Raw genomic sequence first — 115,343 nt, 5'->3', positions numbered from 1 at the left:
AAAGAATTGGTAGAAAAGCTGTCCCAAGATCCTTTGATGAGTTCTTGAAGGGGAAGTCATCAAGTAAATTTGGCCATCAATCAGTTCTATTCTTTCATTTTCTGGCCACGCTATATAATCTGCATAAGTATATATTTTATTTTCTTTTGGCAACGGCATATTTAACACCTTCTTTCAAATTAGATTAAAAGCTTTTATTCCTCTTATGTAAATTGCCAAAAATCCACACCTTTTTCATCTAACAGTAAATACATTATTCACATTTAACTCCTTTTATATTTAATTATACCACAACAACCCTAAGTCTTCTTCAAATAATGTAAAATTTCACTTTTTTGATTTTGCGCGTGGATTTACAATGCAAGCAGGATAATATTCAGTACGTTTCTGCCTATTTGTCTATGCTTGACATACATTGAAAATTAGGATACAATAAAAGAAGTACAGTTTATTACTTTATCACGTTACAAAGACAGAGTAAATTGTGGGGTGTTTTAATGATATATTTGCCTGATGGTGTACAAGATTTTTTGCCGGAAGAATATAGAGTTAAGCGCAAAATAGAAGAAAAGTTTAGAGAGGTTTTTATAAAATTTGGCTATCAAGAGATAATGCCTCCTACTTTTGAATATAACGATAATTTTTCTGTTTTGTTTGATGAAAACAATTTGTACAGATTTTTCGATAAAAAGGGAAATATATTAGCTTTAAGGCCAGATGTGACTACTCAAATAGCGAGAATTGTGTCTACAAAGTTAAAAGGTAGTTTCCCACTTAAGTTATGCTATGTCGCTAATGTCTATCGCTATGATGATCCCCAGGTAGGAAAAATGAGAGAGTTTACTCAGGCAGGGATTGAACTTATAGGTACAAACCATGAAGAATCTGATGCAGAGATAATAGCAGTTGCGATAGAGGCTTTAAAAAGTATTGGAATAGAGGACTTTAAAGTGGACGTGGGACAGGTGGAATTTTTTAAAAGAGTAGTGGAAGATTTAGAGCTACAAAATGAAGAAATAAACCTTTTAAGAGAGTTTTTGCAACAGAAAAATCAATCTGCGATAGAAGAATTCATAAATGATAAAGGAATTAGGGGCAAAAAAGCAAAGTTTTTAAGTGAACTTCCTCTTTTATTTGGTGGCGAAGAAGTGCTTAAAAGAGCAAAAGAGCTTTATGATACTCCTAAACTAGGTGAAACGATAGATTACCTTGAAAGAGTATATAGAATATTAAAAGATTTTGGTATGGAAGAGTATATAAGTTTTGACTTAGGAATGGTGCAAAATCTTAATTATTATACTGGTATCATATTCAGGTGTTTTGTTAAAGGGATTGGTTATGCTATATGTACCGGAGGAAGGTATGATGGTCTTTTAGGGATTTTTGGAGAGCACATTCCGGCGACAGGTTTTGCTATAAGTGTGGAAAGGTCAATGTTAGCACTTCAAAAACAGAAAAAAGATATTATTGATAAATCCTGGAGAGTTTTAATAAAATACAAGGAAAACTTAAGAAGTAATGCTTACAAGAAAGCCACTTTGTTAAGAGGTGAGGGAAAAATTGTAGAGATGTATAGCTATGAAAAAGCGAAGCATGTTGATGAAAATAGCTTTGACGAAATTATAGATATGGAGGAATAATATGGAAAATATTTCTATTGCACTGCCAAAAGGTAGAATGGCAGATAGTGCTATAACTTTGTTTGAAAAGGCAGGAATTGCTGAGAATATTTTAAAAGATATTTCTCGAAAACTTGTTGTTAATGACCATAAAAATTTAATGAAGTTTATGTTGGTAAAGCCGATGGATGTGCCCACATATGTAGAACACGGGGCAGCTGATTTGGGGATTTGTGGAAAAGATATTCTCTTAGAGCAAAAAAAAGATTGCTATGAAGTTTTAGATTTAAAATTTGGTTTTTGTAAAATGGTGGTTGCGGGGCCTAAAGAGGCAAAGGACAGTTTTCTTACTAATAAAAGAGTTGCAACAAAGTTTCCCAATATTGCAGAAGAATTTTTCAGGCAAAAGGGAGAAAATGTAGAAATAATTAAGCTGAATGGTTCTGTGGAGCTTGCTCCTATTGTGGGGCTGTCAGAGGTAATTGTAGACATTGTAGAGACAGGCAATACTTTAAGAGAAAATGGTCTTATAGTCATTGAAGAAATTTTTCCTTCCAGTGCGAGATTGATAGTGAATAAAGCCAGTCTTAAAACTAAAAGCCAGAGAATAAAAGAGATAATTATAAAATTAAAAGAGGTTGTGGAAACTTTTAAGGAGGTTTAAAATGATTGAGATATTTGATTTTCGAAAGGGAATTGACAATGGTATTTTACAAAAGCTTCACAACAGAAGTAAATTAGAGAATAAAGAAATAGCAAAAAAAGTGGAAGAAATAATTTCAAACGTAAGAGAGAGAAAAGACAAGGCTTTGTTTGAGTATACTTACATGTTTGACGGAATAAATCTTGACAAAAGTACTGTAAAAGTTACGAAAGAGGAAATAAAAAATGCTTATAAAGAAGTGGAAGGAGAATTTTTAAAAGCGATTGACAAAGCTATCAAAAACATAACAGAATTTCATGAAAAGCAAAAACAGTCTACATGGATGGATTTTAAAGAAGGTATAGTTTATGGGCAGATAGTAAGACCTCTTTCTCAAGTTGGGATTTATGTGCCGGGGGGAACTGCTGCATATCCTTCTTCAGTTTTGATGAATGGAATACCTGCAAAGGTGGCTGGTGTAGAGAAAATAGTGATGGTTTCTCCGGCTGGTAAGAAGGGAATAAACCCTTATGTGTTAGTGGCTGCAGACAAGATAGGAATAGAGGATATATATAAAGTTGGAGGCGCACAGGCTGTTGCAGCCTTGGCCTTTGGTACAGAGTCAATACCTAAGGTGGATAAAATAGTTGGCCCGGGAAATATTTTTGTCGCAATGGCTAAAAGAGCCCTTTACGGACATGTGGATATTGATATGGTGGCAGGCCCCAGTGAAGTTTTGGTAATAGCAGATGAGAGCGCTAATCCTAAATATGTGGCGGCGGATCTGTTGTCACAGGCAGAACACGATGCAATGGCATCTTCAATACTTGTCACAACATCTTTGGAGGTTGCACAACAAGTAAAAATAGAAATTGAAAGGCAAATGGAATATCTTGAAAGGAAAGAAATAATTGAAGAGTCATTAAAAAATTTTGGTGCGATAATTGTTGTAAATGATTTACAAGAAGCAATTGGTATTGCAAACGACATAGCTCCAGAGCATTTAGAGCTTAACATTTCCAATGCCTTTGAAATAATTGGTGAAGTCAAGAATGCAGGAGCAGTCTTTGTGGGAGAATATTCTCCAGAACCCTTAGGGGACTACCTTGCTGGCCCTAACCATGTGCTTCCTACTAGTGGAACAGCAAGGTTTTTCTCGCCTCTTTCTGTGACGGACTTTATCAAAAAGATGAATATTCTCTATTATTCTAAGGATTCTTTGAGAGAGGTAAAAGAGGATGTAATAACTTTAGCAAATTCAGAAGGGCTTACCGCTCATGCTAATTCTATAAAAGTGAGGTTTTAAAATGATTGAGAATTTGGTGAGAGAAGAAATTAAGGGATTTAAAAATTATGAAGTGCACAGTATTCCCTACAGATATAAGATGGATGCAAATGAAACGCCTTTTGAACTTCCTGAAGAAGTGATAAAAAATATTCAAGAGATTGTAAAATCTTCTCAAGTAAATGTATATCCAGACCCTACTGCAGAAAAGTTAAAAGAAGAATTGGCACGATATTGTGGAGTAGTGCCTACAAACATATTTGTGGGAAATGGCTCGGATGAGATAATCCACCTTATTATGCTGGCTTTCATAAACAAAGGTGATGTGGTAGCATATCCTCATCCTTCTTTTGCTATGTACAGTGTATATAGCAAAATTGCAGGAGCCATTGAAATACGTGTAAAATTAAAAGAAGATTATACTTATGATGTGGGGAGTTTCACGGAAGTTATAGAAAAATATCGGCCTAAATTAGTGTTTTTGTGTAACCCTAATAACCCAACAGGAAGTGTTATAGAAAGAGAAGATATAATTAAAATAATACAAAAGAGCAATGGAATTGTAGTTGTTGACGAAGCTTATTTTGAGTTTTATGGTAATACAATTGTAGATGCTATAAATGAATTTGAAAACTTGATTGTTTTAAGGACCTTATCTAAGGCTTTTGGACTTGCCGGTTTGAGAGTAGGATATGCTGTAGCTAACGAGAATATTTTAAAGTATTTAAACCTTGTGAAATCACCTTATAACATTAACTCTTTATCTCAGGTAATAGCTTTGAAGGTTTTAAGGACAGGTGTTTTAAAAGAAAGAATTAACTACATTTTAGAAGAAAGAGAGCGTCTTATAAAAGAGCTAGGCAAAATTCCTGGCGTTAAAGTTTATCCCTCAAAAACGAATTTTATATTGGTAAAATTTAAAGATGCAGGTTATGTATACAAAGGACTTTTAGAACAAGGAATTTTGGTGAGGGATTTTTCAAAGGTAGAAGGGCTTGAAGGAGCTTTAAGGATAACAGTGAGTAGTTGCGAGGCTAATGATTATTTAATAAATGGGTTAAAGGAGTTATTGCTATGAGGAAGGCGGAAGTTAAAAGAAAAACTAAAGAGACGGATATATACGTTGAACTTAATATTGACGGAAAAGGAAATTATGACATAGCTACAGGAATAGGTTTTTTTGACCACATGCTTTCTTTATTTGCCAGGCATGGACTTTTTGATTTAAAAGTGGTGGCAAAAGGAGATTTAGAGGTAGACACTCATCACACTGTTGAAGACGTAGGTATTGTATTGGGTAATGCTTTTTTAAAGGCTTGTGGAGATAAAAAGTCTATAAAAAGGTTTAGCACTTTTTATGTACCCATGGACGAAGCCTTAGTGAGAGTTTCTGTAGACATAAGTGGAAGGCCTTTTTTATACTGTGATTTGCCTTTAAAAGCTGAAAAAGTTGGAAATTTTGAAACGGAAAATGTGGAGGAATTTTTGAGAGCCTTTGCTTACAACTTTGGCATTACACTGCATGTAGAACTTTTGCACGGCGGTAACAGTCATCACATTATAGAGGCAACTTTTAAAGCACTGGGGAGGGCTCTTGATGAAGCGCTAAAGATAGATGAAAGGGTAGAAGGGATACCTTCTACTAAAGGGATTTTATAAAGATACAGTTTAAGCGAGATTGCATATACTTTACACGTAACTTAAGTGAGGCGGTGAAAAATTGATAGGGATTATTGACTATGGAATGGGAAATTTAAGAAGTGTAGAAAAAGCATTTGAATACGTAGGCTATGAGGCAAAAATTATAAAAGATGTAGCTTCGGTAAAAGAGGCTCATGCATTAGTTCTTCCTGGAGTGGGAGCTTTTCCTGATGCGATGGATACTCTCATTAAAACAGGTATGTTTGAAGAGATAAAAAGACAAATTGACAAAGGTAAGTTGTTTCTTGGGATATGTTTGGGGATGCAGCTTTTATTTGAAAAGGGTTTTGAGATAGAAGAAACTGAGGGCTTTAAGATTTTTAAAGGGCAAGTAATAGAACTTCCAAAGCATAATAAAATTCCTCACATGGGATGGAATAGTCTTGAAATAAAAAGAGAAACTCCACTTCTTAAAGGAGTGGAGAATGGAGATTATGCGTATTTTGTCCATTCTTATTATATAGCCAACAATGAGGAGAAATATGTGTATGCAGTGACTGATTATGGTGTTCAGATTCCTGCAGTTATAATTAAAGACAATGTTTTTTCTTGTCAATTCCATCCTGAGAAGAGCGGAAAAGTGGGACTTAAAATCTTAAAGAATTTTGGAGAGATGGCAAAATGATTTTAATACCTGCAATTGATATCATGGAAGGAAAATGTGTAAGGCTTACAAAAGGAGATTTTAATACCAAAGAGGTTTATTATGAAAATCCCGTTGACGTAGCTAAAATGTGGGAGGAATTAGGAGCAAAGAGAATTCATGTGGTAGATTTAGATGGTGCAAAACAAGGTCATTTGGTAAATGGTAAGGTCATTGAACAGATTATAAAAAACTGTAAAGCCGAGATAGAAGTAGGTGGAGGAATAAGGAATAGAGAAACTATCGATTATCTTTTTTCTGCAGGTGTTAAGTATGTAATTTTAGGTTCGGCGGCAATATATGACAAAGACCTTCTTCTTTATTCCCTTTCCAATTACGGAGAAAGGACGATAGTGGGTATAGATTCAAAGAATGGAGAAGTTGCCGTAAGTGGATGGCTTGAAAAGACTAAAATAAAAGATATGGAGTTAGCTAAAAAAATGAAAGAAATAGGAGTAAAAACGATAATTTTCACTGATATTTCTAAAGATGGAACTCTTAATGGACCAAATTTTAAAGCTTTAGAAAATATTTTAAAAACAGGTGTTCAAGTGATAGCATCAGGAGGAATATCCTCAATTGAGGATTTAAAAAAGCTTAAAGAGATGGGAGCATATGGTGCGATAATTGGAAAAGCCTTATATATTGGAAAAATAAACTTTAAAAGTGCTTTGGAGGTAATATAAATGCTTGCAAAAAGAATAATTCCTTGTTTAGATGTGAAAGACGGCAGGGTAGTAAAAGGAGTTAACTTTTTAAATTTAAAAGATGCGGGAGACCCTGTCCAGATAGCATCAGAGTACAATGAATTAGGAGCAGATGAGCTTGTATTCTTGGACATTACTGCTTCTTATGAAAAACGAAAAATAATGATAGAAGTTGTAAAAAGGACTTCTGAAAAAGTATTTATTCCTTTAACTGTTGGTGGTGGAATTTCAGACCTTGACGATATAAAAGATATTCTAAGAGCAGGGGCTGATAAGGTTTCAATAAATACCCAAGCTGTGAAACAACCAACTCTTATTCGTCAGGCCGCTGTACGTTTTGGAAGCCAATGTGTGGTTGTAGCAATTGATGCCAAGAGGCGAAGTGATGGCTCGGGCTTTGATGTGTATATAAACGGCGGAAGGGTAAACACAGGGCTTGATGTGATTGAGTGGGCTAAAAAAGTAGAGTCTTTAGGAGCAGGAGAAATACTTCTTACAAGTATGGATAAAGACGGTACTAAAGATGGGTATGATATAGAGCTTACAAGAATGGTAAGTGAAGCTGTCAATATCCCCGTTATAGCTTCTGGAGGTGCAAGAAATAAAGAGCATTTTAAAGAGGTTTTTACTGAAGGCAAAGCTGATGCTGCGTTAGCGGCTTCTGTGTTTCATTACAGGGAGTTGGAAATAAAAGAAGTTAAAAGATATTTAAAAGAAGAAGGTATACCAGTGAGAATTTAAATTTATCGAAAGGATGTAGAGAATGATTGATATAGAGGAATTAAAGTTTGATGGAAAAGGACTTATTCCTGCGATTGTGCAAGACTACAACACAAAACAAGTATTAATGTTGGCTTATATGAATGAGGAAAGTTTAAAATTAAGCTTGGAAAAGGGAGAAACTTATTTTTTTAGCAGAAGTAGAAAGGAAATTTGGCATAAAGGGGAAACTTCAGGTAATACCCAAAAGATAAAAAACATATTTTATGACTGCGATGGAGATGCTTTGCTAATTGAGGTGGAGCCAAAAGGGCCGGCATGCCATACAGGGAATGTAAGCTGTTTTTATAGAAGCTTTTTAGGTGAAGTTGAAAATTATGACATGGAAATACTTAAAATGCTATATGAACGGGTAAAAGATAGAAAGACAAACCCGGCAGAAGGGTCTTATACTAATTATTTGTTTGAAAAAGGCATAGATAAGATTTTAAAGAAAATTGGCGAAGAAACTACGGAGGTAGTGATAGCTTCCAAAAATGACTCCAAAGAAGAGATAGTGTATGAGGTTTCAGATTTACTTTATCATTTAATAGTTTTGTTAGTTGACAAAGGTATAAAGCTCGAGGATGTATACGGTGAGCTTGGTAGAAGGTATTATAAGCCAAAGGAATTTAAAGAAGAACATAAAGAGAATCGAGTAGGAGCTGAATAATTATTTTATTCAGCGTCCTCTCACACCACCGTACGTACCGTTCGGTATACGGCGGTTCATTAGGAATTGTGTACAATTAGATATCTTTGGGATAAACTCTTATAACCTATGCTTTCAAAGTATTTATTTGTAAGAGTCTTATTTAGGATTGGGCTATTGGATATTCTCCAGTAGCCTTTCCTTGTATTGGCGTATTCCCAGGCTTTTTGTTCTTCTACTCCTAGTTTTACTAAGTTATCATGCTTCGTTTTTATCTTCTTCCATTGTTTCCATATACATGCCCTTAGTCTTCGCCTTATCCATTCGTCAAGGGTTTTCATTATGCTTTTCGCGTCTGCTAATCCAAAATAGTTGACCCATCCTGTTGTTATTTGATTTAGTCTTTTTATTCTGTTTTCCATGCTTATTCCCTTGTTCCGATTGGTTATTTCTCTTACTTTTTCCTTAAACCTTTTGATGGATTTTTCATGGATTCTTATTCTTACTTCGTTTTCTTTTGTATAGAATGAAAATCCAAGAAATTTTCTTCTCCATGGTCTATCTACAGCACTTTTTGCTTCGTTGACTTTTAGTTTTAATTTGCTTTCTATGAACTTCTTTATGCTCTTCATTACTCTGTTTCCTGCAGACCTGCTTTTTACATATATGTTGCAGTCATCTGCATATCGGCAGAATTTATGCCCTCGTTTCTCAAGTTCTTTGTCTAGTTCGTCCAACATTATGTTTGCTAATAGGGGACTTAATGGCCCTCCTTGGGGTGTCCCTTCTTCTGTTGATACTTTGATTCCGTTTATCATTACTCCTGATTCTAGGTATCTTCGTATTAACTTTAGTACCCTTTTATCTCCTATCCGCTTTTCTAGTTTGGACATTATTATGTCGTGGTTTACTCTGTCAAAGAACTTTTCTAAGTCCATATCTACAACCCACGTGTATCCTTCATTTATGTATGCTTCTGCGGCTTTTATTGCGTCTTTTGCACTGCGTCCTGGTCTGAATCCATAACTGCTATCTGAAAATGTATGGTTGTAGACTTTATTTAGTATTTGGGCTATTGCTTGTTGTATTAGTCTGTCTAGTACTGTAGGTATTCCTAGTAGTCTTACTCCTCCATCTGGTTTGGGAATTTCTACTCTTCGCACTGGTTGTGGTTTGTATTTCCCCTCCAGCAGTTGTTGTTTTATGGTTGCCCAGTTTTCTTTGAGATACGGTAGAAGTTCATCTACTTCCATCCCATCGACTCCATGGCTTCCTTTATTTGCAACAACGCGCTTGTATGCTGCTTCCATGTTCCTTCGTTCTACTATCATTTCAAGCATCTTGCTGGTATATCTTTGTACTTCGTTTCTTCCATCTTCCGACGCCGATGATATACTATGCACTTCCGTTGTCTTTTGAAATTCCATTTCTCTATTCAACGGATAGCCTCTTTGTTGAGTTGTCTGCAGTCTCTGCATATCTTTCGAGTCCATAAGATTTCCAAAACCTCCTAACGTTCGGTCCTTCCTTATCTATTCATGTCTAGATAAGTACTATGACCTCTGCTGACTTCTCAAGGTTCAGCCATACATCACTGCATGGGTTGTCACTTCAGATTTTACTTCCATGACTTATCCTTGAGACCTCCCCGGGTAAGAACGATAACTTTCATCTCATATATCTGCCAGATTTACTGTATGGGATTCGGGTAGTGTTGGACTTCGTTTTGTTACGCAAACTCATCCACCCCAATTCAGCCTCTTATCTGGTTCTTGTTCATCAGACCGAGATTTTGCCTTAAGCTTCCTTCAGATTCCACCTCACGATGGACACCCTTGCTCTTGGCTAGTGGTTCCCACTACCAAGCCCACAGCGGACTTTCACCGCCTAGCTATCGCCCATGCCGGGCGCACGAAAGAAATAGGGAAAGTCAGTAAAAGACTTTCCCTCAGTTTGTTGACAAAGTAAAATTTTAGCCCCTGTTTTCTTAGTACCGAAAACAGGGGCTGTATATATCTGGATAAAATTTTCTTTAAAACTCCAAATAATGGATAAAGTTTTGAAATGTCAAAGGGCCCTTTGCCCTTCCTCCATAACCATAAGGCCATTTTCTTTAAATTCATGGCAGCAAAAACAAGCATCGCTTGCATGGACAATTTTTCTTTCCCTCTTAATGTTGTCCATCGCAAACCATGCTTCTCCTTTAAATCTGCAAACACTCTCTCTATTGTCTCTTTCCTTCTCTCATATACTTCTTTACAGTAAGGTGTATGCCTTAGGTGTTCTGCTTCTTCTACATATCCTTCCCATATGTGCCTGAATATCCTCTTTGTGTAGTCTTTACTTTGGGTACACTTTTCTCTTAAAGGACAGTTTTTACATTTTTCTGGGTTTGATTTGTATTCTCTATATCCTTCTCTATTGGTTGTAACATATGTTAGTATTTCATTCTGCGGGCATATGTAACAGTCATAATATTCATCATACACAAACTCATGTTTCTTCATAAAACCGTCTTTTGTTTTTGGTCTTGTGTATGGCACTGCTGGTATTATTTCTCTATCAAATATTGTCTTTAATATGTACGGATTTTTGTATCCTGCATCTACTGCTATTGCTTTCGGTTTTCCTACCCTATTTTCAACTTCTTTTAGTACTTCTTCAAACATTACGCTGTCGTGTACATTCGCTGCTTCAACTTTTACTCCTAATACAAATCCGTTTTTATCGCAGGCTGTGTGAAAGGAATATGCAAAACATTTTTCTTTTTCATTTTTGTTTAACATTCCACTATCTGGGTCTGTTTTGCTTACTTTTACTTCTTTCGTCTTTATCGTCTTGATTTTCTTTAATGGCTTTTTTCCATGAGCTTCTCTATCTTTGTTTATTTCTTCTTCTAGTTTTTCTTGGTAAGTCTTGGCTTCTTGTTCTATTATTTCTTTTGTATATTTTTTCTTATTGGCACTTGCTTTTACGTGAGTGGAATCTATGAATACTTCCTCTGCATTTACTAACCCATGCCTTATTGCTTCTTCTAAAATCTTCGTAAATATTTTCTCAAATATGTCTGTCCCTTTGAATCTTCTTATGTAGTTCTGGCTAAATGTTGAAAAATGAGGTATTTCTTCTGTTAGTCCATACCCTAAAAACCATCTATATGCAACGTTTGTTTTTATTTCTGCTATTGTTCTTCTTATCGACGGTATACCAAAAAGATATTGAATGAACAGTATTTTTATCAATACTACTGGATCTATACTTGGTCTGCCGTGATCTTCGGAATATTTGTCCTTTACTAAATCGTATATGAAGCTAAAGTCTATGACTTTTTCTATCTTTCTTAAAAGGTGGTCTTTTGGTACTAATTGATCTATGCTTACAAATTCTATTTGATGTCTTGCATCCTGTTTCTTTGTTAACATCTTCCTTCTCCTCTCCTCTTTTGCTTTATACCACTAAAATAACAAGGAACCCTTCTCATCATAACGGGTTCCCGATATTTTGTCAACAGTCTGAGGGAAAGTCAGTAAAAGACTTTCCCTATCTTCTTTATATGAGGTCCTCATAAAGAGGGTATTTTTTGAGCAGATTTGCTACTCTTTCTTTTGCTTTTTCTTTATAGTTTTCATCCCTTATTACATTGACTATAATGTCCGCTATTTTTACCATGTCTTCAGGTTTCATACCTCTTGTCGTAACAGCTGGAGTTCCCAGTCTCACACCAGAAGTTATATTTGGCCCTAATGGGTCAAAGGGTATAGCATTTTTGTTGCAAGTTATGTTTACTTCATCTAATCTTGTTTCTAACTCTTTGCCTGTTATTCCTGTATTTCTTAAATCCAACAACATCAAGTGGTTATCGGTTCCACCTGACACTAAATTTATTCCTCTTTCCATTAATGCATTTGCTAAAGCTTTTGCATTTTCGACAATTCTTTTTTGATATTCTTTGAATTCATCGGTGAGAGCTTCTTTAAAACAAACGGCTTTTGCTGCTATTATATGCATTAAAGGGCCACCTTGTGTGCCCGGGAAGAGTGCTTTGTCTATTGCTTTTGCGTATTCTTCTTTGCAAAGAATAGCTCCTCCTCTTGGGCCTCTTAAAGTCTTATGGGTGGTAGTCGTAACGACATCTGCATAAGGAACAGGATTAGGATGAAGACCTGCTGCTACAAGACCAGCTATATGAGCCATATCTACCATTAGGTAAGCTCCAACGCTGTCTGCAATTTCTCTAAATCTCTTAAAATCGATTATCCTTGGGTAAGCGCTAGCACCTGCGACAATCAATTTGGGTTTGTGCTTTTTTGCGACTCTTTCTACTTCATCGTAATCTATATATCCTGTATCTTCTCTTACTCCGTAAGATACGAAATTATAGATTTGGCCTGAAAAATTGACTTTGCTTCCATGAGTGAGGTGCCCTCCATGGGCTAAATCCATTCCCAGCACAGTATCTCCTGGCTTTATAAGAGCAAAATAAGCAGCCATGTTTGCCTGTGCTCCTGAATGAGGTTGTACATTTGCGTGTTCAGCACCAAAAAGTTTTTTGAGCCTTTCTCTTGCTAACTCTTCAGCTATATCCACATATTCGCAACCGCCGTAATACCTTTTATTTGGATACCCTTCTGCGTATTTATTAGTAAGAGGGGACCCCATTGCTTCCATTACAGCTCTACTTACAAAATTTTCAGAAGCTATAAGCTCTATTTTATTTCTCTGCCTTATAAGCTCTTTTTCAATTGCGTCTGCAATTTCTGGATCAGTTTTTCTTATTATTTCAATATCCATGACTTTACCCCCTATGTTTCATTTATATTTCTATTATAAATTTTTTGTATACTATATTCAATAACAAATCTCTCATCGCAGTGTCACAATTAACAAAAAGTTAATATAAATTTAACAAAATTAACGAGATTTTAATTTTAAAACTCACAAATTTGGTTATAATATAAGATGAGCTCCCTTAAAGATACCCCCTATCCCTCAAAAAAATTTTATTGAGGTCTTGATTTTTTTGAAAAAGGACTGTATAATGTATACTTGGTCAAAACAATGACTCCCCCTTTAACATATGCAAGCCCTTGGAATATTCCAGGGCTCCTTTTGTTTTTATATCAAAATTTTCTTTATGAGATTTTCAAAATTTTTGTGAGTAATTTTAGCAATTTGTTCTTCAGTATATCCTCTTTTTATTAGGCCTTCTACAATTTTAGGAAAGTGTGATATATCTTCTAAACCTTCTGGTGTACTGCTAATCCCATCAAAGTCAGAACCAAAACCTACATAATCTTCTCCTACTAATTCGCATATATAATTTATATGATTTAAAACATCTTCTAATGTAGCTTGACCTTCATCTCTTAAAAATTGTGGAGCAAAATTTATTCCAATTACACCGCCTTTTTGAGCTATCGCTTTTATTTGCTCATCTGTCAAATTTCTTCTGTGGGAGCATAGGGTTTTAGCATTAGAATGAGAAGCTATAATAGGTTTCTTACTAAGTTCTACTACATCCCAAAATCCTTTTTCATTAAGATGAGATACATCTACAATCATTCCTAGGCGATTCATCTCTTTTACAACTTCTTTGCCAAAGGAGGTAAGCCCCGATTCTTTAACACCGTCTACTCCGTCCCCTAAATCGTTTCTCAAACTCCATGTTAAAGTGAGAGCTCTTACTCCTAATTTGTAAAACATCCTAAGAAGAGAAATTTCACCTTCTAAAACTTCGCCGCCTTCTATAGAAAGCAATGCTCCAATTTTTCCTTTTTCTTTTGCTTTATCTATATCTTCTCCTTTTAATATTAATCCAAATTCTTTTGTTTCTTCGATTACTTCATGCATTTTGTCAATCATCTTTAAAGCCATTGTAGCAGCATTTTTTCTCATCTGTGTTGGGTCTACAAATACAGCAAAAACCTGTAAGTGAACTTTACCTTCTTTCATCCTTTGTAAATCCACATGACCTTCTTTTGACCTTTCAGTGAAATCTATTTTTTTGTCCACTAAATGATAAAGAGTATCACAGTGAAAATCTACAAACATATTCATCCTTCCCCCTTTTTATTTTTTCTTCGTAGTATGATTGTATCACAACAAAATATTTTTCAAAATTTGAGATTATTAATTAAAAATTAATTATCATGTAATAATTTGTTCATAAATGTATAGTACAATAATAGCATGAATGGAGGCAGAGTAGCATGATAAATAAACGGACTATTTACTTTTCTTTGTTTATTGCTTTATTAATAGGAATATCCTATATAATGAATTGGGAAATGGCTATTGCAAACTTCGCAGAAAAAGGTACACTGCCAACTTTTGATGACCCTGGGCAAAGAATCCTCATTATAGTTCCTCATCCTGATGATGAGACTTTAGGAATGGCAGGAATTATTCAAAGAGCTGTAGAACTTAAAAGGCCTATTAAAGTAGTAATAGTCACAAGTGGAGAGAGTTACAAGAAAGCTGCAATGTCATTTTGTGGTAAAACAAATCCTACTCCTCAAGATTTTTATCGTTTTGGACTTGCAAGACAGCAAGAAAGTATTGTTGCCATGAGAGTTTTGGGATTACCGCGACAAGATTTAATTTTTTTAGGGTTTGCTGATGGAAGCATCAGATTTTTGTGGAGCCAATATTGGGATAATGGCCGTCCAAGAGTGAGTGGCGGAATTCATGTGGCATATGCTCCTTATGATACAGTTTATAAGCCGGGTATTCCATATACAGGACAAAATTTAGTTAATGAACTTACGGAAATAATTAAAGATTTTAAACCTACTGATATATATTATCCTTTAGCAGATGATATGCATCCCGACCATTGGGCAGTAAGCAATTTTGTGAGATATACTATTACCGCTGTGAATATAAATGTCCGTGAGCATATGTTTTTAGTCCATCATCCACAATGGCCAGTGCCATGGATGGCGGAGAAAAATAGGCCCATGTTACCTCCTGTAGATATGAAAGATAGTAACACAGAATGGCAATCTTTTGACTTAACTCCAAAAGAAATAGATTTGAAACAAGTGGCTATAAAACAATATAGGACCCAAATAGATGTTATGGAACCATTTTTAATGGCTTTTGTAAGAAAAACCGAATTATTTGCTACAAAACCTGTCATCACTATTCCTGTAGTTGATTCAAAACCAGATTTACAAAGTAGAGCTTTGCCTCATACTCTTTTAAAAGTGTATACTGGTGGCATGTTAAATGAGGAAATATACAGAAGTGCAGCTTTAACGCGATTAGGAGCTTTTTATTACGACAATAAATTGTACATCGGCTTAGAATCGGCAAGACCAATATCTAAAAAAGTAATTTACCATGTTGAAATGAGGCTATTTTATAAAGATCAAAATGATATAAAACGTATTGATTTAGGAATTGTAAATGGAAAATTATATCAGTATAAAAGGGCAGAAAATTCTTTGACAGATGTCATAGCAGCAAAACCTACAATTAATGGAAATAAAATTTGGGTTGAAATAAAAATACCACAGGTGGACAATTTAAGATATATATTTATGGGAGCAGATTCTATTTATAGGAATCGTCTTATAGATAAAATACCTTGGAATATGTATAAAATAGGTGAGTAAAAGAGAAGGCTTTTAAAGCTTTCTCTTTTCTTTTATGTTTAAAAATAGAAATGTAATCATAGGTAAAATTATTTGTAGAGGTACATGTATGTAAAAAGGAGTAAATTTAAGACCTATAAGTATGTGGGTTTGATAACTGTCGGCAATTATAAAAGAAGCAGCAAAAATCATCGACAAAACAGGAAAAAGAAGGTATTTATAACTTTTTAGTTCCAACGCATTTTTTATCATTGTAAGTCCTGCATAAGTAAATACGCTAATCTTAAAAAATACCCCTATAATCATTATAAATACATACAAAGTGTCTAGGTTTTTTAAATTTCCTAAATTTATTAATCTTATAACTTGATACAATGGGAAATTTTCTCTTGAAGCTTCATCTGCTCCTAAAGAAGAAATTATAATGATATTGTTAAAGGACAATAGTAGACCAGTAAAAACAGTGGTTATCAGCATTATCTTTTTTATTTTTTCCTTTTGTTTTACTTTATCAAAAACTGTAGTAAAAGCAATAAGTTCACCAAAGGGAAAAGTCACAATTAGAGGAATTGCTGCTTTGATTACGGGAACAATTCCATTTTCTAAAATTGGTAAAAGCCTTGAAAAACTAAAATTATCTCCCATCATTATCATAGTTGTTTGAAAAGCCATAATAGCTAAAATAAGAGGGAGCAAAATTTTAGCAACGCGGGCAAGTACACATATATCAAATAGGAGGTAATACATTACTAATATAAGCATAAAAGAAGAAAAAATATATGTAGGTGTTCGAGAATATATTGTATTTACACTGAGTTCTACATAGTCTCTTACGTTTCTCGAAGCAATGTATAAAAAGTACAGAGCATAAATTAGAGATAAAGTTTTACCTATATATTTCCCATAAACAAACTCAAGTAACTGTGGAAGATTTTTTTGCGATTTTTCAAAAGAGGAGACGTACATAAGTGTAATTGGCAGAGAAATAAGCATTGCAATTAAAATAGAAAGCCAACAATCTTGTTTTGCTTCAATTCCCAAACAAAAGAGTACTGATGTTCCAATCTCAAAAGTTATCATTAAAAACAATAAATTGCTAACTTCTAATCTTTTGTTCATTGTTACCACCTTGAAAATAAACTTTAATATTAGGATTCCTATTAATTGAATTTTTTATTTATTTACTAATTTATCTATTAAAACAAAAAGTTGCTTAAGAAAAGGAATTATCAAAAGTGCAGAAAAAAGATTAAAAAATGTGTGGGCGTTTGCCACCTGTCTTAAAGGATTGTGGGGGGAGATGAGTTTCAAAAACTCTGCAAAAAAATTTGTAAAAGGCAAAAAGAGTATAGTGCCCCCTATATTAAGAAAAATGTTAAAGAGAGCTATTTTTTTCCCTTCTTTGTTAGAGGCAAAGCTCAGTATGATAGCCTCTGAGCAAGTTCCAATATTTAAACCATATATTATTGGCAATGCTTGAGGCAAGGTTATTAGTTGAGAGGAGACCAAAACTTGTAGTGTTGCTATACCTACATTACTTGATTGAAGGATTAATGCTGTGATTATTCCAGCAAGAATTCCCCAGAAAGGATTTGAAAGATTAGCACTAATAAGCTCGAAGTTAGAATTTTTTTTAAGAGGCATTGTAGCCAGTTCCATTATCTTAAGACCATAAAATACTAATCCAAATCCTAAAAATACATTTCCTACAAATTTTAATTTAGTATTGCAATTTTGGAAATGTAGTACAGAACCTATAAAAACTAAATAAGGGGCTATTTTAAACAGATTAAATGCGTAAAGCTGCACGGCAATAGTAGTTCCAATATTAGAACCTATAATTATACCTGCTGCGCTTTTAAGAGTTAAAAGCTCTGCTCCTGCCATTGTTACTGCGATTACAGTTACCATGCTACTGCTTTGAATAATTAAGGTTATAAAAAAACCTATTATTATTGATTTTAATAAATTGCTTGCAAAATTGTTAATAATTTGAGAAATTTTTTGGTGTGAGAAGACCTTTAATCCCCTTGTTAAAGTAAAAATTCCCCAAATAAATATTCCTATTCCTGCCGCGAAATATATTAAAGAGATTATCATTTTTACTCCCCCGCAAAGTCCTTTCCTATTTCAATTTTATGTTGCCAATGTCTTAAAATGAATAATTTTTCATTAAATAAAAAACACTAAGAATTAGGGATTAATAATATTTTTTAGAGGTGGTTGGATGAAAGGGATAATCATGGCGGGTGGAGAAGGAAGTAGACTAAGACCTTTAACAGCCGATATACCTAAGCCTATGGTACCTGTTGCAAATAAACCTGCGATAAAGCATATAGTGGAACACTTACACAAATATGGAATCAAAGATTTAGCTGTTACGCTTTTTTACTTGCCTCAAAAGATTAAAAAATATTTAGAAGAAGAATATGGGGATGAAATAAAGTTTTATATAGAGGATAAGCCGTTAGGGACGGCAGGCAGTGTCAAAAATGCTAGAGACTTTCTAAATGATACTTTTATTGTTATGAGCGGAGATGTAATTACTGATGTTAATATAAAAGAAGCTTATGAGTTTCACAGAAAGAAAGGGGCAAAAGTTACTCTTATTTTGACAAGAGTAGATGTGCCGTTGGAATATGGTGTTGTGATTGTGGATGAGGAAGGCAAAATAAAAAAATTTTTAGAGAAACCTTCTTGGGGAGAAGTGTTTAGCGATACAGTAAATACGGGTATATACATAATAGAACCAGAAATATTGGAGTTTATACCTCAAGATAAGCCTTTTGATTTTAGTAAAGATTTATTTCCTATGTTGTTGAAAAATGATATTCCAATGTACGGTTATATTACAGGAGGATATTGGTGTGATATAGGAAATACCAATCAATACATCACTAGTCATTTTGATATTTTAGAAGGAAGAGTAGATTTAGGATATAAAGATAAGTTACTTAAAAAGGGAAAGGTAATAGGTAAAAATGTTACAATTTCTCCTGAAGCTAAAATCATCCCTCCTGTGATTATAGGAGACAATGCAATAATTGAAGCTAACGCTGTTGTAGGACCTAACGTAATAATTGGTAAAAATAACTATATAAAGAAAGGGAGCAGTTTAAAAAATGCTGTATTGTGGGATGAAATAATTGTAGATAAAAATTGTGAATTAAGGGGTTGTGTAGTTTGCAATAGAGTGAGAATCGGCAATAATGTCCGAATTTTTGAAAACAGTGTTATAGGGGAGAGTTGTAAAATAAAATCCTTTGCTGAAATAAAGCCAGAGGTAAAAATATGGCCCTATAAAATAATAGATGAGGGCTCTGTGATCACAAAAGATGTAGTGTGGGGGAATGGAAGGAAGCCTTTGACTTTTGGGTATAGGGGGATTAAAGGAGTTTTTAATGAGGATATTACTCCTCAAATTGCAGTTGAAATTGGAGAAGTTTTTGGAAATATAGTGAATAGCAGTGTGTTGGTAGGACACGATGGGGATATTGTATCTCAATTTATAAGCGATTTAATAAGTTTTGGGCTTGTATCTGGTGGTTGTGAGGTCTTAAAAGTCAATAATACTCTTTTACCAACTTTAAGATATGGAATTAAGAAAAATAAGTGTGGAGGAGGAATCTATGTAGAGGAAGAAGAAGGAAATTTAAGGATTTTGTTTCTCGATAAAGAAGGGTGTGATATCGATAGAAACTTAGAAAAGAAAATAGAGAACAAATTGAGAGTATATGATATTGAACGAGTTGATGGGAAAAATTTAAAACCTATAAGAGAAATTGATATAAACAACGATTATCTTAACTTTCTTTTTGAAAAAAGGACTGCATATAAAAGTTTTAAAATTAAACCTTACAATGAAAAAACAAAACTGCTATTAGAAGCCATAGGTAAAAATGAGTTTTTTATAGCAGAGGAGTCTTATGATGTAGGGGTACTTTTTTATAAAAATGGAGAAAAAGTTAAACTCTACGACGAAAAGGGAAGAGAATTTGATGAAGATGAACTTGAGTTTATAAGAATGTTAATTGCTAAAGAGCAAGGGGTTAAAAAATTTGTACTTCCTTTTGATAGTTCCAAATATTTGACAGAATTTGCGAAGGAATTTGCAATTGAGACTGTAAGCAGCAAAATTTCTCATAAAGATAGAATGAAAACAATAGTGTCGAAGGAAGGTATAGAAAAAGACCTACAGATTAATTTAGATTTTGACGGCTTTAGTTTTTTACTAGACCTTTTAGAATACTTACAACATACCTCTCAAAAACTTTCCTCTATAAAAGATAGTTTTCCTTTAAGATATAGAATATCCAAAAGTATAAAATGCGATTGGAGAGATAAAGGGAAAATAATAAGAATGCTTTTTGAAAAGGCTGATGAAGGGGCAGAATTTTTAGATGGTTTAAAGTTTAATAAAGAAGATTCATGGGTGTTAGTAGTACCGGATTATGAATTACCTGCTTGTAATATTTATATAGAAGCTCCTACAAAAGAGAGAGCTGAAGAGCTATTTTCAATGTATGAAAATGAAATTAAAAGTATTATACAAAAATAAAATTTCTTTTTGCGCTTTTATAAAAACAATTGGAAAGTGATGTAAAGTGATAGATTACATAGTATACAATAGTTGTAACGCTTTACATCCTATTTTTTTGCGCAAAAAAGGATTTAAAGGCGAAAAAGTCTTTTTGATGTTTATTGAGTTGAATAATATAATATATATGGTACAATGAATAGTAAATAAATTAACAAAAATGATGGAAGACATGGCAATATGTAAAAGTGTTGTCATGTAGTCCGCCTCATAAAGAAAGAGTGCGGGCTTTTTATGTTTAAATTTAATATTTTTATAAAAAATCGATAATAATAATTAGAGGTGAAGGAGAATATGGATTTTATAATTCTATTAGGATTTGTAACATTGTACTATGTTGTAAAAGGAATAGTTAAATGGTGTTGTGATTTGGTAGAAGCTAATTCTTATGAAGTAGGGGTGTATTAAAGGTGGCCTTATTGTATGTGGTTTTTTTTCTTTTACTCCTTTATTTGTTTTATGCTTTAATACATCCGGAAGAATTTTAAGGGAGGAAAGTGCATGTATTCGAATATAGAACTTTTTACTATGATATTGGTTGTAGTTCTTTTAACTAAACCAGTTGGGACTTATATGTACAAAATATTTGAGTATAAACCGATGAAATTGGACAAAGTTTTTTTACCTGTAGAAAATTTTATATATAAACTTTCAGGGATCAATGCAGAAGAAGAAATGAGCTGGAAAAAATATGCATTGTCCTTTTTGCTTGTTAATACGGTAATGATGATAATTGGGTATATTATATTGCGAATACAAAGATTTTTGCCTTTAAATCCTACTGGAGTTAAAAACATGGAGTCTTCTCTTGCTTTTAACACGGCAATAAGCTTTACGACAAATACAAACCTTCAACACTATGCTGGGGAAAATGGCGTAACTTTTTTAAGCCAAATGATCGTAATAGTATTTTTGATGTTTACTTCTGCGGCTTCAGGGTTAGCGACTGCAGCAGCTATAATGAGAGGACTTAGCAGAAAAACAGATGGATTGGGAAATTTTTATGCAGATTTTGTAAGAGTAGTAGTAAGGCTTCTGCTTCCTATCTCTGCAATTGTCACTCTTATATTAGTATGGCAAGGAGTTCCTCAAACTTTTGCTGGGAAAGTAGTTGTGGATACATTAGAAGGTGGTAAGCAAACTATTATAACAGGTCCCGTAGCTGTATTAGAGTCAATTAAACACTTAGGAACAAATGGCGGTGGATTTTTTGAGGCGAATTCTTCTCACCCATTTGAAAATCCTACTTGGCTTACCAATATGATTGAGATGCTTCTTATGATGCTTTTACCTGCATCTTTAATTTACACTTATGGGTTAATGATAAACAATAAAAAACACGCTTTGGTATTATACATTTCCTTGTTTGTGATTTTTATTCTTTTGGCTGTTGGAGCAGTTTATGCGGAAAGTCATCCAGGAGTGGCTTATTCGAAATTACATATTGATGGTACGCCTTATGGAAATTATGAAGGAAAAGAAGTTCGCTTTGGAGTCTCACAATCTTCACTATTTGCGACTGTGACTACTGCTTTTACAACAGGTTCTGTTGACAGCATGCACGATTCTTATACACCTTTAGGAGGAGCAGTGCCGCTTATCCTCATGATGTTAAATACCATTTTTGGAGGAGATGGAGCAGGACTTCAGAATATAATAATGTATACAATATTGACGGTATTTTTGACAGGGCTTATGGTAGGAAGAACTCCAGAATATTTAGGAAGAAAAATTGAAACTAAAGAGATAAAACTTATAGCCCTTGCAATATTGGTTCACCCTTTTTTGATACTTTTTTCATCTGCTTTGACAGTGATGCTAAAAGTGGGAGCTTCTTCTGTAACGAATCCACTGTACCATGGACTTACACAAGTTTTGTATGAGTTTTCTTCTGCGGCGGCAAATAATGGTTCTGAATTTGCAGGATTTATAGGAAACACTGTGTTTATGAATATAATGACAGGTTTAGTTATGTTCTTTGGAAGATATATAACCATTATTCTTATGTTAGCTGTTGCAGGTTCTATGGCGGAGAAAATTCCTGCACCGCCATCGCCAGGTACTTTTAGAACAGACAATGCTTTGTTTGGAGCAATTTTTATAGCGATTGTTGTAATTGTAGGAGCTCTTACTTTCTTCCCAGCGATAATATTAGGACCTATTTCTGAGTTTTTGAGCATGACGTAATGGAGGTAACGCTTTATGAAAAGAAAAAAAGAAATAAAAACGATGAGTAGAGAAATTGTATTAGGTGCTATCAAAAACTCTTTTTTGAAACTTAATCCTCTTAAAATGTATAAAAATCCTGTGATGTTTGTGGTAGAGGTAGGTATGTTTATTACACTGTTGGCTACAATATTTCCTACTTATTTTGGAAGTACTTACGACGAAGTGGGATATAACGCTTTAATCACTTTTATATTGTTTGTAACAGTGCTTTTTGCTAATTTTGCAGAAGCACTGGCAGAAGGAAGAGGGAAAGCTCAAGCAGATACCCTTAAAAAGACAAAAAAAGAGACTATGGCAAAACTCATTAAAAGTGATGGAAGCATAAAAATGGTTAAGTCCTCTGAGCTTAAAAAAGGGGATATAGTGCTTTGTGAGGCAGGAGATATAATTCCGGCTGATGGAGAAATAATAGAGGGACTTGCTGCGATTGATGAGTCTGCAATAACAGGTGAATCTGCACCAGTTATAAAAGAAGCTGGTGGTGATTTTAGCTCGGTTACTGGTGGGACAAAGGTAATAAGCGATAGCATTAAAGTCCAAGTTACTGTTGACGAAGGGGAATCTTTTTTAGACAGAATGATAAAAATGGTAGAAGGAGCCAAAAGGCAGAAATCTCCTAATGAAATTGCTTTGACTACTGTTTTAGTGAGTTTGACAATAATTTTTATAATTGTTGTTATGACCCTATACCCAATGGCTAAATTTGTCCATGTAAGAATAAGTGCTACTACATTGATTGCTTTGTTAGTTTGCTTAATACCAACTACAATTGGAGGCCTTCTTTCTGCGATAGGCATTGCAGGTATGGATAGAGTTACACGCTTTAATGTAATTGCTATGTCTGGAAAAGCAGTAGAAGCTGCAGGAGATATCGACACAATGCTTTTAGATAAAACAGGCACAATCACTTTTGGAAATAGATTAGCAGCTGATTTTATACCAGTTGGCGGCCATAAAAAAGAAGAAGTTACATATTATGCCCTTGTATCCTCTTTAAAAGATTTAACTCCCGAAGGAAGGTCAATAGTAGACTTAGCTAAGAAAATGGGCGTAAAGGTACCGGAAGATATTTTAGATGGAGCGGAAGTTATAGAATTTACTGCAGAAACAAGGATGAGCGGACTAAATTTAAAAGATGGGACTATTGTGCGAAAAGGGTCTTATGATAAGGTGAAAGAATATATAAAAGAACAAGGAGGAGAAATTCCGGAAGATTTAGATAAAGAAGTTGAGAAGATATCTTTATTAGGTGGGACTCCTCTTGTAGTAGTGAAAGACAAAGAAGTATTAGGAGTAATATATTTAAAGGATACTATAAAACCTGGTATGAAAGAGCGTTTTAAACAGCTTAGAGCGATGGGAATTAAAACTATCATGGTAACGGGGGATAATCCTTTAACTGCAAAAACAATAGCAGAAGAGGCTGGTGTTGACGAATTCATTGCAGAAAGTAAACCAGAGGATAAGATAAATGTGATTAAAAGAGAACAGGCGGCAGGAAGGCTTGTTGCCATGACAGGAGATGGAACAAATGATGCACCAGCACTTGCCCAAGCAGATGTAGGACTTGCAATGAATAGCGGTACAATGGCTGCTAAAGAAGCTGCAAACATGGTGGACCTTGATTCTGACCCTACAAAGATTATTGAAGTAGTAGCAATTGGTAAGCAGCTTCTCATGACGAGAGGAGCGTTGACTACTTTTAGTATTGCCAATGACGTTGCTAAATACTTTGCGATACTTCCTGCCATTATGTCTGATACTTTGCCATCAATAAAGGTACTGGATATAATGAAACTCTCCTCACCGACTAATGCAATATTATCAGCTTTAATATTTAACGCCATTATAATACCTATTTTGATTCCTATTGCTATGAGAGGAGTAAAATATAGGCCAATGAGTTCTAATGCGTTATTGGCGAGGAATTTACTGATTTACGGACTGGGAGGATTGATTGCTCCTTTTGTGGGGATAAAACTTATTGACTTAATAATATCTTCTATCTTTTAATTTGGAGGATTTGCTATGAGTGAAGTTAAGAAAGCAATTAAATTTACACTTGTCTTGATGTTATTGCTAGGGCTTATATATCCTTTTATTATGACAGCAATTGCAAATTTAATATTTCCTTATCAGGCAAAAGGTAGTATAATTAAAGTAGATGGTAAGGCAGTAGGATCCGAGCTCATTGGACAAAAATTCACTGATTCTAAGTGGTTTATGGGAAGACCTTCTGCAGTGGATTACAATGCAGAGTCTTCAGGTGGTACTAATTACGCTTTATCCAATCCTAAATTTAAAGAAGAAGTGGAAAGAAATATTGAGGAGTTTTTAAAGAAAAACCCTGGAGTAAAAAGAAGTGACATACCTGCAGATATAGTTACTTCTTCTGCTTCAGGATTAGATCCTCATATTTCTCCGGAAGCTGCATATTTACAAGTTGAAAGAGTAGCTAAAGCAAACAATTTGCCAGAAAAAGTTGTAAAAAAACTTGTGGATGAAAATATTGAAGGCAGATTTTTAGGCCTTTTTGGAGAACCACGGGTAAATGTGCTTAAATTAAATTTAAGCTTATTAGAGGAAATTAGGAAATATAAAAAGTGAGGCTGTATGATGGCGAAGAAGTCCCCTGATTATTTTTTGAGAGAAATAGAAAGAGCTAATAAGGGAAGGTTGAAGATTTATCTTGGTGCTGCTCCTGGTGTTGGCAAGACCTATCACATGTTGCAAGATGCCAATGAAATGAAGGCAAGAGGTATAGATGTAGTAATAGGTTTTGTAGAAACCTATGGGAGAAAAGACACTGAGGAACAGATAGGGGACCTTGAGATTATTCCTTTAAAGGAAATAAATTACAAAGGTGTAATCTTGAAGGAAATGGATTTAGAAGCCATTTTAAAGAGGAAACCTCAAGTGGTTGTTGTAGATGAATTAGCCCATACAAATGCTCCTGGTTCAAAAAATGAAAAGAGATATCAAGATGTTTTGGAGCTTATAGATAACGGCATAAGTGTGATGACTGCTGTCAACATACAACATTTTGAAAGTCTTAATGATTATATAAACCGCATGACTAATGTAAAGGTGAGGGAAACTATTCCTGATAAACTTTTAGAAATATGTGATGAAGTAGAAGTAGTTGATGTTTCGCCGGAGACTTTGATAGAGAGGCTTAAAAATGGAAAGATTTATAGTCCCGATAAGATTGAAACTGCTCTTAACAATTTTTTTAGAATTGGCAATCTTTCCGCGTTAAGGGAACTTACATTGAGGGAAGTAGCAAATGAGGTTGACGATAGGCTTTTGGAATATAAAAATAGAAAAAACGTTATAGGATTAAAAGGAGCACAAGAAAAGATATTGGTTTGCGTAAATTTGAGATTTAATGCAGAGTATCTGATACGAAGAGGTTATAGGTTAGCTAAAATGCTTAAAGCAGACCTCTTTGTTTTGCATGTTTACAATGATGATGACTTAAGAGACCATAAAAAACTCAAAAAATTAGATGAAATCACAATGCTGTGCAACAAATTAGAAGCAAAGTTTTACATGGTCAAATCAAATGACCCTGCTAAGGCTATAATAAAATTTGCTGAAGAAAATGCAATTACTCAAATTGTAGTAGGACAGTCTGTGAGAAGAAGAATTGATGAAATAATAAGGGGTTCTATTGTTAGAAGAATAATGAAAGGTACTAAATTTATAGATGTTCTTGTTGTAGCCGATCCACGGGGGTAAAAATGGGTTTTACCCCGTTTTTTTATATGGTATAATAAGTCTGTAAAAATATTGTTTTTAAAGGTGTTATATTATGAAAAAAGAGGATAAGTATATATCTGCCACAGAGATAAATCAATTTCTTTATTGCCCCTATCAGTGGTATTATATAAAAAAATATGGAATAGAGTATATCAATAGTTTGAGAGAGCCAAAAGAGCAAGATTTGCAATTTAGTAACTTTAAGAAAGGGATAGAATATCATGAAAAATATTACAAGGATATTGTAAAATTGCGATATAAAAAATATGCGATTATTTTTGGAATTATAGCTATTTTATTAATAATTGCGATTATGAGGGTTTTAAAATGATTCTCAATATAATTTTTTTATTTTTTACTATATATTTGCTTATTCAATCAGTTATCGAACAGAGGCCTTTTTATAAAAAAATGAGAAGAAGCAAAGGATTTCGAGGAGGTAAAATAATCTACATAGATAAATCGCAAGAGGTAAAAGAAAAGGGATTAATATATGGGAAGTTATTAAAATCTGACAAATATGGCTTATCTGGAAAGCCTGATTATATTTATCAGTTGGGAGAAGAATTAGTCCCTGTAGAATTAAAAAGTAGTGAAGCTGATGATTCACCTTATTATAAAGATGTTATGCAGTTAGTTGCATATTTTTTGATAATAGAAGATGTATACCAAAAAAGAGTAAAAAGAGGGCGAATAGTTTATAGGAATACTATGTTTGAGGTTTATAATAGGCGACACTTAAGAAAAGAACTTTTTAATATATTAAAGCAAATGGAAAAAATGCAAGAAGGAGATTACTATCCTGAAGTAAATCCTTCTTTTGCCTTGTGTAGATTCTGCCTTTGTAGAGATACTGTATGTGAAATATACAAAAATACTTCCAAATAAAAACAGAATATTATGTTTATATAGAGAAAAAAATAAAAACGGAATATAGAAAAATTGAAATGAGGTATGGCTATGGTAAGAAAAATATTCTCTATCTTAATGGGAATTTTGTTGTGTTTTTCAATTGCTTCTTGTGGAATAGCTAAAAAAGACATTACAAGGGCAGAAGAACAAAAAATGCAAAATGAAGCTTTACAAAAGCCTTTGGAAAAACCTAAAGAAAAAATATCTAATACGGTCAACAATGCTGTTTATACCAATACAGAAAATCTGGATAACACTTTGTATAGCTGGGGACTAAGGGTGTTGCCAAATCATCAAACTCCAGAAATTACCCCTTTGGCAATGGAGCTTATAAAAAAATATGATGCGATTTTTGTAGGAGATACGACAAAAAAGGTAGTTTATTTGACTTTTGACGAAGGATATGAAAATGGTTATACACCTAAAATATTAGATATACTCAAAGAAAACAATGTAAAAGCTGCTTTTTTTGTAACTGGGCCCTATGTAAAAGAACAGGCTGATTTAGTTAAAAGGATGGTGGAGGAAGGGCATATAGTTGGGAATCACACAGTGAATCATCCAAGCTTACCTACCTTATCTGATGAAAAAGTAAAAGAGGAAATAACTAAGTTAGGAGATATGTTTGAAGAGCTGACAGGGAAAAAGATGAAGTATTTTAGACCGCCAAAAGGTGAGTATAGTGAGAGAACCTTGTATCTTACAAAATCGTTAGGTTATAGAACGGTTTTTTGGAGTTTAGCGATGGCTGATTGGCAGCCACTTCCTGGAGGACCAGAGGAAAGCTATAATACTGTTATGAAAAGGCTTCACCCGGGAGCTGTCATACTTTTACATGCTGTTTCAAAAGACAATGCTTTAGCTCTTGATAGGATAATTAAAAGTATTAAAGCCGAGGGATATGAATTTAAAACCCTAGATGATATACCATGAAAAATGTAAAATAAAGCCTTTGTGATGTAGGTTTTTCTACATCGCAAAGGCAAAATTGGGGGAATTATTTTGGGGACAATTCTTGAGAAGAAAAATTTATATATGATGGCTTTTGCATTACTTTTAAGCATTGGTTCAATTTTAGTCTTGTTAAAAATTACAGGCGTTAAAGAAATTGAAATGGCTTTTCACATACCCCTTTTTTATCTTGGGGCGATTTTTGGCTTGATAATATTGAGCTTGATAGTGGATACTTTGCGAATAAGGGATTTATTGAGAGAATTAGGAGAAAACTTGCCTTTTGATTATCTTTTTAAATTTAACCTTGCGACTTTTTTTATAAGCTACATAACACCTTTTGGCTCAGGAGCTTTACCTCTCATTGTATATTTACTTAGTAAAAAAGGAGTTTCACCAAATAAAAGCTTAATGATTTTTACTGCCAAGCTTTTGTTCTCAGGGATTTTTTTTGGGACTGTGCCTCCTATATTACTTATTTTTTTTAGAAATCAATTAGAATTAGGAACTGTTCTTTCTTATTTTGCAGTGTTAGTAAGTATATTTTTGATGTTTTTGTTATTTATATTAATTTATATCATATTAAAACCACGCTTTGTCATTGAGATTGTTAATAAAATAAGCAATATCTCGTTTTTTAAAAAGCCTAAACTGGAAAAGTATTTTGAAAAAATAAAAGAAGAAATCATACTTTATCATAAAAATTTTAATGACCTTTTTATAGGGCCTTCCAGTTATAAGCTGTTTTTTTCTCAATTATTTTATGCAGTAGCTTATTGGTTGCTTTTTTACAGCATTGCTCCAGTTTTATTATTAGCTATGAATATACCTTTTAATTTGTTAGCAGTAATTGGAAGACAACTCATATTTTATGACATTTTGGCGTATAGTTTTATTCCAAGTGGTTCTGGTGTAGTAGAAATAGGTTTTGCAACAATTTTTTCAAATATACTTCCTCCCAGTAAATTAGGAATTTTTGTGGGCATGTGGAGGTTTTTTACTTATTATGTTTACTTGGGAATTTCGGCTATAGGATTTTTTATGGCAATAAAAAATCAAGATGCAAAGAGAATGTTAATTAAATAACATTTTGGTACTAATTATCATACAGGAATAATAACCTTTGATATTTTGTATCAAAGGGGCAGACTGTTGACAAAATATCGGGAACCCGTTATGATGAGAAGGGTTCCTTGTTATTTTAGTGGTATAAAGCAAAAGAGGAGAGGAGAAGGAAGATGTTAACAAAGAAACAGGATGCAAGACATCAAATAGAATTTGTAAGCATAGATCAATTAGTACCAAAAGACCACCTTTTAAGAAAGATAGAAAAAGTCATAGACTTTAGCTTCATATACGATTTAGTAAAGGACAAATATTCCGAAGATCACGGCAGACCAAGTATAGATCCAGTAGTATTGATAAAAATACTGTTCATTCAATATCTTTTTGGTATACCGTCGATAAGAAGAACAATAGCAGAAATAAAAACAAACGTTGCATATAGATGGTTTTTAGGGTATGGACTAACAGAAGAAATACCTCATTTTTCAACATTTAGCCAGAACTACATAAGAAGATTCAAAGGGACAGACATATTTGAGAAAATATTTACGAAGATTTTAGAAGAAGCAATAAGGCATGGGTTAGTAAATGCAGAGGAAGTATTCATAGATTCCACTCACGTAAAAGCAAGTGCCAATAAGAAAAAATATACAAAAGAAATAATAGAACAAGAAGCCAAGACTTACCAAGAAAAACTAGAAGAAGAAATAAACAAAGATAGAGAAGCTCATGGAAAAAAGCCATTAAAGAAAATCAAGACGATAAAGACGAAAGAAGTAAAAGTAAGCAAAACAGACCCAGATAGTGGAATGTTAAACAAAAATGAAAAAGAAAAATGTTTTGCATATTCCTTTCACACAGCCTGCGATAAAAACGGATTTGTATTAGGAGTAAAAGTTGAAGCAGCGAATGTACACGACAGCGTAATGTTTGAAGAAGTACTAAAAGAAGTTGAAAATAGGGTAGGAAAACCGAAAGCAATAGCAGTAGATGCAGGATACAAAAATCCGTACATATTAAAGACAATATTTGATAGAGAAATAATACCAGCAGTGCCATACACAAGACCAAAAACAAAAGACGGTTTTATGAAGAAACATGAGTTTGTGTATGATGAATATTATGACTGTTACATATGCCCGCAGAATGAAATACTAACATATGTTACAACCAATAGAGAAGGATATAGAGAATACAAATCAAACCCAGAAAAATGTAAAAACTGTCCTTTAAGAGAAAAGTGTACCCAAAGTAAAGACTACACAAAGAGGATATTCAGGCACATATGGGAAGGATATGTAGAAGAAGCAGAACACCTAAGGCATACACCTTACTGTAAAGAAGTATATGAGAGAAGGAAAGAGACAATAGAGAGAGTGTTTGCAGATTTAAAGGAGAAGCATGGTTTGCGATGGACAACATTAAGAGGGAAAGAAAAATTGTCCATGCAAGCGATGCTTGTTTTTGCTGCCATGAATTTAAAGAAAATGGCCTTATGGTTATGGAGGAAGGGCAAAGGGCCCTTTGACATTTCAAAACTTTATCCATTATTTGGAGTTTTAAAGAAAATTTTATCCAGATATATACAGCCCCTGTTTTCGGTACTAAGAAAACAGGGGCTAAAATTTTACTTTGTCAACAAACTGAACCTTTGATATTTTGTATCAAAGGGGTATTTTTTTATATGTATTTTTCAGGTTTATTTTTTGGCATATTACTTGCATAAAGAAAAGATGGGGGTATAAAAATGAGAGAAAAGATTCTGGATGCAATGAGAGACTTCCCGATAATAGCTGCAGTGCGAGAGGCAAAAGATTTAAATACGGCTCTTTCTTCAAATGCACAGGTGATATTTTTACTTACTGGTGACATAATGAACATTTCTGAAATAGTTCAAGAGGTCAAAAGACATGATAAAATTGTTTTTGTGCATTTTGATTTGCTTGAAGGTTTAGGAAAGGACAACAAAGCAGTAGAGTATTTGGCTGAAAAAATAAAGCCCCATGGTATAATCTCTACCCGCAATAATATTTTGATACACGCTAAACAATTTGATCTTTTCTGCATCCAGAGACTTTTCATTTTAGATTCCCAGGCATTAAAAACAGGGTTTGCTTCAGCAAAACAAATAGTTCCAGATGCAATAGAAGTAATGCCTGGGATAATTCCCTCAGTGATAAGTGAAATATCAGTAGATGTGCATCAACCAGTCATCGCAGGAGGTTTAGTCAAGACAAAAGAAGAAGTTATAAATGCACTTAAATCTGGAGCTATTGCCGTATCAACGAGTGAAAAAAATCTGTGGTTTATTGAGTGAAAGGAGTGTGAGAGACATAAAAATTGAGTTTTAAAAAATAAAACTTAATAAATTTTGGAATCATGGAGGGATATTTTATGAGTGACCTTGCAAAATATGTTGCTGAATTTTTTGGTACGATGATACTTATATGGTTAGGTGATGGCGTTGTTGCAAACGTTGTCTTAAATAAATCTAAGGGTCAAAACAGTGGTTGGATTGTAATCACAGCAGGATGGGGATTTGCAGTGATGGTGGCTGTTTATGTAGTTGGCTGGATAAGTGGTGCTCACTTAAATCCAGCTGTGACAATTGGCTTAGCAACGATAGGCAAGTTTTCATGGAGTTTGGTGCCAGGCTATATTATAGCGCAAGTTTTAGGAGCTTTTGTGGGAGCTATAATTGTTTATTTGATGTACATGGATCATTATGCAGCAACTGAAGATCCCACAGCTAAGCTTGGTACTTTTGCAACTATTCCAGCTATAAGAAAGTTGGGTAAGAATTTTATGACAGAGGCATTTGGTACTGCTATGCTTTTAATAGGAATACTGGGTATAACAAATGGCAACAATCAATTAGTTGGAGGATTAGGACCGCTTCTAATTGGTTTACTTATTTGGGCAATAGGGTTAAGCTTAGGTGGACCTACAGGTTATGCAATTAATCCAGCAAGAGACTTTGGACCAAGGCTTGCTCATGCTATTCTTCCTATCCCAGGGAAAGGAGATTCTGATTGGGGATATGGCTTGATAGTTCCGATATTTGGGCCAATAGTTGGAGGAATACTTGGAGCGGCAGTTTACCAGCTTATTATGAGTATACACTAATATAAAAATTTAAAAAGTTTAAATCGGCGAGAATTTATCTCTCGCCGATATGATATTATAAAAAATTGTAAGGAGGAAAAAAGATGGCAAAGTACATTATGGCTTTTGACCAGGGGACAACAAGTTCCCGTGCGATAATTTTTGACCGCAGCGGGAAAATAATAGCTTCACTAAACCAGGAATTTAAGCAAATTTATCCTAAGCCAGGTTGGGTAGAGCATGACCCAATGGAAATCTGGGGTTCACAAATAGGTGTTGCAAAAGGTGTTATAGAAAAAGCGGGTATTAATCCGGAGGATATTGCAGCTATTGGCATTACAAATCAGAGAGAGACAACTGTTGTATGGGATAAAAATACAGGAAAACCTATTTACAATGCAATAGTGTGGCAATGTAGAAGGACAGCTCCTATATGCGATGAACTAAAAAACAAGGGTTTTGACAAGAAAATTAGAGAAAAGACAGGACTTGTAGTAGATGCATATTTTTCAGGAACTAAAGTAAAATGGATTTTGGATAATGTAGAAGGGGCCCGTGAAAAAGCAGAAAAAGGAGAATTGCTTTTTGGAAATATTGATACCTGGCTTATTTGGAATTTGACAAGTGGCAAGGTACACGTAACTGACTATTCTAATGCGTCAAGAACGATGCTTTTTAACATACATGAGCTTAAATGGGATAAAGAGATATTGGCTGAACTTAACATACCAGAGCAAATGCTTCCGGAAGTTAAGCCTTCCAGTTATGTATATGGCTATACTGATAAAAGTATATTTGGAGTAGAGATACCTATTGCAGGAGATGCGGGAGACCAGCAAGCAGCATTGTTTGGTCAAGCCTGTTTTAAACCTGGAATGGCAAAGAACACCTATGGAACAGGTTGCTTTATGCTTATGAATACAGGAGAAAAGGCTGTACCTTCCAATACTGGACTTCTCACTACAATTGCTTGGGGAATTGATGGGAAAGTAGAATATGCTTTAGAGGGTAGTATATTTATAGCAGGTGCTGCGATACAGTGGTTGAGAGACGAACTTAGAATAATTGACAATTCACCGCAAAGTGAAGAATATGCGCTGAAAGTTGAAGACACAAACGGTGTATATGTTGTTCCTGCTTTTGTAGGATTAGGAGCACCTTATTGGGATATGTATGCAAGGGGCACGATTGTAGGACTTACAAGAGGCGCAAAGAGAGAGCATATAATAAGGGCAACACTGGAGTCTATTGCTTATCAAACAAGAGATGTATTAGAGGCTATGCAAGAGGATTCAGGTATTAAATTGCAGGCTTTAAAAGTTGACGGTGGAGCAAGTGCTAATAACTTCTTGATGCAATTCCAATCTGACATTTTAGGTGTTCCAGTTGACAGACCTCAAGTAATTGAAACTACTGCTCTTGGCGCTTCTTATCTTGCAGGATTGGCAGTAGGATTCTGGAACAGCAAAGAAGAAATAGAGAAGAATTGGAATGTTGATAAACATTTTGAACCAGCTATGGATAATGAAAAGAGAGAAAAATTGTATAAAGGTTGGAAAAAGGCTGTAGAAAGGGCTATGAAATGGGCTGAAGAATAAAATAAAAAATTGATAAAAAGTAGCAGGAATTTTAAGATGTTTGTAGAATATATTTATTAAAGAGAAGAAAAAATAAATATGAGTATGGTGGAGATTTGGAGAACCATATATAGCCGACAGGGTCGGTTATATATGGTTTTTTTATCTTTTAAGGAGGTTTTATGACTATGAAAGAAATGTACGATGTTTTAGTAATAGGTGCTGGAGTGGTTGGATGTTCAATTGCGAGAGAACTTTCAAAATACAAATTAAAAATATTAGTTGTAGAAAAAGGTGAAGATGTGGCTTCGGAAGGAGCTTCTAAAGCTAATAGTGCAATACTACATGCGGGTTATGACCCTGTACCTGGTACTTTAAAAGCTATGCTGAATGTCAGAGGAAATGAAATGTACGATGAGTTGTGTAAAGATTTGGATGTTCCAATAAAGAGAACAGGTTCTTTAGTTGTGGCTTTTTCTGAAGAAGAGGTAAAAGAGCTCTATGAATTGTTTGATAGAGGAATAAAAAATGGTGTCAAAGGGTTGTCTCTCATTACAAAAGATATGGTCAAAGAGATAGAACCACACATAAATGACACTGTAGTTGCTGCTTTGTATGCCAAAACAGCAGGAATAATATGTCCTTATGGATATACTATTGCAGTGGCAGAAAATGCTGCACAAAATGGAGCAGAATTTGTTTTTAATTCAGAAGTAATTGATATCAAAAAAAATGGGGACTTCTTTATAGTAAAAACTCACAAAGAAGAATTTTACAGTAAATATGTTGTCAATGCTGCAGGACTTTATTCAGATGTCATAAATAACATGGTAGGGGCGAAGCCATTTTCTGTGCATCCTAGAAAAGGAGAATATTTGATATTAGATAAAGACCAAGGATATCTTGCAAGGACAGTAATATTCCAGGTTCCAACTAAAATGGGTAAAGGAATACTAGTTTCTCCTACAGTTGATGGAAATCTATTGATAGGACCTACTTCAGAAGACATACAAGATAAAGAATTTAAAGCAACTACCAGAGAAGGGCTCAATAAAGCAATTACAGTTGCAAAAAGAAGTGTGGATAAATTTGATGTCAGAAAGACTATCACTCAGTTTACAGGACTTAGAGCGACTCCTGATACAGAAGACAAAGACTTTATAATTGGAGAATCTGATGTGAAAGGATTTATAAATGCTGCTGGAATAGAATCTCCTGGTTTTACTGCAGCTCCTGCTATCGCTGAAATGATAAGGGATATACTTAAAGATGCTGGACTTCAGTTGATTGAAAAAGTAGATTTTAACCCAAAAAGAAAACCAGTCATAAGATTTACTGAACTTTCAGACGAGGAAAGAAACAAGCTTATAAAAGAAAATCCTGCTTATGGAAGAATAATATGCAGATGTGAGACAGTGACGGAAGGAGAGATAATAGATGCGATAAGAAGACCTGTAGGTGCAAAATCTTTAGATGGTGTTAAAAGGCGTGTAAGAGCTGGAATGGGAAGATGCCAGGGAAGTTTTTGTGGGCCGAGAGTTGTTGAAATATTAGCAAGAGAACTTAATATTTCTCCTCTTAAGGTTACAAAGCATGGAAGAAATTCGAATATACTAACTGCAGAGACAAAAAAATTTTTATTAGAAAAAGCATCGGAGGTTTTAAAGAAAGAGGTGTATGAGAATGCTTAACTATGATATAGTCATAATAGGTGGCGGCCCTGCAGGCTTGGGTGCTGCTGTAGAAGCCTATGAAAAGGGTGTAAAAAATATAGTCATAATTGAAAGAGATAAATATCTTGGGGGTATTTTAGAGCAGTGCATACACAATGGATTTGGACTTCAGGAATTTAAAGAAGAATTGACAGGACCAGAATATGCACAAAGATTCATTGATAAAGTAGAAGAATATGGTATAAATGTGATGTTGGAGACTATGGTTTTGGAAATAACTCCTGATAGAATTGTAAAAGCTGTTAATTCTAAGGAAGGTGTGTTCACAATAAAAGCTGGAGCTATAATTCTAGCTATGGGATGCAGGGAAAGGCCGAGAGGTGCTATTATGATACCTGGCACTCGCCCAGCAGGTATTCTCACAGCAGGTACTGCTCAGAGGTATGTAAATATGGAAGGATATCTTCCAGGGAAAGAAATAGTGATATTAGGTTCTGGTGATGTTGGGCTTATTATGGCGAGAAGGCTTACATTAGAAGGAGCAAAAGTCAAAGCAGTTGTAGAACTCATGCCTTACTCTAGTGGACTTACAAGAAACATCGTTCAGTGTTTAGAGGACTTTAATATTCCTCTTCTTTTAAGTCACACTGTCATTGAAATTCACGGCAAAGACAGGGTAGAAGGAGTTACAATTGCCAAAGTTGATGAAAATAGAGAGCCAATTATGGAGACTGCACAGTATATAAGTTGTGATACGTTAATACTTTCTGTTGGCTTGATTCCTGAAAATGAGCTCTCTCAAAAGGCCGGTATAGAGCTAGACCCTATAACAGGAGGACCTATTGTAAATGAAATGTTAGAAACAAGTGTTCCTGGAATTTTTGCTTGTGGCAATGTCCTTCAAGTTCACGACTTAGTTGACAATGTTACTGCAGAAGCGAGATTGGCAGCTAATTCAGCAATACGATTTATTCGAGAAGGTGAATTTGGAAAAAGCAATATTGCCGTAAAAGCTGGTAATGGCATACGTTATGTTGTTCCGCAAAAGATAAATGTAGATAACATAGAAAAAAGGATAAAATTCAGAATGAGACCTGTTAACGTTTATAACAATGCTATGTTAGCAGTAAAGTCAGGAGACAAATATTTACTAAGACAAAAAAGGCAGCGCTTAACCCCTGGTGAAATGATTGATGTAAATTTAAGTAAAGACATACTAAAAAATGCAAATCTTGAAGAAGGTATTGTCTTTTTAGTTGAGGAGGGATAAAATGGAACTAAAAGAAATTACATGCATAGTTTGCCCCTTGGGCTGCAGGATACAAGTTGAAATGGAAGGAGGGGAGATAAAAAGCGTAAAGGGATATTCTTGTTCTAGAGGATTAGAATATGCTAAAAATGAAGTTACTATGCCTAAAAGGACTATTACTACAAGTGTGAGAGCAATAGGGGGACATCTTCCACTCTTATCTGTTAGGACAAAAGAGCCTGTTCCAAAAGAAAAGATACAAGAAATAATGCTTGAATTGGCCAAGGTAGAGGTTAAAGCTCCTGTAAAAATAGGAGATGTAGTGGTGAAGAACATTTTAGGTACGGGGGTTGACATAATTGCTACAAGAAACCTTTATGTAAAATAAGTTTTTGCGTGGTGATAAAATGGAGGGAAGAAGGGAAATATTAAGAACTCCTGTGAGTATCCATTCTCAGATTGCTGCCCATATTGTTCAAAAGGTTAGTCACATAAGCAGACAAAACAATGTAAGCATATTTTTAAGGAAGATAAATGACAATAGGTTGATTCCTGCAAATAGTATGTTATCAATGGTGACTTTTTTTGCTTCTCGGGGAGAAGAAATAGAAGTAGTGGTAGAAGGAGCAAATGTGGACAATGCTATAAAAGAGTTTAAAGGCTTTTTTTACAACGAGTTAGGGAAAGAAAAGGAAGAAAAAACTACTTATGAACTTTTAAAAAATACCTCAATAGCCTATGAGAAAATATTTAATTCTATTGGCTCAGGACTTATAGTTACTGATGAAAATGGGGCAATAATGATTTTTAACAAAGCAGCTGAAAGTATTACAGGGATTAATATGGACCAGGCTATAGGGAAAAAAATACAAGAAGTGATGTCGGATATAAAAATTGCTGATGTGTTAAAAACTGGCAAAGAAGAGATGAATAAAAAACTAAAAATAGGCACAAATGTGGTGTTAACAAATATAACACCTATTTATACAGGTACAAAAATAGAAGGGGCGGTTATAGTATTTTATGACTTCCCTCAAATAGAATATTTGGAAAATGAGCTGAAAAGAGATAGAAAACTTGACAAAGCTTTTGACATAATAATAGGCAATAGTGGAAAATTAAAAGACGCTCTTACTATTGCTTCTAAAGCTGCAGAAACTGATTCAACAGTCCTCATAAGAGGGGAAAGCGGAACGGGGAAAGAGCTGGTGGCTAATGCGATACATTACGCCAGTAAGAGAAAGGATAAACCATTTATAAGGGTAAATTGTGCGGCTATTCCTGTGACTCTATTGGAGAGTGAACTTTTTGGGCATGAAAGAGGAGCTTTTACTGGAGCTGTAACTCAAAAGATAGGAAAATTCGAATTAGCAGATGGAGGAACGATATTTCTTGATGAAATAGGAGATATTCCACCTGAGATTCAGGTAAAGCTTTTGAGAGTGATTCAAGAAAAGGAATTTGAAAGAGTAGGGGGAATAAAAACTATAAAAGTAGATGTGAGGATAATCGCTGCGACAAATAAAGATTTAGAAAAAGCAATAAAAGAGGGGACTTTTAGAGAAGATTTATACTATAGATTAAACGTTATACCTGTGATTTTGCCTCCATTAAGGGAAAGAAGAGGAGATATTCCTCTACTTGTCGAACATTTTATAGAAAAGCTGAACAAAAAACTAAACAAAAATGTAAAAAAGGTTACGAAAAAAGCTATGCAAGCATTGATATATTATGATTGGCCTGGGAATATACGAGAATTAGAAAATATAATTGAAAGGTGTATAACATTAAGTGATACTGATTACATCGATTATGAAGATTTGCCCCAATATATTCGAAATGAAACTACTACTGTATCAGATGATGATATTATTTATCTTGGAGAAAATAGTGAGCTACTTACAATGGAGGAATATGAGTATAAAATAATAAAGGCTGCGATACAAAGATATAAAAGCTTTAATAAAGCAGGAAAAGTTTTAGGACTTACCCATAAAACTATTGCTGCAAAAGCAAGGAAATTTGGACTTGTTGATAGATAATACCAAAAGAAATAAATAGTTGATACTTTTTACCAAAATAGCCTTTGAAGGCTATTTCAGACTGTAGACAAACTTTCGTAAATAGGATATTTTGCATAAGGAACGAGTTGTGACAAAGCGGCAACAAAACTTAACAAAACCGAGGGTGGAGGCAGGGCCGTAGCCACGGATGGCGGAGGCGGGCACTAAGACAAGGATGTCGAATGTGCCCGGTACCCTGCCGGAACCCGAAGGTCGAGTTTAGTTTTGTCGCTTTGGAACATCGGAGTGACGATGCAAAATATCCTATTTTAAAAATTTTTTACTTTGTCAACAAGCTATACCTGTTCGCTACAATTTATTTGGCACGTAAATTGCATTTAAAAACTAACAAAAGTAAATTTAGGAGGAGGTAAATTATGAAAAAGTTGATTAATAATCCTAATGATGTCGTGAAAGAAATGATAGAAGGTTTGCTGGTTGCTCACCCATCTTACCTGAGAAAACTTGACAACATAGATGTAATTGTCAGAAAAGACGCACCTGTAGAAGGAAAAGTTGGACTTGTAAGTGGTGGTGGCAGTGGCCATGAGCCTGCTCATGCAGGATATGTGGGCTATGGAATGTTAGATGCGGCTTGCCCTGGTGCTGTCTTTACTTCACCTACACCTGACCAAATTTATGAAGCGATTAAGGCAGTGGATGGAGGAAAAGGAGTATTATTGATTATTAAAAATTACACAGGTGACGTAATGAATTTTGAAATGGCTAGAGAAATGGCACAGATGGAGGGAATAGAAGTAGATGAAGTGATAGTTAACGATGATGTTGCAGTAGAAAATAGCACTTGGACGCAGGGAAGACGTGGCATTGCTGGAACTGTGTTTGTTCATAAAATTGCTGGAGCAAAGGCACAAGAAGGGGCTAGCTTACAAGAAGTAAAAAGAGTGGCTGAGAAAGTAATTGCAAATGTAAGGTCAATGGGAATGGCACTAACACCCTGTACTGTTCCAGCAGCAGGGAAACCCAGCTTTACTCTTGCAGAAGATGAGATGGAGATTGGTATAGGAATACATGGAGAGCCTGGAACTCACAGAGAAAAAATAAAACCTGCAGATGAAATAGTAGAACATTTAATGGAGAAAATAATAAATGACCTGCCTTATAAAGAAAATGACGAGGTTGCTGTTATGATAAACGGGCTTGGTGCAACTCCTTTAATGGAACTTTATATTGCGAACAGGAAAGTAGCAGAAATCTTAGAGAGTAAGAAGATCAAAGTTTACAAAACATACGTAGGAGAATTTATGACCTCTCTTGAAATGAGTGGATTTTCTATAACATTATTAAAATTAGATGAAGAACTTAAAACATTGTTAGATGCAAAGGCTGATACACCTGCTTTCAAACAATTATAAATTTTTAGGAGGTAGAAGATGGTTATCACAAAAAATGGTGTCCTAAAAATTGTGGACAAAATTGTAGAGGTTATAAAAGAAAATAAAGAGTACCTTACACAGTTGGATGCTGCTATTGGTGATGCGGACCACGGAATAAATTTAGATAGAGGATTTGATGCCGTAAAGCAAAAATTGACCACATTGCCTGAAACTACTGATATAGGGACAATATTAAAAACTATAGGCATGACTCTTGTATCTACGGTGGGAGGAGCTTCTGGTCCTTTATATGGTACAGCTTTTATGAGGGCTGGACAAGTAGTTCAGGGTAAAAATGAACTTTCTGAAGAGGATATAGTTAAAATCTTTGAAGCTGCTTTAGATGGCATCAAACAAAGAGGAAAAGCCGAAGCAGGAGACAAGACTATGATAGATTCTATTGAACCTGCATATAAAGCTTTAAAAGATAGTTTAGAGAACAACATTGCATTACCTGAAGCATTAAATAGAGCAGCTAATGCTGCAAAAGAGGGAATGGAATACACTAAGAATATTTCTGCAAGAAAAGGAAGAGCAAGTTACTTAGGAGAAAGAAGTATTGGACACTTAGATCCAGGGGCAACATCAGCATATTTGATGATAAAGTCTTTTTCTGATGTTGTCAATTTATCATGATGGTGGAGGAAAAAATGGTTGGAATAGTGTTAGTATCTCACTCAAGAAAAATAGTAGAGGGGATTTATGAACTTGCAAGCCAAATGACAGGTGGAAAAGTTCCCATAGGGATAGCTGGCGGGACACAAGATGGCAGATTGGGAACAGATGCTACAGAGATAATGGAGGAAATTAAAAAAGTAGACGAAGGAGAAGGAGTAGTAGTTTTAGTTGATATTGGAAGTGCTGTAATGAGTGCGCAAATGGCGATAGAACTCCTGGGAGAGGAATATGAAGGTAAAGTAAAAATTGCTGATGCACCTTTAGTGGAGGGAGCAATTGCAGCTAGTGTAGAGGCTTCTATAGGTAGTGATTTTGATAAAGTTCTTTTAGTGGCAGAAGAAGCAAAAAAACTTAATAAATTGTAATAGTTTTTGAGTCTGGACAAAATCCAGACTTATTTTTTGTGTAGAATTTTTACTCAAAAGGTATTAAAATAAAATAGGGATGTGCAAAATTAATTAAAATAATCACGAACAAAAACCAAAATATGTATGACATACAATATATAGTAATCAACACTGACAATCAAACATAAAGGAAGTGGTAAGGGAAAAGAAAAGGCAAAAAGAGGAGCTAAAAAAGGGCATAAATATCCTGTAGAAGTCAAATGTTAAAAAATGGCATGAACTAAATTCAGCAAAAGTTAAGCCGATTGCATCAGAGCACTAAGAGACTTAAACTCATCAAATTTACCCAGTTTAATAGCTACAATAGCGACAGTAAGCAAAGTAATATGGCCAAAAGTATTAAGGTTGCTGACAGAATTAATATTTCTAACATAAGCCTTTTCAAAATCTAGAGCTTTAAATCGAGAATTATATCTTTCTGATTCTACTCTTAGTCTATAGACAGCCTTAAAATATAGGGAGTCTCTATTAATAGAAGACCTATAATCAGAAGATATAATAGCATACTTAGTACAGCCTCTATGCTTTTTGCCATTAAAATATTTAGGATGCTTTATAGGGCAGGCAGAGTCATCTTTAGAATTACAGAACTTGCAAACAAATTTTTGCTTAATAAAACCATCAAAATACTGCTTGCCGTCTTTGAGCATTTTAATACCTGCTTCACAAACCATATAACCATCATCAGTCAGTGGGGGACTTTTAGAATTACGCTTGTTAAGAGGAATAAAACAATGACCATGGAGAGTATCTCTAACAAAATTATAAACTCTCTTAACATCATACCCCTTATCGGCAATAAAATTAACATACTTAAGGTTAAACCACTTATTAGTCTTTTCAAGTAAAGACAAAGCAACTTCAAAATCGGGGACATCAGCGGGAGTAGTAGTTTCAGCGATAGGTAATCCAGAGATAGCATCAACAATAATATGATTTTTATAGCCCCAATAAAACTTATAACGTTTATTAGAAGAATCATTAGAAGCAGAATAAACGCCTAATTTACAATCCTTATCAGACTTAGGCTGATTATCTTTAGAGAATTTATTTTTAGAAAAAGACTTAGGGTTATTTAACTTAGTGTTAGCTTTAATAGGGGTAGAGTCCATGGAAATAAACTCACCAGAGATAATGCCCATATTTTTGAGGATATTGACTTGATTTTGAAAGATAGAGGTCAAATAATCATGAGAGAACTCATTAATAAAACGGCGGAAAGTCCAATAAGAAGGAAGAGGTTTAAGGATGTTAAAGCCACAAAGATGAGCAATGATAAGATTATTGCGGAGATAATCTAAAAGGTCAGAAATTGTACCGAATCTTTCAGCTTTCATAACAATAAAAGCTCTAAACATTGCATGATGAGAATAACCCTTACGGCCAGGACTAGAGGAAGGGAATTCAGGTATTGAAGACAAGTCTAGATTTTTAAACATAGAAGAATAGAAATCAATTTTAGACAGAGAAGTAAAGAGTTCAGGTATATTTAAAAGCAATTGAAGCTGGTACATGTAGGATTTCCCCCTCCTTAAAAAATATTTTCATGCGGTATATATAATAATTCGACAAATGGGAGGGGAAATCCTACATAAAAGATAAAAAATTCAAGAGTGATAGGAAAAAAGTATGTCTGTAGAATGGCTTAAATTAAGGCTTCTGAATTTTGCACAAGTCTAAAATAAAAACATAAGGAGGTGATGGAATACGTCATTTTTAAATATTTATGATGTATACGATAACAACCTAAAAGAATTTATAGAAAAGGAGGATTATATAAATGCTTATTGGTATGTTTTTCAGCAAAAAAGTTTGGTAAAGAAATTGGACAAAAAATTATATGAATATTTGCTGTTGTGGCAGATAATACTTGAAATTTATATAGGTATTCCTGAAGAAGCAAAAGAGCATTTTCTTGAGCTAAAAAGCGAATTAGAAATTGATGAACATAATTTAGCTTTGTTTGTAAAAAGTGTGATTCTTTTAGATTTGGTAGAAGAATCTTTAAAAACAAAAAATCTTTTTGAAACATTAATGAATTATACTGGGGAAGACCAATGGATAAAATTTTATTTATTGTTACTTTCTTTTAAAAATAAAAGAAGGATTTTAGAAGTTTTGGAAGAATTACTTTATATGGAGAAAAAAGTAGAAGATAAATTGTTACTGCCTAAAATATATGGGCTTATAGCTGAAATATACGAAGAAATTGGTGAAATAAAAGGGCACCAATTCTTAGATAAAGCTTATAAATTAAATCCTCAAGATTTATATATATTGCGGCTAAAATTAAAATATGGCCTTATTAGTGAAGAAGAAAAACAAAATCTTAAACTTTATCGTTTGTTTCCAGAAGATTCGAAATTAATAAATGAGTATTACCATAAAACCAGAAAAAATTTTAACTCCATCCATAACTTTAAATTTTTTTGTTGGGGAGGGGATAATATTGGTGCTAGCTCTTATTTGGTATCCTATGAGGGAATAAATATTTTACTAGATGCGGGAGCTTTGATTAAGGATAAAACCTTATATTACAATTCTACAAAAAATTTACCTATAGATATTGAAGATATTGATTTAGTAATTATTACTCATGCTCATTTAGACCATTCTGGGGGAATTGTAGAATTATTAAGAAAAGGTTTAAACTCTCCGATTATAATGTCAAGACCTACTAAAGAAATTTTGAAGCAAATATTTTTGCGGGGACATACAAAATTGGAGGTAAAAATAGAAGAAGAGACTACAAATTTTGACAGTCAGATTATAAGTTTTGATACAGAAGAGGAAAGTAATTTTACAATAAAAAATAAAGAAGTAAAACTTAAGTTATTTCCTGCGGGGCATATCTTAGGGGCTGTAGCTGTGTATCTTGAGATTGAGGGGATAAAAATTTTTTATACAGGTGATTTTACATTAAAAGATGTGGAAAGCAATAAAGGACTTAGATTTCTTCCGGATTTAAAAGTAGATATTTTAATAACTGAAGCTACTTATGGTTACGGCAATAACTTTGGTGTCCAAAATAAGTATTTACAGGATAAATTGATACTTAAGTCGATAGAAAAACTATTGAAAGATGAAGAGAGAATACTTTTGCCTGTATATGCTATTGGTAAAGGGCAAGACCTATTATTATTTTTTAGAAAAACTTTTTCATATATTCCTTTTAATGTGTATGTAGATGGAGATATAGCATATTTTAGTAAATTATATGAAAATTTTGCTGGGCCCATATATGGGAATGGAATACTAAATGCGGCTGAAAATACTTTATACACTGATAGAAAAGATTTTATAAAAAAGGAAATAGCCCTAGGCAATTGCGTGATTCTCGCCAGTTCAAATGACTTAAAAGAGGGAAGTGCATCTTTTATATATGCTTCTGAAATAAAAAATTTTTCAAAGGGCTGTATTATGAATCTCGATACTAATAATAGAGAAATTGAAGGTTTAAAAAATTATCAAATTGGAATGTTAAATCATGCAAATATGGTAGACCTATTAGAAACAGTTATAAAGATGGCTCCATCTGCTGTTTTTGTAATTCACAGGGGATACGAAAGTAAGAGTGAAATAAATATAGAAACAATTTTAAAAAGAATTGAAGGAATAAAAGTTTTTGCACCAAAAGAAGGAGAAATAATAGAACTTCAATAGGGGGGAGTTTATGAAAAGATATGTAGGAATAGATTTGGGTACTACGAATACGGTTGCATCAATTTTGGAAATATCTCAAGAAGGGGAATTACTGCCTCGGGTCATAGATATTGGACAGTTTAATGAAGACTATGAATACATTTATGATAAAATATTGCCTTCTTGTTTATATGTAGATGAAAGTGGAAATCAGTATGTGGGTAGAATAGCACAGTCTATGAAAGTTAAGGAACCGGAGAGAGTTATTTATAACAGTAAAAATTATATAGGAACGTCAGGTTATTTTTGGGAAATTGATAGAAAACTTTTTTCACCAGAAGAAGTGGCAGCTTTAATATTAAAGGAAGCTAAACAGAGCTTGGAGAGAGAAATTGGTGAAGAAGTAGTAAATGCAGTTATAACTGTGCCAGCCTCCTTTAATCATGACCAAATTCGAGCAACAAAAAAAGCTGCAAAAATGGCAGGATTTGATGAACAAAATACTTATTTTATTTCTGAGCCTACAGCAGCACTTCTTGATTTTATAAATACTGAGAAGAAATTGCCACAAAACAAAAGACATTTAGATTTTTCGCGGCCGAGAAAAATGTTGGTATTCGATTTGGGAGGAGGCACTTGTGATGTCTCGATATTAGAAGTCCAAATGACGGATAAGGACTTCATTGTAGAAGAAATAGCCATTTCTTCTCATACTCTAGTAGGAGGAATAAATTTTGATTTAATGGGCAGTATTTATCTTTTAGAAAAATGTTCGAAGGAAATGGGGGATTTATTTGATAGTGAAAATGAAAAAAGGCATGTATATAACAGAATGGTTTGCGAGATGGAAAAGGCAAGAAAATTTTTTAGTATTTCAGTGGGAGAAGAAGTAATATATGAAAATATTGTAGAAAATTTTATAAAAGGGAAACCTTATAAGTTTAAAATATCTAATAAGGAATATGAGGAGTGTATAAGACCTCTATTGGTTAAAGAAGGAAACATGGGATATAATGTCGTAGACCCTATTTTAGATACTTTGGAAAAAGCGGGGCTTATGATTCAAGATATAGATGATGTACTTTTGACAGGAGGTATGAGCAATTATAAGCCTGTGCGAAATGTCATAGAGAAATTATTTATGAAAAAAGCTTTAATAAGTTTACATCCTATGTTTTCGGTTGCGCGGGGAGCAGCAATTTACCACTATTTAAGCGAAAAACTGAATAAAGGAAATAACAATATCAAAATTGAGCCTGTTCTGGCTTCCAACATATACATTGATATAAAGAATGGGTTACCTTTTTTGATTGTTTCACAAGGTACAAAAGCACCTTATGAAAGAGAGTATGACAAGATTTTAAGAGTAACTAATGCTACGGGGATGCGCTTGGATGTATTTTCAGGAAAAAATATATGGGACCCAAAGATGAAGCGTTTAAAAAGCGTCCAATTAAATTTTTCAAAGTTAATAAAACCCGGCACACCTATTTCTCTAAAAATAAGTTTTGATAGAAATAGGATTTTGACTTTGGGCGCATGGGTAGTAGCTTCTACAGAGCAAAGAGTTCAAGTGGCTATTGGCGAGGAGAGTGAAAACTATGAGCATTGACTGGAAGGAGTTGCTTTTGGAGAATAAAGATTTTTTTATAAATGTTAGGGATGTGCAAAATTAATTAAAATAATCATAATCAAAAACCAAAATATGTATTACATACAATATATAGTAATCAACACTGACAATCAAACATAAAGGAAGTGGTAAGGGAAAAGAAAAGACAAAAAGAGGAGCTAAAAAAGGGCATAAATATCCTGTAGAAGTCAAATGTTAAAAAATGGCATGAAATAGATTCAATAAAAATTAGGCCGATTGCATCAAAGCAACAAGAGATCTAAACTCATCATATTTGCCCAATTTAATAGCTACAATAGCGACAGTAAGCAAAGTAATATGGCCAAAAGTATTAAGGTTGCTCACAGAATTAATATTTCTAACATAAGCCTTTTCAAAATCCAGAGCTTTAAAGCGGGAATTATATCTTTCTGATTCAATTCTCAATTTGTAGACGGCCTTAAAATATAGGGAGTCTCTATTAATAGAGGACCTATAATCAGAAGATATAATAGCATACTTAGTACAGCCTCTATGCTTTTTGCCATTAAAATATTTAGGATGATTTATAGGGCAGGCAGAATCATCCTTAGAATTACAGAACTTGCAAACAAATTTTTGCTTAATAAAACCATCAAAATATTGCTTGCCATCTTTAAGCATTTTAATACCCGCTTCACAGACCATATAACCATCATCAGTCAGAGGGGGATTTTTAGAATTACGCTTGTTAAGAGGAATAAAGCAATGACCGTGGAGAATATTTCTAACATAATTATAAAGTTTCTTAACATCATAGCCTTTATCAGCAATAAAATTAACATACTTAAGGTTAAACCACTTATTAGTCTTCTCAAGCAAAGATAAAGCGGCTTCAAAATCAGGGGCATCAGCGGGGGTAGTAGTTTCAGCGATGGGTAAACCAGAGATAGCATCAACAATAATGTGATTTTTATAGCCCCAATAAAACTTATAGCGTTTATTAGAAGAATCGTTAGAAGCAGAATAAACGCCTAATTTACAATCCTTATCTGACTTAGGCTGATTATCTTTAGAGAATTTATTTTTAGAAAAAGACTTAGGGTTATTTAACTTAGTGTTAGCTTTAATAGGGGTAGAATCCATGGAAATAAACTCACCGGAGATAATACCCATATTTTTGAGGATATTGACCTGATTTTGAAAAATAGAGGTCAAATAATCATGAGAGAAGTCATTAATAAAACGGCGAAAAGTCCAATAAGAAGGAAGAGGTTTAGAAATGTCGAAGCCACAAAGATGAGCAATGATAAGATTATTGCGGAGATAATCTAAAAGGTCAGAAATTGTGCCGAATCTTTCAGCTTTCATGACAATAAAAGCTCTAAAAAGTGCATGGTGAGAATAACCCTTACGGCCAGGACTAGAGGAAGGGAATTCAGGTATTGAAGACAGGTCAAGATTTTCAAACATAGAAGAATAGAAATCAATTTTAGACTGAGAGGTAAAGAGTTCAGGTATATTTAAAAGCAATTGAAGCTGGTACATGTAGGATTTCCTCCTTCTTAAAAAATTTTTTATAGTGTATATATAATAATTCGACAAATGGGAGGGGAAATCCTACATAAAAGATAAAAAATTCAAGAGTGATAGGAAAAAGTATGTCTGTAGAATGGCTTAAATTAAGGCTTCTGAATTTTGCACAAGTCTATAAATGTTTCTAAAGAGGTGATGGATGATGGAATGGAATATTTGGGAGCAAAAAGGATGAAGGATAAAGATAAAAACTTTAAAAGAGAACTATTTAAATATTATATTAGCGAAACTAATGCAAAACTTATTGGAGAAAAAATTCAATTGCTATCTACTCTTCACCAATCTGCACTAGCTTCTTTAGAAAAAGACATTGTTGAATTAGGGAGAAATATTTTATCAGAGGGGCAAAATCCAATTGAGATGATAGTATATAGTGCAAAAGCTTTGGATTTAAGACAAGAGGAAATTTTTAAAAGAATGGTGAGAATTCTCAAAAATATATCAAATAACAGCTTAGAGGCCCGCGATGCTCTTATCACTATTTTGCAAGAATGGGAATGGGAAGAACAAATTAAACTTGTCATTCAAACGCTTAGAGAAATAAAAGAAATAAGGGCTTATGAGCAATTAATTACACTTTTAGAAAATGATAATTTAAAGGAAATAGCAGCAGAAACTCTTATAGAATTGGGAGAGAAAAAATGCATTCCTCATATATTGAATATGGTTAATTCTCTTAATAGATTTAATAGCAGAGAAAGAAATTTTGCTTTTAGAATTTTAACAAAGCTTACTGTGCTAGGAGATGAGGCAGTAAAGCAGATAATAGAAAAATATTTGGACAATGAAAATAGCAGCTTGAATATTGTATATTCTAATGTTATAGCGAATCTAAAGGAAAAGGCAGTTGAAAATATTGCAGAGTTGCTATATGAGGAGAGATATAGTCAAAAAGCTGCGATAACATTAGGGAAAATGAGGACGAGCATTGCTACAGAGTATTTACTTAAGGCTTATTATGATCCTAGCGTAAAAAACAAAATGAATATAGTAATTGGGTTAGGGTATACGAAAGATGAAAGATGTGCAAATATAATGTTGGAAATTTTGAAAGAAGAAAATCAATCGTTAGAGTTAAAGGCTTGTGCTATTACTTCTTTAGCAAATTTGCAAATATTAGAAGCAAAACCTATGATAAAACAGTTTTTAGAAAATAATTATTTGGCTATTAATGCTTATTCGGCTTTGGTTCAGTTGGGAGAGATAAAATATCTAAGTAATTTATTCTATTATATTGTAAAACCAGGTTTTTCTGTAGAGGAATTATTAAATGCAATAAAAGAAATTAAAAGATTGAAGGGGCTTAGGAACAGTGACATAAATAGGCAAATTGCGGAAGGGATAAAGTATATTATTAAAAATGATGATGGTTATGCTTGTATAAACGCTTTAAAAATAATAGAAACAAATCTCGACGAGGAAATAGCACAAGAATTAATACAAAAATTAAAAAACACTGCAAAGGAAGAAATACAGTATTTGATTTATAAAATTTTAGGCAAAAATGCGAAAGGATTAAAAAATATAATTGATGAAAAAATATTTAGTGATGCAATGGAAAGCAATAGTGCTAGGATTAGGTATTTAGCACAAAAAATCGTTGAAGAGAACTATAAAAAAACAGACAAGCTCATTAAAATGTGAGAAGGTGAAAATATGTTGGAATTTAAAAATGTGACAGAAAAGAAGTATATAGATATTTTTTTATCTACTCTTCCTTATGATGTGCTTATAAAACCTTTCAAAAAAAATACTAATTTACAGAAAAAGTTGGCCGGTTTTCGATTGATAGAAAGTGCTTCTCCACCTAAAAAGATAATTCCAATTCTCAGAGAAGAGATTTTGAAAGGGAATATAGATGAGAAAATGTTTATAAAAGAATGGGAAAAAATTTACGAAGATTTGGCGAAGCAGATACAGCTTTTGACTCTTGAAAAAATAGAGGAGAAAGTACCAGAGCTTTTGAGTTTATATAAGCCAGAAGTTATTTTTTCCGCACTTCTATTTTCCAAAGGTGAGAGTTATAAAAAAATATTACAGGACTTATCAAATTTAATTGAAGGAGAAAAAGAAAAAATAGAAAAAAATATTGATGGGCAAGAGGGTAGTGATAAACCAGTAAAAATCAACAAAAAACTATTGAAAGAGATTGAAAAATTACAGGAAAAATTGATTCTGCAGGAAAAAAAGAATATAATGGAGATAGAAAGGCTTACTGAAAAAATAAAAGAGCAAGAAGGGGAAATTTTAAGCTATAAAAATAAAATTTCACAGTTAGAAAAGGAAAAAGAAACATTAGAGGAGAGAATAGAAAAAATTGGATTAGAGTTTGAAAAAAGAATGAACAAGATTATTGAAAATGCCTCATCAAAAGAAAGACAAGCCGAAAATTTAAAAATTTCCGTGAATAGATTGCTAGTAGAAATCCAACAGCAAAAGATAGATTTTAACAATGTTTTGCTTGAAATAAAAGAAATTTTGACTAATATAGAAGAGAAAACAAATTTTTTGCTTGCCAACACTGTAGCTCAACTGGCTGTAACTAAGGAAGAACAAGAGTATTCTTTAGTAGAAGACCTGTCGCGAATGTTAAAGATAATTGACTGAGAGGTGTAACAATGCAACAAGATGAAGTAAGAGAATTGCGGGAACAACTCAATAAAATTCCGAAGACACCAAATGAGATTTCTTTGTTGTTAAAAAGAATAATAAAAAAACAAAAAGAAATAGTACAAATAATTAGCATTTTGGAGCTTTTTAATGAGACGGTGTATTTATACCATGTACTATTTAGGAAAAAAAATGTGGCAAATGCTTTGGCGTATTTGGATAAAGAAACACAAAACATTTTGGAGGTTGTTAAGAATATAGCAAATAATACAAAATATTTCAGCCTTATGGAAGAAAAAATGAAAGAAAATGTAGAAAAGACGATTAGAAAATATAAAGAGTATTTTGAAAATGCTATAGATGTTTTGTATGGGTATTATGTAGAATCGAGATATGTTAACGAAGTGGTAAGTGATAGAATAAGAGATTTCTTTTCTGAAGAATTGATAGATGAGGAAGAATTTTACGAAAGTGTTATTAATTTTATAAATGAGGTTGAAGAGGAAAAAGAAGAAAGGATAAAAGAAATAATATCCAGCATTCCTTTTGCTATGTCTAAAAAACGCTTTTATGAATATTTAACAAAGGGATTGGAGAAGGATTATCCAAATTATGAAGCTTTTTTGGAAAATGTAATAGATATAGAGGAAAATTTTTATGGAAAATTAATAGAAGGCTACGGCGAATTTTTCCCTCTTATTGCTAAGAAAATTGAGTACTTACAGTCACTGGATTTTAAAGAAATGACTCGGGAAGAAGTAGACGCGTACTTTAAAAAAAGTGTAGAGTTAATAAAAAGTATTCAAAGTCTAAGAGAGGTTTCTTTTTCTGTTTTAAAAATTATAAATAGACTATTGATAGTATTTTTGTCAGAAAATAAATTTGAAACTTTATTTAAAAAAGAGCCTTTTATTGTGGAGTATATGGATTTTTACAGCAAATTGAATAAAGATTCTTTAGATTACAAAGAAATAGAAAAAAACATCAAAAAATGTGATAATGTAATTTCTAATTGGTATTTTGAATTGTATAGGTATAATCTACTATTGGGAGAAATTGATTATTCTGGTTTAGATATTATGGAAATTATAGATGAGGGTATATTAGGAGACATTGAAACGCTTTCAGAGTACGAAAACTTGTTAAATGATACGAGTGAAGTAGTACTCGAGGGTGGTCAAATAGACGAAGAACCTATAGATATGGCTCTGATAAAAGGCGAAATAAAAAATGTCATTTCTTTAATTGAAGATATTTCAAGAAACATGAAAAATGAGTATAGGAAAGCGAGAATGAAAAGACTTATGGGAATTATTCCTGTACCTCAGAATTTTGAAAAAGAAGTCTTGCATTATATAAAAAACTCCATTGAGCTTGACAATTCACAGAGTAGAAAGTTATCTTTTATGCATACAGTAAAGAAAAAAATAGAACTTTACAATGATTTAAAAAACCAAAAAAATTTTTATGAAGCTATAATAAAAGGTGCAAAGGATGTTATTTAAAATGGTGAGGAAAACTATTGATGCCCTCCTTATTGGCGGGATGATGATTTCACTGCTTTTGGCTGTTTTGCTTAGTAGTTTGCAATATGTGGCTTTTAACGGTAATTTTTATAAAGAGGAATACGAAAAAAATGATGTAATGTCTGTAACTGGAATGAGTATCGATGAACTTATGAAAATAACCAAGATAATGCAGAGATATTTAATGGATAAAGAAGAGACTTTAGATGTAAGTGCAAAAATTAATGGCAGTATGCAGAGAATGTTTAATGATAGAGAATTAGCTCATATGAAAGATGTAAAAGATTTGTTTCAAATGGGTTTTTTAACAAGAAATATATCGATAATAGTTTTTATACTCATTTTTACATACTTTCTTTTTGCAAAATCCTTTTATAAAGCCTTCGATTATCTTTTAAAAGGTACAATATTTATAATAATTCTACTGTTGGCTTTTGCGTTGACGGTGACTTTGAATTTTGATAATTGGTTTACTGGTTTTCACCTTGTATTTTTTGACAATGATTTATGGCAATTAAACGCCGAAACAGATAGACTTATACAAATGTTTCCTTTAGAATTTTTTCAAGATGCTGTGTTTGTAATTTTCAGAAATGCTTTTTTTACTTTTATAGTTATACTTGCTATAGTATATGGGATACTAAAAATGACAAAAAAGCCTGTTTTTTAAATAGGCTTTTTTTGTCATACGCATAAAGTATTTTCTTCTTCCCATAATGCTTCTAATTCTTCTTTTGTAATTGATTCTTTTTCTAAAAGCTTTTCGGCTATCGCAATAACTTTATGTTTATTTTCCAGCAATATTTTTTTGGCAAGTATATAACAGCTATTTATAATTTTGTCAATTTCTTTATCGACAATTTCTGTGGATTTTAACATGTGTAAGTCAAAAACCCTGTTTCCCAATTCACTCATTCCATAATTGCAAACCATCTGATAGGCAATTTTCGTAGCTTCTTTTAAGTCATTTTCGGCTCCTGTTGAAATTTCATTGAATATTATTTCCTCAGAAGCTCTACCTCCTAAAAGCATGGTTATTTTATTTTTCAATTCTGTTTTTGTTAATAAAAAGGCATCGTCTTTAGGAAAGTTCAATACATATCCTAATGCTTCGCCTCGAGGAACGATTGAAATTTTTTCTATAGTATTTACGTTTAAAATTTTTCCAATAAGAGCGTGACCCGCTTCGTGGTACGCAGCAATAGTTTGTTCTTTTTCTAATACAGAAGGATTTTTCTTTTTAAGACCTGCGATTACGCGCTCTAACGCTTCTTCAAACTCTTCTTTTCCAATTTTACTTTTATTTTTCATCACAGCCAGTATTGCTGCTTCGTTGCACATAGTAGCCAGATGTGCGCCTGTCATACCATGAGTTTTTCGAGCTAATTCGGATAAAGATACAGTTTCGTCAAGGGGTTTATTGCGGGTATGTACCTTTAATATTTCCAACCTTGCTTTCATATTAGGTGCTCCAATGTGTATAGTTCTATCGAATCTTCCAGGCCTCAGTAAAGCTTCGTCTAACATGTCAATTCTATTAGTTGCTCCTATGACTATAATCCCTTCGTTGCTATTAAAACCATCCATTTCTACCAACAGTTGATTTAAAGTTTGATCTTTTTCTGAATTGTTATCGGTGTTTCTCTTTGTTCCCACAGCATCTATCTCATCTATAAAAATAATACTGGGAGCGCTTTTTTTTGCTTTTGCGAAAAGAGCTCTTATGCGACTTGCACCTACTCCTACATATTTCTCTACAAATTCTGAACCGGAGGCACTTATAAAAGTAGAATTGGTTTCACCAGCTAATGCCGTAGCCAAAAGAGTTTTTCCTGTACCTGGTGGCCCGTAAAATAATATACCCTTAGGAATTTTCGCTCCCATTTTGTTGTACTTTTCTGTATTTGTCATAAAGTCGATTATAACTTTTAATTCATCGATCACTTCGTCTAAGCCTGCCACATCCTTAAAAGTGATATTGGTTTTTCGATGACTGGCATCTTCATTTGTCTCAGTGATATTGTTATAGTTTACAGGCATGAGCTCCGAAAATTTATTTTTAAATAGTAGGTAGGTTACAACAATTACTGCTGCTGTCAAGATAAAAGAAAGGTTGAGATTTAGATCTGGTTTTACTTCTGAGATAAAAATGTAAATAAAAAGTAAATTTATAAAGATAGAAAGCACCAAAATAACAATGTGTAAATTCTTTTTCATAATTTCTCGCCCCCACTTTTATTCTGAATGTAGTTTTTGCTTATTAATGCAATTTATTCGTTAATTGCAAGAGTATAAAAAATGATTTTAAAGGCAAAAATGTAAAATAAATGAACAATTAGGAGGTTAGATATGAAAGGTTACATGGGGATAGACGTAGGTTCTGTTAGTACTAATATTGCAGTAATTGATGAGAATAATAGAGTAGTAGATTCTGTTTACATAAGAACACAGGGTCAACCTATTAAAGCAGTTCAAAATGCTCTTCGCGAGATAAAAAATAAAATAGGAGATATGGTTATTAAAGGAGTAGGCACCACAGGGAGTGCAAGGCAATTGACTGGCTTAATGGTAGGGGCAGACATTGTCAAAAACGAAATTACTGCTCATGCTGTAGCAGCTTCCAATGTAATAAAGGATGTCAAAACGGTAATTGAAATAGGGGGACAAGACTCAAAGATCATAATTTTAAGAGATGGGGTAGTAGTAGATTTTGCAATGAATACAGTCTGTGCAGCAGGTACCGGTTCTTTTCTTGACCAGCAAGCATACCGGTTAAATATTCCCATCGAACAGTTTGGAGACATAGCCTTGCAATCTAAAAGTCCTGTCAGAATTGCGGGTAGATGTAGTGTTTTTGCAGAATCTGACATGATTCATAAGCAGCAGATGGGATATGCTCTTCCAGACATAATAAGTGGCTTGTGTGATGCCCTTGTTAGAAATTATCTAAATAATGTAGGGAAGGGAAAAGAAATAAAAGAGCCAATAGTGTTTCAAGGTGGTGTTGCCGCTAATAAGGGAATAAAGGCAGCATTTGAAAAGGCATTAGGGATGAAAGTATATGTGCCTGAACATTACGGAGTAATGGGAGCCATCGGGGCAGCAATATTGGCAAAAGAAGCAGTAAAAGAAAAAGGATATACTTCCTTTAAAGGCTTTGAAGTAAGTGACTTTAAATATAGAGCGGTAGGTTTTGAGTGTACTGCTTGCCCAAATCGATGCGAAGTCGTAGAGTTCATACAAGGAGATGAGGTAATTTCAAGATGGGGAGATAAGTGCGGCAGATGGTCTAACAGCACTAGCAAGAAAGTCCATGCAAATACAGCTAGTTAATTAATGGGAGGCAATATAAGCCTCCCAATTTTAAACCTTATTTTTCTATATATGTCCATTTCCAATCATTATCCACGCCAACTGCATGCCTTACAATTCCTTTTACGTAATCCTGCTGTACATAAGCAGTAGCTGAGAAAAACAGTGGAGAAATTGGCATATCTTCCATCAGAATTTCTTCAGCTTTTTTCATGTTTTCCATTCTTATTTCATTATTATTAGTACTTTTTGCTTCTGCAATTAACCTATCATATTCAGGATTTGAGTAAAAAACCCGATTTGGCTCGCCACTCGTTTCAGTGACCCACAGGTCCATAAAAGTCATTGGATCGTTGTAATCGGCTCCCCATCTTGTCAATATTACATCGAATTGTCCTTGTGAGTACATTTGCAATCTTATCTTAAATGGAACATTTTGCAGTTCTACATTTACACCTAGATTTTTTCTCCAAAACTCTTGAATTGCTTGAGATTCTCTTTTAGCTACATCTGTATCATCAGCTAACAGGACTATTTTAGGCAAAGTAGTTATGCCTAATTCTTTCATTCCTTTAGCCAGTAATTCTTTTGCCTGTGCTACATCTTCTTTGAATAAATCTCCAACTTCTTTGCGGAACTCACCATTTTTCCCGGGAATGCCATAAGGTACAAATCCATAAGCAGGTATAGAGCCATCTTTTAAAATATTTTCTGTTAATTGCTTTCTATCGAGGGATAATCCGAAGGCTTTTCTTATATTTGCATTTTTAAACACCGGATTTTTTGTATTAAATGCTAAAAAGTAAGTAAAACCATTAGGATATATTTGAAGTTTGTCCTTATATTTTTCTACATAATCACCTGTAACAGTTATTACATCGTATTGACCTGTATCAAAATTTTGGGCTATAGTATTCATGTCTTTAACCATATCCATATAAATTTCATCTAATTTAACATTGTTTTTGTCCCAGTATTTATCATTTTTTACCAGGACAATATTTTGCTCATGATTCCATTCTTTTAATATGAAAGGACCACTGTATACAAGCGTATCAGGAGTTGTGGCTAATTTATCTCCTACTTTTTCTACAAAGGATTTTTCTAAAGGCAGATATGTTATAAAAGCCGTTAAGCTTAAGAAATAAGGAGTAGGAGCTTCTAAATCTACTTGCAATGTCTTGTCGTCTAATGCTTTTACTCCTACTTCATCAGCACTGACCTCACCAGCATTATATTTTTCTGCATTTTTTATTGGAAACATTATATAGGCATAATCCGATGCTGTTTTAGGATCTAATGCCCTTTTCCAAGAATATTCAAAATCATAGGCTGTTATGGGATTGCCATCGCTCCAATATATATTGTCTTTTAAATAGAAAGTGTAATGTAAACCATCTTCAGATATTTTCCAATCTTTAGCTAAACCTGAACCCTTCTGTGGTATTTCATCGGGGCCAAGCCTTACTAAACCTTCCAATACTGCATTAAGCACTTGAAAAGAAACTCCATCTGTTGAGGTTTGAGGATCTAAGCGAGGTGGCTCTTCACCGAGATTTAACCTTAGAACTTGTTTTTCTTTTGTTGAATTTGCTGTACTTTGCGCTGATTTACCACTGCATCCTGATAAAATAACAGATATAATAAAAATAAAAGTTAACAAAAAGATTACAACTTTTCGCATAAACCGTATTCCCCCATTCGTTTTTTGAAGATATTTTACTGCGAATAAACTTTTTGTGCAAGGGAATTATTTTTAAATTTTATTACAAAATTTTTATAACACTAAAAATGTTAATCTACATTAAACTTATTAAAAGCCCTTCCGAAATAATATGTAAAATTGTATAATAAAATTATAAAGTAATAATTTCGGGGGTTAAATGATGGATAACCGTGATATTATTTTTGCTCTTGACATTGGGACAAGGGTAGTTGTAGGGATAGTTGGAATTGAAAATAATGGGAAATTCCAAGTGCTTGCTGTTGAACAGATGGAACATGAAAGTAGGGCAATGTTTGATGGGCAAGTTCATGATATAGATAAAGTTGCTAATGTTGTTGAAAAAATAAAGAGAAGGCTTGAAGACTCTTTAAATATAAAATTGACAGAAGTATGTATTGCGGCGGCGGGAAGGTCTTTAAAAACTCAATCTGCGAGAGCGGAAAAAAATATTGATGAAGAGCACGAAATAACGGTAGAAGATATAGACAATCTCGAGTTGGAAGCTCTTGAGATTGCACAAAATTCCATTGTTTCTCAATCAGGGGTTACAAAATATCATACCGTCGGTTATACAGTATCCAATTATTACTTAAATAGTTTTCCTATTACCAATTTAAAAGGACATAAAGGCCGTGAAATAGCAGTAGAAATTTTAGCTACTTTTCTTCCTTACGATGTAGTAGAAGGGCTCTATGCTGCAGTAAAAAAAGCTGGGTTGGAAGTTTCATATATCACGTTAGAGCCTATAGCAGCAATAAATGTGGCAATTCCACCTGAAATTCGGATGTTGAATATAGCTCTTGTAGATATAGGAGCAGGTACTTCTGATATTGCTATATCAAAAGAAGGAAACATAATAGCGTATTCTATGGTGCCTTATGCCGGTGATGAAATTACGGAATCAATTGCTACCCATTTCCTCACCGATTTTAATACTGCTGAGAAAATAAAAAAAAGCACAAAAAAAGAAATCAAATTTAAAGACGTGTTAAATATAGAGCACAAAATAACAAAAGAAGAAGTAATGGAAATTATAGCGCCACAAGTTAAAGTTTTGGCGCAAAAGATATGCAACGAAATTATAAAATATAATGGTAAAAGCCCTTCTGCGGTATTTTTAGTCGGTGGCAGTAGTAATCTTCCTAATTTGCCTGAAGAAATAGCATCTATATTGAATTTACCTATAAATAGAGTATCTGTACGAGATATAAAATCAGTAGAAATTTTAGATTACAAAGGGAAGACGTTAAAAGGCCCTGAAAGCATAACTCCAATAGGAATAGCTTACTCTGCAATGATAAATAAGAGAAAGGACTTTATAAAAGTTTCTATTGACAATGAAACAATAAAGATTTTTAACATAAAAAATCCCACGGTAATGGATGCTTTAGTTGCTATAAACTATGACTCTAAAAATTTAATTGTACAAAATGGCAAAGATTTAGTTTTCAATCTTAACGGCCAAAAAATCGTTGTTAAAGGTGAAGAAGGAACACCTCCCAAAATATATGTAAATGATTCATTAGCAAATTTAAAAACTCCTATAAAGGATGGAGACGAAATAACAATTATAAAAGGGCAAAAAGGGCAAGATGCTACAATAACTGCTGGTGAACTACTAAAGCAGCAAAAAGGGAAAATAATTTTTGTAAATGATTCAAAAGTGGACCAAAATTATGTTATAAAAAATGGGGATGAGATAGTTATAAAAGAAGATTTAACAAGTTTTGTTGTAACAGTAAATGGGAAAGAAGTAGTGTTAAAGGGGAAAGAAGAGTATCTGTTTGTAGACGTATTTAATTTTATAGATTTGAAACTGGATAATAACAAAGTGCCAGAAATGAAACTTAATGGAAGGCGTGCCTCCTATACAGATATATTGAAGCCAGGAGATAATATTGAAATTGAAATATAAAAGTAGGTGAAGTCTCCGCTTTTAAAAGGGTGGAGACTTTAATTTTATTCGCTTTTAAATATATAAAGTTGTGGAATTTTGACATTGCTGATATAATTAAGGGAGAGGTGAAAAGAGAATGGATGTATTTATCGAAAGATTAGTCAAAAAACAAAAAACTTCGAAGGATACTCTATTTAGTATTAGTGTTGTAGTAGCTGCATTAATTATTGTGTTTGGCGTGATACCTTTAATACCAATAGTTAGAAATTTCTTGATTTTCTTTTTGCTTTTGTTTGGCTATTTAGCGTATTACTTAATAAGGTCGAGAAACATTGAGTTTGAGTATTCACTTACAAACAGTGATTTGGATGTGGATAAAATAATTGACCAAAAAAGAAGGAAACATGTTGTAAGCGTTGATTGTAGAGATTTTGAAATCATGGCAAGGGTTAATACTGACAAGTTCACAGAAGACATAAAAGCTATTAAAAATCGAATTGAAGCGGTAAGTTCTATGTCTTCTCCTGATGTATATTTTGCAGTTTTTGAAGATAAAGGGATAAAAACTGTTTTGTTTTTTGAGCCAAATGAAAAGATGATAGAGACTATAGGAAGATATATACCAAGAAAACTTTTCAAATAAGTGAAGAGGTAGTTTAAGAATGAAACAAGAGTTAGAACTTTTGGAGATAAATAACTAACAACTTTGCAAGGGGTTGATATAAGTGATTAAAGCAATTATCTTTGACATGGACGGTGTAATTATTGACAGTGAGCCAATACACATTAAATTAGAAGAGGAATTATTCAAAAGTTTAGGAGTAGAGATAAGTGAAGACGAACATTTGACATTTGTAGGGACTTCTTCTTATTACATGTGGAGGAAAATTAAAGAAAGATTTAATCTTTCTCAAAGCGTAGAAGAGCTTGTAGAAGTAGATAGAAAAAGGTATTTAGAGCATGTCTTGAAAACAGGCGAAATAATTCCTATAGAAGGTATAACAGAGACGGTAAAAAAGCTTTTTGAGAAAGAGTATAAATTAGCTGTTGCTTCTTCCTCTCCTATAGATGTGATAGAATTAGTTGTGAAAAAGTTGGGAATTGATAAATGCTTTGAGGTGCTTGTATCTGGAGACTATGTAAAAAATAGCAAACCAGCACCAGATATATTTTTATATACAGCAGACAAATTAAAAGTAAAACCCCATGAGTGTGTTGTAATTGAGGATTCATATAATGGAGTTTATGGTGCTAAAAAAGCAGGGATGAAAGTGATAGGTTTTAAAAATCCTAATTCCGGAAATCAGGACTTATCAGAAGCTGATTTTATTATAAGTTCTTTAGGAGAAGAATTATTAGAAATTATAGATGAATTAAACAATGATGGAAGATGTTGTAAAAACTAATAAAATAAATGGTGCGCCTGACAGGAATCGAACCTGCGACCTCTCGGTCCGGAGCCGAACGCTCTATCCGCTGAGCTACAGGCGCACACTTTACACATAAAAGTTTACTATGAAAAAATTAACCTGTCAAATGGATTTGATATTTATTAAACGTAGTGGTAAAATAATATTTGGAAACAATAAGCAAAAGGAGGAGTGACAGATGCAAGCAATCAGTATCGAAGCTATAAAAAGAGATACTGGTAAAAATGCAGCTCGCCGTTTGAAAAATCAAGGCTATATTCCTGCTATTTTATATGGCAAGGGTATGGCGGAGAGCATTCCTTTGGCAGTGGAATATAACGCGCTTCAAAGGTTGCTACAAAAACATGGAAGGAATGTCCTCCTCAATGTGATTGTGGATGGTTCTACTCATAATGCGGTTATTAAAGAAATTCAAGAAGATACTTTGAAAGGGAAAATAATTCATGTGGATTTCCAAAGAGTGTCAATGTATGAAGAAATTGAAGCTACTGTTCCGTTGAAATTTGAGGGAATAGGCCTTATTGAAAGTAGAGGTGGAATTGTACAGCATCAACTTTGGGAGTTGACAGTGGAAAGCTTACCCGACAAAATTCCTCAAGAAATTGTTGTGGATTTAAGCAATTTAGAGATTGGAGATACACTTTTTGTAAAAGATATACAAGTTCCTGAGGGAGTAAAAGTTGTAGATGACCCTGATGAGATTGTAGTTTCTGTATTGGCACCGAGAGAAAGTGAAGAAGAAGAGGCAGAAGAAGAGGCTACTGAAACAGCAAAAGAAAGTGAATAATAGGGAGTGAAAAATATTTTGTGTATTTAGATTAATTATATCCTCTTTCTCAGCAAGAATCAGTTAACATTTTTATCTGTTCTATCTTTAGTATGACCTTTTTTCTATATCTTATGCATGAAAGTGAATAATTTTGGTTAAAATATTTAATTAGGGATACTGTAAGCTTTTCTCTAGAACCTTTGAAGACCTAGGGATTCAAAAGTTCTAGAGAAAAAAATTTTTTCGGGCTTCGCCCACCTATAGGTATTTTTCAAGTCTTCCAGGATACATTATGATTAATTGGTTTAATACTATATCCCAGTTTTTATACCTCACTGTCCATTTCTTTAATACATTCATTGTTACTAAGTATAGCATTTTTTCTAATGCTTCATCAGATGGAAATATTGTTTTTGATTTTGTAACTTTCCTTAACTGCCTGTGGAATCCTTCAATTATGTTTGTTGTATACATTATTTTCCTTACTTCTTCAGGGAATTTGTAAAATGGACTTAATACATCCCAGTTATTCTCCCAACTCTTTATGGCATAAGGATATAGATTCTGCCATTTGTTTTTTAATTTCTCAAATTCATCCCTTGCTATTTCTTCATTAGCTGCTTGATATACTGCTTTAAAATCTTTACTGAATTCTTTAAGGTGTTTATATGACACATATTTGAAGCAGTTCCTTAATTGATGTATTATACATCTTTGTATCTCTGATTTTGGAAATGCTGCTTGTATTGCTTCTTTTATCCCTGTTAATCCATCTACAGAAAATACTAAAACATCTTCTACTCCTCTGTTCTTTAGCTCATTTAATACTCCAAGCCAGAATCTTGAACTCTCATTTTCTCCAATCCATATCCCTAATACATCTTTTATGCCTTCTATCGTTACCCCTAATACTACATAAGCTGCTCTATTGATAATATGACCGTCTGTTCTTACTTTGTAATGGATGGCATCCATAAATATGAAAGTGTATATCTTTTCTAATGGCCTTGATTGCCATTCTTTTATTTCTGGTACTATTCTTTCGGTTATTTTACTTACCATTTCTGCAGATAATTCTATTCCATACAGGTCTTTTATCTGGTCATGAATATCTCTTGTTGACATCCCTCTTGCATATAGAGCTATTACTTTTTCTTCAATTCCTGATATGTCTCTTTTGTATTTCGGAACTATTTTGGGTTCAAATTCTCCTTGTCTGTCTCTTGGAATATCAATTTCCATCTCACCAAATTGAGTTTTTACCGTCTTTTGAGTATAGCCATTTCTTGAATTTTGAGTATCTTTGTCTTTTTTGTCATATCTTTCGTAGCCAAGTTCTGTTGAAAGTTCTGCTTCAAGTATTTCTTGAATAGTATCTTTAAAAAGGTTTTTTAATGATGTATAAAGGTCTGGAATAGATTGAATATTGTTTTCACTAATGAAATTTCTTAATTGTTCTTTTGTCAATAGTGACATTTTTAAAACCTCCTTCTTGGTTTAGTATATATTCTAATTCTTACCAAGAAAGAGGTTTTTAATCGGTTTACACAAAATTTTTTACAGTCTCGAATAATAAAAAAGAGAGGTTATCCCTCTCTTTTTTTAATAATTAGCGATTTTTCTCTTTTCATTGGTTAGCCTTTCTGGGATTATATCATTTCGGATTAAGTCTTCATAAGTTTCTCGCGCAACGATTATGTCAGCCTGACCATTAGATACGAGTACTGCAGCAGGACGAGGTAACCTGTTATAATTGCTGGCCATCGAATAATTGTAAGCACCTGTACACAGCACTGCTAAAATATCTCCTTCTTCAATTTTAGGTAGGGTAATATCCCAAATTAGCATATCACCTGATTCGCAAAGCTTTCCTGCTATTGATACTTTTTCTGATTTTATATTCTTAGCTTTATTAGCTACAATAGCATCATATTTTGCTCCATATAAAGCGGTACGTATATTATCAGACATTCCTCCATCTACTGCTACGTATTTTCTAACACCTGGTATGTCTTTAATTGCTCCTACTGTGTAAAGAGTAGTTCCAGCATTTCCTATTATAGAACGACCTGGCTCTACAATTATGTTTGGCATTTTTATATTTAAAGCAACGGAATATTCCTTTACTGCTTGCATTATTTCTTGTGCTATTTGTTCGATTGGCTGGGGATCGTCCTCTTCTACATATGCTATTCCAAAACCTCCACCTAAATCTAGTTCCCCTACTTCCCAACCTAAAAATTCTTTTACTAATTTTAAGAAATTCATCATAATTTCTATTTCAGCTTTATAAGATTCTGCATCAAAAATCTGAGAACCGATATGAGAATGTAGACCTACTATATTTACATTTTCCAAAGTTAAAGCATATTCTATGGCTCTCATTGCGTCTCCATTAAAAAGAGGGAAGCCAAATTTTGAATCTATTTGTCCTGTTTTTACATATTGGTGAGTATGAGCTTCTACACCAGGAGATACTCTTATATAAATATTAGGAACTTTATTCATCTTTTTTGCCAAGTCATTTAACATATTTAGTTCAAACCAATTATCTACAATGATTCTCCCAATGTTATTTTCTAATGCCATTATAAGTTCTTCTTTCGATTTATTGTTGCCGTGAAAGTATATTTTTTCAGCAGGGAATCCTGCTTTTAACGCAGTATATAATTCTCCACCAGAAACGACATCAAGACCCAAGTTTTCTTCTTCAATTATTTTGCATATTGCCATTGTCATGAAAGCTTTGCTGGCATAAATCACTTCATTTCCTGGATAATCTTTTTTAAAGCCATTGTAAAATACTCTACAATTTTGTCTTAAGAGCTCTTCATCTATTACATAAAGCGGTGTACCAAACTTTTTTGCAAGAGTTACAGTATCGCAACCACCTATTTCCAAATGACCCTTTGAATTTATTTTCATTGTCCCATGCAACATTCTATCAACCTCATTTACTTTAATAATTTAAATTATGAAACTAAAAAACAAAATAAAATACAGCTAAGTATTACCTCAGCTGCCTATTTTGCACATAGACATGGTAATACCTCCTTCCCCCTATAGCGAGATAGCTCTTCACTGAAGGCTCGGGAAACCTCCAGTGACAGTCCTATACCTATTCGGCATAGGCCCAGCTGCGTAAACTTTAAGGAATTTACGCGCTTCGGCGAGCATCCCTTTCATATACCTTCATCGGCCCTTAAATACCTCTGGTATACTACTCTTGATGACCCGCGCCTCTACCTCACCTTCCAAGAAGATGAGGTATTGTTATTCACTTTTTTTATTATAATATCATTTATGAAAACAGCTGTCAATAGATTTTCAAAAAATTTTTTATTAGATATTAAAAAATGGGTAAACTAAATAAGAGGTGGTATAAATGCCATGGATAATAACTTTCATAGTTTCATGGATTATTTTCTTTTTGTTAGTTGATTGGAGATATATAAAATATACTGTATGGGGAGGCCTATTAGCTTTAAGTTTTCAACTTGTTGTAGATGAAATTGCAATTGGTCTTAATCTTTACGATTTTTCTAATGTTGTTATTAAAATTTTTAATTCAAGTTTATTTTTTACTTTTGGCGCACCTTTTTGCATAGGAGTATTGTATGCACAAACATATCCTAGAAATAATATTTTGCGCTTTATAAATGTGATTGTTTTAACTGTACTATTTTTTGTAATGGAATATTCATTAGTGCATATAGGGGTACTAAAATATCTTCACTGGCATTATTTATATAGTCTAATTATAGACGTGGCAGCACTTTTGGCCTTAGGGAATCTCATCGCTATTTTTAAATTATCCCCGGGGATGAGGAGGGGGAAATAGTGAAACTATATGTTTTTTTGAGTTTGATTGCTATTGATGGGGTATTGGTGTTCTTGTGGTTTAATTTTTTAAATAAAATTCAAAAAAAAGAGGGTTAAAGAAAAAAATACCTACTACTGTAGATATATTGTACAAAAATTTGTGCTAAATATCATATTTATTGACGATAGTAAAGAAGAAGAAATAGTATTATAATAAAAACATCAAACGTTTTCTAATAGGGGGAATCTAAAAATGGCTGATGTTGTACTCAAACATGTTTATAAAATTTATCCAGGCGGTGTTACCGCAGTTAAAGATTTTAATCTAGAAATTCAGGACAAAGAGTTTATAGTATTGGTTGGACCTTCTGGTTGTGGTAAAACTACAACATTGAGAATGATAGCAGGACTTGAGGAAATATCTCAGGGCGAACTTTATATTGATGGCAAACTTGTGAATGACGTGCCACCAAAAGATAGGGATATCGCAATGGTATTCCAAAACTATGCTCTTTATCCTCATATGACAGTGTATGACAATATGGCTTTTGGACTTAAACTTAGAAAGGTTCCAAGAGCGGAAATTGATAGAAAAGTAAAAGAAGCAGCTCGAATTTTAGGATTGGAAGAATATTTAAACAGGAAACCAAAAGCTTTGTCAGGCGGACAAAGACAGAGGGTTGCATTGGGGCGTGCTATTGTCCGCAATCCAAAAGTATTCTTGATGGATGAACCTTTGTCAAACTTAGACGCAAAATTGAGAGTACAAATGAGAACCGAGCTGTCTAAACTGCACGATAGATTACAGACGACTTTCATATATGTTACCCACGACCAAACAGAAGCTATGACAATGGGTACGAGAATAGTAGTTATGAAGGATGGCGTTATTCAGCAAGTAGATAAGCCTCAGACTATTTATGATTATCCAAATAATTTGTTTGTTGCTGGATTTATTGGAAGTCCTCAAATGAACTTTATTGATGCAAGATTAGAAAATAAGAATGGCAAAGTATATGCTACTTTTAAGGGATTCAGCATTTTGGTGCCAGAAGGGATTTTAAAAAGATTAAAAGATCCAAGCTACGTGGGAAAAGAAATTGTGATAGGAATAAGGCCAGAAGATTTGCATGACGAAGAAGTGTTCTTGGAAGCATATCCAGAGGCTGTAGTCGAAGCAAAAGTAGAAGTTACAGAGCTAATGGGTCCAGAGACATTTCTATATTTGGATGTGAATGGTGTTTCATTGACAGCAAGAGTAGATCCAAGAACAAGAGCAAAAGCAGGAGACGTAATTAAAATAGGATTTGATATAAATAAATTGCACATGTTTGACAAAGAAACAGAAATGACAATTTTGAATAGAGTAATAAGCTAAAAGGCGGTTATTCCGCCTTTTATTTTTTGTGTCAAAATACCACATAAATTTACATTTGCCTATTATTTCTTCTAGGAAATAGTGTATAATTATTGTATACTATAAAGTAAGGTGGTATGAAAATGATCGGCTATGACCTTATAAAAAAGGTAGCCTACGATATTCAAAAAAATATTCAAATGCCAATATATATAATAGATAAGTCCGGGAATTTAATTTACGGCGACAAAGATTTTTTTGAAAAAAAAGCAGGATTTTTAAAGATAAATGTAGAATATATTGATGAAAAAGAGATATATGAAGTAGGGGAATTTATATGCTATAACATATTTTACAATGATGTTCTCTTTTTTACTATCGCTTTAGAAGGAAAAGATGAACAATCAAAAAAAGTGCTTTATCTAATTTCTCTAATTTTTGAACAATTATTGCACAAATATGATAGAGAAGAGTTTTTGATAAAGGCTTTAACTTGTAAATTAAGCGTAAATTTAGTGTCGTATTATGCTGAAAAATATAAAATAAATAAGAATGTGAAATACACAGTAGCAATTGTCGAATCGAATAATGAAATTGACGATGCGATAAAGATAATTACCAACATTTTTGATAAAGGTAATTTATATACTGTAAAATTTGATGATAAAAGATTTGCAGCGATATTTTCTTACAAGGGAAATAACTCTTTAATAGAACTTTATAAAACTATGAAAGATATGATAGAAGCTGAAGGCTATATGAAAGTAAAAATAGCCAGTTCTTCTTCCTTTGTGCCAATTGAGGATATACATATCGCCTATAGGGAAGCAGAGACAGCCTTACTTATTGGTAAAAAATTGGAAGATGAAAAAGGAATATATATTTACGAAGATTACAGCTTTGCAGAAATTTTATGGGGAATTGACATAGAAAAAGTAAATAATTTTATTAAAAAAAGAAATATTGATTTTGGTATTTTCAAAGATGAGGAATTGATACAAACCCTAAATGCTTTTTTTAGAAATAGTCTAAATTTGAGTGAGACTGCCAGAGAGCTGTACATCCATAGGAATACATTAGTTTATAGACTTGATAAAATTTTTAAAATGACAGGCCTGGATGCTAAGAATTTTGATGAAGCTGTCCTGTTAAAGATGATCATGACTTTGACAAAATTATACGATATTCCGAGGTGAGAAAATTTGATAAAGTTTATAAATGTATCTAAAAGATACAATAAAGATATAATTGCTCTTTCAAATATTAGTTTTGAAATTGAAAGTGGAGAATTTGTATTTATTGTTGGGCCTAGTGGTGCAGGTAAATCAACTTTAATTAAATTATTGCTAAAAGAGGAAGAACCTACTTCTGGCAGTATTGTGATTAATAAAAAAGATATAACAAAACTTAAAAAGCGGGAGATACCTTATTTGAGAAGGAGTATGGGGGTAGTTTTTCAAGATTTTAGATTGCTTCCTAATAAAACAGTGTTTGAGAATGTTGCCTTTGCTATGGAAATAGTTGGAGCACATCCAAAGGAGATAAGAAGAAAAGTCCCGATGGTATTGTCATTAGTAGGATTAAGTGATAAAGCGGACAAGTATCCTAGGCAGCTGTCTGGTGGAGAACAGCAAAGGGTTTCTTTAGCAAGAGCTATTGTAAATGAACCTTCTATTCTTATAGCAGACGAACCTACGGGGAATCTGGATCCTGATACTTCCTGGGAAATTGTAAAACTTATTTCTGAAATAAATAAAAGAGGTACTACAGTTGTTATGGCCACCCATGCAAAAGACATAGTAGATGCTATGAAAAAAAGGGTAATAGCGCTGGAAAAAGGAAACATAGTACGAGATGAAGCAAGGGGTGTTTATGGATATGCTCTTTAGAAATTTAAAATATTTTTTAAAAGAAGGTTTTAGCAATTTAGCAAGAAATAGGCTTATGACAATAGCTTCTATAACTTCTGTAATGGCAGCAATGCTTATTTTAGGTTTGTTTCTTGTTATTATTTTAAATGTTAATAGTTTGACTAATCAGGTGGAATCTCAATTAGAACTTAAAGCGTTTTTAAAAGATAATATTTCTGAGCAAGAAGTTAGCCAAATAGGTAATGAGATAAAAACAATACCTGGTGTTACTTCAGTAGTTTTTGAATCTAAAGAAGAGGCTTTACAAAAATTTAAACAACAATTAGGAGATAAAAGCTATTTAGCAGAAGGTTTAGAAAAGGACAATCCCCTTCCCCAATCTTATATAGTAAAAGTGAAAGATGCTGGTTTAATGAAAGATATTTCAAACGAGATAAAGCAAATAAATGGAGTTGACAAGGTAAGTTATGGGCAAGATGTTGTAGATAAGCTTCTTGGAATTATAAAGATAATAAGGATAGTGGGGCTTTCCATTATACTTATTCTCTTTATAATTTCAATTGTCATAATTTCCAACACAATAAAATTGGGGGTTTTTGCAAGGAGAAGAGAAATAAACATAATGAAGTATATTGGAGCGACTGATTGGTTTATACGATGGCCCTTTTTGATTGAAGGTGTAGTATTAGGACTGGTAGGTGCCTTGTTATCAGTTGCACTATTAGTTTTAATTTATGGATATGTGCTTGATATTATTAATAATAAATTAATAGTGTTTCAACTATTGCCATTAGAAAAAATAGTAGGGGACATTTTGGTGTATTTTTCTTTAATTGGTGCAATAATTGGAGCCTTAGGAAGTGGACTTTCAATTAAAAGGTTCTTGAATGTGTAAAATTTACAAGGGGGAAATAGCATTGCGAAGATACAGGTGGAAATGGCTACTCTTTGTTGTTATATTTCTCTTTACAGTGCTCTTTACGTCCTATCCAAAAGCGGACCAGCTTCAAGATGCTAAAAACAAATTAAATCAAATTCAAAAATCCATTACTGAGACTAAGAAGAAAAAGGAAGAAGTAATTAATCAAAAAAATGATATTGCCGCTCAAATAGCAGATTTAGATAAAAAACTTAATGCTACACAGCAAGAATTAGCAAATGCACAAAAACAATTGTCTGATATTACTGCAAAACTTAACAAAACGCGCAAAGAATTAGAAGCGGCCAAACAAAAGGAAAATACCCAGTTCCAAACAATGAAGGAGCGCATAAGGGCTATATACATAAGTGGAGAATGGGGATATTTAGATGTGCTTCTTGGTGCCAAAAATTTTGGAGATTTTATAACACGATTGGATATTGTAAAACGCATAGTAGATTTTGATTCGAATTTATTTGAATCCTATAAGCAACAAAGAGAACTTATTGAACAAAAAGAGGAAGAATTAGCACAAATGCAAAAAGAAGCGCAAAATTATAAAAATCAAATAGTTTCTCGACAAAGGGAATTACAAGTAGCTATGGCCTCGCGGGAAGGTTTAATGAGAGATTTAGAGAGACAGCAAAAACTATATGAACAACAGGAAGACGAGTTACTGCAACAATCAAAACAACTAGAAACAGTTATTCAACAATTACAAGCGAAGTCAAAAATTAAATATGGTGGTGGAAAACTCTTATGGCCTGTTCCTTCTAGTAGTGTTATAACCTCACCTTTTGGAATGAGATATCATCCTATACTTAAACAGAGTAGAATGCATACGGGTATTGATATTGCTGCCGAGACGGGCGCTTCAATAGTAGCTGCGGCAGATGGACAAGTCATTTTTGCAGGTTATTACGGTGGATATGGATATGCAGTAATTATAGACCATGGAGACGGAATATCCACTTTGTATGGTCATAATTCTGCTTTATTAGTTAAAGAAGGAGATATGGTTAAAAGAGGTCAAGTTATAGCGAAGGCAGGAAGCACAGGTTTAAGTACAGGGCCTCATTTGCACTTTGAAGTGCGCAAAAACGGTGTTCCTGTAGATCCGATGGACTGGTTAAAATAACCAGTCTGTTTTTTTTATTTCATGAATGTTGTATAATAAAAAAGAACATACATATATAATTTTAAGAGACTAAAAAAGGTGGGGAAATTATGGCAAAAAAAAGATTTTATATTTTATTAGCAGTGCTTTTAATAGTTACAAATGTTATAACTTTTATGTTAGCAAATGCAGTATCAGTGGCTCTTCCTAATGGTAAAGTCCTTGTTTCTCGTGAGGAGTACCAGTTGATAGAAGAATATAATAAGCTTTTTGATATTGAGAAAATTCTTGAAAATAGGTATGTTGATAAAGTTAACTCCTCAGTCCTTTTAGAAGGCGCTATGAAAGGGATGGCCAACTCTTTAGGAGACCCTTATACTGTATACATGAATAAAAAAGAGTTTTCTGATTTTATGACTCAGACTACAGGCACTTATGGGGGAATAGGTATAGTTGTAGCAGTTGATAAAGAAGATCATATTGTAGTGGTTTCTCCAATAAAAAATACACCAGGAGAAAGAGCAGGGATAAAATCCGGGGATATAATAGTAGAAGTGAACAATACAAAAGTAAGTGGCAAAAATTTAGACGAGGCAGTGGCAATGATGAGAGGACCTCAAGGAACACAGGTAACGCTTACTATAATGAGAGAAGGAAAAACTTTTACTAAGACAATCACGAGAGAGATAATAAAATTAGAAACGGTATATGAGGAAATGCTTCCTGATAAGATTGGATATATTAAGATTACAATGTTTGATCAAAGTACTTCTGATGACTTTAAAGCATCCCTTAATAGATTAAAATCTCAAGGAATGAAAGGACTTATAATAGATTTAAGAGATAATCCTGGTGGACTTTTAGAGGAAACTATAGATATTTCTAATTTAATTTTGCCCAAAGGAGTTGTTGTGACGACTAAAGGAAGAGTTGACAATAAAGAATATTATTCTAAAGGACCAGGATTGGGATTGCCTATTGCAGTGCTTGTAAATAAAGGCAGTGCCAGTGCTTCAGAAATTTTAGCAGGTGCAATAAAAGATAGAAAAGTAGGAATTTTAGTTGGAACCACTACCTTTGGGAAAGGGCTGGTACAAACTGTTGTTGACTTTGGCGATGGTACAGGATTAAAATATACTATTGCGAGATATTACACGCCAAATGGCACAAATATTCAAGGCAAAGGAATTGAGCCAAATTACGTAGTAGAGCTTCCTGCAAATTACACTCTTCAAGATACTCCTGACTTAAAAAGAGATACTCAGCTTATAAAAGCTTTTGAGATTGTAAAAAGTGAGATAAAGTAGGGTGTTAAAATGATAGCTTTTATTCAAGTTTTTTGGATGGCAATAAAGACAATAGCTTTGTCAATTTTTAATCCTTTTTTCTGGATAGTGATAATTCTAATGATAATGCAGTATAGAAATAAAATAGCTATAGAAAGAGAGATTATGGGACATGAGCAAGAACCAATGAAAGAATTGGTTCTTGACTCTATCTTTTATGGTGTAATTGCTGCAATAATTGGGAGCTTTTTTATGATATTTTTAGGAATAACAATAGAAAATGTAGGGCTTCAGTATGTATGGCCTTTGGCTATAGTGTTAATGTTTGTCAATCCTAGATATATTTGTTTTTCTTATGCAGGAGGAATAGTTTCCCTATCCAGCTTAATTTTTGGATTTCCTAGTATAAGTGTTCCTGCACTTATGTCTATTGTAGGTATTCTTCATTTGATGGAAAGCCTTTTAATATATATAGATGGTCCAAGGAATACCACTCCTATCTTTGTAAGGCTTAAGGATGGGCGAGTGGCAGGAGGCTTTACTATGCAAAAATTTTGGCCTATTCCTTTTGCTGCATTAACTATTGCTACTGGGATAACAATAACGGGACAGGGAGTAAATATGCCAGATTGGTGGCCCATTATCAAACCGGCTGGAATTGATTTAAATAATGCAATTTTTTTAATTATGCCAGGTATTGCAGCTTTAGGATACGGAGATTTAGCTTTAACACAACTTCCAGAAAAGAAAACGCGAATTTCTTCTATACGTTTATTTTTCTTTAGTATAGTTTTGATTATATTGGCGATATTAGGAATCTATATTAAATTATTTCAATATTTAGCAGCTATTTTTGCTCCAGTGGCTCATGAGCTTTTAATTTTAATAGGCCAAAGAGAAGAAAGGGAAAATCCACCTCTTTTTGTAGCGCCAGATACAGGAGTGATGATTTTAGCGACAGCAAAAGGTTCTCCCGCTAGAGAAATGGGAATTAAACCGGGGGATGTAATATTAAAAATTAATGATATTCCTATTAATGAGCCAGATGATATAATACGAATACTCAATGAACGGCCTTCTGTGATGTGGATCACTGTAAAAGATTTAAATGGTAATTACACTAACTATGAATATAAGGATCCACAGGGAATTTTGGGATTAGGAGTTTTAATAGTGCCAAAGGCAACTTCTATGATTTATGAAATCAATGAGGGGGGAATATTTATAAAAAAACTAAAAGAAATATTTAAAAACATCTTTAAGAAAAACAAATAAGGAGGCAAAGTGTGTGTTTTTACAAACTTTTGAAACATATAATTCTATTAATGAAAGAGAATTAAAAGACAAAAATGTCGTTGTAATAGATACTCTACGGGCGACAAGTGTTATTACTACTGCTTTGTACAACGGAGCTAAAGAGATTATTCCAGTTTCAGAAGTAGAAGAAGCGATCGAACTTGTAAAAAGTTTAGATAAAAAAACTTATCTTTTAGCTGGGGAAAGAAACTCTACAAAGATTGAAGGCTTTGACCTATCTAATTCTCCTTTAGAGTATACTCGTGAAAAAGTAGAGAATAAAACGATAATTTTTACTACTACTAATGGAACAAAAGCTTTAAAAAAAGTCTCTTTAGCAGATAATGTAATTTTAGGATGCCTTTTAAATGCTTCTGCTGTTGCTAAGTATATATACACAAGCAATAAAGATACAGTAATTGTATGTGCTGGTACAGAAGGGAAATTTTCTTTTGACGACATAATAACTGCTGGAGTGATATATAAAAAATTGCAAGATTTAATGAAATTTGAAAGTGATGATTTGTCAAAAGCCTGTTATTTTTTGTATAAACCTTATGAGGACAACTTGTATGAAATAATGAAGGAGGGCTATCACTTTAAAAGATTAAAAGACTTAGGGTATGATGAAGATATTGAGTTTTGCTTGACAGTTGATAAGTTTGATATTGTGCCAAAACTTAAAGACGGAATTATAAAAAATTCAGCCGACCTGTAAAGGCCGGCTGTTTGGTTATGTGCGCCCGGCATGGGCGATAGCTAGGCGGTGAAAGTCCGCTGTGGGCTTGGTAGTGGGAACCACTAGCCAAGAGCAAGGGTGTCCATCGTGAGGTGGAATCTGAAGGAAGCTTAAGGCAAAATCTCGGTCTGATGAACAAGAACCAGATAAGAGGCTGAATTGGGGTGGATGAGTTTGCGTAACAAAACGAAGTCCAACACTACCCGAATCCCATACAGTAAATCTGGCAGATATATGAGATGAAAGTTATCGTTCTTACCCGGGGAGGTCTCAAGGATAAGTCATGGAAGTAAAATCTGAAGTGACAACCCATGCAGTGATGTATGGCTGAACCTTGAGAAGTCAGCAGAGGTCATAGTACTTATCTAGACATGAATAGATAAGGAAGGACCGAACGTTAGGAGGTTTTGGAAATCTTATGGACTCGAAAGATATGCAGAGACTGCAGACAACTCAACCAAGAGGCTATCCGTTGAATAGAGAAATGGAATTTCAAAAGACAACGGAAGTGCATAGTATATCATCGGCGTCGGAAGATGGAAGAAACGAAGTACAAAGATATACCAGCAAGATGCTTGAAATGATAGTAGAACGAAGGAACATGGAAGCAGCATACAAGCGCGTTGTTGCAAATAAAGGAAGCCATGGAGTCGATGGGATGGAAGTAGATGAACTTCTACCGTATCTCAAAGAAAACTGGGCAACCATAAAACAACAACTGCTGGAGGGGAAATACAAACCACAACCAGTGCGAAGAGTAGAAATTCCCAAACCAGATGGAGGAGTAAGACTACTAGGAATACCTACAGTACTAGACAGACTAATACAACAAGCAATAGCCCAAATACTAAATAAAGTCTACAACCATACATTTTCAGATAGCAGTTATGGATTCAGACCAGGACGCAGTGCAAAAGACGCAATAAAAGCCGCAGAAGCATACATAAATGAAGGATACACATGGGTTGTAGATATGGACTTAGAAAAGTTCTTTGACAGAGTAAACCACGACATAATAATGTCCAAACTAGAAAAGCGGATAGGAGATAAAAGGGTACTAAAGTTAATACGAAGATACCTAGAATCAGGAGTAATGATAAACGGAATCAAAGTATCAACAGAAGAAGGGACACCCCAAGGAGGGCCATTAAGTCCCCTATTAGCAAACATAATGTTGGACGAACTAGACAAAGAACTTGAGAAACGAGGGCATAAATTCTGCCGATATGCAGATGACTGCAACATATATGTAAAAAGCAGGTCTGCAGGAAACAGAGTAATGAAGAGCATAAAGAAATTCATAGAAAGCAAATTAAAACTAAAAGTCAACGAAGCAAAAGTGCTGTAGATAGACCATGGAGAAGAAAATTTCTTGGATTTTCATTCTATACAAAAGAAAACGAAGTAAGAATAAGAATCCATGAAAAATCCATCAAAAGGTTTAAGGAAAAAGTAAGAGAAATAACCAATCGGAACAAGGGAATAAGCATGGAAAACAGAATAAAAAGACTAAATCAAATAACAACAGGATGGGTCAACTATTTTGGATTAGCAGACGCGAAAAGCATAATGAAAACCCTTGACGAATGGATAAGGCGAAGACTAAGGGCATGTATATGGAAACAATGGAAGAAGATAAAAACGAAGCATGATAACTTAGTAAAACTAGGAGTAGAAGAACAAAAAGCCTGGGAATACGCCAATACAAGGAAAGGCTACTGGAGAATATCCAATAGCCCAATCCTAAATAAGACTCTTACAAATAAATACTTTGAAAGCATAGGTTATAAGAGTTTATCCCAAAGATATCTAATTGTACACAATTCCTAATGAACCGCCGTATACCGAACGGTACGTACGGTGGTGTGAGAGGACGCTGAATAAAATAATTATTCAGCTCCTACTCGATGTTTGTGTTGACAAGTAGGGTATGCTATAATAATAAGATGATAAATTGCAAAGAGGGTAGAAAAAATGAGTGGATTTAAGTTGGTATCTAATTTTAAACCAACAGGAGACCAACCTCAAGCTATAGAGAAATTAGTTGAAGGGGTAAAAAAAGGATATAGATTTCAAACCTTATTGGGTGTGACGGGTTCTGGAAAAACCTTTACTATGGCTAATATAATACAAAAGTTAAATCGCCCTACTCTTGTCATTGCTCATAATAAGACTTTGGCTGCGCAATTATACAGTGAATTTAAAGAGTTTTTTCCAGACAATGCAGTGGAATATTTTGTAAGTTATTATGACTACTACCAACCGGAGGCTTATATACCCCAAACTGATACTTATATTGAAAAAGACGCTTCTATAAATGAAGAAATAGATAAATTGAGGCACTCTGCTACGGCAGCTCTTTTTGAGCGAAGAGACGTTATAATTGTCGCCAGTGTTTCTTGTATATATGGCTTAGGTGACCCTGTAGATTACGAAAATCTTATGCTTTCCCTAAGGCCGGGAATGATAAAAGATAGGGACGAAATAATTAAAAAGCTTGTAGATATACAATATGAAAGAAATGATGTGAATTTTACAAGAGGCAAATTCAGGGTAAGAGGAGATGTAATAGAAATTTTCCCTGCTTCTTTTTCCAATAAGGCGATAAGGGTTGAGCTTTTTGGAGATGAAATTGACAGAATAGCGGAAATTGATGTATTAACAGGCGAAGTACTGGGATTAAGAAAACACGTGGCTATATTTCCGGCTTCTCACTATGCTACTTCAAAAGATAAATTGGAAAGAGCAATAAAAAGCATTCGAGAAGAATTGGAGCAAAGGTATAAAGAACTTAAAGATGCTGGTAAAATAGTAGAAGCTGAAAGGCTAAAACAGAGAACAAATTACGATTTAGAGATGCTACAAGAGATGGGCTACTGCCAAGGAATAGAAAATTATTCAAGGCATATTTCAGGAAGACCTCCAGGAAGCCCTCCTTATACCCTTTTAGATTATTTTCCTAAAGATTTTCTTATTTTTATAGATGAGTCTCATGTGACAATTCCTCAGATCAGAGGCATGTACAATGGAGACAGGTCAAGGAAAGAAGCATTAGTAGAATACGGATTTAGACTTCCTTCTGCTTTTGACAATCGTCCCCTTACTTTTGAAGAGTTTGAAGAGAGAATAAATCAAGTTATCTTTGTTTCTGCAACACCAGGGCCTTATGAGATTGAACATTCAGAGCAGGTTGTTGAGCAGTTAATACGACCGACAGGTCTTGTGGATCCAGAAGTGATAGTAAAGCCTGTTAAGGGACAAGTAGATGATTTGATAGGGGAAATTAGAAAAACAGTTGATAAAGGCTTTAGAGTGCTTGTTACAACTCTTACGAAAAAAATGGCTGAGGATTTAACGGATTATCTCAAGGATATGGGAATAAAAGTAAAATATTTACATTCTGATATTGAGACGATTGAAAGGGTTGAAATAATAAGAGATTTAAGGCTGGGTAAATTCGATGTTTTAATAGGCATAAACCTTTTGAGAGAGGGATTAGACATACCTGAGGTTGCTTTGGTGGCAATATTAGACGCGGACAAAGAGGGATTTTTGCGTTCAGAGACTTCCTTAATACAGACTATAGGACGTGCCGCAAGAAATGCGGAAGGACGAGTAATAATGTATGCAGATACTGTAACAAATTCTATGAAGAGAGCAATTGATGAGACGAATAGAAGAAGAAAAATACAAATGGAATATAACAAAAAACATGGTATAACTCCAAAGACAGTAATTAAGGGAGTAAGAGATGTAATTGAAGCTACTCACGTTGCTGAAGAAGAACAGAAGTACACAAGAAAGAAAGTTAAGACTTATGACCCTGAAATTATTAAGTCAACTATAGAGCAACTTGAAAAAGAAATGAAAGAAGCTGCAATTGAGCTGCAGTTTGAAAAGGCTGCAAAATTGAGAGATGTGATTTTTGAATTGAAGAAACAGTTGGAGGAAGTAGTTTGAGGTGAAATCATGGTGAAGGACAAAATTGTAATTAAAGGTGCAAGGGTTCACAATTTAAAAAATATAGATTTGGAGATTCCACGAGATAAATTAACTGTGATAACGGGTTTATCAGGCTCTGGCAAGTCTTCTCTTGCCTTTGATACCATTTATGCCGAAGGTCAGAGGAGATATGTGGAGTCTTTGTCTGCTTATGCAAGGCAATTTTTAGGACAAATGGATAAACCAGACGTTGATTATATAGAAGGACTTTCACCGGCAATATCTATAGACCAAAAGACCACAAATAAAAACCCTCGTTCTACTGTAGGTACGATAACTGAGATTTACGACTATCTAAGACTTTTATATGCAAGGGCTGGGATCCCCCATTGTCCTGTTTGCGGAAAAGAGATTAGCATGCAAACTATAGATCAGATGGTGGACAGGGTCAAAGAATTGCCAGAAGGTACAAGGATACAGGTACTGGCTCCTGTTATTAGAGGAAGAAAAGGGGAATATGCTAAGCTTTTAAATGATATAAAAAAGAGTGGATATGTCAGAGTGAAAATTGATGGAGTAATGTACGATATAAATGAGGAGATTAAGCTTGATAAAAATAAAAAGCATACTATTGAAGTCGTAGTAGATAGGATTATTATAAAACTGGGAATTGACATGAGGCTGACGGATTCTATAGAAACAGCTTTAAAATTAGCAGATGGGATAGTTACTATTGATGTAATAGACGGAGAAAGCTTTACACTCTCTGAAAAATACGCTTGTACAGAGTGCAACATAAGTATTGAGGAGCTCTCTCCGAGAATGTTTTCATTCAATAGCCCTTATGGGGCTTGCCCTGTTTGCACTGGATTGGGGGAATTTATGAAGGTAGATCCAGAGCTTTTAATACAAGACCCTAAAAAATCATTAGCAAATGGGTTGTTGCCGGGGATTGTTGCTTCACAGGATAGTTATGCTTATTACAACATTTTAAGATTGATTGAACATTTTGGATATACAGAGAATACTCCTTATGAAAAGTTTAGTGAAGATTTAAAAAATGTACTGCTTTATGGCAAAGATACAAAGGGAAAGTCCTATGGATTTGAAGGGATAGTAAACAATCTTGAAAGAAGGTACAACAATACTTCTTCAGATTTTATAAAAGAAGAGATAGAAAAGTATATGAGACCGGTTACTTGTCCTGCATGCCATGGAGCAAGATTAAAGCCAGAAGCGTTAGCTGTGACTGTTGGTGGACTTTCCATAAAAGAAATGACAGACCTTTCTGTTGGCGAGCTTATAAAATTTATTGACCAACTCAAATTGACAGAAAGACATGAGATTATTGCAAAGCCAATTTTAAAAGAAATAAAAGCAAGGCTTAGTTTTCTTGTAGATGTAGGCCTTGATTATTTAACTCTGTCAAGGCCCGCAGCTACTTTATCAGGTGGAGAAGCACAAAGGATAAGATTGGCAAGTCAGATAGGTTCTGGACTTGTAGGAGTCACATATATCTTGGACGAACCCAGCATTGGACTTCATCAAAGAGATAATGAAAGACTTATAAATTCCTTGAAAAAATTAAGAGACCAAGGCAATACTCTTATAGTAGTAGAGCACGACGAGGATACAATATATGCGGCAGACTACATTGTGGATGTAGGACCAGGTGCAGGTGAGCATGGAGGAGAAATTGTAGTTGCGGGTACGATAGAAGATGTGTTAAAATGTGAAAAGTCAATTACAGGACAGTATTTAAGTGGCAAAATAAAGATAGAAGTGCCAAAACAGAGGAGAAAACCTAATGGAAAAGCTTTAATAGTGAAAGGAGCTAAGGAAAACAATTTAAAAAATATAGATGTGGTTTTCCCTCTTGGAGTATTTATATGCGTTACAGGGGTTTCTGGCTCAGGCAAAAGCACCCTTATAAATGAGATACTGTACAAAGCATTGGCACAGAAGATTTATAAGTCCAAAGATAAACCAGGTATGCACGATGCAATAGAGGGTATCGATAATATAGATAAAGTAATAAATATTGACCAGTCTCCTATAGGCAGGACTCCTCGCTCAAATCCTGCTACATATACAGGAGTTTTCGACTATATAAGAGAGGTTTTTGCAAATACCCCAGAAGCTAAAATGAGAGGCTATAAACCAGGGAGATTTAGTTTTAACGTTAAAGGTGGAAGGTGTGAAGCATGTGGAGGAGATGGTATAATTAAAATTGAGATGAACTTTTTGCCGGATGTGTATGTCCCTTGTGAAGTGTGCAAGGGTCAAAGGTATAATAGGGAAACATTGGAAGTAAAATATAAAGGAAAAAATATTTCGGATGTACTTAATATGACGGTAGAAGAAGCGTTAGTGTTTTTTGAAAATATACCTAGGATAAAAAATAAATTGATGACTTTGTATGATGTAGGACTAGGATATATTAAACTAGGGCAACCTTCTACTCAGCTTTCAGGAGGAGAAGCCCAAAGAGTAAAATTAGCTACTGAACTTTCTAAAAGACCTACAGGTAAGACATTATATATTTTGGATGAGCCTACAACTGGATTACATTTTGCAGATGTGCATAGGCTTCTTGATGTTTTAAATAGATTAACTGATGCAGGTAACACTGTTATTGTAATTGAACACAACTTAGATGTCATAAAAAGTGCAGACTATATTATTGACTTAGGACCAGAAGGTGGAGACAAAGGTGGAATGGTAATAGCTACAGGGACACCTGAGGAAATTGCTGCTAATGAGAATTCTTATACTGGATGGTTTTTGAAAAAAGTCCTTTCTCAAAAATGAGGTGAATTTATGTATTATGCCATAGCTTCTCAGATATTAAAATATGTCCTTATTTTTCTCATCTACCTGTTTTTATACAGGGTTTTTAAAATAGTGTATATGGACATAAAAGGGGCAAGATATGAGAGGCAAATAACCTCTGCAAAACTTTCTTTTTTAAATGGAGAAAGGACTTTTAATCTTTTTGAAGTTACTACTATAGGAAGGTCGGAGGAATGCGATATAGTAATTGAAAGCCCTTATGTGTCTGCACGGCATGCTATCATACGAAAGAGGGGCAAAAGGTTTTATATACAAGATTTAAACAGTACAAATGGCACTTTTGTAAATGGTAAGAGAATAAAAAGAATTGCCAAAATAACAAATAATGATGTAATTACTTTAGGAGATGTTGAACTCAAATTTATTTTATAGGGTGAAATCTTATGGAAGAATATATAAAAACTGGATCTAAAGCTATGAAAAATGTTTTTTGGATATTTGTGATAGCTTTTGCATTGCTTTTTATACACAATAAGCCCAAAGGCTTTGACACTATATACTTTACCTTAGCTTTTCCGATATTGATATATATTGTATATTATTTGCATGTAAGATTGTTTCCTTTGGGTGAGATCCAATTTATCATTTTAACTTCTTTTTTGACAGAAATGGGGCTTATAATGATATATAGAGTTGCACCAGATTTGCTCATAAAACAGATTGTTTGGATTGCAATAGGATTTTTACTTTACTTCATTTCCTCATATATTTCAAAATACTACGATTTACTTTATAAACTCAAATATGGGGAAGCTATTTACATTGCACTTACAATAGCACTACTGGGCTCAACATTAATTTTTGGAAGAGAGATAGGTGGTGCTAAAAACTGGCTTACTTTTGACGGCATATATGTTCAGCCAGCTGAACTTGCTAAGATAATATATATAATTTTTTTGGCAAAATATTTGTGCACCAGGAGAGAAACAAAAGACATAATTATTTTAGGATTAATAACTCTTGCAATTGTAGGAATATTTGTATTAGAAAAAGACTTAGGGATGGCGTTTTTATTTTATGCTACTACAGTATTATTAATTTTTGTCTCTACTTCTAATCTATTGTACACAGCAGTAGGGATTGGGCTATTTGTTTTAGGAGGCATAATATCCTACTTTTTGTTTTGGCACGTAAGAGTAAGAATTGAGGCATGGTTGAATCCTTGGATGGATGTACCGGGGAAGACATATCAAATTGTACAATCCCTTTTCGCCATTGCTGCAGGAGGCTTTTTTGGCACAGGGCTCGGTATGGGGCATCCAGAGTATATACCGGTTGTGGCAACTGACTTCATATTTTCTGCTATTAGTGAAGAATTTGGACTTTTAGGTGCTATAGCCATAATTCTTGTGTATTTTGTTATAATGTATAGAGGGATTAAAGTAGCACTAAATGCTAAAGACGAGTTTGGTGTATTAGTAGCTGCAGGCCTTATTTCAATGTTTAGTTTACAAGTTTTTACTATAATTGGTGGTGTCATAAAATTCATACCTCTGACAGGGGTAACCCTTCCCTTTGTAAGTTATGGTGGTAGTTCTATGGTGACGAGTTTTGTGACATTGGGCATGCTCAATGGCATAGCTCTTAAGGAGGAGCAACAGGATGTCCAACTTAAATCGCAATATTAAAATTTTGTTTTGGTTTTTTTCTGTACTTTTTTTCGGACTAATTGCCTATTTAACTTATTTCCAAATATATGAAAGAGATAAATTAATTACTAGTTCTTATAGTGTTTACAATCGAAGACTTATAGAACAAGAAAAAAAGATATTGCGAGGTAGTATTTTGGACAGAAATGGGACTGTACTTGCAAAAAGCGTGTTTGTAGATGGTTCACAAAAGAGAGAATACCTAGATGGGCCTGCTTTTGCGCAAGTAATAGGGTATAGTCGCAGAATATATCAACAAGGGAATGCGGGAATAGAGAAAGCTTATGACAAAGAATTACTTGGGATGGTAGGAAATGACCCGATGACTATTCTAAGAAAATTGGTTTTAGCAAAAGGACAGGTAGGAGATGATGTATATTTGACAATAGATAAAACTCTTCAAGACCTTGCTTATAAAGAGATGGAAGGAAAAAAAGGAGCAGTGGTGGCTTTAAATCCTAAAACAGGGGAAATCTTAGCCATGGTCTCTACCCCTTCTTATGACCCTAATACTTTAGGGGAGAATTGGAAAGAAATAATGACAAGCCCAGATAACGTGGTTTTAAATAGAGCTACACAAGGTTTGTATCCCCCTGGTTCTGTCTTTAAAATTGTAACTACTGCAGCAGTTTTGACATATGAACCTGAGTTATATAACAAGACTTTTGATTGCAAAGGATATATAATTGTGGATGGCAACAGGATAAATGATTTTGGAGGCATTGCTCATGGAATAGAGGATTTTAAACAAGCTTTTTATAGGTCTTGCAATTCCTTTTTTATACAGATAGGTTTAGATTTAGGCAGTGAAAATTTACAGTCAATGGCATATAATTTTGGGTTGGATAAGAGAGTTCCTTTAGAAATAGATACAGCAAAAAATTATTTTCCTCCTATTGAAGGGAAAGTTGCTTTAGCAGAAACTTCTATAGGACAGGGTAAAATCCTTGTAACACCTCTTACAATGGCATTGGTTGCTTCTGCCGTTGCAAATGATGGGGTTATAATGAAACCCTATTTGATGAGATACGTGGCAGATCCTATTTCAGGTACAGTCATTGAAAAGAGCACTCCTTCGCAGTATTTGAATCCTATATCAAAAAAAGTGGCAGATACTATTAAACAATTGATGATAGGCGCAGTTAACGATAAAGAGGGGACAGGTAAAGCTGCACAAATTCCTGGTATTACAGTTGCAGGCAAAACTGGGACTGCAGAAAATCCTCACGGTGCTCCCCATGCGTGGTTTGTAGGTTTTGCACCTGCCGAAAATCCACAAATTGTCGTAAGTGTAATAGTTGAAAATGGTGGTGAAGGTGGGAAAGTAGCAGCACCTATAGCAAGAGATATAATAAGATCTTATTTAACTAAATGAAATTCTAAGGTGATGGACAATGAACATAGAAGAGAAATTAAAACTTTTGCCTGAAAAACCTGGTGTTTATATAATGAAAGACAAAAGTGGCAAAATAATTTATGTGGGTAAAGCGGTAGTTCTCAAAAACAGAGTGAGGCAGTATTTTCAAAACAAAGAAAATCAATTGCCAAAAGTAAAAGTAATGCTTTCTCATGTGGAAGACTTTGAGTACATTGTTACTGATACTGAACTTGAAGCTTTAATGTTGGAATGTAACTTAATTAAAAAGTATAAGCCTAAGTATAATATATTATTAAAAGATGACAAAAATTACCCCTATATTAAAGTTACAGTAAATGAAGAGTATCCCCGCATAATGTTTACAAGAAGAATTGAGCCAGATGGGGCTAAATATTTTGGCCCTTATAGCAGTGCCTTTGCAGTGAGGGAGACTATAAAACTTGTCAGAAAAATGTTTCCAGTAAGGACATGTAACAGAAATATTGAAAAGGACATTGGTAAAGTTAGAGAATGTCTCTATTACCACATAGGATTGTGTTCTGCTCCTTGCACTAACAAAATAAATAAAGAAGATTATAGAAAATTAGTTGATCAGGCAGTTCTCTTTCTTGATGGAAAGAGGGATTGGCTCATACAAAAACTTAAAGAAGACATGCAAAAAGCGGCGGAAGAATTGAGGTTCGAGGAAGCGGCGAGGATTAGAGACCAGATTTTTGCTATTGAAAGGACATCAGAAAAACAAAAAGTGGTATCAGTAGGAGAAGATGAACAGGATATAATTTCAATGGCTCGAAGTGTGGATATTTCCTGTATACAGGTATTTTTTGTGCGACACGGAAAACTAAGTGGCAGAGAACATTATTATATGAAAAATACTGAGGGAATGGAAAGAGGAGAAATAATCTCTTCCTTTATAAAGCAATTTTATGAAGGTGCTCCTTACATTCCCAAAGAAATAATAACTGATGTGGAATTAGACGAAAGAGAGCTTCTCAGTGAATGGTTATCACAAAAGAGAGGCAACAAAGTTTTTATAACAATTCCTGTAAGAGGTAAGAAAAAAGAACTGGTGGATATGGTTTATCAAAATGCTTTAGAAGCCCTTAAGAATGACATATCAATAAGAGAGGAAATTTCAAAAGACCAGGCTGTATTAGAACTTTCTAATTTAGTGGGGCTTGATTACGCTAAGAGAATTGAAGCCTATGATATTTCAAACACAAGAGGTCAAGACAATGTAGGGTCTATGGTGGTGTTTGTAGATGGAAAGCCAAAGAAAAGTCAGTACAGGAAGTTTAACATAAAATATGTAGAGGGACAAGACGATTATGAGAGTATGAGAGAGGTAATAGAAAGGCGTTTTTTGCACGGTATTCAAGAAAAAGAGCTTATTGAAAAAGGTGAACTTAAAGAGGATAAGGCAAAATTTGCTGAAATGCCAGATTTAATATTTGTAGATGGTGGCATAGGGCATGTAAATGCTGTAATGCAGGTGTTAAGTGGCTTTGGCATTTTTATTCCTGTTTATGGTATGGTAAAAGATTCAAAACACAGGACTCGAGGTCTTGTATCACCTCAAGGTGAAATTGACATACCTATGACTACAAAAGCTTTTCGCCTGGTTGCTCAAATACAAGAAGAGGCTCATAGGTTTGCTATAACTTTCCACAAAGAAAAGCAAAGCAAAAGATTTAAAAGCGAACTTCTCAATATCCCCGGCATAGGTGAAAAAAGAGCAAAAGCCTTATATGATGCCTTCAAGTCTATAGAAGAAATAAAAAGGGCAAGTGTGGAGGACCTTAAAAAAGTGGAAGGAATGAATGAAAAAGCTGCTCAAGCTGTATATGAATATTTTAGGAAATAAAAAGCGTCAAGATTTTGTCTTGACGCTTAAACATAATCCAGTAACCCCCTTACAGACACATCTCCTGACATAATACTAAGTCTTTTGCCCTCTTTAGTCTCTACTACCAAACTTCCATTATTGTCAATAGTGACAGCTTTTCCTTCAATTTCACCCTCATTGGCAATGACTTTTATCTGCCTTCCTATTGTTATGGATTTTTCAATGCATATAGGCCTTATGTATTCAAAGCCTTTTTGTAGATATGCATTATAATAAAATTCCAGGTTATTCAAAATGCTGGCGGTAAGTTTTTTCCTATCAACTTTAGAGTTGGTTTCTAAGTACAAGGAAGTGGCTTTGCCTTTTAATTCTTCAGGGAAATTGTCACAATTTACATTGACTCCAATTCCTATTATCACATAGTTTATTTTGTCAATTTCTGAACTCATCTCTGTCAATATTCCACACACTTTTTTATTGTTTAGTATTATATCATTTGGCCATTTTATTTTGCTTTCTACGTGAAATACTTCTTCAATAGCTTTAACTACAGAAATTGCCGCTAATTGTGTGAGATTAATTGCCTCTTTCGGCTGTATATTTGGTTTTAAAATGATAGACATCCAGATGCCACAGCCTTTTTGAGATATCCAACTTCTTCCTAATCGTCCTCTTCCTGCTGTCTGCTCTTCGGCAATAATTACTGTACCATCAGGAACGTTTGATGCGATTTCTTTGGCAAAGTTGTTTGTGGAATCAATAACTAATTTATGCATGTAATATTTTCCCAAGAAATTTGTAGAGAGATAAGGTGATACTTCTTCATAAGTTAACAAATCAGGTTCAGAAAGCAATATATACCCCATTTTGCGATGGGCTTCTATTTGGTATCCTTCATTTTTTAATTCATTTATATGTTTCCATATAGCAGTTCTTGAAACGTTGAGTTGTTCAGAAAGTTTTTGCCCAGAGATATATTCCCCTTTGTTTTCTTTTAAAAGTCTAAGAAGTCTTTGCCTTAACATTTTTTCACCTCAAAAGTTTATATGGCTATAAACATATTATAATTTACATCTTCCAAGAAGAAAAGGTTTTGTCTATTTACTTATTTTACATTAAATAATATAATTGAATTAAATGCAGCGTTTTGTTGCTGGCTGGAGGTGAAAAAGTGGATAAGATTCCTGTTGAAACTTTGATAAAGGATTTGAATTTAGAAGTCATTGTTGAAGCCAAAAATAATAAAATAGATATAACTACAAGTGATGTAAATAGGCCGGGCTTACAATTTTCCGGCTTTTATGAGCATTTTGCTTATGAAAGAGTGCAAATAATAGGAAAAGTCGAGACAACTTTTATAGAACAGCTGCCAGATGGCGTATTAGCTGAAAGAGCAGACAGATTTTTTAATTACCCTATTCCCTGTCTTATTGTAACGAGAGATTTAAATATTCGTCAAGAGCTTATAGATGCTGCGCAAAAGTACGATAGATATCTTTTGAGGACAAAAGAAGCTTCTACCAAGTTTATAAATAGATTAATTAATTACCTTGATGAAAAGTTAGCACCACAAATTACTATTCACGGAGACCTTGTAGATGTGTATGGTATAGGTGTTCTTTTATTAGGAGAAAGTGGCATAGGTAAAAGTGAAACAGCATTAGAGCTAATCAAAAGGGGACACAGGTTAGTTGCTGATGATGCAGTGGAGATTAGCAAGATAAGTGAGGACAAGCTTCAAGGGAGTTCACCGGAGATAATAAGGCATTTTATTGAGATAAGGGGTATTGGCATACTTGACATAAAGACATTGTATGGTGTAGGGTCTGTTAGAAATACAATGAGCATAGATTTAGTCATTCAATTGGAGGAATGGGATGAAGATAAATATTATGACAGATTAGGATTAGAAGATGAATATATTAAATTTTTAGATGTCAAAGTTCCAAAGCTTACTATACCTGTAAGGCCAGGAAGAAATCTCGCGATAATAGTAGAAGTAGCGGCGATGAACCACAGGCAAAAACAGATGGGGTACAACGCTGCCCATGAGCTTAACAAAAAATTATTAAAACAAATAGGGAATTAAAAGGAGAGGATAAAGTTGAAGTTAGTTTTGGACACTCATACTCACACAATTTCCAGCGGTCACGCTTACAGCACTATTACAGAAAACGCAAGAGAGGCTTATAAAAAAGGGCTTCAACTTATATGTATGACAGACCACGGGCCTAAAATGCCAGGAGCTGCTCACCTTTGGTATTTTGGAAATTTAAAAGTGTTACCTGAAAAAATAGAGGGGGTGGAGATATTAAAAGGGGTGGAAGCTAATATAATGGATGAAGAAGGAAATTTGGACTTACCAGAAGGAATACTTAAAAAACTAGATATAGTGATTGCCAGTTTGCATGACGTGTGTTTTGAACCAAGTGACGATATAGAAAGAAACACAAAAGCTATTATAAATGCTATAAAAAACCCTTATGTAGATATAATAGGACATCCTGGGAATCCCATCTATCCAATAGATATTGAAAAAGTTTTAATGGCTGCTAAAGAATATGGCAAATTTATTGAAATAAACAACAGCTCCTTTGTAAGTTCAAGAAAGGGCAGTGAAGAAAATTGTTTTCTCATTGCTAAAAAAGCGAAAGAAATGGGAGTAAAAATTGCTGTAGGAAGCGATGCCCATGTAAGCTTTGATGTAGGAAGGTTTGAGGAAGCTCTCAAAGTTATTAAAAATGCCGGTATAACTGAGGATTTAGTGCTTAATACTGATGCTGGAAAAATAAAAGAATATCTTAAAGAGAAAAAACGGAAAATTGGAGGAGAGGAAGAATGAGAATTGGTGTTGACCTTGGAGGCACTAATATTGCTGTTGGATTGGTGGATGAAGAGGGACGTATAGTAGCTACAGGTAGCAGGCCGACAAAACCGGAAAGGGGTTATGAAGCAGTTGCCAAAGACATAGCGGATATAGCTATAGAACTTATTAAGAGGAGTAATCTAAGTGGAAGTGATATTAAGTCAATGGGAATAGGAGTCCCGGGTGTAGCAGATAGCGAAAGAGGCATAGTAATACGAGCGGTGAATCTCTTTTGGACAAAAGTTCCTCTTGCAAAAGAAATAAGAAAATACATTGATTTGCCAATATATATGGACAATGATGCTAATGTAGCAGCTTTGGCAGAAGCAGCATATGGGGCTGGCAAAGGTTCTAAGTCCTCAGTGACAATTACCTTAGGAACAGGAGTAGGTTCTGGTTTTATCCTTGATGGTAAAATATACAATGGTGCACATCATTTTGCACCTGAGCTTGGACACATAGTGATAGGAGACAATGGTATAAGATGTAACTGTGGTAAAATTGGATGTTTAGAGACATATGCTTCAGCAACTGCTTTAATAAGAGAAGGGAAAAAGGCAGTAGAGAAGAATCCCAATTCTCTTATTTTAAAATTTGCAAATGGAGATATAAACAGCATAACGGCTAAAAATGTAATTGACGCGGCGAAGCAGTACGATGAGCAAGCAATGCGAATTTTCAATGACTACGTCAAATACTTAGCTATTGGGATTGTAAATGTGATAAACATGTTTGACCCTGAAGTGATAATATTGGGTGGCGGAGTTGCAAATGCAGGGGATTTTCTCATAAAACCTCTTAAAAAAGAAGTGGCAGAGAATATTTTATTCAAAGACTTACCGTATGCTGACATAAGAAAAGCAGAGCTTGGAAATGATGCAGGGATCATCGGTGCTGCCATATTAAGTTAAAGGAGGATAATTATGAAAATTCATGAACTTCACAAAAACGCAAAAGTGCCTGACGATCATGTTGCAATAAAGTTTAAAGATAGAATCTATAGTTACGGAGAAGTTGACTCTCTCATAGATAAGTACGCTTCTTTCTTTCAATCAATAGGTGTAAAAAAAGGTGATAGAGTAGCATTGAGTTTTCCCAATTGCCCTGAATATATTTTTTCTTTTATGGGAGCATCTAAAGCAGGAGCAATTGTTGTACCACTTAACATGATGCTTACTCTTGAAGAAATAGCTTATATAATCATGGAATCAGGAGCTAATACTTTGGTAGTTCATCCTGTAATAGCACAAAAAGTTGATAAATCTCAATTAGGAAGATTGAATCTTAAAAATGTGGTCGTTTTAGATGAAAATACAATTAATGCAATTTTAAAAATGGGTCCTTCTCAACATGTTGAAATAGAACCAGACGAAGTATGTACGTATATATATACCTCTGGAACGACAGGGAAACCTAAAGGTGCAATGCTTACTCACAATAACTTCATTGCTGATGTAAAAGCATTAGACGATGTATCTGACTTAGGACCAGAGGATAACTTTTTGTGTGTATTGCCTTTGTTTCACAGCTTTTCTTGGACAGTCAACATACTTCTTGGATTTTATTTAGGTTCTGCTATTACAATAAAAGAAAGTTTTATGCCAAAAGACACATTGGAGACACTGACAAAAGAAGATGTAACTGTATTTTGCGGAGTGCCTTCGATGTTTGCAGTCCTTATGAGAATGGCAGAAAAGGGACAATTTAAAGCTTTAAGGTTAGCTATATCAGGTGGAGCTCCATTAGCCCCTGAGATACAAAGAGGATTTGAGGAAAAATTCAATTTTCCTCTTGTAGAAGGCTATGGTTTAAGTGAGGCAGCTCCTGTTGCACTTTTAAATCCTTTAGAGCCTGATGCAATAAGAAAGCCAGGGTCTGTGGGATTGCCACTTCCTTGTGTTGAAGCAAAGATAGTGGACGAAAATGACAATGAACTTCCTGTGGGAGAAGTAGGGGAGCTTGTTTTAAGAGGACCTAATATAATGGTTGGCTATCACAACATGCCAGAAGAAACTGCCCAGACTTTAAGAGGTGGTTGGCTCCACACGGGCGACCTTGCCAAAAAAGATGAAGACGGATATTTTTACATTGTAGACAGACTAAAAGACATGATAATATTAGGTGGGTTTAATGTATATCCGAGGGAAGTAGAAGATGCCTTGTTAGAACATCCAGATGTTTTAGAAGCTGCTGTGATAGGAGTGGGTGATACATTGAAAGGAGAAGAAGTCAAAGCTTTTGTGGTGCTAAAGGAAGGAGCGAAAGCTGACAAAAAAGATCTTCAAAACTTTTTAAAGTATAAATTGGCATCTTATAAAATTCCAAAGATTTTTGAGTTTGTACCCGAACTTCCCAAGAATGCAGCTGGTAAAATACAAAAGAAATTGTTAAAATAAATGTAAAGGTGAAATGCAATGAGAGATTCAAAGCTTTACGACATAGCCTATTTCATAAGCGATTTAATGATATTAAATCTTCTGTGGATTGTATTTTCACTTCCTGTTGTGACAATTTTCCAATCCACAGAAGCTCTTTTTCGTTCTGTACATTTTTTAAGAAAAGACGAAGGAGAAGGAGTCTGGAAAGAATTTTGGAAAGCCTTTAAAAAACACTTTTGGTGGATGCTTATAAACTTTGTGATTACCGTTGCTGTTATTTTAATACTTTACGTAGACGTGAGATTTTTTATACAACAAAACACAGCTTTTGCATACATTCTTGCTGGTTTGTTATTGTCAATGGGACTCATGTTTTTAATCACATTGATATACACTTTTTTAACAATCCAATATTATGAGGGAAAACTTTTTGGCTTATGGAAAACCTCTTTTTTATTAGGTCTTGGACATTTACCCCAAACAATACTTATAATTTTGACGTTGTTAACTGCTTTGATTCTCGCAAACATTATGCCAATATTGTTCTTTATAATATTAGCAAGTGTTTCAGCCTATGTAATAGATATTATTTTTGAGGGAGTAATTAGGAAGTATATAAAGAAAGATAAGGAATGAGGTATGGTAGTTTAAAATATGAATTTACCACTTTAAGCATTGAGAAGGTAAAGGTGATGAGATAATAGTTACTTTCATTGATAGAAAAACCGTAGAAAAGATTGCTAGAGAATACGCCGGATTAGTCAAAAAAGAAATGAACATTTGAGAAAGCTTATTTATATGGTTCTTATGCGAAAGGCAATTATACTAGTGAAAGTGATATTGATATTGCTGTTATTATGTAATTTTTAAAAAGCTTCACTCTAATGTTAATTTAATTGGGATGAAGCTTTTGTTATTGTGGTATAATCAATATATGAAGACAAATTACATTTCGAGGTGTTAAAAAATGGGAGTTTTGTTGTCTTGTTATCTCATGCCTCATCCACCTATAATCGTACCTGAAGTAGGGAGAGGAGAAGAAAAAAAGATTCAAAAGACGATAGATTCACTTAATACTGTTTCAATCAACATAAAAGAAAAAAAGCCTGATACAATAATAATTGTCACTCCTCATGGATACGTTTTTAGAGATGCTGTAGCAGTGACTGTTTTTCCTCGTTTAGAAGGAGACCTTGGACAGTTTGGTGCAAGAGATGTAAGGTTCGAATTTGAGAATGATTTAGAACTTGTTGAAAAAATTGTAGAAGAATCGAGAAAAAAAGATATACCTATTGCAGAGATAAATGATGAATTAATCAAAAGAAACGCCCTTTCAAAAAAACTTGACCATGGAACAATGGTACCTTTGTATTTTGTGACAAAACATTATGCTACTTTCAAATTAGTTCATATTTCCTATGGCTTTTTGCCTTTTGAACAGCTTTACGAATTTGGAATTGCAATAAACAAAGCAATAATGGAATCAAACAAAAAAGTCGTTTTTATCGCCAGTGGGGATTTATCTCACAAATTGACTCCCAATAGTCCGAATGGTTATACGCCAAAGGGAGAAATTTTTGACAACAAGCTTTTAAATTTGCTTTCCGAAATGAGAGTGGAAGAAATAATAGGCATGGACAAAGGACTAATAGAAGAAGCCGCAGAGTGTGGATTTAGATCGGTTTGCGTTATGTTGGGAGCTCTTGATGGTTATGAGGTTAAAGCGGAAGTATTATCTCATGAAGGACCTTTTGGTGTAGGATATGGTGTTGCACAATTTGAAGTAGATCAGTATAAAGGAACAAGCCTTTTAGAAAAGTTGTACAGGTTAAAAAGACAAAGGATTGAAGAGATAAGGCAAAAAGAAGACCCATATGTCAAACTTGCCAGAGAAAGCCTTGAATATTATGTGAAAAATAAAAAGCTAATGCCAGTACCACAGGGCTTACCGGAGGAGATGTATAGTAGAAAAGCGGGAGTTTTTGTTTCTCTTCACAAAGATGGGGAACTTAGAGGATGTATAGGTACAGTAGTTCCACAGAGAAAGAATATAGCAGAAGAAATAATAAAAAATGCCATAAGTGCAGGTTTTGAAGATCCTCGCTTTGAACCTGTAGAGGAGTATGAACTGAAGGATATTGAGTATTCAGTGGATGTTTTGACACCTCCTCAACCTGTTAAATCAAAACAAGAACTTAACCCCAAAAAGTACGGAGTAATAGTGAGAAAAGGCTATCGTTCAGGATTGCTTTTACCTGACTTAGAAGGAGTAGACAGCGTTGAAGAACAAATTTCTATTGCCTTGAGAAAAGCTGGAATTAGTCCAGATGAGGATTACACAATAGAAAAATTTGAAGTTGAAAGACATAAATAGTAAGGTAAAAAGGAGGGAGAAGCCATTTCTCCATTTAAGTTGATGGAGAAATGGTATCTTTTACTATGTTAAAAGAGGCTATGTTCTATAAAAAACTAGAGAATAATGTTGTAGAATGTTTATTATGTCCTCACAATTGCCGTATAAATGAAGGAAAGTACGGAGTCTGTAATGTGAGAAAAAATATAAACGGAACATTAGTGACTGAAAATTACGGAATTATAACCTCTGTAGCAATGGACCCAATTGAGAAAAAACCTCTTTATCACTTTTATCCAGGCAGATATATATTTTCTGTGGGGACTTATGGCTGCAATTTAAAGTGTAAGTTTTGTCAAAATTGGGAAATAGCACATCAAAAATGGGAGGGAGATTACATCTCTCCTCAACAATTGATTGCTGCAGCAAAAAGACAAAGAGACAATATAGGGATTGCTTTTACTTACAACGAGCCTTTAATATGGTATGAATATGTACACGATGGATTGATTGAGGCTAAAAAAGAGGGGTTAAAAACTGTACTTGTGACAAACGGATATATAAATTTAGAACCATTAAAAAAGATACTTCCTTATGTAGATGCCATGAACATAGATGTAAAAGCCTTTACAGAAGATTTTTATAAAAAGATTGTCGGCGGAAGATTAGAACCCGTTTTAAAGACCGTCGAAGAAGTTTCGAAATATTGTCATGTAGAGGTTACTAATTTAGTTGTTACTGATTTAAATGACAAAGAAGAAGAAATAGAAAACTTAGTAAAATGGCTTTCTCAAATTGACAAAAATATACCTTTACATTTTTCAAGGTATTTTCCACGCTACAAACTAAATAATCCTCCTACTCCTATTTCTATTCTTGAAAAAGCCTATCAAATTGGGAAAAAGTATCTAGATTTTGTCTATGTAGGGAATGTAATGGGATTTGATAATAATACCCATTGTCCTTATTGCGGTAATTTGCTTGTAGAGAGGCAAAACTGGTATGTTAATGTAAAAGGATTGGAAGGCAATAAGTGTAGGAAATGTGGTAACAGTATAAATATAGTTAATTAAAGATACAAAATATCTCCTTTTACGAAAGTTTGTCTACAGTCTGTAAAAAGGCTACAAAGCCTTTTATTTTTTGTGACACTATCGTGATAATTTTCATATATTATCTTTAGATTATACTTTTTTGAAGGTCAAAACAGTTGGAATTAGTAGTAAAAAATGATATAATTTTAATTGGGTGATGATGAATGTTATTAACTATAAAAAAGGTTAAATAGCTGTATGATATAAGCAGAATTACATTAATAAACTGGGAAAAGGAAGGATTAATAACCCCAGTTAGAACAGCAAAAGGAAGAGGAAGGTACAAAAAAGAAGATATAGAGAAGTTATTAGGTATGCTGGAAGAAACACCAAAACCTAAAGTAGTTTTGTATGCAAGAGTGTCCACAAAGAAACAAGAAGAATATCTTAAGAATCAAATTAGAAGGCTTGAAGAATACGCTAATTCCCAAGGATGGCAGTATGAAGTCATATCCGAAATAGCAAGTGGAGTAAATGAAAATAGAAGAGGCTTATTAAAGCTTTTGAACAAGATAAAAAGAGGAGAAGTTGAAAAAGTTGTAATAGAATATCCTGATAGACTAACGAGATTTGGCTTTGAATATCTCAAATTTTTCATGGAAAGCTTTGGGGTGGAGCTTATAGTTTTAAATGGGAAAGAAAACGAAGAAGATATAAATAAAGAGCTAGCAGAGGACTTAATAGCAATAGTAACATCTTTTGCAGCAAGAATTTACGGACAAAGGGATGGCAAAAGACATGATAGTAATACAGGCTAAACTCATTTTTCTAAACCAACAGGACAAACAAATAGTATTAGACTTAATGAGAAGATGGTCTTCTTGTATGAGATTTGCATACAAAAGGCTTCTAGAAGGTTATGATAGAAAAACATTAAAAAGAGACCTTCCGAGAACTTTCAATTTAAACTCAAGGTATGTAGATGACGCAATAATGAAAGCAAGAGGTGTATTAGAATCATCTAGACAATTAGACAACAATCCAAAGAAAGTCATTTTTGGAGGAAGAGACTTATTTGGAAAACTTCAAAAGCGCCATATAAATGGGAAAGAATATCAAAAGCTAAAAACAAAGTGGCAAGAAAGAAGAAAAGGGAATCTCTATTCAAGAGGGGATAAAAGCAAAAAAGGAAATCTCAACACAAGAATAGAAGTAAAAGAAAATGGTACTTTCTTAAGGATAAATGTAGGGGAAAGAAAATATGTATATACCAAAATAAAAGCAGGCTATAAAAAGAATAAAAGCAGAGAAGAACTCCTTCAGGAAATCGCCGAATCAAACATACCCTACTCTGTAGAATTAAAACTTAAAAACGGCAATATATACGCCTATTTTGCTATTGAAGAAGAATATCCAGAAATAAAAATAACAAAAGACAAAGGGGTAATAGGAATAGACATAAACGCATATCCAGACAACATATCATGGGTAGAAGTAGATGAAAAGGGAAATCTAATAAGCTATGGCAGTATACCAATGCCAGAGCTTGCAAGTGGAAATAAAGACAAAAGAGAATATTTCAGATGGCAGTATGCTCATGAAATAGTAAAAATAGCAAAAGAAAAAGGAAAAGCAATTGTAATTGAGGGATTAGACATAAAAAACAAAGGCAAAAGAGGAGACTTTTCAGGGAGAAAATCAAGAAGGATAAAACATAGTTTCAGCTATAAATCACTTCTTTCAAAAATAAAAACACTAGCAAAAAGAGAAGGGATAGAAGTAATAGAAGTCAATCCTTATTACACCTCAATAATAGGGATGTTGAAATATGCACCGCAGTATATGATAACAAAAGATATAGCAGCGGCCTATGTAATAGCAAGAAGAGGGTTGGGACTGCAAGAAAAGATACCAGATAATTATATAAAGTTTCTCAATGCATTGACTGTAGATGAATTAGAAGAATTAAAAGAGCATGTAAAGAAAACAGTGAGAAACAAGCATATAAATAAAAAGCATTTAAAGGAAATAGATAAGGCAATAAAATTTTTACAAAGCCTTGAGAGTAAGCCAGGAAGGGTGCTAGAACCTCTGGATGGAACAAGTTTTAGTGCCTATAATTTCTGGCAAGTTCTCAAGGTAGCGGTGGTAACACCACTCTCCCCTGAGAAAGTGCCAAGAGACTTCTCTACCCTGAAGGAATTACTAATTCAGGGTAAGTGGGGAGACCCATAAGGGCGTGAGTTCCTGCTTCTTGGGGCAGGGGCTATGGTTTTCCCAAATACCGCCTGCTGGGGCAGGGAAAGCCTGAAAGGCGGACTACAAATACCCCAGCTATCTGAACTGTACAGTTTTGTATAGTTTGGGTAACCAGGTAAATAATAATGGATGACATAAAAAAAGAATTTCAAAAGGCAGTTGATGCCTTAAAATATGCGATGGAATTGTCTTTTAAGGAATATAAAAAAGACCCCTCTAAAAAGAATGAAATAGTAAATTTATGGCAAGAGACAATAGGAGAATTTTTACAATATTTTTCTAAAATTAGTGAAAAATATAATGCAAAGGATTTATATAAAGCGATAACAAAAGTTATAATTTTTGGTAAATAACACATTAAATTATATAAAAAATTGAGGGCAAAATATTAATGGAACAAAAGAGAGGAGGAGAGAAGAAAATGGGTATTTTAAAATTTCTTTCCTCCAGAAAGCTTTACTGGGGGATTGGAGCAGCAGCTTTAAGTTTAATGCTCTACCCAAAAGCAAAAGAAAATATGAAACCCTCAATAGAAAAGAGCATAGAAGAGATGCAAGATGCTGTTAATAAAGCTATGGAGTTTTTTGACAATAGCAAACAAAAAATAGTTGAAACAGTTAAAAATAAGATGGAAGAATTAAGACAGCAAGGCAGTGAAAAAGAAGAGATGATGCAACAAAAACAACAAGCACTACAGCAATTAGAATACCTTAAAAATAAGATACAAGCTCTTGAAGAGCAGATAAAAACATTAGAATGATAGTTTTGCTCAACCGCTGTGGTTGAGCTTTTTGTAAGAGGAAATTACCTCAACAACTTTTTGAATCAAGCGGTAAATTTCATAGTCAAGCATTGTTTACAAGGTAGGTTATATGTCATTACAGAAAAAGAAAATTCGGTTCACAAAGAGGCGGAATAAATTTGTTTTGTATAAAAACTTAGCAATATGTACATACTGTACATATTGCACATAATATGATATAATGGAGGTGAAAAAGGGGGAATGAATGAAATGTTTACAGTGAATGCAACAGATGCTCGAAATGAATGGAGTGATTTTATCAATTCGGTCATTCGTGAAAAGCCAAAAATTATTAAGCGCACAAAAGATTATATTTTTGTTTCAAACTTAGAAATGGCAAAAGAAATGTTAAAAGTATATACATTTACAGCAAATATTTTTAAAGAAGAGGATGGGAGTGTAACAATTTCATTAAACGAAATTGATATTGTTGCTAATGGAAAAAACGAAGAAGAAGCTTTAAATCGTTTAGTAAATGATTTAATTGAATATGCAGAAGATTTTTATAACGACTTTCAATATTGGTATTCAGCTCCTAACCGTAAAAAACATTTACCATATATTTTAAATGTCTTATTACAAGATAGTCATGAAGGAGTAAAAAAACTAATAAAATGCCAACGTGGAGAGAATTAAAGCGTTTTTGTGAAAGAGACGGTTGGGAGTTATATAAACAAACGGATCATTATTTCTACGTTAAACGTGATAAAAATGGCAATGTTAGACGGACAAAAGTTTCAATGGGAAGTGGTGAAATTCCAAAATATTTATGGAAAGAGATTTTAAAAAATCAGCTTCAAGTTTCAGAAGAATATTTTAACAGCAAAATATAGTATCGAGGTACAGTATTTTTACTTCGATGCTTTTTATTTTGTTAGACTGCTTCGGCAGTCTTTTTTAAATAAAAAAACAAAATTTAAAATAAAAGTATGAAAATTTATTTGTTGCTATTGATTTTTTTTAATTTAGAGGTATAATAGTAAATGTAATGCGTTACACATTTTATTAGCTATGTCTCTGAAAATCAATGAAAAATATTATGTAATCTGTTACACAGGAGGTTACAATGGCTAATATTAGAGAAGTTGCTAAAAGAGCGGGAGTCTCTGTTGCAACAGTATCAAGAGTTTTAAATGGCAGTGACTCGGTGTCTGAAGAAACAAAGGAAAGAGTATTAAAAGCGATAAAAGAATTAAATTATCATCCAAATCTCCTTGGAAGAAATTTAAGACGTTCTGAAACGAAAATGATATTGGCTTTGATGCCTAATGTCTCAAATCCTTTTTATGCAAGGGTTGTAAAAGGAATAGAAGATGTAGCCCATAAAAATGGTTACAATGTAATGCTTTGCAATACTGATTCTGATATTAACAGAGAAAAAGTATATCTTGAAATTTTAAAAAACAGATTAGCAGATGGCGTTATTTTTATGGCGCCTGTGATGGGAAAAGAAGAATTGACATTGATAGGCCAAAATTATCCTGTCGTTCAGTGCTGTGAATACATAGAAGGAGCTGGCGTTTCATATGTATCTATAGACAATTTTTCTGCAGCTTATAAAGCGGTGAAGCACTTGGTAAGTTTAGGACATAAAAAAATAGGAATGATAAGCTGTGAAAATAACTTTGTATCTACGAAGCAGAGGGAAGCGGGTTATAAAAAAGCTCTTGAAGATTTAGGAATAGAATTTGACGAAAAGCTTATAAAATACGGAGATTACAGCTTTAAAAGCGGAGTAAGAGCAGCGAAACAGCTTTTGGTGATGGAAGAAAGGCCTACTGCTATATTTGCAATTTCTGACATCATGGCTATTGGAGCTATAAGAGCGATAAAGGAAGAGGGGCTTAAAGTCCCTGAGGATATAGCGGTTGTAGGCTTTGATGATATAAGCTTTGCTTCTATGTATGACCCTATGCTTACAACTATTTCACAGCCAAAATACGATTTAGGGTGTGTTGCTATGGAACTACTGATAAAACACATGAGTGGCAAATTAGAAGAACCACAGAGGATTTTTTTAGAACATGAGTTAATAATAAGAGAGTCGACAGTAAAATAAAGAATAAAGTTTTGTCTTAAAAATACAAATTTAAATATAATCATGGGAGGAATTTTTATGGTAAAAGAAAAACTTAGAGTAGGAATTATAGGTTGTGGAGGAATTGCTTTTGGCAAACACATGCCCTCTTTGGCAAAACTAGGCAATGTTGAAATGGTGGCTTTTTGTGACATCATAGAAGAGAGGGCTCAGAAAGCGGCAAAGGAATATGGTACAAAAGACGCGAAAGTATATACGGATTACAAAAAACTTCTTGAAGATAAAACGATAGATGTGGTTCATGTTTGCACTCCCAACAAGTCTCATGCAGACATAACTGTTGATGCTCTTTATGCAGGGAAACATGTAATGTGTGAGAAACCTATGGCTAAGACTGCTGCAGATGCCAGAAGAATGGTGGAAGCATATAAGAAAACAGATAAAAAATTGACTATAGGGTATCAAAATCGCTTTAGACCAGATTCACAATATTTACATAAAGTTTGTCAAAATGGTGAACTAGGAGAAATATATTTTGCTAAGGCTCATGCTATACGTCGCCGCGCGGTACCTACATGGGGTGTTTTCTTGAATGAAGAAGAGCAAGGCGGTGGGCCTTTAATCGATATAGGAACACATGCCCTTGATTTGACATTGTGGATGATGAATAACTATAAGCCTAAAGTTGTAATGGGAAGCGCCTACTATAAATTAGGCAAAAAGGCAAATGCTGCGAATGCTTGGGGACCATGGGACCCTGAAAAGTTCACAGTTGAAGATTCAGCTTTTGGATTTATAGTAATGGAGAATGGGGCTACCATTATATTAGAGTCCAGTTGGGCTTTAAATACTTTAGAGGTTGGCGAGGCTATGACCACTTTGTGTGGAACAGAAGGCGGAGCTGACATGAGAGATGGACTTCGCATAAATGGAGAGAAATTTGGAAGGCTTTATACAACTAAAGTTTCTACTGATGTAGGTGGAGTAGATTTCTATGAAGGTAAATCAGATGACCCAGGATTTTTAGAAGCAAAAGCTTGGATTGATTGCATCATAAACGATACAGAGCCTGTTGTAAAACCAGAAGAAGCTCTTGTAGTAACTGAGATACTAGAGGCTATTTATACATCTGCGAAAACAGGAGAACCAGTATATTTTAACAGGTAAATGGAGGCTTTTGTATGGGAAAACTTAAATATGCATGTGTTGGTGCAGGGTCAGTTGCTGATTACAAACACTTAAATGGTTATTCAAAAGTAGAAGATGTTGAAATTGTAGCCATATCTGATCCGGATATAGAGGCTGCAAAAAGATTAGCGGAAAAGTACAATATACCTCACGTTTATACAGATTATGAAGAAATGTTTGCAAGAGAAAAACTAGACCTTATAAGCGTGTGTACCCCAAATTATTTACATGCGCCTATTTCTATAAAAGCGATGGAAAAGGGAATTCATGTGCATTGTGAAAAACCTATAACTCTAAATGCAAAGGAAGCTTATGAGGTCATTGAATCAAAAAATAAATACAAAAGGAAGTTTATGATAGGATTAAATAATAGGTTTACAAATGAATCTTTCTTTGTAAAAAGATATATAGAGGAAGGGTATATAGGCGAAATATACCATGTAAAGACTGGCTGGAGGAGAAGGAGAGGCATTCCTGGAAAGGGCGGATGGTTTACAAATAAGAAATTGTCTGGAGGAGGTCCATTAATTGATTTAGGTGTACATTTTTTAGACTTAGTCTTGTATTTCATGGGATACCCAGAGGTGCAATCTGTGTCAGCAGCTACTTATTCTAAGTTTTCAAATAGCAACAGTTTAAACAGCTGGAATTATGCAAAAAGCGGGGATGGAATTTACGATGTGGAGGATATGGCAGTAGGCTTTGTAAGGCTTAAAAATGGTGCCACAATTGACTTTGAATTCAGCTGGGCTTCCAACATTGAGGGAGATTACAATTACTATGAAATTTTAGGTGATAAAGGTGGCATATGGTTTAAAAACGGACAGCTTAAAGTATTTTCGGAAATTGTTGAGACATTGATTGAAATAGTTCCCGACACCAATTATCCAAAGTCGCCTTTAAATGAATTTGAACATTTTGTTGACTGCATAAAAAATGACAAAGAGCCTCTGGCTTCTGCTGAAGAAGGGGCAATTCTCATGAGAATAATAGACGGTGCCTATGAATCAGCTGAAAAAGGTAAGGAAATAGTTTTAGGTTAAAGGGGGAAAAAATTAAAATGAGTATACCTATAGCACTTCAACTTTACACTTTGAGAGAGGAGACACAAAAAGATTTTACAGGTACTCTTGAAAAGGTTGCGGAAATAGGATACGAAGGAGTGGAATTTGCAGGATATGGCGGTTTAAAAGCATCAGAATTAAGAAAAACGCTTGATAAATTAGGATTAAAAGCTGCTGGTAGTCATGTAGGAATAGATTTATTGAAAAACAATCTTGAGGAAGTGATAGATTATAACCTTGAAATAGGCAATAAATACATCGTCTGTCCGTGGAATGAGTACAAGTCAAGAGAGGATTATATTGAAACAGCAAAGTTGTTTAATAAAATAGGTGAAAAGTGTAGGGAAAAGGGACTTAAGTTTTGCTATCACAACCACAATCACGAATTTGAAATATACGATGGAGAATATGGACTTGATATACTTTACAAAAATACAGATAAAGACCTTGTAAAAGCTGAAATCGATGCGTATTGGGTTACATATGCGGGAGTTGACCCGTTAGAATATCTTAAAAAATTCTCCAATAGACTACCTTTAATTCACTTAAAAGACATGGATAAAAAGGACAGGTCTTTTACTGAAATAGGAAATGGAATTATCAATTTTAAAGAAGTAATAAAAATTGCAAAAGAAAATGGAGTTAAATGGCTAATTGTTGAACAGGATGTGTGTAAAAGACCTCCAATTGAAAGTGTGAAAATTAGTTTTGAAAATTTAAAAAAGATTTTAGAGGAGGAAATGTAGATGTATTTAGGATTTTTAACAGTATGTCTTGGGAATATGCCTCTTAAAGAAAAAGCTAAGTGGGCAAGTGAAAATGGGTTTAAATCACTGGAAATTGCCTGCTGGCCTAAAGACAATACGAGGGATTATTCTGCCAGTGACATAGATGTAGAAAATCTCACACCTGAAGAGGCGGAAGAAATAAAAAAATATTTTAAGGAGTACGGGCTCACAATTTCATCTCTTGCATATTATGACAACAACCTTGACAGAGACCCAGAAAAGAGAAAGTTTATAAACAATCACTTAAAAAAGTGCATTGATGTAGCTAAAATGCTTGGGACTGACATGGTGGGGACTTTTGTAGGGAGAAACATTGAAAAGAGCATAAAAGACAATTTTGATGAATTTGAAAGAGTTTTTACTGATATAATAAGCTATGCGGAAGACAAAGGAATAAAAATTATAATCGAAAATTGCCCTATGGAAGGATGGCAGGTACCTGGCCTTCCAGGAACCATATCTTTTACACCAGAGCTTTGGGAGGAGATGTTTAGAAGGATACCTTCTAAAAACTTTGGTTTAAATCTTGACCCTTCCCATCTTGTTTGGCAGTTTATAGACTATATAGATGTGATACCAGAGTTTAAAGATAGAATATTTCATGTACACGCAAAAGACACAGAAGTGTTTGAGGATAAATTTAAGCGATATGGAGTTTTCAACAGACAGCTTTACACAGGAACGCATGGCGAATTTGGATACTGGAGATACCGAATGCCAGGTATGGGAAATGTAGATTGGGGCAAGTTTATAAAGGCGCTAAAAGACAATGGATATAATGGGGTAATAAGCATAGAACATGAAGACCCTCTATATGAAGGCAGTGAAGAAAAAGTAAAAGAAGGGCTTCTTTTAGGATTAAAACACTTAAGCCAATTTGTAAAGTAGAAACAAAAGAGCTCAACCACAGCGGTTGGGCTCAGACTGTAGACAAACTTTCGTAAAGGAGATATTTTGCATAAGGTCGAGTTTAGTTTTGTCGCTTTGGAACATCGGAGTGACGATGCAAAATATCTCCTTTGAATATTTTTTAACTTTGTCAACAAACTGAGCTCAGCCACAGCAGTTGAGCTCTTGCTTTTATTTATATAAAGTTAAAATTTATGGTATAATCAAAAGTAAGGGCAATTGAGGTGGAATAAAATGGTCATATCAAAAATGGCAGAGATACTTGTAGAGATTTTTATTGTAATGGCAGTAGGATATTATATCACCTATATAAAATTAGTTAAGCAAGAACACTTTAAAATGCTGGCGGATTTGATCATTTTAGTTACAACACCTTTACTTATCTTTCACAACATGTATTCTAATTATACGCCAGCACTACTTAGAACTGCTTATATACTGCCTTTTGTAAGCTTCTCTACGTTAGTTTTGACATTATTAGTTTCAATGGCTATTTTTAAATTACTTAAAGCTCCAGAAGAAAAGAAAAATGTGTTGTATGCGATTTCCTCTTTTAGCAATACTTTATTTTTAGGGCTTCCCATAAACATTGCCTTATTTGGAGATAAAAGTATACCTTATGTTATCCTTTACGATTTAGGGCACACAGCTTTATTTTGGACTTTAGGAGTTTGGATTTTGTCTGAAGAAAAATCTTTTGACATAAATGGTTTAAAAAAACTTCTAAATCCTTCTTTTGCTTCTCTTGCTTTGAGTTTTTTAATAGTGATATCAAGAATCAAAATACCAGAGGTAATACTGAAAAGTGCACAAATGATAGGTAGTGTAACTATTCCTCTGGCTATAATGTTTATAGGGATGAACATGTATATAATCAAAAAAAGCAATATAGACTATTTTGTTTATCTTGCAGCAATAATAAAGCTCATTTTGTCTCCTTTAATAGCTTTTGGGATTGTGTACTTTTTAAATTTACCCCTTGATGCCAAAAAGGTTGCAGCTTTAGAGGCAGCAATGCCAACGATGATGACAGTAGCCATTGTTGCGAGGCAAATGAGCGAAAAAAATAGTTTTGCTTCTGCAGGAGTGTTTGTTACAAACTTGATTTCGCTTTTGACAATACCAATATTTTTGGTATTGGTTAACATATTTTAATTGGAGGAGTGATACAAATGTTTAAAGTCTTTGTGACAAGAGCTATTCCTGAAGAGGGACTTAATCTTTTGAGAAAGTATTGCGAGGTAGAAGTAAGCCCTTACGACAGAATGCTTACAAAAGAAGAGTTACTTGAAAAAGTACAGGGCAAAAATGCTGTAATCACACAGCTTACAGACAAAGTAGACAAAGAGTTTTTTGAAGCTGCAAAAGAAGTAAAAATTGTTGCAAATTATGCTGTAGGATTTGACAATATAGATTTAGAAGAAGCTACAAGAAGAGGAGTTTACATAACAAATACTCCTGATGTTTTGACAAATGCAACTGCAGAACTAGCTTGGGCTCTTCTTTTTGCAACTGCAAGAAGAGTGGTAGAATCTGATAAATTTATGAGAGCAGGAAAATTCCAAGGTTGGGCGCCAATGCTTTTCTTAGGAAAAGGCGTAACAGGCAAGATATTAGGAATAATAGGTGCAGGCCGCATAGGACAAGCTTTTGCTAAAATGGCAAAAGGCTTCGACATGAAGATTTTGTACACTGCACGAAGTCCTAAGAAAGAGTTTGAAGAAGAGACAGGAGCTCAATATGTAGACTTGGATACTTTGTTAAAAGAATCTGATTTTGTTTCCATACACGTGCCATTAACTCCTGAAACAAGACATTTGATTGGAGAAAAAGAATTAAAATTGATGAAAAAGTCTGCTATATTGATAAATACAGGGAGAGGTCCTGTTGTAGACGAGAAAGCCCTTGTAAAAGCGTTAAAAAACAAGGACATATATGCAGCAGGATTAGATGTGTACGAAAGAGAGCCTCTCTTTGAAGAAGAACTCGCACAGCTTGACAATGTCGTAATGCTTCCTCATATAGGAAGTGCAACAGAAGAAGCGCGAAGGGACATGTCAATACTTGTGGCTCAAAACATAATTGATGTAATAGAAGGAAGAGTGCCTCGCACTTTAGTAAATAAAGATGTATTGAATAAATAATATTTAAAAGGAATCCTTTTATGGATTCCTTTTTTCAATTCCAGACATTCCATAAAAACCAAGAAAAAAATTTTAAAACAAAGAAGGATTTTTTGGATTTATGTAGAATTAGTACACTAAAAGCAATAGAATCCACAAACAAAATGTGTGTTTTTAATTTGTGCCCCGGAGAGGTGTTGGATTACGTTCTTTATGGAAAGAATAAAAATGACTAATAAGTGTAGGAGAGGAAGTAAATGCTTGTTTCAACGAGAAGAGATAAGATTAAAGAGATTATTTTAAAAAAGAAAGCTGTTAAAGTATCCGAACTCTGTGAGATGTTTAATGTTTCTGATGAGACAATAAGAAGAGATTTGGAAGAGTTGGAAAGGCAAGGACTGGTGGAGAGAAACTATGGAGGAGCAGTATTGAAAGAAAGTATCATTATTCCTCCCCTTGTCAAAAGATTTAAAGAGCATATAGAAGAAAAACAAAAAATAGCAGCAAGGGCTGTGTCAGAAATACAAGAAGGCCATGTCATATTTTTAGATGCCGGTTCTACCACATATCACATAGCCCGTGCCATCAGAAATTTCAAAGGCATAACGGTAGTAACAAATGCCTTAAACATTGCTACAGAATTAGCCAACAATCCTGACATCAATCTTTTTATTACTGGCGGCAAATTAAAGCATGATAATCATTCAATGGTAGGGTTTGAAACCTTAAATTGTATAGGTAAATACAACATCGACATATTGTTTTTAGGAACAGGTGGAATTTCATTAGAAAAAGGGCTTACCACTTCTGATATTTTTGAAGCAGAAGCAAAAAAATCTATGATAAAGTCTGCAAGCAGAGTAATTGTTGTAGCAGATAGCAGCAAATTTGGGAAAGTCGCAATGGTATCTTTTGCTACTTTTGAAGATGTGGAGAAAATAATAACTTCTGGAGAGGAAAACAAAGAGATAATAGAGGAATTAAAAAATTATGTGAAGATTGAAGTCGTGTGAAAATAGAAAAGGAGTAGTAAACTGAATTTTAAATAAATACGAACACGAGCACTATGATTTGGTTGCAAAAAACATTGAAAATCACTTGAAAGAAATATTTAACATATAAAGAAAGGAAGATAAAAATGAGTGTAAAAATTGCGATTGTCAACTCTAGCAGTTTTGGCAAGCATTTTCCTGACCATATTGAGAAGTTAAAAGCATTGGGGGAAGTGGAAAGATTTGAACTTCCTCATGACATGAGGGGGAAAGCTTTAGCAGAAAAATTAATGGGCTATTCTATAATCATTGCCAGTGTAAAGCCCTATTATGACAGAGAATTTTTTGAATACAAAGACAAGACTCTTTTAATAACTCGCCATGGCATAGGATATGATGCTATAGACATAAAAAGCGCCACAGAAAAAGGCACTCTTGTCACAAAAGTTGCTGGAATTGTAGAAAGAGAAGCAGTGGCAGAAAATGCAATTGCCCTTCTTATGGATGTAATGAGGAGAGTAAGAGAAGCATCTTTAAGGGTAAAAGATGGCAAATGGCAGGAAAGAGCGAGTTTCATGGGGTATGAGATAAAAGATAAAGTTGCAGGAATAATCGGTATTGGGAATATTGGAAGTAGAGTTGCAGAAATATTAAAATATGGCTTTGGGGCAAAAGTTATAGCATATGACCCTAATCTTTCAGAAGAGGAGATACAAAAAAGAGGAGCACAGCCTGTTTCTTTAGAAGAACTTTTACAAACTTCTGACATTATTTCATTAAATGCCTCACTCAATGAAAAAAATTATCACATGCTGTCTCATAAAGAGTTTTCTATGATGAAGAAAAATGTTTTTATTGTTAACACTGCAAGAGGAGAACTTATAGATACAGAAGCTTTGATAAAAGCACTCAAAGAGGGAAAAGTTGCAGGAGCAGGATTGGACGTAGTAGAAGGTGAACCCATTGATGAGAATCATCCCCTTTTAGCCTTTGACAATGTTATAATCACACCCCACACATCTGCTTACACTTACGAATGCTTAAGAGGTATGGGGGACAAGGTTGTTTCAGATGTAGAAAAGGTCTTAAGAGGAGAAATTCCTGATGGCGTTATAAATAAAGAAGTTTTGGAGGGGGAGTCATGGAAAATTTAATTCTTTCTGTTGACATAAGTACTACAAATTTAAAAGCAGGTGTAGTGGACGAAAAAGGAAATATTTTAAGTTTATATAGAAAAGAAACGCCTATAGAAAGAGACAATGAAGGAAAAGCGGAGCATAATCCAGAAGTCCTTTTTGGTGCTTTTGTAGAAGCAGTTAAAGAGGCGGCAAAAGGATTTGAAGATAAAATTTCTTTAATTGTGCCTTCTTCCTACATGTTTGGGCTAATACCTGTGGACGAAAATTTAAATCCCCTGATGGGTATGATGACTCTTTTGGACTTAAGGGCAAGAATCTCTTTTTTCTTTCCTACATAACTGGAGAAAAGGTTAAAGCGATAGGAACCATTGCTTCTGGAGTGTTTTTTGGATTGAAAAACACCCACAATAAAGGCCACATGATAAGAGCCGGTATGGAAGGAGTTGCATTTTCCCTAAGGATGCTTTATGAGGCTTTAAAGGATAACAATGTAAAAATAAAAGAAATTAGAGCGGGAGGAGGAGGAGGTACAAAATCGCCCCTATGGATGGAGATTTTTGCTTCTACTTTAGGTTTGCCAATTAAAGTGTCTAATGTAGAAGAACCTGCTCTTGTAGGCTCTGCACTTTTAGGCTATTAAGCAATGGGAAGGTACAAAACTTTGATTGAGGCCACAAGAGAAATGGTAAAAATAGAAAATACTTATGTGCCTTCCAAAAAAAATAGAGTATCACGAAAAGAAATTTCAATTTTTTAGAGTTTTAACTAAAAATCTCAAAGAACTTTTTGAACTTCACAGCAAATTATAAAAACAGGAGGTAAAGTAAATGAATGAAATAGGTTTAATCGGCTTAGCAGTAATGGGACAAAATTTGGCTTTAAACATTGCCAGAAAGGGCTATAGCGTATCTGTATTTAATAGAACACCTGAAAAAGCACAAGAATTCATGCAAAACAAAGTAAAAGATGAACAAATTAAGCCTTATTATGACATCAAATCTTTTGTGGAATCTTTAAAAAGACCGAGAAAAATCATTCTCATGGTTAAAGCAGGAAAACCCGTAGATGATGTAATAGAGGAGCTTTTGCCTTATCTTGACAAGGGAGACCTAATCATTGATGGAGGAAATTCTTATTTTAAAGATACTTCAAGGAGAATTAAAGAACTAGAAGAAAAAGGCATACTCTATTTGGGAATGGGAGTATCAGGTGGTGAAGCTGGAGCTTTACACGGCCCTTCGTTAATGCCAGGAGGAACACAGGATGCATATGAAATGGTTAAAGATGTTCTTTTAAAAATTGCAGCTCAAACAGAAGCAGGGCCATGCTGTACATACGTTGGAAATGATTCAGCTGGACATTTTGTCAAAATGGTCCACAATGGAATAGAATATGCCATAATGCAAGCAATAGCTGAGGTTTACGATGTACTTCGAAAGGTGTTAAAACTTTCTCCCGAAGAGATAGGAGAGATATTTGAAAAATGGAATAATGGGGAGTTAAACTCCTTCCTGATGGAGATTTCTTATAAAATAATGAAGTACAAAGACAAAGAAACAGGAAAATACCTCGTTGACCTCATATTAGACGAAGCAGAACAAAAAGGCACAGGCAAGTGGACTTCCCAAACTTCTTTGGATTTAGGAATACCAACTCCCTCTTTGAACCTTGCAGTAGAAGCGAGAAGTTTATCTTTCTTTAAAGAGGAAAGAGTACAATTAGCTAAAAGAGTTACAAAAATATATCCTGAAATTGATATAGATAAAGAAAAAATAATAAAGAATTTAGAAAATGCATTACTTTTTAGTGTTTTTGCATCTTTTTCTCAGGGATTATGGGTTATATCTGAAGCTTCAAAAGTTTTTGAGTATAATATTGACCTTTCAGAAGTATTGCGTATTTGGAAAGGTGGCTGCATCATAAGAGCAAAGATTTTAGATTTCTTAAGAGACATTATTAAAGAAAATAAAGAAAATGTAAATCTTCTTAACAGTGAAAAGGCGTTATCTTTCCTAATGGATAAAATTGATTCAATAAAATATATCACTAATTTAGCAAAAGATTTTTACCTTCCAACACTTGTACTTAATTCTTCATTAGATTATTTCTTGAGTATGATAGAAGAAAACTTGCCTGCTAATCTAATCCAAGCTCAAAGAGATTTCTTCGGTGCTCACACTTACAGAAGAATAGACAAAGAGGGAATTTTCCACACTGAATGGGAGGCAGAATAATCAACATTGAATTAATAGGAATTTTTGCTCTCCCTTTTCCTTTCAACAAAAATTCAATAAAAAAACTAAAAGAACACGAATAATTTTTTGGATTTGTGTAGAATATATATGATAAACACAAGATAATCCACAAAGTAAATAACTGAGAATTAAGCTGAACGCTTTAAACCATCAAAAGATTTGATCTTATCAAAATTGCCTGAAACGTTTAAAATTTGTTGAAGCTTATACATGTAGGGTTTTCATACTTAAAAGTAGTTTACTTAGGTTTTGGCAGAACCCCAAAATCCTCATAAATTAAGGGGTTCTGCTATATATTTTCAAAGAAATTCCCCTGATTTTGTCGAATTTTGTATATAGAAATACAAAATCCACAAAACGTAGGAAAACCTATGAAAAATAAAGCTAAACAATTTGTCTGAAATTATTCCGCCTTCTGTATTTGTCAAGTAAAAAATATACAGGGAAAACCTTGCCTCTTGAAGTTAATTTAAAAAGGTACTGGATTATTGATGAATTTTCTGCTATTCTTATTATGAGACATTTGCTCCACTCCCGACATAAATATTGTTATGGTAATGTCTAACAATGTATAGCAATATTTATACAATGGAAACGGGCATTTGTCTCTACTTTTTTATAAATTTATTGCATATAAATTTATTATGGAAATTTATGTTATCAAATCTTCTCATCTATAGTTAATTGTTTAATTTGAGAAATTCTATAGGCTTTGAGCTAAATTAATTTGAGAAATAGAGTTTCACAACAACTTAGAAACTGACTGATGAAATGGGGGCCGAATAGCATGTCAATTTTAAAAAGGAAAGATAAGATTTACAGAAAATTAAGAGAACTTACTGCCTCATTACCACTAAGTGTTGACAATAGCAAATTAGGATTTGAAGCTGGTTACATAGGCGAATTAATTGGAATTGATCGGGCTAATACAAGCAGAGAACTTAATAATTTATTAAAAGAAGGGAAAGTTCTAAAAATTAAAGGTAAACCTGTTTTATACTTAGATAGAATGTACTTACAAGAAAAGTGGAATATAAGCTTTGCTAATCCAGTTATAGAAAGTCAAGAAGAATTTACTTTGATGCTTAAAGAAAAGGGGGTATTAAAAAGTATAAAAAAAGAGACCGCAAAAAATAATATAACCACAAATAAGGTTAATCTCAATTTTGAGTTTTTAGAAAATAGTTTTGACAACCTTATAGGAGCTCAAGATAGTTTAAAAGACCAAATAACAAAAGCTAAAGCTGCAATATTATATCCTCCAGATGGACTCCATACATTAATTGTTGGACCAACAGGTGTTGGTAAAACTACCTTTGCGGAAGCAATGTACAAGTATGCAGTTCAGATAGGGATATTACATGAGAAGTCTCCATTTGTTGTTTTCAATTGTGCGGATTATGCTGAAAACCCTCAATTATTATTGTCTCAGCTGTTTGGATATGTAAAAGGAGCTTTTACTGGTGCAGATAAAGAAAAAAGAGGTCTTGTTGATGAAGCTGATGGAGGAATTTTATTTTTAGATGAAGTACATCGTTTACCTCCAGAAGGTCAAGAAATGCTTTTCACATTAATGGATAAAGGAATGTACAGAAGAATGGGTGAGTCAGAAAATACAAGAAAAGCAAAGGTAAGGATAATTGCAGCTACAACCGAAGAACCGCAATCAGTCTTATTGCATACTTTTTTAAGAAGGGTTCCTGTTATAATTCAACTTCCAAGTTTGGAAATGCGAACATTGAAAGAACGACTGATGTTTATATATCAATTTTTTTGGGAGGAATCTCGTCGTATTAAAGTGCCTATAAAAGTATCCAAAGAAGTTATAAAAGCCTTACTATTATACGATTGTCCAGGGAATATAGGTCAATTAAAGAATGATATTCGGCTTATATGTGCAAGAGCCTTTCTTGAATATATGATGTCTCCAAATACAGTAGTTGAGGTGAAACTTTCAATACTTTCGCGTCATATTCAAGAAGGGTTATTTAAAATAAGAGATAATAAAAGAAACGAAAGAATAATAGCAGAAATTAATAATTATAAAGATAAAGATATAGTATTTGATGGATATAATACGGAACTTATGAATGAATTTAATGATAAACTTTTTATAGGTGATTATAAAACAGAAGATAATTTTTATGAGATAATAATAAATAATTGGAAAAAATATAATGAAGAGGGATTATCTTCTGGGGAAATTAGAAAAAAAATAGAAAACCAAATTAAAGAATATTTTGATAAGTATTTATTTCCCAGTGAGTCAGAACTTAACATTATTAATCGAGATGTAGTATTAAAATTTGTAAGTCCCAATATACTAGAAGCTGTTGAATTTGCTTTAAATAGTGTAAAAGATAAATTTAAAGGGCTTATTGATCAACGAGTAACCTATACTATTGCACTTCATATTGCAACACTTTTAGAAAGATTAAAAATGGGTACAGTAATATCTCATCCGGATAGAGAAAATATAGCAAAAGATTACCAATTTGAATATACTGCTGCAGAAGAAATAAAGGCGAAATTAGAAGAGAAGCTATATATAAAAATACCAGAAGATGAAATAGCGTTTATAGCTATGTTTTTGCATGCGTTAAGAATAGGTAGAAGAGATGAAAGCATTGGTGTATTAGTCATAATGCATGGAGATTATGCGGCAAGCACAATGGCGAGTGTGGCAAATGCCCTTCTTGGGGTAGATCATGCAAAGGCTTTGGACATGCCTCTTAATGAAAAAGTTGAAGTTACCTTAAATAAAGCTATTAACATTGTTAGGCAAATAGATAGAGGGAAAGGCGTACTTATATTGGTAGATATGGGATCACTTACAACTTTTTCTGATATAATTTCAGAAAGAACGGGGATTATAACAAAAACGATAGAAATGGTAAGCACGCCCATTGTTATTGAAGCTACGAGAAAAGCTTTAATGCCTGATATGACTCTTGACGAACTGGTGCAAGAAGTTATAAGTTTGGGTTCTGCCATATATAGTAGTTGTAATAATAAAGTAATAGAATATACGCAAATAGATTTTGAAAATAATATACCTTTTTTAAAGAAAAACTTGATTAATATACTTGATAAAACGTTAACTTTCTTAAATCCCAATAAGGCATATAACATTCTAGAGAATGTATTAAAAAATATATTATCGGATATTGGTTCTGATGTGGACGAAGAAATATTGATAAAGTTCTTATTTCATTGTTCATGTATGGTAGAAAGAATTATAAAAGGTGATAGTTTGCCTTATAATAATTTGAATTTTATTAAAAATAATCAAAGTGTTATGTTTGAACTTATAAAAAAACATTTTGAAATAGTAGAAGAAGTTTTTGGAATTTTAATTCCTGACACAGAAATTGCGTATATAGTAGAAATGATCAGCACATATTATGGCACGCTTTTGACTAAGAACTGACACACATATTGAGATAAATATTTAAAGACAGCTACACAAATAAAGTTTTTTAACATACATTAGTGCTAATGCTTTAAAATAATAGCACTAATTTTTTTTCTATTGTATATACTAAGCAAAGACTTTCTTGAGGAATTTTTAATTAGCATTCATATGACAAAATACTTGGCATGAAATTTGCTAAAAAAATTAATAGAGATTTTAAAGAACCAACAATTATCATAATAAAGGGGTAATTTCATGATAGGAATTTTAGTAGTTACACATGGAAATTTGGGCAAGGAACTTTTAAAAAGCGCAGAACTTATTGTGGGAAAGCAAGAACGAACAATGGCTTTAGGACTTTTTCCAGGTGACAATATTGAGGAATTAAAAGACAATATATTAAAAACAATTGAAATACTCGATGAAGGTGATGGGGTTTTAATATTTATAGATTTTTATGGTGGGAGTCCAGCAAATGCTACTATTATTAGTAGTAAAGATCTAGGGGAAAATGTAAAAGTCGAATATATAACGGGTGTTAATATGCCTATGATTATAGAAGCATTGACAATGCGAAAAATTTATAATTTAAGTAGTTTAAAAGAACATTGTATTGAGAGAGGAGTCTGCGGAATAAAAGATTTGCGAAAGTTGTATTTCTAACCACAAAATAGTTTGTGAAGGAAGCTGATGTTATGGTAGATATTGTTTTGGCAAGAATTGATGATAGATTAATCCATGGGCAAATCATGGCTTCTTGGGTACTGCATACCCAAGCTCAAAAAATTATTATTGTTGATGATGAAGTTTCCAATGATGTGTTTCTTAGCAAAGTAATAAAAATGGCAGCTCCTCCAGGTATAAAAGTAGAGATTTATAGCATTAAAGGGGCGATTCATGTCTTAAAAGAGAAGTTTGTTGATAAGGAGAAAGTAATATTATTAGTGAAGAGCCCTTCTACAATGTATTCTCTGATAGAAGGAGGAGTTAAATTAAAAGAAATAAATATAGGTGGTATGAGTGCAGGGCCAGGAAAGAAAATATTAGTTAAAAATATTTTTGTCTCACTTGAAGAAAAAGAAATATTAAAAAATATCTTAACAAAAGGTATACCTGTTTATTTACAGACTTTGCCTGATGACCCTAAGCTTAAGATAGACAAATATCTATGATATTTGCAATATTAGTGATTAAAAGCAGAATAAGGTATTCCCTCTTTTTGTAAGTTGTGTTTATATAATATTTTAGGGATGTGCAAAATTAATTAAAATAATCATAATCAAAAACCAAAATATGTATTACATACAATATATAGTAATCAACACTGACAATCAAACATAAAGGAAGTGGTAAGGGAAAAGAAAAGACAAAAAGAGGAGCTAAAAAAGGGCATAAATATCCTGTAGAAGTCAAATGTTAAAAAATGGCATGAAATAGATTCAATAAAAATTAGGCCGATTGCATCAAAGCAACAAGAGATCTAAACTCATCATATTTGCCCAATTTAATAGCTACAATAGCGACAGTAAGCAAAGTAATATGGCCAAAAGTATTAAGGTTGCTCACAGAATTAATATTTCTAACATAAGCCTTTTCAAAATCCAGAGCTTTAAAGCGGGAATTATATCTTTCTGATTCAATTCTCAATTTGTAGACGGCCTTAAAATATAGGGAGTCTCTATTAATAGAGGACCTATAATCAGAAGATATAATAGCATACTTAGTACAGCCTCTATGCTTTTTGCCATTAAAATATTTAGGATGATTTATAGGGCAGGCAGAATCATCCTTAGAATTACAGAACTTGCAAACAAATTTTTGCTTAATAAAACCATCAAAATATTGCTTGCCATCTTTAAGCATTTTAATACCCGCTTCACAGACCATATAACCATCATCAGTCAGAGGGGGATTTTTAGAATTACGCTTGTTAAGAGGAATAAAGCAATGACCGTGGAGAATATTTCTAACATAATTATAAAGTTTCTTAACATCATAGCCTTTATCAGCAATAAAATTAACATACTTAAGGTTAAACCACTTATTAGTCTTCTCAAGCAAAGATAAAGCGGCTTCAAAATCAGGGGCATCAGCGGGGGTAGTAGTTTCAGCGATGGGTAAACCAGAGATAGCATCAACAATAATGTGATTTTTATAGCCCCAATAAAACTTATAGCGTTTATTAGAAGAATCGTTAGAAGCAGAATAAACGCCTAATTTACAATCCTTATCTGACTTAGGCTGATTATCTTTAGAGAATTTATTTTTAGAAAAAGACTTAGGGTTATTTAACT

At 33.8% G+C, this 115,343-nt stretch carries 100 protein-coding genes, 1 tRNA gene, 2 pseudogenes and 1 riboswitch (2 of these 104 running past the window's edge); of the genes and pseudogenes, 87 read left to right on the top strand and 16 right to left on the bottom strand.

The annotated features are described in order from the left end of the window. On the bottom strand, positions 1-159 hold the beginning of the coding sequence (locus EB239_RS12910) for a Uma2 family endonuclease (protein ID WP_003870624.1). The gene continues 414 nt to the left of window position 1, outside the view; the window shows 159 of its 573 coding nt (coding positions 1-159); the start codon lies at positions 157-159; its stop codon lies beyond the left edge, outside the window. A 338-nt stretch (positions 160-497) separates the two neighbouring features. On the opposite strand from EB239_RS12910, the gene hisZ reads away from it, so the two are divergent. From hisZ to hisIE, 9 genes are all read left to right on the top strand, one after another. Then, positions 498-1,640: an ATP phosphoribosyltransferase regulatory subunit gene (gene hisZ, locus EB239_RS12905; RefSeq protein ID WP_003870625.1), complete on the top strand. Its 1,143-nt coding sequence runs from the start codon at positions 498-500 to the stop codon at positions 1,638-1,640. 1 nt (position 1,641) lies between these two features. After that, a complete protein-coding gene (hisG, locus tag EB239_RS12900) occupies positions 1,642-2,283 on the top strand; it encodes an ATP phosphoribosyltransferase (protein WP_003870626.1) in 642 nt (213 codons plus the stop codon). A 1-nt stretch (position 2,284) separates the two neighbouring features. Next, positions 2,285-3,568: a histidinol dehydrogenase gene (gene hisD / locus EB239_RS12895; RefSeq protein WP_003870627.1), complete on the top strand. Its 1,284-nt coding sequence runs from the start codon at positions 2,285-2,287 to the stop codon at positions 3,566-3,568. Between the two features lies 1 nt (position 3,569). Continuing rightward, positions 3,570-4,625, top strand: coding sequence for a histidinol-phosphate transaminase (gene hisC, locus EB239_RS12890; RefSeq protein ID WP_003870628.1), 1,056 nt, complete (start codon positions 3,570-3,572; stop codon positions 4,623-4,625). Next, positions 4,622-5,206, top strand: a complete 585-nt coding sequence (hisB, locus tag EB239_RS12885) for an imidazoleglycerol-phosphate dehydratase HisB (RefSeq protein ID WP_003870629.1) — start codon at positions 4,622-4,624, stop codon at positions 5,204-5,206. Before hisC ends, hisB begins: the two co-directional genes overlap by 4 nt. A gap of 61 nt (positions 5,207-5,267) precedes the next feature. After that, complete coding sequence (hisH, locus tag EB239_RS12880) at positions 5,268-5,873, top strand: imidazole glycerol phosphate synthase subunit HisH (RefSeq protein ID WP_003870630.1); 606 nt, start codon at positions 5,268-5,270, stop codon at positions 5,871-5,873. Next, a complete protein-coding gene (gene hisA / locus EB239_RS12875; protein WP_003870631.1) occupies positions 5,870-6,577 on the top strand; it encodes a 1-(5-phosphoribosyl)-5-[(5-phosphoribosylamino)methylideneamino]imidazole-4-carboxamide isomerase in 708 nt (235 codons plus the stop codon). The genes hisH and hisA overlap by 4 nt, the downstream gene beginning before the upstream one ends. Continuing rightward, positions 6,578-7,339 (top strand): imidazole glycerol phosphate synthase subunit HisF, encoded by a 762-nt coding sequence (hisF, locus tag EB239_RS12870; RefSeq protein ID WP_003870632.1) that lies wholly within the window; start codon positions 6,578-6,580, stop codon positions 7,337-7,339. Between the two features lie 22 nt (positions 7,340-7,361). Further along, entirely contained in the window at positions 7,362-8,030 is a 669-nt protein-coding gene (gene hisIE, locus EB239_RS12865) for a bifunctional phosphoribosyl-AMP cyclohydrolase/phosphoribosyl-ATP diphosphatase HisIE (RefSeq protein WP_003870633.1), read from the top strand. 59 nt (positions 8,031-8,089) lie between these two features. Here the strand turns inward: hisIE and ltrA (EB239_RS12860) are convergent, their stop codons facing one another. From ltrA (EB239_RS12860) to EB239_RS12840, 4 genes are all read right to left on the bottom strand, one after another. Further along, a complete protein-coding gene (gene ltrA, locus EB239_RS12860; protein WP_129545087.1) occupies positions 8,090-9,502 on the bottom strand; it encodes a group II intron reverse transcriptase/maturase in 1,413 nt (470 codons plus the stop codon). A 387-nt stretch (positions 9,503-9,889) separates the two neighbouring features. Continuing rightward, a complete protein-coding gene (locus EB239_RS12850; protein ID WP_318261398.1) occupies positions 9,890-11,431 on the bottom strand; it encodes an IS1182 family transposase in 1,542 nt (513 codons plus the stop codon). A 127-nt stretch (positions 11,432-11,558) separates the two neighbouring features. After that, a complete protein-coding gene (locus tag EB239_RS12845; protein WP_003871122.1) occupies positions 11,559-12,800 on the bottom strand; it encodes a serine hydroxymethyltransferase in 1,242 nt (413 codons plus the stop codon). Positions 12,801-13,124: 324 nt separating this feature from the next. Further along, entirely contained in the window at positions 13,125-14,060 is a 936-nt protein-coding gene (locus EB239_RS12840; RefSeq protein ID WP_003871123.1) for a dipeptidase, read from the bottom strand. Positions 14,061-14,218: 158 nt separating this feature from the next. Here EB239_RS12840 and EB239_RS12835 point away from each other — a divergent pair, with 158 nt between their 5' ends. Next, complete coding sequence (locus EB239_RS12835) at positions 14,219-15,628, top strand: PIG-L deacetylase family protein (RefSeq protein WP_003871124.1); 1,410 nt, start codon at positions 14,219-14,221, stop codon at positions 15,626-15,628. A gap of 12 nt (positions 15,629-15,640) precedes the next feature. Here the strand turns inward: EB239_RS12835 and EB239_RS12830 are convergent, their stop codons facing one another. Then, entirely contained in the window at positions 15,641-16,726 is a 1,086-nt protein-coding gene (locus EB239_RS12830; protein WP_003871125.1) for a GerAB/ArcD/ProY family transporter, read from the bottom strand. Between the two features lie 54 nt (positions 16,727-16,780). Beyond that, complete coding sequence (locus tag EB239_RS12825) at positions 16,781-17,707, bottom strand: Na/Pi cotransporter family protein (RefSeq protein ID WP_003871126.1); 927 nt, start codon at positions 17,705-17,707, stop codon at positions 16,781-16,783. Between the two features lie 127 nt (positions 17,708-17,834). Between EB239_RS12825 and EB239_RS12820 the strand changes: the two genes are divergently transcribed. From EB239_RS12820 to dhaM, 21 genes are all read left to right on the top strand, one after another. Further along, positions 17,835-20,165, top strand: a complete 2,331-nt coding sequence (locus EB239_RS12820; protein ID WP_003871127.1) for a sugar phosphate nucleotidyltransferase — start codon at positions 17,835-17,837, stop codon at positions 20,163-20,165. A gap of 449 nt (positions 20,166-20,614) precedes the next feature. Then, positions 20,615-20,692 carry a potassium-transporting ATPase subunit F gene (locus EB239_RS15305; protein WP_082413696.1) on the top strand — a complete coding sequence of 26 codons (78 nt, stop codon included), beginning with the start codon at positions 20,615-20,617 and terminating at the stop codon, positions 20,690-20,692. Between the two features lie 13 nt (positions 20,693-20,705). Further along, entirely contained in the window at positions 20,706-22,391 is a 1,686-nt protein-coding gene (kdpA, locus tag EB239_RS12810; protein ID WP_003871129.1) for a potassium-transporting ATPase subunit KdpA, read from the top strand. A gap of 15 nt (positions 22,392-22,406) precedes the next feature. Beyond that, on the top strand, positions 22,407-24,446 hold the full coding sequence (kdpB, locus tag EB239_RS12805) for a potassium-transporting ATPase subunit KdpB (protein ID WP_003871130.1): 2,040 nt from the start codon (positions 22,407-22,409) through the stop codon (positions 24,444-24,446). Between the two features lie 15 nt (positions 24,447-24,461). After that, entirely contained in the window at positions 24,462-25,040 is a 579-nt protein-coding gene (kdpC, locus tag EB239_RS12800) for a potassium-transporting ATPase subunit KdpC (protein WP_003871131.1), read from the top strand. 6 nt (positions 25,041-25,046) lie between these two features. Beyond that, on the top strand, positions 25,047-26,174 hold the full coding sequence (gene kdpDN, locus EB239_RS12795; protein ID WP_208638256.1) for a KdpD-like non-kinase potassium sensor: 1,128 nt from the start codon (positions 25,047-25,049) through the stop codon (positions 26,172-26,174). 73 nt (positions 26,175-26,247) lie between these two features. Next, entirely contained in the window at positions 26,248-26,526 is a 279-nt protein-coding gene (locus tag EB239_RS12790) for a hypothetical protein (protein WP_003871133.1), read from the top strand. After that, the gene (cas4, locus tag EB239_RS12785) at positions 26,523-27,083 is read left to right on the top strand and encodes a CRISPR-associated protein Cas4 (RefSeq protein WP_003871134.1); all 561 of its coding nucleotides are present in this window, start codon (positions 26,523-26,525) and stop codon (positions 27,081-27,083) included. Before EB239_RS12790 ends, cas4 begins: the two co-directional genes overlap by 4 nt. A gap of 72 nt (positions 27,084-27,155) precedes the next feature. Then, the gene (gene pdaA, locus EB239_RS12780; protein WP_003871135.1) at positions 27,156-28,040 is read left to right on the top strand and encodes a delta-lactam-biosynthetic de-N-acetylase; all 885 of its coding nucleotides are present in this window, start codon (positions 27,156-27,158) and stop codon (positions 28,038-28,040) included. Between the two features lie 69 nt (positions 28,041-28,109). After that, positions 28,110-29,144 (top strand): lysylphosphatidylglycerol synthase transmembrane domain-containing protein, encoded by a 1,035-nt coding sequence (locus tag EB239_RS12775; protein ID WP_003871136.1) that lies wholly within the window; start codon positions 28,110-28,112, stop codon positions 29,142-29,144. Between the two features lie 152 nt (positions 29,145-29,296). Continuing rightward, entirely contained in the window at positions 29,297-30,778 is a 1,482-nt protein-coding gene (locus tag EB239_RS12770; RefSeq protein ID WP_129545154.1) for an IS1182 family transposase, read from the top strand. A gap of 92 nt (positions 30,779-30,870) precedes the next feature. Next, positions 30,871-31,440 (top strand): glycerol-3-phosphate responsive antiterminator, encoded by a 570-nt coding sequence (locus EB239_RS12765; RefSeq protein WP_003871376.1) that lies wholly within the window; start codon positions 30,871-30,873, stop codon positions 31,438-31,440. A gap of 77 nt (positions 31,441-31,517) precedes the next feature. Next, entirely contained in the window at positions 31,518-32,249 is a 732-nt protein-coding gene (locus EB239_RS12760) for an MIP/aquaporin family protein (protein ID WP_003871377.1), read from the top strand. Positions 32,250-32,332: 83 nt separating this feature from the next. Beyond that, positions 32,333-33,826 carry a glycerol kinase GlpK gene (gene glpK / locus EB239_RS12755; RefSeq protein WP_003871378.1) on the top strand — a complete coding sequence of 498 codons (1,494 nt, stop codon included), beginning with the start codon at positions 32,333-32,335 and terminating at the stop codon, positions 33,824-33,826. Between the two features lie 167 nt (positions 33,827-33,993). Further along, complete coding sequence (locus tag EB239_RS12750) at positions 33,994-35,496, top strand: NAD(P)/FAD-dependent oxidoreductase (RefSeq protein WP_003871379.1); 1,503 nt, start codon at positions 33,994-33,996, stop codon at positions 35,494-35,496. Then, positions 35,489-36,748, top strand: coding sequence for an NAD(P)/FAD-dependent oxidoreductase (locus EB239_RS12745; protein WP_003871380.1), 1,260 nt, complete (start codon positions 35,489-35,491; stop codon positions 36,746-36,748). Before EB239_RS12750 ends, EB239_RS12745 begins: the two co-directional genes overlap by 8 nt. 1 nt (position 36,749) lies before the next feature. Continuing rightward, positions 36,750-37,115: a DUF1667 domain-containing protein gene (locus tag EB239_RS12740; RefSeq protein ID WP_003866565.1), complete on the top strand. Its 366-nt coding sequence runs from the start codon at positions 36,750-36,752 to the stop codon at positions 37,113-37,115. A gap of 19 nt (positions 37,116-37,134) precedes the next feature. Then, positions 37,135-38,769 (top strand): sigma 54-interacting transcriptional regulator, encoded by a 1,635-nt coding sequence (locus EB239_RS12735; RefSeq protein WP_003866566.1) that lies wholly within the window; start codon positions 37,135-37,137, stop codon positions 38,767-38,769. Positions 38,770-39,167: 398 nt separating this feature from the next. Further along, the gene (gene dhaK / locus EB239_RS12730; protein WP_003871381.1) at positions 39,168-40,166 is read left to right on the top strand and encodes a dihydroxyacetone kinase subunit DhaK; all 999 of its coding nucleotides are present in this window, start codon (positions 39,168-39,170) and stop codon (positions 40,164-40,166) included. Between the two features lie 18 nt (positions 40,167-40,184). After that, entirely contained in the window at positions 40,185-40,823 is a 639-nt protein-coding gene (gene dhaL, locus EB239_RS12725; RefSeq protein WP_003871382.1) for a dihydroxyacetone kinase subunit DhaL, read from the top strand. Positions 40,824-40,837: 14 nt separating this feature from the next. Beyond that, positions 40,838-41,230 carry a dihydroxyacetone kinase phosphoryl donor subunit DhaM gene (dhaM, locus tag EB239_RS12720; protein WP_003871383.1) on the top strand — a complete coding sequence of 131 codons (393 nt, stop codon included), beginning with the start codon at positions 40,838-40,840 and terminating at the stop codon, positions 41,228-41,230. Positions 41,231-41,508: 278 nt separating this feature from the next. Here the strand turns inward: dhaM and EB239_RS12715 are convergent, their stop codons facing one another. After that, complete coding sequence (locus EB239_RS12715) at positions 41,509-42,786, bottom strand: transposase (RefSeq protein ID WP_129545131.1); 1,278 nt, start codon at positions 42,784-42,786, stop codon at positions 41,509-41,511. Between the two features lie 298 nt (positions 42,787-43,084). Here EB239_RS12715 and EB239_RS12710 point away from each other — a divergent pair, with 298 nt between their 5' ends. Next, positions 43,085-44,935, top strand: a complete 1,851-nt coding sequence (locus tag EB239_RS12710; protein WP_003871476.1) for an MBL fold metallo-hydrolase — start codon at positions 43,085-43,087, stop codon at positions 44,933-44,935. A 10-nt stretch (positions 44,936-44,945) separates the two neighbouring features. After that, positions 44,946-46,526 carry an Hsp70 family protein gene (locus EB239_RS12705; RefSeq protein WP_003871477.1) on the top strand — a complete coding sequence of 527 codons (1,581 nt, stop codon included), beginning with the start codon at positions 44,946-44,948 and terminating at the stop codon, positions 46,524-46,526. A 249-nt stretch (positions 46,527-46,775) separates the two neighbouring features. Here EB239_RS12705 and EB239_RS12700 read toward each other — a convergent pair whose 3' ends face one another. Next, on the bottom strand, positions 46,776-48,053 hold the full coding sequence (locus tag EB239_RS12700) for a transposase (protein ID WP_003869069.1): 1,278 nt from the start codon (positions 48,051-48,053) through the stop codon (positions 46,776-46,778). 183 nt (positions 48,054-48,236) lie between these two features. Here EB239_RS12700 and EB239_RS12695 point away from each other — a divergent pair, with 183 nt between their 5' ends. Genes EB239_RS12695 through EB239_RS12680 form a run of 4 tightly spaced genes read left to right on the top strand, consistent with a single transcriptional unit; the run spans position 48,237 to position 52,907 of the window. Next, a complete protein-coding gene (locus EB239_RS12695) occupies positions 48,237-49,745 on the top strand; it encodes a HEAT repeat domain-containing protein (RefSeq protein WP_318261397.1) in 1,509 nt (502 codons plus the stop codon). Positions 49,746-49,757: 12 nt separating this feature from the next. Then, positions 49,758-50,708, top strand: coding sequence for a hypothetical protein (locus EB239_RS12690; RefSeq protein WP_003869448.1), 951 nt, complete (start codon positions 49,758-49,760; stop codon positions 50,706-50,708). 11 nt (positions 50,709-50,719) lie between these two features. Next, positions 50,720-52,216 carry a hypothetical protein gene (locus EB239_RS12685; protein WP_003869447.1) on the top strand — a complete coding sequence of 499 codons (1,497 nt, stop codon included), beginning with the start codon at positions 50,720-50,722 and terminating at the stop codon, positions 52,214-52,216. Next, positions 52,206-52,907, top strand: coding sequence for a TIGR01906 family membrane protein (locus EB239_RS12680; RefSeq protein ID WP_006569493.1), 702 nt, complete (start codon positions 52,206-52,208; stop codon positions 52,905-52,907). Before EB239_RS12685 ends, EB239_RS12680 begins: the two co-directional genes overlap by 11 nt. 14 nt (positions 52,908-52,921) lie before the next feature. On the opposite strand, the gene EB239_RS12675 is transcribed toward EB239_RS12680, so the two are convergent. Then, a complete protein-coding gene (locus EB239_RS12675) occupies positions 52,922-54,454 on the bottom strand; it encodes an ATP-dependent metallopeptidase FtsH/Yme1/Tma family protein (protein WP_003869445.1) in 1,533 nt (510 codons plus the stop codon). A 132-nt stretch (positions 54,455-54,586) separates the two neighbouring features. On the opposite strand from EB239_RS12675, the gene EB239_RS12670 reads away from it, so the two are divergent. Continuing rightward, the gene (locus EB239_RS12670) at positions 54,587-55,570 is read left to right on the top strand and encodes an acyl-CoA dehydratase activase (protein WP_003869444.1); all 984 of its coding nucleotides are present in this window, start codon (positions 54,587-54,589) and stop codon (positions 55,568-55,570) included. A 37-nt stretch (positions 55,571-55,607) separates the two neighbouring features. Here the strand turns inward: EB239_RS12670 and EB239_RS12665 are convergent, their stop codons facing one another. Next, positions 55,608-57,233, bottom strand: a complete 1,626-nt coding sequence (locus EB239_RS12665; protein ID WP_003869443.1) for a peptide ABC transporter substrate-binding protein — start codon at positions 57,231-57,233, stop codon at positions 55,608-55,610. Between the two features lie 202 nt (positions 57,234-57,435). Between EB239_RS12665 and EB239_RS12660 the strand changes: the two genes are divergently transcribed. The 3 genes from EB239_RS12660 to EB239_RS12650 all read left to right on the top strand — a co-directional run bounded on the left by EB239_RS12660 (position 57,436) and on the right by EB239_RS12650 (position 60,578). After that, entirely contained in the window at positions 57,436-59,190 is a 1,755-nt protein-coding gene (locus EB239_RS12660; RefSeq protein WP_003869442.1) for a cell division protein FtsA, read from the top strand. Positions 59,191-59,308: 118 nt separating this feature from the next. Next, a complete protein-coding gene (locus tag EB239_RS12655) occupies positions 59,309-59,815 on the top strand; it encodes a hypothetical protein (protein ID WP_003869441.1) in 507 nt (168 codons plus the stop codon). 82 nt (positions 59,816-59,897) lie between these two features. Further along, on the top strand, positions 59,898-60,578 hold the full coding sequence (locus tag EB239_RS12650; RefSeq protein ID WP_003869440.1) for an HAD family hydrolase: 681 nt from the start codon (positions 59,898-59,900) through the stop codon (positions 60,576-60,578). Between the two features lie 9 nt (positions 60,579-60,587). Here EB239_RS12650 and EB239_RS12645 read toward each other — a convergent pair. Further along, positions 60,588-60,663, bottom strand: a tRNA-Arg gene (locus EB239_RS12645). Positions 60,664-60,780: 117 nt separating this feature from the next. Here EB239_RS12645 and EB239_RS12640 point away from each other — a divergent pair. Beyond that, positions 60,781-61,389, top strand: a complete 609-nt coding sequence (locus EB239_RS12640; protein ID WP_003869439.1) for a 50S ribosomal protein L25/general stress protein Ctc — start codon at positions 60,781-60,783, stop codon at positions 61,387-61,389. A 240-nt stretch (positions 61,390-61,629) separates the two neighbouring features. Here the strand turns inward: EB239_RS12640 and EB239_RS12635 are convergent, their stop codons facing one another. Both EB239_RS12635 and lysA read right to left on the bottom strand, forming a co-directional pair. Further along, positions 61,630-62,847: an IS256-like element ISTwi1 family transposase gene (locus EB239_RS12635; RefSeq protein WP_129545149.1), complete on the bottom strand. Its 1,218-nt coding sequence runs from the start codon at positions 62,845-62,847 to the stop codon at positions 61,630-61,632. 126 nt (positions 62,848-62,973) lie between these two features. Beyond that, positions 62,974-64,311: a diaminopimelate decarboxylase gene (lysA, locus tag EB239_RS12630; protein ID WP_003869436.1), complete on the bottom strand. Its 1,338-nt coding sequence runs from the start codon at positions 64,309-64,311 to the stop codon at positions 62,974-62,976. Between the two features lie 123 nt (positions 64,312-64,434). Continuing rightward, positions 64,435-64,624, bottom strand: a riboswitch (Lysine riboswitch). Between the two features lie 132 nt (positions 64,625-64,756). Between lysA and EB239_RS12625 the strand changes: the two genes are divergently transcribed. The 16 genes and pseudogenes from EB239_RS12625 to uvrC all read left to right on the top strand — a co-directional run bounded on the left by EB239_RS12625 (position 64,757) and on the right by uvrC (position 85,464). Continuing rightward, positions 64,757-65,212 (top strand): hypothetical protein, encoded by a 456-nt coding sequence (locus EB239_RS12625; RefSeq protein ID WP_003869435.1) that lies wholly within the window; start codon positions 64,757-64,759, stop codon positions 65,210-65,212. 234 nt (positions 65,213-65,446) lie between these two features. Continuing rightward, on the top strand, positions 65,447-66,571 hold the full coding sequence (locus EB239_RS12620; protein WP_003869434.1) for an ABC transporter ATP-binding protein: 1,125 nt from the start codon (positions 65,447-65,449) through the stop codon (positions 66,569-66,571). Between the two features lie 122 nt (positions 66,572-66,693). Next, complete coding sequence (locus EB239_RS12615) at positions 66,694-67,746, top strand: PucR family transcriptional regulator (RefSeq protein WP_003869433.1); 1,053 nt, start codon at positions 66,694-66,696, stop codon at positions 67,744-67,746. A 6-nt stretch (positions 67,747-67,752) separates the two neighbouring features. Then, positions 67,753-68,439, top strand: a complete 687-nt coding sequence (ftsE, locus tag EB239_RS12610) for a cell division ATP-binding protein FtsE (protein ID WP_003869432.1) — start codon at positions 67,753-67,755, stop codon at positions 68,437-68,439. After that, a complete protein-coding gene (gene ftsX, locus EB239_RS12605) occupies positions 68,423-69,316 on the top strand; it encodes a permease-like cell division protein FtsX (protein WP_003869431.1) in 894 nt (297 codons plus the stop codon). The genes ftsE and ftsX overlap by 17 nt, the downstream gene beginning before the upstream one ends. A gap of 22 nt (positions 69,317-69,338) precedes the next feature. Then, on the top strand, positions 69,339-70,478 hold the full coding sequence (locus EB239_RS12600) for a murein hydrolase activator EnvC family protein (protein ID WP_019907921.1): 1,140 nt from the start codon (positions 69,339-69,341) through the stop codon (positions 70,476-70,478). Positions 70,479-70,567: 89 nt separating this feature from the next. Next, a complete protein-coding gene (locus EB239_RS12595) occupies positions 70,568-71,764 on the top strand; it encodes a S41 family peptidase (RefSeq protein WP_003869429.1) in 1,197 nt (398 codons plus the stop codon). A 9-nt stretch (positions 71,765-71,773) separates the two neighbouring features. Further along, complete coding sequence (locus tag EB239_RS12590) at positions 71,774-73,018, top strand: PDZ domain-containing protein (protein WP_003869428.1); 1,245 nt, start codon at positions 71,774-71,776, stop codon at positions 73,016-73,018. A gap of 13 nt (positions 73,019-73,031) precedes the next feature. Continuing rightward, on the top strand, positions 73,032-73,757 hold the full coding sequence (locus tag EB239_RS12585) for a 2-phosphosulfolactate phosphatase family protein (protein ID WP_003869427.1): 726 nt from the start codon (positions 73,032-73,034) through the stop codon (positions 73,755-73,757). Positions 73,758-74,196: 439 nt separating this feature from the next. After that, positions 74,197-75,608 (top strand): annotated as a pseudogene (ltrA, locus tag EB239_RS12575) (group II intron reverse transcriptase/maturase). Between the two features lie 144 nt (positions 75,609-75,752). Next, positions 75,753-77,738 (top strand): excinuclease ABC subunit UvrB, encoded by a 1,986-nt coding sequence (gene uvrB, locus EB239_RS12570; protein ID WP_003869423.1) that lies wholly within the window; start codon positions 75,753-75,755, stop codon positions 77,736-77,738. A gap of 9 nt (positions 77,739-77,747) precedes the next feature. Next, complete coding sequence (uvrA, locus tag EB239_RS12565; RefSeq protein WP_003869422.1) at positions 77,748-80,531, top strand: excinuclease ABC subunit UvrA; 2,784 nt, start codon at positions 77,748-77,750, stop codon at positions 80,529-80,531. A gap of 9 nt (positions 80,532-80,540) precedes the next feature. Further along, a complete protein-coding gene (locus tag EB239_RS12560; protein WP_003869421.1) occupies positions 80,541-80,945 on the top strand; it encodes an FHA domain-containing protein in 405 nt (134 codons plus the stop codon). A gap of 11 nt (positions 80,946-80,956) precedes the next feature. Continuing rightward, positions 80,957-82,201 (top strand): FtsW/RodA/SpoVE family cell cycle protein, encoded by a 1,245-nt coding sequence (locus EB239_RS12555; protein ID WP_003869420.1) that lies wholly within the window; start codon positions 80,957-80,959, stop codon positions 82,199-82,201. Further along, positions 82,176-83,597: a peptidoglycan D,D-transpeptidase FtsI family protein gene (locus tag EB239_RS12550; RefSeq protein ID WP_003869419.1), complete on the top strand. Its 1,422-nt coding sequence runs from the start codon at positions 82,176-82,178 to the stop codon at positions 83,595-83,597. The genes EB239_RS12555 and EB239_RS12550 overlap by 26 nt, the downstream gene beginning before the upstream one ends. Before the next feature lie 19 nt (positions 83,598-83,616). After that, entirely contained in the window at positions 83,617-85,464 is a 1,848-nt protein-coding gene (uvrC, locus tag EB239_RS12545) for an excinuclease ABC subunit UvrC (RefSeq protein ID WP_003869418.1), read from the top strand. Positions 85,465-85,490: 26 nt separating this feature from the next. Here the strand turns inward: uvrC and EB239_RS12540 are convergent, their stop codons facing one another. Next, positions 85,491-86,471 (bottom strand): biotin--[acetyl-CoA-carboxylase] ligase, encoded by a 981-nt coding sequence (locus EB239_RS12540; RefSeq protein WP_003869417.1) that lies wholly within the window; start codon positions 86,469-86,471, stop codon positions 85,491-85,493. A gap of 146 nt (positions 86,472-86,617) precedes the next feature. Between EB239_RS12540 and hprK the strand changes: the two genes are divergently transcribed. The 29 genes and pseudogenes from hprK (at position 86,618) to EB239_RS12395 (ending at position 114,221) form a co-directional block, all read left to right on the top strand. Continuing rightward, positions 86,618-87,535, top strand: coding sequence for an HPr(Ser) kinase/phosphatase (hprK, locus tag EB239_RS12535; RefSeq protein WP_003869416.1), 918 nt, complete (start codon positions 86,618-86,620; stop codon positions 87,533-87,535). A 15-nt stretch (positions 87,536-87,550) separates the two neighbouring features. After that, positions 87,551-88,288 (top strand): phosphatase, encoded by a 738-nt coding sequence (locus tag EB239_RS12530; protein WP_003869415.1) that lies wholly within the window; start codon positions 87,551-87,553, stop codon positions 88,286-88,288. Then, positions 88,285-89,223, top strand: coding sequence for an ROK family protein (locus tag EB239_RS12525; RefSeq protein WP_003869414.1), 939 nt, complete (start codon positions 88,285-88,287; stop codon positions 89,221-89,223). The genes EB239_RS12530 and EB239_RS12525 overlap by 4 nt, the downstream gene beginning before the upstream one ends. Before the next feature lie 12 nt (positions 89,224-89,235). Beyond that, positions 89,236-90,708 carry a long-chain-fatty-acid--CoA ligase gene (locus tag EB239_RS12520; protein ID WP_003869413.1) on the top strand — a complete coding sequence of 491 codons (1,473 nt, stop codon included), beginning with the start codon at positions 89,236-89,238 and terminating at the stop codon, positions 90,706-90,708. A gap of 18 nt (positions 90,709-90,726) precedes the next feature. Continuing rightward, entirely contained in the window at positions 90,727-91,326 is a 600-nt protein-coding gene (locus tag EB239_RS12515) for a YesL family protein (protein ID WP_003869412.1), read from the top strand. A gap of 179 nt (positions 91,327-91,505) precedes the next feature. Next, positions 91,506-91,553, top strand: a pseudogene (locus tag EB239_RS15135) (nucleotidyltransferase domain-containing protein); the annotation flags it as partial. 104 nt (positions 91,554-91,657) lie between these two features. After that, entirely contained in the window at positions 91,658-93,064 is a 1,407-nt protein-coding gene (gene amrA, locus EB239_RS12505) for an AmmeMemoRadiSam system protein A (protein ID WP_003869411.1), read from the top strand. Positions 93,065-93,114: 50 nt separating this feature from the next. Beyond that, entirely contained in the window at positions 93,115-94,116 is a 1,002-nt protein-coding gene (gene amrS, locus EB239_RS12500) for an AmmeMemoRadiSam system radical SAM enzyme (protein ID WP_003869410.1), read from the top strand. Between the two features lie 215 nt (positions 94,117-94,331). Next, positions 94,332-94,895, top strand: a complete 564-nt coding sequence (locus tag EB239_RS12495) for an IS607 family transposase (RefSeq protein ID WP_318261470.1) — start codon at positions 94,332-94,334, stop codon at positions 94,893-94,895. Then, positions 94,876-96,312, top strand: coding sequence for an IS200/IS605 family accessory protein TnpB-related protein (locus tag EB239_RS12490; RefSeq protein WP_042835408.1), 1,437 nt, complete (start codon positions 94,876-94,878; stop codon positions 96,310-96,312). The genes EB239_RS12495 and EB239_RS12490 overlap by 20 nt, the downstream gene beginning before the upstream one ends. 149 nt (positions 96,313-96,461) lie before the next feature. Then, the gene (locus EB239_RS12485) at positions 96,462-96,689 is read left to right on the top strand and encodes a hypothetical protein (protein ID WP_003869407.1); all 228 of its coding nucleotides are present in this window, start codon (positions 96,462-96,464) and stop codon (positions 96,687-96,689) included. Positions 96,690-96,757: 68 nt separating this feature from the next. After that, positions 96,758-97,096 (top strand): hypothetical protein, encoded by a 339-nt coding sequence (locus tag EB239_RS12480; protein ID WP_003869406.1) that lies wholly within the window; start codon positions 96,758-96,760, stop codon positions 97,094-97,096. A 252-nt stretch (positions 97,097-97,348) separates the two neighbouring features. Next, on the top strand, positions 97,349-97,774 hold the full coding sequence (locus EB239_RS12475) for a hypothetical protein (protein WP_003869405.1): 426 nt from the start codon (positions 97,349-97,351) through the stop codon (positions 97,772-97,774). Next, entirely contained in the window at positions 97,753-97,971 is a 219-nt protein-coding gene (locus EB239_RS12470) for a type II toxin-antitoxin system HicA family toxin (RefSeq protein WP_003869404.1), read from the top strand. The genes EB239_RS12475 and EB239_RS12470 overlap by 22 nt, the downstream gene beginning before the upstream one ends. Before the next feature lie 233 nt (positions 97,972-98,204). Further along, entirely contained in the window at positions 98,205-99,197 is a 993-nt protein-coding gene (locus tag EB239_RS12465) for a LacI family DNA-binding transcriptional regulator (RefSeq protein ID WP_003869403.1), read from the top strand. A gap of 57 nt (positions 99,198-99,254) precedes the next feature. Further along, positions 99,255-100,343, top strand: coding sequence for a Gfo/Idh/MocA family protein (locus tag EB239_RS12460; protein ID WP_003869402.1), 1,089 nt, complete (start codon positions 99,255-99,257; stop codon positions 100,341-100,343). A gap of 14 nt (positions 100,344-100,357) precedes the next feature. Then, positions 100,358-101,407, top strand: coding sequence for a Gfo/Idh/MocA family protein (locus EB239_RS12455; protein ID WP_003869401.1), 1,050 nt, complete (start codon positions 100,358-100,360; stop codon positions 101,405-101,407). Between the two features lie 17 nt (positions 101,408-101,424). After that, positions 101,425-102,174, top strand: a complete 750-nt coding sequence (locus EB239_RS12450; RefSeq protein WP_003869400.1) for a sugar phosphate isomerase/epimerase family protein — start codon at positions 101,425-101,427, stop codon at positions 102,172-102,174. After that, positions 102,175-103,104, top strand: a complete 930-nt coding sequence (locus EB239_RS12445; protein ID WP_003869399.1) for a sugar phosphate isomerase/epimerase family protein — start codon at positions 102,175-102,177, stop codon at positions 103,102-103,104. Positions 103,105-103,359: 255 nt separating this feature from the next. After that, entirely contained in the window at positions 103,360-104,280 is a 921-nt protein-coding gene (locus EB239_RS12440; protein ID WP_003869398.1) for an AEC family transporter, read from the top strand. 17 nt (positions 104,281-104,297) lie between these two features. Then, entirely contained in the window at positions 104,298-105,269 is a 972-nt protein-coding gene (gene gyaR / locus EB239_RS12435; protein ID WP_003869397.1) for a glyoxylate reductase, read from the top strand. 236 nt (positions 105,270-105,505) lie between these two features. After that, entirely contained in the window at positions 105,506-106,261 is a 756-nt protein-coding gene (locus EB239_RS12425) for a DeoR/GlpR family DNA-binding transcription regulator (protein WP_003869395.1), read from the top strand. A 125-nt stretch (positions 106,262-106,386) separates the two neighbouring features. Further along, positions 106,387-107,394 (top strand): D-isomer specific 2-hydroxyacid dehydrogenase family protein, encoded by a 1,008-nt coding sequence (locus EB239_RS12420; protein ID WP_003866626.1) that lies wholly within the window; start codon positions 106,387-106,389, stop codon positions 107,392-107,394. Beyond that, on the top strand, positions 107,382-107,717 hold the full coding sequence (locus EB239_RS15385) for an FGGY family carbohydrate kinase (protein ID WP_003869394.1): 336 nt from the start codon (positions 107,382-107,384) through the stop codon (positions 107,715-107,717). Before EB239_RS12420 ends, EB239_RS15385 begins: the two co-directional genes overlap by 13 nt. Beyond that, positions 107,714-108,019, top strand: coding sequence for an FGGY-family carbohydrate kinase (locus EB239_RS15380; protein WP_318261469.1), 306 nt, complete (start codon positions 107,714-107,716; stop codon positions 108,017-108,019). Before EB239_RS15385 ends, EB239_RS15380 begins: the two co-directional genes overlap by 4 nt. 187 nt (positions 108,020-108,206) lie before the next feature. Continuing rightward, complete coding sequence (gene gndA, locus EB239_RS12410; RefSeq protein WP_003866631.1) at positions 108,207-109,613, top strand: NADP-dependent phosphogluconate dehydrogenase; 1,407 nt, start codon at positions 108,207-108,209, stop codon at positions 109,611-109,613. Between the two features lie 808 nt (positions 109,614-110,421). Continuing rightward, positions 110,422-113,064 carry a sigma-54-dependent transcriptional regulator gene (locus tag EB239_RS12405; protein ID WP_003869392.1) on the top strand — a complete coding sequence of 881 codons (2,643 nt, stop codon included), beginning with the start codon at positions 110,422-110,424 and terminating at the stop codon, positions 113,062-113,064. 240 nt (positions 113,065-113,304) lie between these two features. Then, positions 113,305-113,712, top strand: a complete 408-nt coding sequence (locus EB239_RS12400) for a PTS sugar transporter subunit IIA (protein WP_003866634.1) — start codon at positions 113,305-113,307, stop codon at positions 113,710-113,712. Between the two features lie 14 nt (positions 113,713-113,726). Beyond that, entirely contained in the window at positions 113,727-114,221 is a 495-nt protein-coding gene (locus EB239_RS12395) for a PTS system mannose/fructose/N-acetylgalactosamine-transporter subunit IIB (RefSeq protein ID WP_228379014.1), read from the top strand. 277 nt (positions 114,222-114,498) lie between these two features. Here EB239_RS12395 and EB239_RS12390 read toward each other — a convergent pair whose 3' ends face one another. Beyond that, a protein-coding gene (locus EB239_RS12390) for a transposase (RefSeq protein WP_003869069.1) crosses the window boundary here: on the bottom strand, positions 114,499-115,343 show its 3' portion. It continues 433 nt past the right edge of the window; 845 of the gene's 1,278 nt are visible here — the last part of the coding sequence; the start codon falls outside the window, past its right edge; its stop codon occupies positions 114,499-114,501.

The organism is Thermoanaerobacter ethanolicus JW 200 (assembly GCF_003722315.1).
Taxonomy (GTDB): domain Bacteria; phylum Bacillota; class Thermoanaerobacteria; order Thermoanaerobacterales; family Thermoanaerobacteraceae; genus Thermoanaerobacter; species Thermoanaerobacter ethanolicus.
The sequence above is the reverse complement of the archived record's forward strand: the minus strand, read 5'-3'. Positions and strand labels throughout refer to the sequence as shown.

Excerpts from the sequence above, each read along its gene's own strand:
- hisZ (WP_003870625.1), top strand. The coding sequence starts at position 498 with ATGATATATTTGCCTGATGGTGTACAAGATTTTTTGCCGGAAGAATAT.
- hisG (WP_003870626.1), top strand. The coding sequence starts at position 1,642 with ATGGAAAATATTTCTATTGCACTGCCAAAAGGTAGAATGGCAGATAGT.
- hisD (WP_003870627.1), top strand. The coding sequence starts at position 2,285 with ATGATTGAGATATTTGATTTTCGAAAGGGAATTGACAATGGTATTTTA.
- hisC (WP_003870628.1), top strand. The coding sequence starts at position 3,570 with ATGATTGAGAATTTGGTGAGAGAAGAAATTAAGGGATTTAAAAATTAT.
- hisB (WP_003870629.1), top strand. The coding sequence starts at position 4,622 with ATGAGGAAGGCGGAAGTTAAAAGAAAAACTAAAGAGACGGATATATAC.
- hisA (WP_003870631.1), top strand. The coding sequence starts at position 5,870 with ATGATTTTAATACCTGCAATTGATATCATGGAAGGAAAATGTGTAAGG.
- hisF (WP_003870632.1), top strand. The coding sequence starts at position 6,578 with ATGCTTGCAAAAAGAATAATTCCTTGTTTAGATGTGAAAGACGGCAGG.
- hisIE (WP_003870633.1), top strand. The coding sequence starts at position 7,362 with ATGATTGATATAGAGGAATTAAAGTTTGATGGAAAAGGACTTATTCCT.
- ltrA (WP_129545087.1), bottom strand. The coding sequence starts at position 9,502 with ATGGACTCGAAAGATATGCAGAGACTGCAGACAACTCAACAAAGAGGC.
- EB239_RS12850 (WP_318261398.1), bottom strand. The coding sequence starts at position 11,431 with ATGTTAACAAAGAAACAGGATGCAAGACATCAAATAGAATTTGTAAGC.
- EB239_RS12845 (WP_003871122.1), bottom strand. The coding sequence starts at position 12,800 with ATGGATATTGAAATAATAAGAAAAACTGATCCAGAAATTGCAGACGCA.
- EB239_RS12840 (WP_003871123.1), bottom strand. The coding sequence starts at position 14,060 with ATGTTTGTAGATTTTCACTGTGATACTCTTTATCATTTAGTGGACAAA.
- EB239_RS12835 (WP_003871124.1), top strand. The coding sequence starts at position 14,219 with ATGATAAATAAACGGACTATTTACTTTTCTTTGTTTATTGCTTTATTA.
- EB239_RS12830 (WP_003871125.1), bottom strand. The coding sequence starts at position 16,726 with ATGAACAAAAGATTAGAAGTTAGCAATTTATTGTTTTTAATGATAACT.
- EB239_RS12825 (WP_003871126.1), bottom strand. The coding sequence starts at position 17,707 with ATGATAATCTCTTTAATATATTTCGCGGCAGGAATAGGAATATTTATT.
- EB239_RS12820 (WP_003871127.1), top strand. The coding sequence starts at position 17,835 with ATGAAAGGGATAATCATGGCGGGTGGAGAAGGAAGTAGACTAAGACCT.
- kdpA (WP_003871129.1), top strand. The coding sequence starts at position 20,706 with ATGTATTCGAATATAGAACTTTTTACTATGATATTGGTTGTAGTTCTT.
- kdpB (WP_003871130.1), top strand. The coding sequence starts at position 22,407 with ATGAAAAGAAAAAAAGAAATAAAAACGATGAGTAGAGAAATTGTATTA.
- kdpC (WP_003871131.1), top strand. The coding sequence starts at position 24,462 with ATGAGTGAAGTTAAGAAAGCAATTAAATTTACACTTGTCTTGATGTTA.
- kdpDN (WP_208638256.1), top strand. The coding sequence starts at position 25,047 with ATGATGGCGAAGAAGTCCCCTGATTATTTTTTGAGAGAAATAGAAAGA.
- EB239_RS12790 (WP_003871133.1), top strand. The coding sequence starts at position 26,248 with ATGAAAAAAGAGGATAAGTATATATCTGCCACAGAGATAAATCAATTT.
- cas4 (WP_003871134.1), top strand. The coding sequence starts at position 26,523 with ATGATTCTCAATATAATTTTTTTATTTTTTACTATATATTTGCTTATT.
- pdaA (WP_003871135.1), top strand. The coding sequence starts at position 27,156 with ATGGTAAGAAAAATATTCTCTATCTTAATGGGAATTTTGTTGTGTTTT.
- EB239_RS12770 (WP_129545154.1), top strand. The coding sequence starts at position 29,297 with ATGTTAACAAAGAAACAGGATGCAAGACATCAAATAGAATTTGTAAGC.
- EB239_RS12765 (WP_003871376.1), top strand. The coding sequence starts at position 30,871 with ATGAGAGAAAAGATTCTGGATGCAATGAGAGACTTCCCGATAATAGCT.
- EB239_RS12760 (WP_003871377.1), top strand. The coding sequence starts at position 31,518 with ATGAGTGACCTTGCAAAATATGTTGCTGAATTTTTTGGTACGATGATA.
- glpK (WP_003871378.1), top strand. The coding sequence starts at position 32,333 with ATGGCAAAGTACATTATGGCTTTTGACCAGGGGACAACAAGTTCCCGT.
- EB239_RS12750 (WP_003871379.1), top strand. The coding sequence starts at position 33,994 with ATGAAAGAAATGTACGATGTTTTAGTAATAGGTGCTGGAGTGGTTGGA.
- EB239_RS12745 (WP_003871380.1), top strand. The coding sequence starts at position 35,489 with ATGCTTAACTATGATATAGTCATAATAGGTGGCGGCCCTGCAGGCTTG.
- EB239_RS12740 (WP_003866565.1), top strand. The coding sequence starts at position 36,750 with ATGGAACTAAAAGAAATTACATGCATAGTTTGCCCCTTGGGCTGCAGG.
- EB239_RS12735 (WP_003866566.1), top strand. The coding sequence starts at position 37,135 with ATGGAGGGAAGAAGGGAAATATTAAGAACTCCTGTGAGTATCCATTCT.
- dhaK (WP_003871381.1), top strand. The coding sequence starts at position 39,168 with ATGAAAAAGTTGATTAATAATCCTAATGATGTCGTGAAAGAAATGATA.
- dhaL (WP_003871382.1), top strand. The coding sequence starts at position 40,185 with ATGGTTATCACAAAAAATGGTGTCCTAAAAATTGTGGACAAAATTGTA.
- dhaM (WP_003871383.1), top strand. The coding sequence starts at position 40,838 with ATGGTTGGAATAGTGTTAGTATCTCACTCAAGAAAAATAGTAGAGGGG.
- EB239_RS12715 (WP_129545131.1), bottom strand. The coding sequence starts at position 42,786 with ATGTACCAGCTTCAATTGCTTTTAAATATACCTGAACTCTTTACTTCT.
- EB239_RS12705 (WP_003871477.1), top strand. The coding sequence starts at position 44,946 with ATGAAAAGATATGTAGGAATAGATTTGGGTACTACGAATACGGTTGCA.
- EB239_RS12700 (WP_003869069.1), bottom strand. The coding sequence starts at position 48,053 with ATGTACCAGCTTCAATTGCTTTTAAATATACCTGAACTCTTTACCTCT.
- EB239_RS12695 (WP_318261397.1), top strand. The coding sequence starts at position 48,237 with ATGGATGATGGAATGGAATATTTGGGAGCAAAAAGGATGAAGGATAAA.
- EB239_RS12690 (WP_003869448.1), top strand. The coding sequence starts at position 49,758 with ATGTTGGAATTTAAAAATGTGACAGAAAAGAAGTATATAGATATTTTT.
- EB239_RS12685 (WP_003869447.1), top strand. The coding sequence starts at position 50,720 with ATGCAACAAGATGAAGTAAGAGAATTGCGGGAACAACTCAATAAAATT.
- EB239_RS12680 (WP_006569493.1), top strand. The coding sequence starts at position 52,206 with ATGTTATTTAAAATGGTGAGGAAAACTATTGATGCCCTCCTTATTGGC.
- EB239_RS12675 (WP_003869445.1), bottom strand. The coding sequence starts at position 54,454 with ATGAAAAAGAATTTACACATTGTTATTTTGGTGCTTTCTATCTTTATA.
- EB239_RS12670 (WP_003869444.1), top strand. The coding sequence starts at position 54,587 with ATGAAAGGTTACATGGGGATAGACGTAGGTTCTGTTAGTACTAATATT.
- EB239_RS12665 (WP_003869443.1), bottom strand. The coding sequence starts at position 57,233 with ATGCGAAAAGTTGTAATCTTTTTGTTAACTTTTATTTTTATTATATCT.
- EB239_RS12660 (WP_003869442.1), top strand. The coding sequence starts at position 57,436 with ATGGATAACCGTGATATTATTTTTGCTCTTGACATTGGGACAAGGGTA.
- EB239_RS12655 (WP_003869441.1), top strand. The coding sequence starts at position 59,309 with ATGGATGTATTTATCGAAAGATTAGTCAAAAAACAAAAAACTTCGAAG.
- EB239_RS12640 (WP_003869439.1), top strand. The coding sequence starts at position 60,781 with ATGCAAGCAATCAGTATCGAAGCTATAAAAAGAGATACTGGTAAAAAT.
- EB239_RS12635 (WP_129545149.1), bottom strand. The coding sequence starts at position 62,847 with ATGTCACTATTGACAAAAGAACAATTAAGAAATTTCATTAGTGAAAAC.
- lysA (WP_003869436.1), bottom strand. The coding sequence starts at position 64,311 with ATGTTGCATGGGACAATGAAAATAAATTCAAAGGGTCATTTGGAAATA.
- EB239_RS12625 (WP_003869435.1), top strand. The coding sequence starts at position 64,757 with ATGCCATGGATAATAACTTTCATAGTTTCATGGATTATTTTCTTTTTG.
- EB239_RS12620 (WP_003869434.1), top strand. The coding sequence starts at position 65,447 with ATGGCTGATGTTGTACTCAAACATGTTTATAAAATTTATCCAGGCGGT.
- EB239_RS12615 (WP_003869433.1), top strand. The coding sequence starts at position 66,694 with ATGATCGGCTATGACCTTATAAAAAAGGTAGCCTACGATATTCAAAAA.
- ftsX (WP_003869431.1), top strand. The coding sequence starts at position 68,423 with ATGGATATGCTCTTTAGAAATTTAAAATATTTTTTAAAAGAAGGTTTT.
- EB239_RS12595 (WP_003869429.1), top strand. The coding sequence starts at position 70,568 with ATGGCAAAAAAAAGATTTTATATTTTATTAGCAGTGCTTTTAATAGTT.
- EB239_RS12590 (WP_003869428.1), top strand. The coding sequence starts at position 71,774 with ATGATAGCTTTTATTCAAGTTTTTTGGATGGCAATAAAGACAATAGCT.
- uvrB (WP_003869423.1), top strand. The coding sequence starts at position 75,753 with ATGAGTGGATTTAAGTTGGTATCTAATTTTAAACCAACAGGAGACCAA.
- uvrA (WP_003869422.1), top strand. The coding sequence starts at position 77,748 with ATGGTGAAGGACAAAATTGTAATTAAAGGTGCAAGGGTTCACAATTTA.
- EB239_RS12560 (WP_003869421.1), top strand. The coding sequence starts at position 80,541 with ATGTATTATGCCATAGCTTCTCAGATATTAAAATATGTCCTTATTTTT.
- EB239_RS12555 (WP_003869420.1), top strand. The coding sequence starts at position 80,957 with ATGGAAGAATATATAAAAACTGGATCTAAAGCTATGAAAAATGTTTTT.
- EB239_RS12550 (WP_003869419.1), top strand. The coding sequence starts at position 82,176 with ATGTCCAACTTAAATCGCAATATTAAAATTTTGTTTTGGTTTTTTTCT.
- uvrC (WP_003869418.1), top strand. The coding sequence starts at position 83,617 with ATGAACATAGAAGAGAAATTAAAACTTTTGCCTGAAAAACCTGGTGTT.
- EB239_RS12540 (WP_003869417.1), bottom strand. The coding sequence starts at position 86,471 with ATGTTAAGGCAAAGACTTCTTAGACTTTTAAAAGAAAACAAAGGGGAA.
- EB239_RS12525 (WP_003869414.1), top strand. The coding sequence starts at position 88,285 with ATGAGAATTGGTGTTGACCTTGGAGGCACTAATATTGCTGTTGGATTG.
- EB239_RS12520 (WP_003869413.1), top strand. The coding sequence starts at position 89,236 with ATGAAAATTCATGAACTTCACAAAAACGCAAAAGTGCCTGACGATCAT.
- EB239_RS12515 (WP_003869412.1), top strand. The coding sequence starts at position 90,727 with ATGAGAGATTCAAAGCTTTACGACATAGCCTATTTCATAAGCGATTTA.
- amrA (WP_003869411.1), top strand. The coding sequence starts at position 91,658 with ATGGGAGTTTTGTTGTCTTGTTATCTCATGCCTCATCCACCTATAATC.
- amrS (WP_003869410.1), top strand. The coding sequence starts at position 93,115 with ATGGTATCTTTTACTATGTTAAAAGAGGCTATGTTCTATAAAAAACTA.
- EB239_RS12490 (WP_042835408.1), top strand. The coding sequence starts at position 94,876 with ATGATAGTAATACAGGCTAAACTCATTTTTCTAAACCAACAGGACAAA.
- EB239_RS12485 (WP_003869407.1), top strand. The coding sequence starts at position 96,462 with ATGGATGACATAAAAAAAGAATTTCAAAAGGCAGTTGATGCCTTAAAA.
- EB239_RS12480 (WP_003869406.1), top strand. The coding sequence starts at position 96,758 with ATGGGTATTTTAAAATTTCTTTCCTCCAGAAAGCTTTACTGGGGGATT.
- EB239_RS12475 (WP_003869405.1), top strand. The coding sequence starts at position 97,349 with ATGTTTACAGTGAATGCAACAGATGCTCGAAATGAATGGAGTGATTTT.
- EB239_RS12470 (WP_003869404.1), top strand. The coding sequence starts at position 97,753 with ATGCCAACGTGGAGAGAATTAAAGCGTTTTTGTGAAAGAGACGGTTGG.
- EB239_RS12465 (WP_003869403.1), top strand. The coding sequence starts at position 98,205 with ATGGCTAATATTAGAGAAGTTGCTAAAAGAGCGGGAGTCTCTGTTGCA.
- EB239_RS12460 (WP_003869402.1), top strand. The coding sequence starts at position 99,255 with ATGGTAAAAGAAAAACTTAGAGTAGGAATTATAGGTTGTGGAGGAATT.
- EB239_RS12455 (WP_003869401.1), top strand. The coding sequence starts at position 100,358 with ATGGGAAAACTTAAATATGCATGTGTTGGTGCAGGGTCAGTTGCTGAT.
- EB239_RS12450 (WP_003869400.1), top strand. The coding sequence starts at position 101,425 with ATGAGTATACCTATAGCACTTCAACTTTACACTTTGAGAGAGGAGACA.
- EB239_RS12445 (WP_003869399.1), top strand. The coding sequence starts at position 102,175 with ATGTATTTAGGATTTTTAACAGTATGTCTTGGGAATATGCCTCTTAAA.
- EB239_RS12440 (WP_003869398.1), top strand. The coding sequence starts at position 103,360 with ATGGTCATATCAAAAATGGCAGAGATACTTGTAGAGATTTTTATTGTA.
- gyaR (WP_003869397.1), top strand. The coding sequence starts at position 104,298 with ATGTTTAAAGTCTTTGTGACAAGAGCTATTCCTGAAGAGGGACTTAAT.
- EB239_RS12425 (WP_003869395.1), top strand. The coding sequence starts at position 105,506 with ATGCTTGTTTCAACGAGAAGAGATAAGATTAAAGAGATTATTTTAAAA.
- EB239_RS12420 (WP_003866626.1), top strand. The coding sequence starts at position 106,387 with ATGAGTGTAAAAATTGCGATTGTCAACTCTAGCAGTTTTGGCAAGCAT.
- EB239_RS15385 (WP_003869394.1), top strand. The coding sequence starts at position 107,382 with ATGGAAAATTTAATTCTTTCTGTTGACATAAGTACTACAAATTTAAAA.
- gndA (WP_003866631.1), top strand. The coding sequence starts at position 108,207 with ATGAATGAAATAGGTTTAATCGGCTTAGCAGTAATGGGACAAAATTTG.
- EB239_RS12405 (WP_003869392.1), top strand. The coding sequence starts at position 110,422 with ATGTCAATTTTAAAAAGGAAAGATAAGATTTACAGAAAATTAAGAGAA.
- EB239_RS12400 (WP_003866634.1), top strand. The coding sequence starts at position 113,305 with ATGATAGGAATTTTAGTAGTTACACATGGAAATTTGGGCAAGGAACTT.